At 73.5% G+C, this 109,935-nt stretch carries 88 protein-coding genes, 1 tRNA gene and 1 rRNA gene (1 of these 90 only partly in view); 36 read left to right on the forward strand and 54 right to left on the reverse strand.

What is annotated here, in order from left to right; translation table 11 throughout:
* Window positions 1-107: the 3' end of an ATP-binding protein gene (locus tag ABTY40_RS09665; protein ID WP_352059006.1), read on the forward strand. It extends 1,579 nt beyond the left edge of the window; only the last 107 of its 1,686 coding nucleotides appear in the window; its start codon lies beyond the left edge, outside the window; its stop codon occupies window positions 105-107.
* On the forward strand, window positions 104-796 hold the full coding sequence (locus tag ABTY40_RS09670) for a DUF7342 family protein (RefSeq protein WP_352059007.1): 693 nt from the start codon (window positions 104-106) through the stop codon (window positions 794-796). Before ABTY40_RS09665 ends, ABTY40_RS09670 begins: the two co-directional genes overlap by 4 nt.
* Window positions 797-840: 44 nt before the next feature.
* Here ABTY40_RS09670 and ABTY40_RS09675 read toward each other — a convergent pair whose 3' ends face one another.
* The 3 genes from ABTY40_RS09675 to ABTY40_RS09685 all read right to left on the reverse strand — a co-directional run bounded on the left by ABTY40_RS09675 (window position 841) and on the right by ABTY40_RS09685 (window position 5,241).
* Complete coding sequence (locus tag ABTY40_RS09675; RefSeq protein ID WP_352059008.1) at window positions 841-2,433, reverse strand: monocarboxylic acid transporter; 1,593 nt, start codon at window positions 2,431-2,433, stop codon at window positions 841-843.
* A complete protein-coding gene (locus tag ABTY40_RS09680) occupies window positions 2,430-2,906 on the reverse strand; it encodes a DUF485 domain-containing protein (RefSeq protein WP_502990538.1) in 477 nt (158 codons plus the stop codon). Before ABTY40_RS09680 ends, ABTY40_RS09675 begins: the two co-directional genes overlap by 4 nt.
* Before the next feature lie 217 nt (window positions 2,907-3,123).
* Window positions 3,124-5,241, reverse strand: a complete 2,118-nt coding sequence (locus ABTY40_RS09685) for a DNA gyrase/topoisomerase IV subunit B (protein WP_345284275.1) — start codon at window positions 5,239-5,241, stop codon at window positions 3,124-3,126.
* A 432-nt stretch (window positions 5,242-5,673) separates the two neighbouring features.
* Here ABTY40_RS09685 and ABTY40_RS09690 point away from each other — a divergent pair, with 432 nt between their 5' ends.
* On the forward strand, window positions 5,674-5,904 hold the full coding sequence (locus ABTY40_RS09690) for a DUF7455 domain-containing protein (protein WP_030211728.1): 231 nt from the start codon (window positions 5,674-5,676) through the stop codon (window positions 5,902-5,904).
* A 123-nt stretch (window positions 5,905-6,027) separates the two neighbouring features.
* Here the strand turns inward: ABTY40_RS09690 and ABTY40_RS09695 are convergent, their stop codons facing one another.
* The 7 genes from ABTY40_RS09695 to ABTY40_RS09725 all read right to left on the reverse strand — a co-directional run bounded on the left by ABTY40_RS09695 (window position 6,028) and on the right by ABTY40_RS09725 (window position 16,296).
* Entirely contained in the window at window positions 6,028-6,846 is an 819-nt protein-coding gene (locus tag ABTY40_RS09695; protein ID WP_352059010.1) for a S1 family peptidase, read from the reverse strand.
* A gap of 129 nt (window positions 6,847-6,975) precedes the next feature.
* A complete protein-coding gene (locus ABTY40_RS09700; protein ID WP_352059011.1) occupies window positions 6,976-8,526 on the reverse strand; it encodes an RNA polymerase sigma factor in 1,551 nt (516 codons plus the stop codon).
* A gap of 375 nt (window positions 8,527-8,901) precedes the next feature.
* A complete protein-coding gene (locus ABTY40_RS09705; RefSeq protein WP_352059012.1) occupies window positions 8,902-9,789 on the reverse strand; it encodes a FadR/GntR family transcriptional regulator in 888 nt (295 codons plus the stop codon).
* 160 nt (window positions 9,790-9,949) lie between these two features.
* A complete protein-coding gene (locus ABTY40_RS09710) occupies window positions 9,950-11,692 on the reverse strand; it encodes an ATP-binding cassette domain-containing protein (RefSeq protein WP_352059013.1) in 1,743 nt (580 codons plus the stop codon).
* Window positions 11,693-11,812: 120 nt separating this feature from the next.
* Window positions 11,813-12,583 carry an NUDIX hydrolase gene (locus ABTY40_RS09715; protein ID WP_352059014.1) on the reverse strand — a complete coding sequence of 257 codons (771 nt, stop codon included), beginning with the start codon at window positions 12,581-12,583 and terminating at the stop codon, window positions 11,813-11,815.
* 109 nt (window positions 12,584-12,692) lie between these two features.
* A complete protein-coding gene (locus ABTY40_RS09720) occupies window positions 12,693-14,759 on the reverse strand; it encodes a glycogen debranching N-terminal domain-containing protein (RefSeq protein ID WP_352059015.1) in 2,067 nt (688 codons plus the stop codon).
* A 115-nt stretch (window positions 14,760-14,874) separates the two neighbouring features.
* Window positions 14,875-16,296: a DUF4192 domain-containing protein gene (locus tag ABTY40_RS09725; RefSeq protein ID WP_352059016.1), complete on the reverse strand. Its 1,422-nt coding sequence runs from the start codon at window positions 16,294-16,296 to the stop codon at window positions 14,875-14,877.
* 142 nt (window positions 16,297-16,438) lie between these two features.
* Between ABTY40_RS09725 and ABTY40_RS09730 the strand changes: the two genes are divergently transcribed.
* Both ABTY40_RS09730 and ABTY40_RS09735 read left to right on the forward strand, forming a co-directional pair.
* A complete protein-coding gene (locus ABTY40_RS09730) occupies window positions 16,439-18,622 on the forward strand; it encodes a RecQ family ATP-dependent DNA helicase (protein ID WP_352059017.1) in 2,184 nt (727 codons plus the stop codon).
* Between the two features lie 229 nt (window positions 18,623-18,851).
* A complete protein-coding gene (locus ABTY40_RS09735; protein ID WP_352059018.1) occupies window positions 18,852-19,481 on the forward strand; it encodes a hypothetical protein in 630 nt (209 codons plus the stop codon).
* Between the two features lie 205 nt (window positions 19,482-19,686).
* Here the strand turns inward: ABTY40_RS09735 and ABTY40_RS09740 are convergent, their stop codons facing one another.
* The 5 genes from ABTY40_RS09740 to ABTY40_RS09760 form a co-directional block, all read right to left on the reverse strand.
* Entirely contained in the window at window positions 19,687-20,319 is a 633-nt protein-coding gene (locus tag ABTY40_RS09740; RefSeq protein WP_352059019.1) for a hypothetical protein, read from the reverse strand.
* A 103-nt stretch (window positions 20,320-20,422) separates the two neighbouring features.
* Window positions 20,423-21,133, reverse strand: coding sequence for a ribonuclease HII (rnhB, locus tag ABTY40_RS09745; protein ID WP_345284252.1), 711 nt, complete (start codon window positions 21,131-21,133; stop codon window positions 20,423-20,425).
* A gap of 436 nt (window positions 21,134-21,569) precedes the next feature.
* The gene (locus ABTY40_RS09750) at window positions 21,570-22,478 is read right to left on the reverse strand and encodes an ADP-ribosylglycohydrolase family protein (RefSeq protein WP_352059020.1); all 909 of its coding nucleotides are present in this window, start codon (window positions 22,476-22,478) and stop codon (window positions 21,570-21,572) included.
* A gap of 12 nt (window positions 22,479-22,490) precedes the next feature.
* Complete coding sequence (locus ABTY40_RS09755) at window positions 22,491-23,150, reverse strand: histidine phosphatase family protein (RefSeq protein ID WP_352059021.1); 660 nt, start codon at window positions 23,148-23,150, stop codon at window positions 22,491-22,493.
* Between the two features lie 40 nt (window positions 23,151-23,190).
* Window positions 23,191-23,796 carry a YdbC family protein gene (locus ABTY40_RS09760; RefSeq protein ID WP_352059022.1) on the reverse strand — a complete coding sequence of 202 codons (606 nt, stop codon included), beginning with the start codon at window positions 23,794-23,796 and terminating at the stop codon, window positions 23,191-23,193.
* A 202-nt stretch (window positions 23,797-23,998) separates the two neighbouring features.
* Here ABTY40_RS09760 and ABTY40_RS09765 point away from each other — a divergent pair, with 202 nt between their 5' ends.
* The gene (locus tag ABTY40_RS09765; RefSeq protein ID WP_352059023.1) at window positions 23,999-24,529 is read left to right on the forward strand and encodes a TerD family protein; all 531 of its coding nucleotides are present in this window, start codon (window positions 23,999-24,001) and stop codon (window positions 24,527-24,529) included.
* Window positions 24,530-24,627: 98 nt separating this feature from the next.
* Here the strand turns inward: ABTY40_RS09765 and ABTY40_RS09770 are convergent, their stop codons facing one another.
* Both ABTY40_RS09770 and nrdR read right to left on the reverse strand, forming a co-directional pair.
* Entirely contained in the window at window positions 24,628-27,531 is a 2,904-nt protein-coding gene (locus tag ABTY40_RS09770; RefSeq protein WP_352059024.1) for a vitamin B12-dependent ribonucleotide reductase, read from the reverse strand.
* Between the two features lie 175 nt (window positions 27,532-27,706).
* Entirely contained in the window at window positions 27,707-28,216 is a 510-nt protein-coding gene (gene nrdR, locus ABTY40_RS09775) for a transcriptional regulator NrdR (protein ID WP_309053608.1), read from the reverse strand.
* 434 nt (window positions 28,217-28,650) lie between these two features.
* On the opposite strand from nrdR, the gene lexA reads away from it, so the two are divergent.
* A complete protein-coding gene (gene lexA / locus ABTY40_RS09780; RefSeq protein ID WP_209497163.1) occupies window positions 28,651-29,439 on the forward strand; it encodes a transcriptional repressor LexA in 789 nt (262 codons plus the stop codon).
* A gap of 111 nt (window positions 29,440-29,550) precedes the next feature.
* Here the strand turns inward: lexA and ABTY40_RS09785 are convergent, their stop codons facing one another.
* The 5 genes from ABTY40_RS09785 to ABTY40_RS09805 form a co-directional block, all read right to left on the reverse strand.
* A complete protein-coding gene (locus ABTY40_RS09785; protein ID WP_352059025.1) occupies window positions 29,551-31,524 on the reverse strand; it encodes an ATP-dependent DNA helicase in 1,974 nt (657 codons plus the stop codon).
* A 37-nt stretch (window positions 31,525-31,561) separates the two neighbouring features.
* On the reverse strand, window positions 31,562-33,484 hold the full coding sequence (locus ABTY40_RS09790) for an IucA/IucC family protein (RefSeq protein WP_352059026.1): 1,923 nt from the start codon (window positions 33,482-33,484) through the stop codon (window positions 31,562-31,564).
* A gap of 117 nt (window positions 33,485-33,601) precedes the next feature.
* Window positions 33,602-34,354, reverse strand: coding sequence for a GNAT family N-acetyltransferase (locus ABTY40_RS09795; RefSeq protein WP_352059027.1), 753 nt, complete (start codon window positions 34,352-34,354; stop codon window positions 33,602-33,604).
* Window positions 34,355-34,428: 74 nt separating this feature from the next.
* Window positions 34,429-36,336 (reverse strand): IucA/IucC family protein, encoded by a 1,908-nt coding sequence (locus ABTY40_RS09800; protein WP_502990539.1) that lies wholly within the window; start codon window positions 36,334-36,336, stop codon window positions 34,429-34,431.
* Entirely contained in the window at window positions 36,333-37,832 is a 1,500-nt protein-coding gene (locus ABTY40_RS09805; RefSeq protein ID WP_502990529.1) for a diaminobutyrate--2-oxoglutarate transaminase, read from the reverse strand. The genes ABTY40_RS09800 and ABTY40_RS09805 overlap by 4 nt, the downstream gene beginning before the upstream one ends.
* Window positions 37,833-38,144: 312 nt before the next feature.
* Between ABTY40_RS09805 and ABTY40_RS09810 the strand changes: the two genes are divergently transcribed.
* Together ABTY40_RS09810 and ABTY40_RS09815 are read left to right on the forward strand one after the other, a co-directional pair.
* Window positions 38,145-39,320 carry a trypsin-like serine peptidase gene (locus tag ABTY40_RS09810; protein WP_352059029.1) on the forward strand — a complete coding sequence of 392 codons (1,176 nt, stop codon included), beginning with the start codon at window positions 38,145-38,147 and terminating at the stop codon, window positions 39,318-39,320.
* Window positions 39,321-39,539: 219 nt separating this feature from the next.
* Entirely contained in the window at window positions 39,540-40,706 is a 1,167-nt protein-coding gene (locus ABTY40_RS09815) for a trypsin-like serine peptidase (protein ID WP_352059030.1), read from the forward strand.
* A 136-nt stretch (window positions 40,707-40,842) separates the two neighbouring features.
* Here ABTY40_RS09815 and hflX read toward each other — a convergent pair whose 3' ends face one another.
* The 6 genes from hflX to miaA form a co-directional block, all read right to left on the reverse strand.
* The gene (hflX, locus tag ABTY40_RS09820; RefSeq protein WP_309055116.1) at window positions 40,843-42,336 is read right to left on the reverse strand and encodes a GTPase HflX; all 1,494 of its coding nucleotides are present in this window, start codon (window positions 42,334-42,336) and stop codon (window positions 40,843-40,845) included.
* Window positions 42,337-42,564: 228 nt separating this feature from the next.
* The gene (locus ABTY40_RS09825) at window positions 42,565-44,157 is read right to left on the reverse strand and encodes a M1 family metallopeptidase (protein WP_352059031.1); all 1,593 of its coding nucleotides are present in this window, start codon (window positions 44,155-44,157) and stop codon (window positions 42,565-42,567) included.
* A gap of 65 nt (window positions 44,158-44,222) precedes the next feature.
* The gene (locus ABTY40_RS09830; protein ID WP_352059032.1) at window positions 44,223-46,535 is read right to left on the reverse strand and encodes a RelA/SpoT family protein; all 2,313 of its coding nucleotides are present in this window, start codon (window positions 46,533-46,535) and stop codon (window positions 44,223-44,225) included.
* A gap of 139 nt (window positions 46,536-46,674) precedes the next feature.
* Window positions 46,675-47,574, reverse strand: a complete 900-nt coding sequence (dapF, locus tag ABTY40_RS09835) for a diaminopimelate epimerase (RefSeq protein WP_352059033.1) — start codon at window positions 47,572-47,574, stop codon at window positions 46,675-46,677.
* 133 nt (window positions 47,575-47,707) lie between these two features.
* Window positions 47,708-48,187, reverse strand: a complete 480-nt coding sequence (locus ABTY40_RS09840; protein WP_352059081.1) for a hypothetical protein — start codon at window positions 48,185-48,187, stop codon at window positions 47,708-47,710.
* A gap of 107 nt (window positions 48,188-48,294) precedes the next feature.
* Complete coding sequence (miaA, locus tag ABTY40_RS09845) at window positions 48,295-49,233, reverse strand: tRNA (adenosine(37)-N6)-dimethylallyltransferase MiaA (RefSeq protein WP_352059034.1); 939 nt, start codon at window positions 49,231-49,233, stop codon at window positions 48,295-48,297.
* 155 nt (window positions 49,234-49,388) lie between these two features.
* Here miaA and ABTY40_RS09850 point away from each other — a divergent pair, with 155 nt between their 5' ends.
* Together ABTY40_RS09850 and ABTY40_RS09855 are read left to right on the forward strand one after the other, a co-directional pair.
* Window positions 49,389-49,646, forward strand: coding sequence for a gliding motility protein (locus tag ABTY40_RS09850; protein ID WP_352059035.1), 258 nt, complete (start codon window positions 49,389-49,391; stop codon window positions 49,644-49,646).
* A 104-nt stretch (window positions 49,647-49,750) separates the two neighbouring features.
* Window positions 49,751-50,089, forward strand: a complete 339-nt coding sequence (locus tag ABTY40_RS09855; RefSeq protein ID WP_352059036.1) for an antitoxin — start codon at window positions 49,751-49,753, stop codon at window positions 50,087-50,089.
* Window positions 50,090-50,274: 185 nt separating this feature from the next.
* On the opposite strand, the gene ABTY40_RS09860 is transcribed toward ABTY40_RS09855, so the two are convergent.
* A complete protein-coding gene (locus tag ABTY40_RS09860) occupies window positions 50,275-50,982 on the reverse strand; it encodes a class III extradiol dioxygenase subunit B-like domain-containing protein (protein WP_352059037.1) in 708 nt (235 codons plus the stop codon).
* 129 nt (window positions 50,983-51,111) lie between these two features.
* On the reverse strand, window positions 51,112-52,641 hold the full coding sequence (miaB, locus tag ABTY40_RS09865; protein WP_352059038.1) for a tRNA (N6-isopentenyl adenosine(37)-C2)-methylthiotransferase MiaB: 1,530 nt from the start codon (window positions 52,639-52,641) through the stop codon (window positions 51,112-51,114).
* Between the two features lie 267 nt (window positions 52,642-52,908).
* Here miaB and ABTY40_RS09870 point away from each other — a divergent pair, with 267 nt between their 5' ends.
* From ABTY40_RS09870 to ABTY40_RS09880, 3 genes are all read left to right on the forward strand, one after another.
* Window positions 52,909-53,694 (forward strand): DedA family protein, encoded by a 786-nt coding sequence (locus ABTY40_RS09870; protein ID WP_352059039.1) that lies wholly within the window; start codon window positions 52,909-52,911, stop codon window positions 53,692-53,694.
* 164 nt (window positions 53,695-53,858) lie between these two features.
* Complete coding sequence (locus tag ABTY40_RS09875) at window positions 53,859-55,037, forward strand: sensor histidine kinase (RefSeq protein WP_502990530.1); 1,179 nt, start codon at window positions 53,859-53,861, stop codon at window positions 55,035-55,037.
* On the forward strand, window positions 55,028-55,672 hold the full coding sequence (locus ABTY40_RS09880; RefSeq protein ID WP_352059040.1) for a response regulator transcription factor: 645 nt from the start codon (window positions 55,028-55,030) through the stop codon (window positions 55,670-55,672). The genes ABTY40_RS09875 and ABTY40_RS09880 overlap by 10 nt, the downstream gene beginning before the upstream one ends.
* Here the strand turns inward: ABTY40_RS09880 and ABTY40_RS09885 are convergent.
* A complete protein-coding gene (locus tag ABTY40_RS09885) occupies window positions 55,657-57,117 on the reverse strand; it encodes a four-carbon acid sugar kinase family protein (RefSeq protein WP_352059041.1) in 1,461 nt (486 codons plus the stop codon). The genes ABTY40_RS09880 and ABTY40_RS09885 overlap by 16 nt on opposite strands.
* A 151-nt stretch (window positions 57,118-57,268) precedes the next feature.
* Window positions 57,269-57,886, reverse strand: a complete 618-nt coding sequence (locus tag ABTY40_RS09890; protein WP_352059042.1) for a maleylpyruvate isomerase family mycothiol-dependent enzyme — start codon at window positions 57,884-57,886, stop codon at window positions 57,269-57,271.
* A 70-nt stretch (window positions 57,887-57,956) separates the two neighbouring features.
* On the opposite strand from ABTY40_RS09890, the gene ABTY40_RS09895 reads away from it, so the two are divergent.
* The gene (locus ABTY40_RS09895) at window positions 57,957-59,012 is read left to right on the forward strand and encodes a LysR family transcriptional regulator (RefSeq protein WP_352059043.1); all 1,056 of its coding nucleotides are present in this window, start codon (window positions 57,957-57,959) and stop codon (window positions 59,010-59,012) included.
* A gap of 17 nt (window positions 59,013-59,029) precedes the next feature.
* A complete protein-coding gene (locus tag ABTY40_RS09900) occupies window positions 59,030-60,028 on the forward strand; it encodes a TAXI family TRAP transporter solute-binding subunit (RefSeq protein ID WP_352059083.1) in 999 nt (332 codons plus the stop codon).
* 127 nt (window positions 60,029-60,155) lie between these two features.
* Here the strand turns inward: ABTY40_RS09900 and ABTY40_RS09905 are convergent, their stop codons facing one another.
* Both ABTY40_RS09905 and ABTY40_RS09910 read right to left on the reverse strand, forming a co-directional pair.
* Window positions 60,156-61,577, reverse strand: a complete 1,422-nt coding sequence (locus tag ABTY40_RS09905; protein ID WP_352059044.1) for a HAMP domain-containing sensor histidine kinase — start codon at window positions 61,575-61,577, stop codon at window positions 60,156-60,158.
* 39 nt (window positions 61,578-61,616) lie between these two features.
* Window positions 61,617-62,330 carry a response regulator transcription factor gene (locus ABTY40_RS09910; protein WP_352059045.1) on the reverse strand — a complete coding sequence of 238 codons (714 nt, stop codon included), beginning with the start codon at window positions 62,328-62,330 and terminating at the stop codon, window positions 61,617-61,619.
* Window positions 62,331-62,732: 402 nt separating this feature from the next.
* Here ABTY40_RS09910 and ABTY40_RS09915 point away from each other — a divergent pair, with 402 nt between their 5' ends.
* The 8 genes from ABTY40_RS09915 to ABTY40_RS09950 all read left to right on the forward strand — a co-directional run bounded on the left by ABTY40_RS09915 (window position 62,733) and on the right by ABTY40_RS09950 (window position 69,256).
* Window positions 62,733-63,518 carry an amino acid ABC transporter ATP-binding protein gene (locus tag ABTY40_RS09915; RefSeq protein ID WP_345284196.1) on the forward strand — a complete coding sequence of 262 codons (786 nt, stop codon included), beginning with the start codon at window positions 62,733-62,735 and terminating at the stop codon, window positions 63,516-63,518.
* Between the two features lie 53 nt (window positions 63,519-63,571).
* On the forward strand, window positions 63,572-64,393 hold the full coding sequence (locus tag ABTY40_RS09920; protein ID WP_352059046.1) for a glutamate ABC transporter substrate-binding protein: 822 nt from the start codon (window positions 63,572-63,574) through the stop codon (window positions 64,391-64,393).
* Window positions 64,394-64,513: 120 nt separating this feature from the next.
* Window positions 64,514-65,188 (forward strand): amino acid ABC transporter permease, encoded by a 675-nt coding sequence (locus tag ABTY40_RS09925; RefSeq protein WP_352059047.1) that lies wholly within the window; start codon window positions 64,514-64,516, stop codon window positions 65,186-65,188.
* On the forward strand, window positions 65,185-66,075 hold the full coding sequence (locus ABTY40_RS09930) for an amino acid ABC transporter permease (RefSeq protein ID WP_345284190.1): 891 nt from the start codon (window positions 65,185-65,187) through the stop codon (window positions 66,073-66,075). The genes ABTY40_RS09925 and ABTY40_RS09930 overlap by 4 nt, the downstream gene beginning before the upstream one ends.
* Window positions 66,076-66,267: 192 nt before the next feature.
* Window positions 66,268-67,905: an FAD-dependent monooxygenase gene (locus ABTY40_RS09935; RefSeq protein ID WP_352059048.1), complete on the forward strand. Its 1,638-nt coding sequence runs from the start codon at window positions 66,268-66,270 to the stop codon at window positions 67,903-67,905.
* A gap of 47 nt (window positions 67,906-67,952) precedes the next feature.
* The gene (locus ABTY40_RS09940) at window positions 67,953-68,024 is read left to right on the forward strand and encodes a putative leader peptide (RefSeq protein WP_310851512.1); all 72 of its coding nucleotides are present in this window, start codon (window positions 67,953-67,955) and stop codon (window positions 68,022-68,024) included.
* 150 nt (window positions 68,025-68,174) lie between these two features.
* On the forward strand, window positions 68,175-68,789 hold the full coding sequence (locus ABTY40_RS09945; protein ID WP_502990531.1) for a cupin domain-containing protein: 615 nt from the start codon (window positions 68,175-68,177) through the stop codon (window positions 68,787-68,789).
* Window positions 68,790-68,815: 26 nt separating this feature from the next.
* Window positions 68,816-69,256, forward strand: coding sequence for a rhodanese-like domain-containing protein (locus tag ABTY40_RS09950; protein WP_352059049.1), 441 nt, complete (start codon window positions 68,816-68,818; stop codon window positions 69,254-69,256).
* Window positions 69,257-69,591: 335 nt separating this feature from the next.
* Here ABTY40_RS09950 and recX read toward each other — a convergent pair whose 3' ends face one another.
* Together recX and recA are read right to left on the reverse strand one after the other, a co-directional pair.
* Window positions 69,592-70,158: a recombination regulator RecX gene (gene recX / locus ABTY40_RS09955; RefSeq protein WP_352059050.1), complete on the reverse strand. Its 567-nt coding sequence runs from the start codon at window positions 70,156-70,158 to the stop codon at window positions 69,592-69,594.
* A gap of 4 nt (window positions 70,159-70,162) precedes the next feature.
* Window positions 70,163-71,299 carry a recombinase RecA gene (gene recA, locus ABTY40_RS09960; protein ID WP_352059051.1) on the reverse strand — a complete coding sequence of 379 codons (1,137 nt, stop codon included), beginning with the start codon at window positions 71,297-71,299 and terminating at the stop codon, window positions 70,163-70,165.
* 421 nt (window positions 71,300-71,720) lie between these two features.
* Here recA and ABTY40_RS09965 point away from each other — a divergent pair, with 421 nt between their 5' ends.
* The 4 genes from ABTY40_RS09965 to ABTY40_RS09980 all read left to right on the forward strand — a co-directional run bounded on the left by ABTY40_RS09965 (window position 71,721) and on the right by ABTY40_RS09980 (window position 75,520).
* Complete coding sequence (locus ABTY40_RS09965) at window positions 71,721-72,677, forward strand: ankyrin repeat domain-containing protein (RefSeq protein WP_352059052.1); 957 nt, start codon at window positions 71,721-71,723, stop codon at window positions 72,675-72,677.
* Between the two features lie 174 nt (window positions 72,678-72,851).
* A complete protein-coding gene (locus ABTY40_RS09970; RefSeq protein WP_352059053.1) occupies window positions 72,852-73,130 on the forward strand; it encodes a polyprenyl synthetase in 279 nt (92 codons plus the stop codon).
* The gene (locus ABTY40_RS09975; RefSeq protein WP_352059054.1) at window positions 73,120-74,196 is read left to right on the forward strand and encodes a polyprenyl synthetase family protein; all 1,077 of its coding nucleotides are present in this window, start codon (window positions 73,120-73,122) and stop codon (window positions 74,194-74,196) included. The genes ABTY40_RS09970 and ABTY40_RS09975 overlap by 11 nt, the downstream gene beginning before the upstream one ends.
* A gap of 163 nt (window positions 74,197-74,359) precedes the next feature.
* Window positions 74,360-75,520 carry an oxygenase MpaB family protein gene (locus ABTY40_RS09980; protein WP_352059055.1) on the forward strand — a complete coding sequence of 387 codons (1,161 nt, stop codon included), beginning with the start codon at window positions 74,360-74,362 and terminating at the stop codon, window positions 75,518-75,520.
* A 95-nt stretch (window positions 75,521-75,615) separates the two neighbouring features.
* Here the strand turns inward: ABTY40_RS09980 and ABTY40_RS09985 are convergent, their stop codons facing one another.
* On the reverse strand, window positions 75,616-76,368 hold the full coding sequence (locus tag ABTY40_RS09985; RefSeq protein WP_352059085.1) for an SGNH/GDSL hydrolase family protein: 753 nt from the start codon (window positions 76,366-76,368) through the stop codon (window positions 75,616-75,618).
* A 198-nt stretch (window positions 76,369-76,566) separates the two neighbouring features.
* Between ABTY40_RS09985 and ABTY40_RS09990 the strand changes: the two genes are divergently transcribed.
* From ABTY40_RS09990 to ABTY40_RS10005, 4 genes are all read left to right on the forward strand, one after another.
* Window positions 76,567-77,970, forward strand: coding sequence for a sensor histidine kinase (locus tag ABTY40_RS09990; RefSeq protein ID WP_352059056.1), 1,404 nt, complete (start codon window positions 76,567-76,569; stop codon window positions 77,968-77,970).
* Complete coding sequence (locus ABTY40_RS09995; protein ID WP_352059057.1) at window positions 77,967-78,635, forward strand: response regulator; 669 nt, start codon at window positions 77,967-77,969, stop codon at window positions 78,633-78,635. Before ABTY40_RS09990 ends, ABTY40_RS09995 begins: the two co-directional genes overlap by 4 nt.
* 146 nt (window positions 78,636-78,781) lie before the next feature.
* On the forward strand, window positions 78,782-80,074 hold the full coding sequence (locus ABTY40_RS10000; protein WP_352059058.1) for a cytochrome ubiquinol oxidase subunit I: 1,293 nt from the start codon (window positions 78,782-78,784) through the stop codon (window positions 80,072-80,074).
* A gap of 113 nt (window positions 80,075-80,187) precedes the next feature.
* Window positions 80,188-80,967 (forward strand): cytochrome d ubiquinol oxidase subunit II, encoded by a 780-nt coding sequence (locus ABTY40_RS10005; protein WP_352059059.1) that lies wholly within the window; start codon window positions 80,188-80,190, stop codon window positions 80,965-80,967.
* 27 nt (window positions 80,968-80,994) lie between these two features.
* On the opposite strand, the gene ABTY40_RS10010 is transcribed toward ABTY40_RS10005, so the two are convergent.
* On the reverse strand, window positions 80,995-82,110 hold the full coding sequence (locus ABTY40_RS10010) for an AI-2E family transporter (protein ID WP_352059086.1): 1,116 nt from the start codon (window positions 82,108-82,110) through the stop codon (window positions 80,995-80,997).
* Window positions 82,111-82,581: 471 nt separating this feature from the next.
* Window positions 82,582-82,776 (reverse strand): DUF3046 domain-containing protein, encoded by a 195-nt coding sequence (locus tag ABTY40_RS10015; protein ID WP_345289344.1) that lies wholly within the window; start codon window positions 82,774-82,776, stop codon window positions 82,582-82,584.
* A 79-nt stretch (window positions 82,777-82,855) separates the two neighbouring features.
* On the opposite strand from ABTY40_RS10015, the gene ABTY40_RS10020 reads away from it, so the two are divergent.
* Window positions 82,856-83,794, forward strand: a complete 939-nt coding sequence (locus tag ABTY40_RS10020) for a hypothetical protein (RefSeq protein WP_352059060.1) — start codon at window positions 82,856-82,858, stop codon at window positions 83,792-83,794.
* Window positions 83,795-83,902: 108 nt separating this feature from the next.
* Here the strand turns inward: ABTY40_RS10020 and ABTY40_RS10025 are convergent, their stop codons facing one another.
* The 3 genes from ABTY40_RS10025 to ABTY40_RS10035 all read right to left on the reverse strand — a co-directional run bounded on the left by ABTY40_RS10025 (window position 83,903) and on the right by ABTY40_RS10035 (window position 85,883).
* Window positions 83,903-84,211 (reverse strand): AzlD domain-containing protein, encoded by a 309-nt coding sequence (locus ABTY40_RS10025; RefSeq protein ID WP_352059061.1) that lies wholly within the window; start codon window positions 84,209-84,211, stop codon window positions 83,903-83,905.
* Window positions 84,208-84,948, reverse strand: coding sequence for an AzlC family ABC transporter permease (locus ABTY40_RS10030; protein WP_352059062.1), 741 nt, complete (start codon window positions 84,946-84,948; stop codon window positions 84,208-84,210). The genes ABTY40_RS10025 and ABTY40_RS10030 overlap by 4 nt, the downstream gene beginning before the upstream one ends.
* An 89-nt stretch (window positions 84,949-85,037) precedes the next feature.
* The gene (locus tag ABTY40_RS10035; protein ID WP_352059087.1) at window positions 85,038-85,883 is read right to left on the reverse strand and encodes an AraC family transcriptional regulator; all 846 of its coding nucleotides are present in this window, start codon (window positions 85,881-85,883) and stop codon (window positions 85,038-85,040) included.
* Between the two features lie 130 nt (window positions 85,884-86,013).
* Here ABTY40_RS10035 and ABTY40_RS10040 point away from each other — a divergent pair, with 130 nt between their 5' ends.
* Both ABTY40_RS10040 and ABTY40_RS10045 read left to right on the forward strand, forming a co-directional pair.
* Window positions 86,014-90,663 (forward strand): Lhr family ATP-dependent helicase, encoded by a 4,650-nt coding sequence (locus ABTY40_RS10040; RefSeq protein ID WP_352059063.1) that lies wholly within the window; start codon window positions 86,014-86,016, stop codon window positions 90,661-90,663.
* A 77-nt stretch (window positions 90,664-90,740) separates the two neighbouring features.
* The gene (locus ABTY40_RS10045; protein WP_352059064.1) at window positions 90,741-91,538 is read left to right on the forward strand and encodes a DNA-formamidopyrimidine glycosylase family protein; all 798 of its coding nucleotides are present in this window, start codon (window positions 90,741-90,743) and stop codon (window positions 91,536-91,538) included.
* Window positions 91,539-91,676: 138 nt separating this feature from the next.
* Here the strand turns inward: ABTY40_RS10045 and ABTY40_RS10050 are convergent, their stop codons facing one another.
* From ABTY40_RS10050 to ABTY40_RS10095, 10 genes are all read right to left on the reverse strand, one after another.
* Window positions 91,677-91,922 (reverse strand): hypothetical protein, encoded by a 246-nt coding sequence (locus ABTY40_RS10050; RefSeq protein ID WP_352059065.1) that lies wholly within the window; start codon window positions 91,920-91,922, stop codon window positions 91,677-91,679.
* A gap of 157 nt (window positions 91,923-92,079) precedes the next feature.
* Window positions 92,080-92,550, reverse strand: a complete 471-nt coding sequence (locus ABTY40_RS10055) for a Dps family protein (RefSeq protein ID WP_352059066.1) — start codon at window positions 92,548-92,550, stop codon at window positions 92,080-92,082.
* A gap of 164 nt (window positions 92,551-92,714) precedes the next feature.
* Entirely contained in the window at window positions 92,715-93,095 is a 381-nt protein-coding gene (locus ABTY40_RS10060; protein WP_309054756.1) for a helix-turn-helix domain-containing protein, read from the reverse strand.
* Between the two features lie 109 nt (window positions 93,096-93,204).
* Window positions 93,205-93,726, reverse strand: a complete 522-nt coding sequence (locus ABTY40_RS10065) for a CinA family protein (protein ID WP_352059067.1) — start codon at window positions 93,724-93,726, stop codon at window positions 93,205-93,207.
* On the reverse strand, window positions 93,723-94,397 hold the full coding sequence (pgsA, locus tag ABTY40_RS10070) for a CDP-diacylglycerol--glycerol-3-phosphate 3-phosphatidyltransferase (protein ID WP_352059068.1): 675 nt from the start codon (window positions 94,395-94,397) through the stop codon (window positions 93,723-93,725). The genes ABTY40_RS10065 and pgsA overlap by 4 nt, the downstream gene beginning before the upstream one ends.
* Window positions 94,394-95,884, reverse strand: coding sequence for a 30S ribosomal protein S12 methylthiotransferase RimO (gene rimO / locus ABTY40_RS10075; protein ID WP_352059069.1), 1,491 nt, complete (start codon window positions 95,882-95,884; stop codon window positions 94,394-94,396). Before rimO ends, pgsA begins: the two co-directional genes overlap by 4 nt.
* A 117-nt stretch (window positions 95,885-96,001) precedes the next feature.
* On the reverse strand, window positions 96,002-96,829 hold the full coding sequence (locus ABTY40_RS10080; RefSeq protein WP_352059070.1) for a helix-turn-helix domain-containing protein: 828 nt from the start codon (window positions 96,827-96,829) through the stop codon (window positions 96,002-96,004).
* A gap of 270 nt (window positions 96,830-97,099) precedes the next feature.
* Entirely contained in the window at window positions 97,100-99,970 is a 2,871-nt protein-coding gene (locus tag ABTY40_RS10085; RefSeq protein ID WP_352059071.1) for a DNA translocase FtsK, read from the reverse strand.
* 113 nt (window positions 99,971-100,083) lie between these two features.
* Complete coding sequence (locus tag ABTY40_RS10090) at window positions 100,084-100,755, reverse strand: response regulator (protein ID WP_309055917.1); 672 nt, start codon at window positions 100,753-100,755, stop codon at window positions 100,084-100,086.
* A gap of 309 nt (window positions 100,756-101,064) precedes the next feature.
* The gene (locus tag ABTY40_RS10095; RefSeq protein WP_502990534.1) at window positions 101,065-106,563 is read right to left on the reverse strand and encodes a HAMP domain-containing protein; all 5,499 of its coding nucleotides are present in this window, start codon (window positions 106,561-106,563) and stop codon (window positions 101,065-101,067) included.
* A gap of 269 nt (window positions 106,564-106,832) precedes the next feature.
* Here ABTY40_RS10095 and ABTY40_RS10100 point away from each other — a divergent pair, with 269 nt between their 5' ends.
* On the forward strand, window positions 106,833-109,481 hold the full coding sequence (locus ABTY40_RS10100; RefSeq protein WP_352059073.1) for a SpoIIE family protein phosphatase: 2,649 nt from the start codon (window positions 106,833-106,835) through the stop codon (window positions 109,479-109,481).
* A gap of 112 nt (window positions 109,482-109,593) precedes the next feature.
* Here ABTY40_RS10100 and ABTY40_RS10105 read toward each other — a convergent pair.
* Both ABTY40_RS10105 and rrf read right to left on the reverse strand, forming a co-directional pair.
* Window positions 109,594-109,666, reverse strand: a tRNA-Thr gene (locus ABTY40_RS10105).
* A gap of 5 nt (window positions 109,667-109,671) precedes the next feature.
* A 5S ribosomal RNA gene (rrf, locus tag ABTY40_RS10110) occupies window positions 109,672-109,788 on the reverse strand.
* Between the last annotated feature and the right edge of the window lie 147 nt (window positions 109,789-109,935).

A 109,935-nucleotide genomic window follows, 5' to 3' on the forward strand; every position in this document is an offset into this window, starting at 1 on the left:
GGGGCGCGGAGTTCACCGTGGTCCTGCCCGACGCGCTGAGCGATCCGGAGCCCTCCGCGGACCCCGCGCCGGCCGCCCCGGAGGTCCTGGGGGAGGCGGCACGGTGATCGACGTACTCGTGGTGGACGACGACGTGCACGTGGCCCGGATCAACGCGGCCTACGTCGCCAAGGTGCCCGGCTTCCGGGTCGTGGCCACCGCGCATTCGACTTCCGAGGCGTTGGCCGCCCTGGCCGAGCACCCTGTGGACCTGGTCCTGCTGGACCATTACCTGCCGGACGAGAACGGTCTGGCGGCCGTACGGGAGCTGCGGGCGCGGGGCCACCAGTGCGACGTGATCATGGTGACGGCGGCCCGGGACGTGGCGACCGTGCAGGCCGCGATGCGGCACGGCGCGCTCCAGTACGTGGTGAAGCCGTTCAACTTCGCCGGGCTGCGCGCCAAGCTGGAGGCGTACGCGTCCCTGCGCACCGCCCTGGAGGGCGGGGGCGAGGCGGAACAGGCCGAGGTGGACCGGATCTTCGGCACGCTGGCGGCCGGGACGGTCGCCCCCGACCTGCCCAAGGGCCACTCCCCCACGACCGCCGAGCTGGTCCGCCAGGTGCTGCTCGCCGCCGGTGGCCCGCTCTCCGCCCAGGAGATCGCGGACCGGGCCGGCGTCAGCCGCCAGACCGCGCAGCGCTACCTCAAGCTCCTGGAACGCACCGGCCGGGTGCGGCTCTCGCTCCGGTACGGGGAGACGGGCCGTCCCGAACACCGCTACACCTGGGCGCCCTCCCCGCCGCCGGGCCTCTGAACTCGCCCGCGCCCTGACGGCGGCGGGAGGACCGCCGGACCGTGTCACACGGCGCCGGCCCCCGTCAGCGCCCTGACCTCGCTCTCGGCGTGCCGTGCCGCGTCGGGCGGCTCGGGTGAGGTGACCGTGCCGATCCAGCCGGCGAGGAAGCCGAGCGGAATGGAGACCACTCCGGGGTTCTGCAGCGGGAAGACGTGGAAGTCGAGGCCGGGGAAGACCGCTTCCGGGCTGCCCGAGACGACCGGCGAGAAGAGGACGAGCAGCACCGCGGGGATCAGGCCGCCGTAGACGGACCAGACCGCTCCGCGGGTGGTGAACCGGCGCCAGAAGAGGGAGTAGAGCAGCACCGGGAGGTTGGCGGAGGCGGCGACCGCGAAGGCGAGGCCGACGAGGAAGGCCACGTTGAGGTCGCGGGCGAGGAGCCCGAGGCCGATGGCGGCCGCTCCGATCCCCGCGGCGGCGAACCGGGCCACGGCCACCTCGCTGTACGGCGTGGAGTGGCGGCGGCGCAGCGACCGGTACAGGTCGTGGGCGACCGAGGCCGAGGAGGCCAGGGTGATGCCGGCGACGACGGCGAGGATGGTGGCGAAGGCGACGGCGGCGACGACCGCGAACAGCACGGTGCCGCCGGTGGAGCCGGCGCCTCCGCCGAGGTCGAGGGCGAGCAGCGGTACGGCGGTGTTGCCGGAGGCATGCGAGGCGCGCACGGCGCCGGGGCCGATGAGGGCGGCCGCTCCGAAGCCGAGGACGATGGTCATCAGGTAGAAGCCGCCGATGAGCCCGATGGACCAGACGACGGACCGGCGGGCCGCCCGGGCGGTGGGCACGGTGTAGAAGCGCGACAGGATGTGCGGGAGGCCCGCGGTGCCCAGGACGAGGGCGAGGCCGAGGCTGATGAAGTCGAGGCGGGCGGTCCAGTCGCCGCCGTAGCGCAGGCCGGGGGCGAGGAAGTCCAGGCCGTGGCCACTGCGTTCGGCCGCGGTGGAGAGCAGGGCGTTCACGTCGCCGTGGAAGCGGAGCAGGACGAGCACGGTGAGGGTGATCGTGCCGGCCATGAGAAGGACGGCCTTGACGATCTGGATCCAGGTGGTGGCGCGCATGCCGCCGAGCGACACGTAGATCACCATCAGGGCGCCGACGCCGACGACGGTCCAGGAGCGGGCCGCCTCGCTGGTACCGCCGAGGAGCAGGGCGACCAGGCTGCCCGCGCCGACCATCTGGGCGACGAGGTAGAGCACCGAGACGACCACGGAGGAGCTGCCGGCGGCGATCCGTACGGGCCGCTCGGCCATGCGGGCGGCGATGACGTCGGCGAGCGTGAACCGGCCGCAGTTGCGGACCAGTTCGGCCACCAGCAGGAGGACGACCAGCCAGGCCACGAGGAAGCCGACGGAGTACAGCATGCCGTCGTAGCCGTAGAGCGCGATCAGTCCGGAGATGCCGAGGAAGGAGGCGGCGGACATGTAGTCGCCGGCGATGGCGAAGCCGTTCTCCAGGGGGGAGAAGAGCCTGCCGCCGGCGTAGAACTCCTCGGCGGAGCCCTGCCGGTGCCGGCTGACCCAGGTGGTGATGCCCAGGGTGACGGCGACGAAGACGCTGAACAGCACGAGTGCCAGGGTCTGGTGGCTTCCGGTCATCGCGGCGCCACCCCCCGGGTCATCTCCTGGGTGTCCCAGCGCAGTTCGAGGGCGGCGCGGTCTCGGCGCAGCCGTGCGTGGCGCGCGTACGCCCAGGTGAGGAGGAAGGTGGTGAGGAACTGGCCGAGTCCCGCGATCATGGCCACGTTGACCGCCCCCGCGACGGGGCGGGCCATGAGACCCGGGGCGGCCGTGGCGGCCACGACATAGGCGAGGTACCAGAGGAGGAAGGCGAGGGTCGCGGGGAACACGAACCGGCGGTAGCGGCGGCGCACCTCCTGGAACGCGGGGCTCCGCTGGACCTCCAGATAGATCTCGGCGGCGCTGTGGGCCCGCTGCCGGGGCACCCCGTCCGCCGGGCCGGCGCCGTGCGCCGTGGCCTCCTCGTACGTGACCCCGGCGGAAGGCACCGCCTCGTACCAGGGGTCGTCGGCCGGCGTCGTCGCGACGCCGGTCCCCTCCTGCTTGTCCACCTGCTCCACCGGCCAACTCTCCTTGTCAGCGAACCGTTTCGGCCGCTTGCCCAAGGATGGACAGAGCAGGAAGATCTTGGACTCTTCTCCCCCCTCACTTCACCCCATCAGGTGACCTGGCCCCCACGCGTCCTGACCGGGCCGGGCCGATATGCGTACCGCGTCCACCCGGCCCGCCCCGTTCGGGCCGGTCCCCCCGCGGGGAGGACCGGCCGGTTCAGGCGTCGATGCGCGAGCGGTCGAGGGTGGCGGCGGAGCTGGTGATGAACTCCTTGCGGGGCGCCACGTCGTTGCCCATGAGGAGGTCGAAGACCTGCTCCGCGGAGTCCAGGTCGCCGATGTTGATCCGCCGCAGAGTGCGGTGGCGCGGATCCATCGTGGTCTCCGCGAGCTGGTCGGCGTCCATCTCGCCCAGACCCTTGTAGCGCTGGATGGAGTCCTTGTAGCGGACGCCCTTGCGCTGGAACTCCAGCAGCGTCTGCCGCAGCTCGTTGTCCGAGTACGTGTAGACGTACTTGTCCTGGCCCTTCTTGGGCTGGACCAGCTCGATGCGGTGCAGCGGGGGTACGGCGGCGAAGACCCGGCCGGCCTCGACCATGGGGCGCATGTAGCGCTGGAAGAGGGTCAGCAGGAGCGTGCGGATGTGGGAACCGTCGACGTCGGCGTCGGTCATCATGATGACCTTGCCGTAGCGGGCGGCGTCGATGTCGAAGGTGCGGCCCGAGCCCGCTCCTATGACCTGGATGATCGCCCCGCACTCCGCGTTCTTCAGCATGTCGGCGACGGACGACTTCTGGACGTTGAGGATCTTGCCGCGGATGGGCAGCAGGGCCTGGAACTCGCTGTTGCGGGCGAGCTTGGCCGTGCCGAGCGCGGAGTCGCCCTCGACGATGAACAGCTCGCTGCGCTCCACGTCGTCGCTGCGGCAGTCGGCGAGCTTGGCCGGCAGGGAGGAGGACTCCAGCGCGGTCTTCCTGCGCTGTGCCTCCTTGTGCTGCCGGGCGGCGATACGGGTCCGGGCCGCGGCGACGGCCTTCTCCAGGACGGCCCGCGCCTGGGCCTTGGCGTCCCGCTTCGTGGAGGTCAGGAAGGCCTTGAGCTCCTTGGCGACGACGTTCGCCACGATCCGCCGGGCGGCCGACGTGCCGAGGACCTCCTTGGTCTGCCCCTCGAACTGCGGCTCGGCGAGGCGGACCGTCACGACGGCCGTGATGCCCTCCAGGGCGTCGTCCTTGACGATGTCGTCCTCGGCGACGCGGAGCATCTTGGCGGAGCGCAGCACCTCGTTGACCGTCTTGGTGACGGCCTGCTCGAAGCCGGAGACGTGGGTGCCGCCCTTGGGGGTGGCGATGATGTTGACGAAGGACTTGACCGTGGAGTCGTACCCGGTGCCCCAGCGCAGGGCGACGTCGACGCCGAGCTCGCGGGTGACCTCGGTGGGGGTCATGTGCCCGCGGTCGTCGAGGACGGGGACGGTCTCCTTGAAGGTGCCCTGCCCGGTGAGGCGCAGGACGTCGCAGACGGCCTTGTCCTGGGCGAGGTACTCGCAGAACTCGCTGATGCCCCCGTCGAAGCGGAAGGTCTCCTCGCTCTTGCCCACCCCGTCCAGGTCGCGCTCGTCGCGGACGACGATGGTGAGGCCGGGCACGAGGAAGGCGGTCTGCCGGGCGCGCTGGTGCAGCGTGTCCAGGGAGAGCTTGGCGTCCTTGAGGAAGATCTGGCGGTCGGCCCAGTAGCGGACCCGGGTGCCGGTGCGCGTCTTCGGCACCCGCTTGGTCTTGCGCAGGCCGTTGCCCGGGTCGAAGGGGCTGTCGGCGCCCTGCTCGGTGAAGATGCCGGGCACACCGCGGCGGAAGCTGATCGCGTGGGTCGCGCTGTTCCGGTCGACCTCGACGTCGAGACGGGCGGAGAGGGCGTTGACGACGGAGGCGCCGACGCCGTGCAGACCACCGGAGGCGGCGTAGGAGCCGCCACCGAACTTGCCGCCGGCGTGGAGCTTGGTCATGACGACCTCGACGCCGGACAGACCGGTCTTCGGCTCCACGTCGACGGGGATGCCGCGGCCGTTGTCCCGGACCTCGACCGACCCGTCGTCGTGGAGGATGACCTCGATGTGGTCGCAGTAGCCGCCGAGGGCCTCGTCGACCGAGTTGTCGATGATCTCCCAGAGGCAGTGCATCAGGCCGCGGCTGTCGGTGGACCCGATGTACATACCGGGACGCTTGCGAACCGCTTCGAGCCCTTCCAGTACGAGCAGGTGCCGCGCGGTGTAGTTGGAACCGTCACGGTCTGCGGTCAGCAGCGCACTGGACGGCACGGACGTTTCGGCGGTCACGCGGTTCGCTCCTCGCTGAATTTGAAATCCTGGCCCGGTGGGTAAGGCCCGGCGTCGTTCACCGGTCAGAGGGTACCGATGCCTGGTAGAGCCGTTGCCACGCCACCCTCCGGTTTCCTCATGCTAGTCCACGGTCGCATGCGTGTTCGATCCCTCGAAGGGGTGACGTGAACATCACGTTCCCTTCCAGGCATGAACCATTTAGGCTCCGGGCACGTCCTCATGAACAACCGGCGTCCGCGCCGGGAGGACGGACCGACACCAGCAATGCGAAATCCGTAGAGCGACGCAATACGGCTCATTCGCCGCCAACCGGCAGCAGACAGCCACCTCGGGAAAAAGTTTCGAGGAAAAGCCAGGAGCGGGAACGTTTTCGGCCTGGTTGGATGTTGACCCTGGTACGACAGCTCGTCGAGCTAGAGAAGAGGCGACGTGACTACTGTTCTGACCCCCGCGAGCCCCCTGACGGCCGCTGACCGCTGCGACCGCTGCGGCGCCCAGGCATACCTGCGTGTCGTCCTGACCAGCGGAGGTGACTTGCTCTTCTGCGCCCACCACGGTCGCAAGTTCGAGCCGGAACTCAAGAAGATCGCCGTTGAGATACAGGATGAGACGGACCGGCTCACCGACGTGCCGGCCCGCACGGTGGGCGACGAGCACTGACGCCTCCGCGCATCATCCACGACGAGCCAAGGGCCGGTCGCTGACCGGACGGCGGGCGGCCACCCCCGCGCACATGGGGGGTGGCCGCCCGTTCTCGTATCCTCCGCCCGTGCGGAGACGCTCTCAGAACCGCTCGGGCAGCATCGCCGAGACCCGCGTGTAGACCCCCGGGTTCTCCGGCTGCCCGCAGCCGCTCCCCCAGGACACGAGGCCGACGAGCCGCCCCCCGGCCACCAGCGGGCCACCGCTGTCACCCTGACAGGCGTCCTTGCCGCCGCGGGGATCACCCGCGCACAGCATCGTGTCGCCCCGGTACGCCACTCCGCCGCCCTCCGGATACGCCCGCTCACACGCCGCGTCCGGCAGCACCTCCACGCGCGCGGTGCGCAGGGTGGAGGCGTAACTCCCGTTGCCGCTCGTGTCACCCCAGCCGTAGACGTCCGCCGGCGTGCCGGGCGCCTGGGCGGCGTCCCCCGGCCGGGCGACGCCGATCACGTACGACCCCGGCAGCGCGTTCGCCAGGGTGAGCACGGCGAGGTCGCCGGAGTTGGTCGTCGGATCGTAGTCCGGGTTGACCCAGGTGTCGGAGATCCGCACCTCCTGGCCGCCCTCCCCGCGCAGTTCCGCACGCCCCGCGATGACCGCCAGGTCCCGCACCTGCCACGGCTCGCCGCCGAGCACCTCGCGCCCCAGGCAGTGCGCCGCCGTGAGCACCTTGGTGGGCGCCACGACGACGCCTCCGCAGAACTGTCCGGCACGGGTACCCCCGAACCGGTCACGGCTGGACAGCGCCACGACCCACGGGGCGTCCGTGATGCGGGCGGGCCCGCCGCCCACCACGACACTGTCGGCGGCGACGGGGGAGGCGCCCACCACCTGCCCCGCCGCCGCCACGATCACGCCCAGGGCACCTGCCACTGCTCGTGCGAAGGGACCACGCATGGAGCCTCCTGACTCTCCGCTGATGTCGGTTCACCCAGCGTCCAGCACACACGGAAAGCCCGCACCCGCGCACGCCGAAGGGCCCGGTTCCCCCTTTCGGGGGGCCGGGCCCTTCGGTCGCGCTTTCGATCAGTCGAGGTAGTCGCGCAGAACCTGCGAACGCGACGGGTGACGCAGCTTCGACATCGTCTTCGACTCGATCTGGCGGATCCGCTCGCGGGTCACGCCGTAGACCTTGCCGATCTCGTCCAGCGTCTTCGGCTGGCCGTCGGTGAGACCGAAGCGCATCGAGACGACGCCCGCCTCACGCTCGGAGAGGGTGTCCAGGACGGAGTGCAGCTGCTCCTGGAGGAGCGTGAAGCTGACCGCGTCGGCCGGAACGACCGCCTCGGAGTCCTCGATGAGGTCACCGAACTCGCTGTCGCCGTCCTCACCCAGGGGGGTGTGCAGCGAGATCGGCTCACGCCCGTACTTCTGGACCTCGATGACCTTCTCCGGGGTCATGTCGAGCTCCTTGGCCAGCTCCTCCGGGGTGGGCTCACGGCCCAGGTCCTGGAGCATCTGGCGCTGCACGCGCGCGAGCTTGTTGATGACCTCGACCATGTGCACCGGGATACGGATGGTGCGGGCCTGGTCGGCCATGGCGCGCGTGATCGCCTGACGGATCCACCAGGTGGCGTACGTGGAGAACTTGTAGCCCTTGGTGTAGTCGAACTTCTCGACGGCGCGGATCAGACCCAGGTTGCCCTCCTGGATCAGGTCCAGGAACAGCATGCCGCGGCCCGTGTAGCGCTTGGCCAGCGAGACCACCAGTCGGAGGTTGGCCTCCAGGAGGTGGTTCTTGGCCCGGCGGCCGTCCTCCGCGATGATCTCCAGCTCGCGCTTGAGCTTCGGGGCGAGCTTGTCGGAGTTGGCCAGCTTGTCCTCGGCGAACAGACCGGCCTCGATGCGCTTGGCGAGCTCGACCTCCTGCTCGGCGTTGAGCAGCGGGACCTTGCCGATCTGCTTCAGGTAGTCCTTGACCGGGTCGGCGGTGGCACCGGCCACGGCGACCTGCTGGGCGGGAGCGTCGTCCTCGTCCTCGTCGGACAGGACGAAGCCCTTGTTCTCGCCCTCGGCCTCCTCGTCCTCGCCCTTGCCGGGCGCGACGTCCTCGAGCAGCTCCTCACCCTCGAGCAGCTCGTCGGAGTCCTTCTTCGACGCGGTCTTCTTGGCGGCCGTCTTCTTCGCGACGGTCTTCTTGGCCGTGGCCTTCTTGGCGACGGTCTTCTTCGCGGCCGCCTTCTTGGCGGGCACCCCGACCTCGTCGGACGGGTCGGTGCTCTCGGCCGCCGGGGCCGCCGCGCCGGACGCGACGGTCGTCTTCGTCACGGTCGACCTGGCGGTGACGGTCTTGGTGGCGGTGCGCTTGGCAGGACTCTTCGCTGCGACGCTCTTGCGGGCGCGCTTCGGCGACTCCGCTGCACTGACCATCAGCGTCACACCCTCTTCCTCGAGGATCTGATTGAGGCTGCGCAGAACATTCTTCCACTGGGTTGGCGGAATCTGGTCAGCCTCGAAGGCCCGACGCACGTCATCGCCGGCGATCTGCCCATCAGCCTTTCCCCGCTCGATGAGCGCCATCACAGACTCGGACTCGGCGATCTCCGGCGGGAGCGTACGGGATGTGCTGGCCGACACGAACAACCTCTCGGAACGATGGAAACGGCTTCCGGCCCCGCCCTGATCGGGCCGGAGCCGACGACGTCGGCGGGGAATGTGCCGACGGCGCGGGCTGGACCGGGGAACTGCACAGCGCCTCCGTCGGCTGCTGTATTCCTTCCTCGGCCGTCACCTCTTAGGTCATCGCACGGCTCGGAGGAGTGTTACGCCCAATCTTCGTGGCCCGAGTCACACCCCGCCCAGGACAGAACCTGTCCAAGAGGTGCATACGTACACATTCCATGCCGCCGGCGCCTGGCGCTCCCCGGGGAACCCCGCCGGGCTCCCCGGACCGCGCTCGGGCCGGCGGCACGCGACGCGCGGGTTTCCGCACTCCCGGCCATGGCCCGCCGGTCAGTGTTCGCGGGGGGCGGGAACGACGCGCTCCACCTCGGGGTGGACCGTCAGCAGCTGCCGCATGGCCGTCTCGGCGCCGTGGGCGTCACCCGCGGCGAGCGCGTCGGCGATCCGGGCGTGGTGCGCGAGACAGGCCTCGCCGGGGCGGTCGCAGGCGGTGACCGGGCCCCCGGAGACCTGGAGCGCCGCGGCCACGATGCCGGAGAGGTGCTCCAGCATCCGATTTCCGGCGAGCTGGATGAGGAGCGAGTGGAACTCGGTGTCGGCCCGGGAGAAGGTGAGGGCGTCGCCCTGCGCGTACGCGTGGCCCATGATCTCGACCATGTCGGCGAGACGCTGCTGGACGTCCTCCCGGCCGTGGCCGGCGGCGAGGCGTGCCGCCAGCGGCTCGATCGTCCAGCGCAGCTCGTTCAGCTCGCGGCGCTGGTCGTCACGCTGGGGGCCGTAGGCGCGCCACTCGATGATGTCGGGGTCGAGGAGGTTCCAGTCGCTGACGGGCCTGACCCGGGTGCCGACGTTGGGGCGGGCGCTGACGAGCCCCTTGGCCTCCAGGACGCGCAGCGACTCGCGCACGACCGTGCGGGAGACCTCGAAGCGCTGGCCGATCTCCTCGGGGACGAGGGGGCGGTCCGCGCCGAGGTCCCCCGAGACGATCATCTGGCCGAGCTGCTGGACGAGCTGGCCGTGCAGGCCCCGCCCCCGGCTGCCGGTGGCGCGGCGGCCGACCCGGCCCAGGTCGGTTTCCACCCCTTCCCAGGCGGGCGGAGCCACGCGGTCGGCCCCGGGCGCCTCCGTGTAGCTGTAGCGGTCGAGATCGCCCGGGGCCCCGAGGCCGGACTCGACGGAGCGGGCGGCGGTCATCATGGTGTGCGCAAGGGTACTCACGCATCCTTTGTCGGCGTGCCCTCCATCTCCCTTGAGGTCTTTGGTGAAAAGCACACGAAAGGGTGATCAGCACCTGCTACACAATTGACGATTACCCGGACATAAACGGCGCCCTTCATGGGAGTTGTCGAAGATTCGGCCGATTTCGGCTCCGGAGTGATCACCAACGGGCGTTCCGGCGAAGCCCGGTGAGCACATACGCGCAGAGCAGACCGGTCAAGGTGAGCGAGAGGGCCACCCCGGAGGGCTGTCCGAGCACGCCCAGCACCCCCTTCAGCCAGCGGTCCGCGTCCGGGGACCACAGCGGGCCCGCGAACTCGCGGAGGCGCGCGGGGAGTCCGGCGACCGAGCGGACCGAGGGCCCCGTGAGCACCTTCTGCAGCAGCGGGACGAAGGCGACGGGGACGGCGAGGACGGCGGCCACCCCGGCGGCGGCCGCCCGGAACACCCCCGCCCCGAGCACTCCCGCCCAGGCGCACCCGACGAGCAGGCCGAGCCAACGGGCGCTCATGGAGGGCCAGTTCGGCGGTACGGGATTCAACTCCCCGCCGAAGAACAGCCTCAGCACCCCGAGGTCGGCCGCCGCGGCCACCGTCCCGAGAAGGACCGCCACCGCCGCCGCCACCGCCAGTTTGGCCAGCAGCAGTCCGAGCCTGCGGGGTACGGCCCCGAGGGCGGAGGTGAGCGCGGGGTAGCGGTACTCCTCCCCGAAGGAGAAGGCGCCGAGGAGCCCCGCCCCGAGGGCGGCCGGCGGCAGCGGAAAGAGCGCCGGCCAGCCGGCCAGCACCGCCGGGAGATCGGCCCGGCCGCCGCGCCCGAGGAGCAGGGCGCAGACGACGGAGGCGGCGAGGGTTCCGGCCAGGACGAGGGGGGTGGCGGGCACACCCGCGAGCCGGCGGAGCTCGTACCGGAGCGGACGCAGCGGCGACCGGGCGGGCCTGCGGGCGGCGTCCTCGGGTGCCGGGGCGTCGCGCCTGAAGGACACGGGCGCGGGCCCCGGGCCGGCCTCGGCTCCCGGGAGCTCGGCCGCCGGGGCGGGGCCGGTCTCGTCGGTGAGCCGGTGGACGAGCACGCCGTGCCGGAAGGCCGTCTCCCCGATCGCCGCGCAGTCGCTGCCGTAGACGGACAGGCGGTTGCCGGACTCCGCGACCACCTCGACCGGGCGGCGGGCGGCCCTCGCTTCCTGGGTCACGGCCGCGGCGAGGCGGGCCGCGTGCGGGGTGCGGACGGCGACCCGGGGGCGCAGCCTGGTGCGGGTGAACTCGGTGACGTCCTGGTCGGCGGCCAGCCGGCCGCCGGTGAGGGTCACCACGCGGTCCGCGTGCCTGGCGGCGTCCCTGCGGTCGCCGGTGGTGTAGAGCACCGTCCCGCCGCCGTCCGCGTGCGCTCGCAGGAGGCGGTGGATCCAGGCGCCCTCCGCCGGGGAGAGGCCGGCCGTCGGCTCGTCGAGCAGCAGGGTGTGGGGATCGCCCAACAGGGCGCATGCCAGGCCGAGTCGGCGTTCCGCACCGCGCGGGAGGCCGCCGAGGCGGCTTCCTTCGAACTCGGCGAGTCCGAGGGCGTGGACCAGCTCCTGCACTCGCGCCGCCGGGGCGCCGGCCGCCGCGCCCAGCATGCGCAGCTGGCTCCTCAGCGTCCGGTGGGGGTGCCCGGGGACGTCACCGAGGAGGACGCCGACCTCGCGCGCCGGGTGGGCGATCCGGTGCAGCGGCCGGCCTCTGAAGTACGTGACCCCCCGGCCCGGTTCGAGTTCGAGCATGAGCCGGAGGGCCGTGGTCCTGCCGGACCCCGGCGGGCCGAGGAGGGCGGTCACGCGGCCCGGCCGGGCCTCGAAGGTGAGGTCGTCCACAGCCGGAGGGAGGTCACGGCGGGGCGTGCTGGTGAGTCCGATGGCCTGGAGCATCGCTTCTCTCGCGGTTGAGGTCACCGCTCCGCGGCAGGGCGGCGCTACCGCAGCAAGATAACGCTACATTTCGGACTTTCGGTGCAGGGTGGGGTCGTGGGGCGGCGGCCCCGGCTCCGGTCAGACCTCGGGGCGCAGCATGGGCGGGTTGAGCAGGGTCGCACCGCCCGCCCTGAACAGCTGGGCGGGCCGCCCTCCCTGACGGGTGGTGGTGCCGCCGGCCGGGACCAGGAAGCCGGGTGTACCCGTCACCTTCCGGTGGAAGTTGCGCGGGTCGAGGGAGACGCCCCAGACCGCCTCGTACACCCGGCGCAGCTCACCGACCGTGAACTCCGGCGGGCAGAAGGCGGTGGCGAGCGAGGAGTACTCGATCTTGGAACGGGCGCGTTCCACTCCGTCCGCGAGGATCTTGGCGTGGTCGAAGGCGAGTTCTCCGGACGGGCCGTCATCGTCGTCCTCGGCCTTCCGCTGCCCGAGCACCTCCTCGACCGGGGCCCAGCGGGCGCTGTTGGCGTCGCCGCCCGCCCGCGGGGCGGGGAGGTCGGGCGCGAGCGCCAGGTGCGCGACGCTGACGACCCGCATACGCGGATCCCGGTCGGGCGCCCCGTACGTCGCCAGCTGCTCCAGGTGCGCTCCGTTGCCCGGTACGGGTTCGGCGGCGGCCGGGTCGTAGGCGGTCAGGCCGGTCTCCTCGAGCAGCTCGCGCGCGGCGGCGGCGCCGAGGTCCTCGTCGGCGCGGACGAATCCGCCGGGCAGCGCCCAGCTGCCCTGGAACGGCGGCTCTCCGCGGCGGACCACCAGGGTGCAGAGCGCGTGACGGCGCACGGTGAGCACGACCAGGTCGACGGTGACGGCGAAAGGCGGAAAGGCCGACGGGTCGTAGGGAGGCATGCGGCGATCATAGTCGTCTTCCTGACGATAAACACGCCCCGTGTCGGCCACGGCGTCGAGGTTCCCGCCGCGTCACGGGCTTCCGTGGTCCCCGTCCCCGGGCGTTCCGTCACACCCCCAGCTGCAGGCCTTCCGCGGCTTCCTCGACCATCCCGAGACCGCGGCGCCCGACCCGTACGGCGAAGGGCCGGCCGGCGACCACGAGCCCCGACAGCCGGATGGCGCCGAGCGGCACGGAGGCCGGCGGGTGGACCGACACGGATCCGCCGGGCACGTCGGGACGGATACCGGCGAGGGCGGTGAGCGCGTGCACCGCCCCGGCCGCGGCGACGGCGGCCGGCCGGCAGGCGGCGGGGTGGGGCACCGGCCGGGCTCCGGCCGTCCGCCGGTGCCCGCCGTACATCTCGGGCAGCCGGTGTCCGAAGGAGTCGGCGGCGTCGAGGAGGCCGCGCAGCAGGGAGGCGGCCTCCTTCTCGTGTCCGGCGGCGGCGAGCCCGGCCACGGCGACGGCGGTGTCGTGCACCCGGACTGCGCCCGCCCGGTGGCCGAGGGGGTTGTGTCCGGGTTCCTTGTCGCCGAGGCTGCGCAGTCCCCATCCGGAGTCGAGCGCGGGGCCGCCGAGGAGCCGCGCCACCTGTTCCACGGCGGCCTTGTCCAGCAGGCCGGGGGCGTACCGCCCGCCGCCGAGGAGTCCGGTGTCGAGGAGGTGGGCCGCCCAGCCGCCGGTGTGGGGCCAGACGCGGCCGTCCGGTGTGCGGGCGGCGGCCGGCCGGCCGGCCGCCGGGTCGTCGATCCAGAACTCCCGGCGGAACCGCGCCCGCAGCACCTGCGCGGTGTCCCGCAGGTCGTCCCCGCCGGACAGACCGCAGGCGTCGAGCAGATCGGCGCCGAGCAGCGCGGCGCGATGGGCGTGCGCCTGGGTCTCCGCCCGCCAGGGCCCGGCGGGGTCGGGGTCCGGGACGAGGCCGCTCGCGGCGGCGGTGCGGCGGAGCCAGCGGAGACACCGTTCGGCCGCCGGCAGCAGCTCCTCGAGGTCCGCCGCGGCGAGCCCCCAGCGGCGGGCCTCGGCGAGGACGGCGGGGAAGGCGAGGGTGGCCTCGATGCCGGTGCAGCGGGGTGGGAGGTGCGGCCCCGCGTCCCGGAGGGGGCCCGGGATCCGGCCGGACTCGGGCCCGCCTCCGGCCAGCTGCCCTCGGGCCAGAGCCCTGAGGGTGCCCGCGACGAGTCGGGTGCCGAGCGGCAGCGCCATGCGGGCGGCCCACAGCGCTTCGGCGGTGACCGGTCCGCACCGCCACGGGGCACCTGCCGCGAGGTGGACGTCGGCGGGGTGGGCCGGGTCGCGCTGGAGCAGGGCGCGCAGATCCCCGACGGAGGTCCGCAGGAGCTCGCCGGCGCGGGGTTCGTCCCCCTCGGCCACGGCCTCGGCCAGGACGTGACCGCCGGGCCTTCCGGTGCCGACGCGAGGGGTGGCCCCTGCACCGCTCCCCCGGTCGGGGCGCACCCGCAGGACGATCGTGAAGGTGCTGCCGGGAGCCAGCTCGCACTCCCAGCGGAGGACGCCCGTGACCGCCAGCGCGTCCATGGGCGGGGGGTCCGCGGCGACGGCGACGGAGCGTCCGCCGTCGCCCGTCCAGCGCAGCCCCGTGCCGTGGACACTGGCGCCAAGTTCGCGGCCCGGCCGACCGGACGCCACCGCTCCCAGGTCCGCGAGATCCGTCCCCAGAGTGAGGTCCACCGGGAGCCGGCAGGTACGGGGGGCGGTGCCGCGCAGGACGATCCGCTCGGTGCCGTCGGCGTCACGGGTGCGCTCGACGAGGAGACCGGGGTCCGGGCCAAGGTCACCGGGAAGGCGCAGGGCCCCGAGGAAGACGGCACGGTCGGCGCCGGTGAGACGGCCCTGGAGGGCGAGGGGTTCGCGTCCGGCGACCCGCAGAACGCTGCGGGAGAGGAGTCGCCGGCCCTCCCGGTACACGCCCTCCGCGCCCTGTCCGGTGAGCTGGCCGTGCGGGGCGCTGACGGTGAAGGCGGGCAGGGCGACGCAGAGGAGCGTGTCGTGGACCGGCGGCAGCTCCCCCGCCCTTCCCCCGCGCGGGAGCGTGAGGCCCGCGAGGGTGGGGCTGGAGCCGGCCGGAGGGCCCGCGGGGTGTCCGGGAGGCGGGTCTTGGTGGAGGGCCATGACGGATGGGGGGTGCTCTCTGTGCGAACCGGACGGCCGGCGGGGCGTCGGCGGCACGGCTGGGACGGCTCCGCCGCAGTCTTGAACGCGTGCGCGGGCGCCCGGGTCACGGTTGTCATCCTCCGCTCCTGCTGCCGCGTCGGCCGTCGGTACGCGGGGCTCGGCTCGCCGGTCCGGTCCTGGCCTTCCCGCGCGGGCGGACGCCGGCCGGCGGCGCCGCCGTGGCCGGTGCGGTGGTCCGCCGTCCCGGCCTTCCCGTACTCCGCCGGGTGGTGGCGCGTCCCGTTCCCGGGGCTTCCGGCGCGCTCGCGGCCTCCGTCCGCGGGCCGTGCTCCGCCGCCCGCTCGGGAACGGCGGCGGGCCGGTCCGCCGCGAGGCGCGCGTCCCGTTCGCTCCTCAGGCAGGCGCGGAGGGACTCGGGATCCAGCCCCTCGTTGCAGGCCTGGTGCAGCAGCCGGGCGAAGACGTACTCGGGGTCGGCCTCCAGGGCCAGGCCGAGGGCGACCCGCGCGGCGGGTTCGTCCCCGGTGGACCAGGCCGTCCATCCCGCGAGGGTCAGCGGCGCCGCGGCGTGCTCCTGGTAGGGGGCGACACAGCGCCGGGCGAGCACCCGCCAGAGCCGCAGTGCCGCCCGGCCCTCCGCGCCCTCCATCCACTCGGCGACCTGGTCCCGCGTGGTCCGGTCCTGGAGGCCGATGATGAGGGCGGCGGCCTCGTCGGCGCCGACCAGGGCGTCATCGGCGGCGTCCGCCTGGGCGGTGCCCACGGCGCCGCCCTGCTTCTCGGTCCCCCCGGCGGGCGGGGTGAATTTCGCGAGCAGGTCCCGGGCCAGCCGCAGGGTCGTCTCGCGCACCTCCTTGCGGCCCTCCTCCTCCGCCCCGTCGAGGATCCGCGGGACGATCGAGGCGGCCGCGGCGTCGAGAGCGGCCCTCTGGCGCCCCTCCCCCGGGGAGCCCGCGGGCCGGAGCCGGGCCTGCATGTCCCGCAGCGAGCCGCGCACCTGGATGCCGGCGTACGTGGCGGCGGCGGCCATGACCGAGGTGCCGCTGAGCGCGAGGGGCGTCCCGTCGGGCGGGCAGCAGCGGGCGTCCGGACAGCAGTAGGAGAAGTAGAGGCCGTCGGAGATGCAGAGGGCTTCGTAGACGGGGATGTCGAGGGCTCCGCAAGCGGTCCGCAGGCGCTGCGCGAAGGGGCGCAGCCGCTCCATGACGCGCCGGGCCGTCTCGCCGGGGGCGGGGTCCTGGCACAGGAAGACGACGATGCCGTCGGGGCGCTCGCCGCGCCTGCCGCTCCCTTCGACCAGACATTCGGCCAGGTGGTCGGCGGTTGCCTCCCACTCGTGCGGCGAGCGGGGGATGCCGAGCCGGACGCGTCCGCCGAAGCGTCCGTGCTCGCCGTGGAGTGCGGCCAGGACGACCGAGTCGGTCGGGTGGAAGCCCAGCATGAACGGGAGCGCGTCGGCGAGCTCGGCCGGGCCGCGCAGGGTGATCTGCTGGGTACGGGTGGGTCCGCTGGTTTCGTGGTGGTTCGCGTTCATGGTCACGACGGTCTCGTGATCTTCCGAAATCGGAAACCCCTGTGGATAACTCCCGGTCCGGGTGGTCCGTCCGGCCCTGGAGTTGTCCACAGGCGGGGCCGCTCGTTCGCGAGATGTCCGAGCCATCGGGTTGCATGGGGGCATGACCCACGCAGATCCCCTGGAAGACCGTGCCGCGCTCCGCGCCGCCGCCGACACCGTGCTCGCCCGTCTCGTCTCCGACCCGACCGGCAGGGCGAGACTGCGCGAGGACCAGTGGCGGGCGATCGAGGCGCTGGTCGCCGACCGGCGCCGGGCGCTGGTGGTGCAGCGGACGGGGTGGGGCAAGTCGGCGGTGTACTTCGTCGCGACCTCGCTGCTCCGTGAGCGCGGGAGCGGCCCCACCGTCATCGTCTCCCCGCTGCTCGCGCTCATGCGCAACCAGGTGGAGGCGGCGGCGAGGGCGGGCATCCGTGCCCGGACGATCAACTCGTCGAACACCGAGGAGTGGGAGACGGTTCAGGAGGAGGTGGCGGCCGGGGAGGTGGACGTCCTCCTGGTGAGCCCCGAGCGGCTCAACAACCCGGACTTCCGCGACCAGGTGCTGCCCCGGCTCGCCGCCGCCACGGGTCTGCTGGTGGTGGACGAGGCGCACTGCATCTCGGACTGGGGGCACGACTTCCGGCCGGACTACCGCCGCCTGCGGACGATGCTGGCGGATCTGCCTGCGGGGGTTCCGGTGCTCGCCACGACGGCGACGGCGAACGCCCGGGTGACGGCGGACGTGGCGGAGCAGCTCGGCACCGGCGCGGGCACGGACGCCCTGGTCCTGCGGGGGCCGCTGGACCGCGAGAGCCTGAGCCTCGGGGTGATCGGGCTGCCGGACGCGGCCCACCGGCTCGCCTGGCTCGCGGACCACCTGGGCGAGCTTCCGGGGTCCGGGATCATCTACACGCTGACGGTCGCGGCGGCCGAGGAGGTCACGGCGTATCTGCGTCAGTGCGGTCATACCGTCGCCTCCTACACGGGCCGCACGGAGAACGCGGACCGGCAGCAGGCGGAGGACGACCTGCTGGCCAACCGGGTCAAGGCGCTGGTGGCGACCTCGGCCCTCGGCATGGGCTTCGACAAGCCGGATCTGGGCTTCGTCGTGCATCTCGGTTCGCCGTCGTCCCCGATCGCCTACTACCAGCAGGTGGGCCGTGCGGGCCGAGGGGTGGAGCACGCGGAGGTGCTGCTGCTGCCGGGCCAGGAGGACGAGGCGATCTGGCGCTACTTCGCGTCGGTCGCGTTCCCGCCCGAGGAGCAGGTGCGCCGGACGCTCGACGTGCTGGCGCAGGCCGGCCGCCCGCTCTCCCTGCCGGCCCTGGAGCCGCTGGTCGAGCTGCGCAGAACCCGGCTGGAGACGATGCTCAAGGTCCTCGACGTGGACGGGGCGGTGCGGCGGGTGAAGGGCGGCTGGGAGAGCACCGGCCGGCCGTGGGTGTACGACACGGAGCGGTACGCGTGGGTGGCCCGGCAGCGGGCGGCCGAGCAGCAGGCGATGCGGGACTACGCGGCGACGACGGGCTGCCGCATGGAGTTCCTGCGGCGCCAGCTGGACGACGAGGAGGCCGCCCCGTGCGGTCGCTGTGACAACTGCGCGGGGGCGCGCTTCGATCCCAAGGTGTCCGGGGCGGCGCTGGACGCGGCCAAGGGCGAGTTGGGCCGTCCGGGAGTGGAGGTGGAGCCGCGCAAGATGTGGCCGACGGGTCTGGCGGCGGTCGGTGTCGACCTGAAGGGCCGGATCCCGGCGGACGAGCAGGCTTTTTCGGGGCGGGCGCTGGGGCGGCTCTCGGACATCGGCTGGGGCAACCGGCTGCGTCCGCTGCTCGCCGACGGCACCCCGGACGGTCCGGTGCCGGACGACGTGGTGCAGGCCGTGGTGCGTGTCCTGGCCGACTGGGCCAAGGGGCCGGGTGGTTGGGCGTCCGGGGCGCCGGACGCCCCGGCGCGGCCGGCCGGCGTGGTGACGGTGGCCTCGCACCGCAAGCCGGAGCTGGTCGGCTCGCTCGGTCGCCGGATCGCCGAGATCGGCCGGATGCCCCTGCTCGGCGCGGTGGAGTACGTGCCGGAGGCGGAGGATCTGCGGATCTCGCGGACCAACAGCGCCCAGCGGGTGGTGGGGCTGCACCGGGCCCTCACGGTGCCGCCCGAGGTGGCCGGACGGGTGTCCGCCGCCGGGGGTCCTGTCCTGCTGGTCGACGATCTCTCCGACAGCGGCTGGACGTTGGCGGTGGCGGCCCGCCTGCTGCGGCGGGCCGGAGCGGAAGGGGTGTTTCCGCTGGTGCTCGCCGTCCAGGGGTGAAACGGGTGGAAGAACGGGGAGTGAACACTGGGCAACTGGGCAGGGATATGAGTGTCATACCGCCGCATTCCCGTCAGCGGACTCAATTGCTCGTTGCCGCCCCCGCTCGGGCCGGGCAAGAATTGGGACACCGCCCCGCACGGCCCGTCAGCGGCCCGGAAGGACTGTGCCGTGGTGCGCCCTCACCCGACCTTGCCCGCCTGACGGGCGCGTATCCGAAGGGAGGACCGTGACCCTCGGATTCGCTCCGCCCTCAGCCACTTCGATCAGATCGTCGTCCGGGTCCGCCAGCCGCCTCGCTCGGATGCTCGAACCGGCCGAGTGGGCCGCGGCGGGGATTCCCTTGCTGCGCAACCCCCGTGAGGTCGTCAGCGGACTGCACTCGCGGCACCGGCCCACGCCCTCGACCGCGGTGGTCGCGGTCCTGGACCACGAGGAACGGCTCGCCGCCAGCGCCTCGTTCGTCCACCGTCCCGCGCCGGCGGACGGCTGGGAGTTCAGGAACGCGCTCCTGGCGCACCTGAGACGGGTCATTCCCCACGACCTGCGGCGCCGCTCGCCCGTGCGGACGGCGGTGCTGCTGTACTGCCGCGACGGGGACGAGCGTTGGACCGAGGAGGACGGGGCCTGGATGTGGGGCCTGCGGGACGCCTGCACGCTCCACGGGCTGCGCTGCGGCGCCTACATCACCATGACCACGAGCGGGTGGCAGGTGCTCGGCGAGGGCCGCGGCGGCCGACGGCCGAGCTCCGATTCGGAGCCGCTCCCCCTCGGCGACGAGCCGGCCGAGCACGGCCGCCTCACCCCGCGCAGCGCCGGCGGCGCGGCCGAGCCCCTGAGGTGGGCCGCGGCGCGCTGACGCCCGTACCGTACCGGCGGATTCAGGCCGCAGGCTCACCGCGCGCGGGACGGTGGCAGAGGGACGCCACCGCCCCGCCGGGGCGCACACGGTTCGACCGGGTCCGGCCCGGACACGGTCCGGCGGGCCGGACGCGACGCTGTCCGGCTGCCGGCCCTTCGGATCTCAGGACCGTGCTCGTACCCGGACAGACGGGTGGTCGCGGTCAGACGCCGGCGCCGAGGAGCGCGGTGATCCGCTGCGGGTCACCGCAGACGACCAGCAGCGCACCGGCACGGGCCAGGGCCGCCGGCAGCACCCGGGCGATCAGGTCGTCGTCCCCGCCGTTGACGGCGACGACGACCACGGGCCGGGTGGCCGCGCGCTCGACGGCCGCGCCCTGAGCGAAGAAGACGTCCTCGCGGGCGTCCTGCTGGGCCCAGTAGACGTCCTCGCCGAAGGACAGCTCGTGCGCCGTCCACGGGTGCGGGTCGCCGGTGGTGAGCACCAGGACGTCGCCGGGGGTGCGGCCGCTCTCCAGGAGCAGGTCCACGGCCTCCTCGGCGGCGTCGAGGGCGCCGTCGGCCGGGGCCGGGATCACCTGGAGCTGCGGAGTCGTCCGGCCGTCGGAACGATTCTCCCCGGGCTTCACCGGGGACTGGCCGGCGCCGGGGCGCGGGCGGGGCGCCGGCGGCGCGGGCCTGGCGGGGCCGGGAACCGGGCTGCCGGGACGGGGAGAGGCCGCGGAACGCGGGCCGGGTACGGGACGGGGGGTCGGCGCGGGGCGGCCGGGGGCCGTGGTGGCGCGGGGACCCTGGGCACTCTCGTGAATCTGAGGCTCCTCGGGGATGAGAGGCATGGGTGGATGTCTATCAAATGCCGCCGCACGGGGCGGCGGCGGGTGGGCACACGGGGCCCACCGGCTGCGTGACCGCCCCACCGGGGGACGGGCAGCCGGAAGTTCAGAAGTCGAAGCCGAGTTGGCCCCCGCTCTCCAGCGCGGCCGCCTCGGCGGAGAGGCGGACCTTCTTCAGGTGGCGCCATCGCGGGAGGGCGTCCAGGTACGACCAGGAGAGCCGGTGGTACGGGGTGGGCCCCAGCTCCGCGAGCGCGGCCTTGTGGACCGGCGACGGGTAACCCGCGTTGGCGGCGAAGCCATAGCCCGCGCACACCGCGGACTCGGCCTCCAGCTCGGCCATCAGGGCGTCCCGCCGGACCTTCGCGATGACGGAGGCGGCGGCGACGGCGACGCAGGACTGATCGCCCTTGATCACCGTACGGACCTGCCACGGCGCTCCGAGGTAGTCGTGCTTGCCGTCGAGGATCACCGCGTCCGGCCGCACGGGCAGGCCTTCGAGGGCCCGGACGGCGGCGAGCCGCAGGGCGGCGGTCATGCCGAGTTCGTCGATCTCTGCCGGGGAGGCGTCACCGAGCGCGTACGCCGTGACCCAGGTCTCCAGCTCCGCCGCCAGCGCCGTACGGCGTTTCGGGGTGAGCAGCTTGGAGTCGGTCAGTCCGGTGGGGGCCCGGCGCAGACCGGTGACGGCCGCGCAGACGGTGACGGGGCCGGCCCATGCTCCGCGCCCGACCTCGTCGACGCCGGCGACGATCTTGGCGCCGGTGGTGGCTCGGAGCGATCGCTCGACGGTGTGGGTGGGGGCTTCGTACGGCATGGCGCCACACAGGTTACGCCGCCCGGGGCCGACCGCGACACCCGGATTCCCTCCGGGCGTCCGCACACGCCGCCGCGGGCGCGCGCCGAGGCCCCGGGGAGCCGCCCCCGGGGAGGTCGCCGCGCGGCGGCGGCGCCGCGGTCCGGCCCGTCATGACGGCGATCGGACCGTCCGTCCCTTCGCTCCCGTACACCTCCGCCGGGTGCGCCGTCGGGCCGCGACGACACCGGGAGCCCGCTGGTCGCCCCGCCGTCGGAGCCCGTGGCCGCGCAGTCCCGGAGGGGCGCTTCGATCGCAGGCGCGAACGCCCCCCGCCCGGCGCGGCCGGGCGGGGGGGAAGGGCAGGCCCCGGTTTGTCGGTACGGCGCACAGGACCGCCGCGGATGTTTGCCAGGTCGGTTCCGCCCGCGGGAATCCCGCCGGCAGGCGGGCCGCGTCAGGCGACGGCGAGCGGCAGCCACTCCGGGAGCGCTTCGGTCCGCTCCACCCAGGCCGCCGGAGGAGTGCCCGCCGCCGTGGACGCGACGACCCCGCCGGCGATCGCACAGGTGGTGTCGACATCACCGCCGACCTGCGCCGTCGTCCAGAAGGCCTCCTCGAAGTCGCCGAGCGACCGCGCCGCGGACCAGAGGGCGAAGGGCACCGTGTCGTGGGCGCTCGTCCGCCGCCCGCTCCCCAGGACCGCCGCGACGGTGGTGGCGTCGCCGTAGTCGAGCATGTCGCGGGCGCGCCGCAGCCCGGCTCCCACGGCGCTGCGCGGCACGAGCGCGACGACCCCGTCGAGGAGCGCCTCGGGCGTGGGGGGACCGTCGGGGGCGGCGGCCAGCGCGGCGGCGGCGGCGACCGCCATGGCGCCCACCACGGCCTCCCGGTGCTGGTGGGTGGTGTAGGCGGAGATCTCGGCCTGGTGCGTCGCCTGCTCGGGGTCGTCCGCGTACCACGCGCCCAGGGGGGCGATGCGCATGGCGGCGCCGTTGCCCCAGGAGCCCTGCCCCTTGAAGAGGGCGGCGGCGAGTTCGCGCCAGTCACCGCCCTCCCGGATCAGCCGGAGCATCCGGTTGACCGCGGGCCCGTAGCCGCGGTCGAAGTCGTGGTGTTCCGCGAAGGAGGCGGCCAGGGCGTCCTGGTCGATCCGGCCGTGGCGGGCGAGCAGGGCCAGGACGGAGCAGGCCATCTCGGTGTCGTCGGTCCACTGCCAGGGCGCGGAGGGCAGCTCGCGCCGCTTCAGCAGGGGGTAGTGGGCGGGGACGAAGAACTGGGAGCCCAGGGCGTCCCCCACGGACAGCCCGCGCAGGCTGGCCAGGGCGCGGTCGAAGCGCCGGTCGAGTGAGGAGTCAGCGGTCATCGCGCAGCCACTCTATCCGGTGGGCCCGTACGGTTCCGGGGTACGCCAGCGGTCGAACGGCCTGTCCAGGCGGTACCTCCCGTCCTCGCCCAGCAGGAGCACCCGGGTCTCGCCGTTCCCCGGGTTGGACAGGGACTCGAATTCGGCCACGGTCCAGTGGAACCAGCGCATGCAGAAGAGGCGCATGGTCAGGCCGTGGGTGACCAGCAGGACGTTGGGCGGGTGGTCGGGCGCCTCGAAGCTGCGGTGGAGGCTCTCCAGGAACGATCCCACCCGGTCGTAGACGTCGGCGCCGGACTCGCCTTGGGCGAAGCGGTAGAAGAAGTGCCCGTACGCGTCCCGGTAGGCCTTCTGCAGGCGTACGTCCTCGCGGTCCTGCCAGTTCCCCCAGTCCTGCTCCCGCAGGCGCGGCTCCTCGCGCACCCGCACCCGGTCGGCGGGCAGGCGGAAGGCCTGGAGGGTCTCGTGGGTGCGGCGGTACGGCGAGACGTAGACGCTCACCCGCTCCTCGCCGAAGAGGTCCCTGAGCCACTCCCCCGTCTCCTCGGCCTGCCGCAGCCCGGCCGGGGTCAGCCGCAGGGCGTGGTCCGGCTCCCTTTCGTACACCGTGTCATCGGCATTGCCCTCCGATTCTCCGTGCCGTACGAGAACGATGCGCCGCGGTCGTGCCATACCCCCGACCTTAGGGGGTGTCGCTGTTCGGCCGGCTCGGTCAGACCGTCCACGACGGTTCCAGCCGCACCACGTCGCCGGTGAGGGCGGCCACGTCGGCCTCCGTCCGGGCCCGCAGGCCGAGCCGCTCCACGCGCTCCGCCCGGTACTTGCCGTGCTCGGCGGCGGACTCCCACAGCGACAGCACGAGGAACTCGTTGCCCGGCCCCTCGCCGAAGAGTCCCCTCAGCATGCCGGGTGAGCCGGCCATGGCCGGATTCCACACCTTCTCCTGCATGAGGGCGAAGTGCTCCACCCGTTCCGGGTGGATCCGGCAGTGGGCCACGCGTGCGACGTCCGCGTCGGAGAAGCGGGGCTCGAAGCCCGTCTTCACGTCGAAACGGTGGTCGAACAGCTTGACCTGCCCGTCCTTGAAGGTGCCGGCCTGCGCCGTCGCGAGGCGGTCGTGGGAGCGCGCCATGAAGGAGTCGTAGAAGGCGCGGCTCTCCCAGAAGGCGAAGACATGGGCGACATCCGGCCGCGACCGGCTCCAGCCGCCGCCCTGCCCCCGGAACCCCGGTTCGCCGAGCAGCCCCGCCCATTTCCGCTGCCCCCGCTCGAAACCGCGACGGTCCACCACGGTGCAGCGAATCCACTTGACCAGCACCGCGCCATCGTACGGCTCCGGGACGCACCCCGGCAGACCCTGTGGGTTCACGCCATTCGAACGTCGAGATCCGGCTGCTCGGCCCTTCGGGAGGTCAATCTCCGCCATTGACCCCGGTGTTCTGTCGGACCCCCGTGACACCATGATGGGCGAGGGTTCGTGCAGAGCCACCCGCGGCGGCGCGGGTGGGAGGGGAGGCATCGTGAGCGGGCTCAACAAGGGGGTCGGCAAGATCGAGGTGACGCTCCGGTGGGACCCGGCGCGGGCCGGTGCGCCGGCGCACGACCTGGATCTGGTCGCCGGGGTCTTCACGGCGGACGATCCGTACGGGACGCCGGACTACCTGGTGCACTTCGGCAGCCGGTCGCCGGACGGCACGATCACCCTCCACCGCGACAGCCGTACGGGGCAGGGCTTCGGCTACGACGAGGCGATGACGCTGGAGCTGGAGCGGCTGGCGCCGCGGTACACGCGCGTGGTGGTCGGGGTGGCGATACAGCAGGGTGGCGGGCGGCTCACGTTCGCCGACATCACCAACGCGGCCGTGCGGGTACGCGAGGGGTACACGGACCTTCTGGCGCACGACTTCACCGAGTTCGCCGAGGCCCGGTCGGCGACGGTCGTGGAGTTCACGCGGGAGGGTACGGACGGCTGGTCGTACCGGTCGCTGCGCCGGGGCTTCGACGCGGACCCGCGTGAGTTCGCCGCCCTCCTCGGAGCGGCCCGCGCCTGACCCGATCCTGCCGCCGTGTCGCCGTCCGGAGGGGGGCGGTGACAGGCGGAAGGGGCGCCGGCCGAGGGCCGGCGCCCCTTCACTCACCTACGGGCGGATCAGCTGCAGCCGCTGGTGGAGCCGCAGCCCTCGCAGATGTAGCAGGAGCCGGCCCGCTGCATCTTCGTACCGCAGGAGAAGCAGAGCGGAGCGTCGGCGCTGATGCCGAGCTGCATCTCCACGAGCTCCGCGGAGGTGTGGGCCTGCTTCGGGGCGGGCACCTCGGCCTTGGGGGCGGCCGGGGCGGCGACGGCCTTCAGCTCCTGGGCGCGGGGCGCGGACTGGGCCAGGCCCTCGACGTCGACGTCCTCCTCGGCCGGCTCGTACGAACCGGTCTCCAGGTGGCGCTGGCGCTCCTCGGCCGAGTGGATGCCGAGGGCGGAGCGGGTCTCGAAGGGGAGGAAGTCGAGCGCCAGGCGGCGGAAGATGTAGTCGACGATCGACTGCGCCATCCGCACGTCCGGGTCGTCCGTCATGCCGGCCGGCTCGAAGCGCATGTTGGTGAACTTCGAGACGTAGGTCTCCAGCGGGACGCCGTACTGGAGGCCGACGGAGACGGCGATGGAGAAGGCGTCCATCATGCCCGCGAGCGTCGAACCCTGCTTGGACATCTTCAGGAAGACCTCGCCGAGACCGTCGTCCGGGTAGGAGTTGGCGGTCATGTAGCCCTCGGCGCCACCGACGGTGAAGGAGGTGGTGATCCCCGGGCGGCCCTTGGGGAGGCGCTTGCGGACGGGACGGTACTCGACGACCTTCTCGACGGCCTCGCGGATCGTCGCCTCGGACTTCGCGGTGACCTCGGCCTTCGCAGCCTCGTCGGTGTCCTTCTTCTTGGCGGAGAGCGGCTGGCCGACCTTGCAGTTGTCGCGGTAGATCGCGAGCGCCTTGACGCCCATCTTCCAGGCCTCGAAGTAGATCTCCTCGACCTCCTCGACGGTCGCCGTCTCCGGCATGTTGACCGTCTTGGACAGGGCGCCCGAGATCCAGGGCTGGATGGCGGCCATCATGCGGACGTGGCCCATCGCGGAGATGGAGCGCTCGCCCATGGCGCAGTCGAAGACCTCGTAGTGCTCGGTCTTCAGGCCGGGGGCGTCGATCACGTTGCCGTGCTCGGCGATGTGGGCGACGATCGCCTCGATCTGCTCCTCCTGGTAGCCCAGGCGGCGCAGGGCCTGCGGGACGGTGCCGTTGACGATCTGCATCGAGCCGCCGCCGACGAGCTTCTTGAACTTGACCAGGGCGAGGTCGGGCTCCAGGCCGGTCGTGTCGCAGGACATCGCGAGACCGATGGTGCCGGTGGGGGCGATGACCGAGGCCTGGGAGTTGCGGAAGCCGTTCTTGGCGCCGAGGCGGATCACGTCCTGCCAGGCCTCCGTGGCGGCGGCCCAGATCGGGGTGTCCAGGTCGTCCATGCGGACGGCCTTGTCGTTGGCGTCGGCGTGCTGCTTCATGACGCGCTGGTGCGGCTCGGCGTTGCGGGCGTAGCCGTCGTACGGGCCGACCACGGCGGCGAGCTCGGCGGAGCGCCGGTAGGAGGTACCGGTCATCAGGGAGGTGATGGAGCCGGCGAGGGCGCGGCCGCCGTCGGAGTCGTACGCGTGGCCGGTGGCCATCAGCAGGGCGCCGAGGTTGGCGTAGCCGATGCCGAGCTGGCGGAAGGCCCGGGTGTTCTCGCCGATCTTCTCGGTGGGGAAGTCGGCGAAGCAGATGGAGATGTCCATCGCGGTGATGACGAGCTCGACGACCTTGGCGAAGCGCTCGACGTCGAAGGACTGGTTGCCCTTGCCGTCGTCCTTGAGGAACTTCATCAGGTTCAGCGAGGCGAGGTTGCAGGACGTGTTGTCCAGGTGCATGTACTCGCTGCACGGGTTCGAGCCGTTGATGCGGCCGGACTCGGGGCAGGTGTGCCAGTGGTTGATCGTGTCGTCGTACTGGATGCCCGGGTCGGCACAGGCCCAGGCGGCCTCGGCCATCTTGCGGAAGAGGGTCTTGGCGTCGACCTCCTCGATGACCTCACCGGTCATGCGGGCGCGCAGGCCGAACTTTCCACCGGACTCGACGGCCTTCATGAACTCGTCGTTCACGCGGACGGAGTTGTTGGCGTTCTGGTACTGGACGGACGTGATGTCGTCGCCGCCCAGGTCCATGTCGAAGCCCGCGTCGCGCAGCGCGCGGATCTTCTCCTCCTCCTTGACCTTCGTCTCGATGAAGTCCTCGATGTCGGGGTGGTCGACGTCGAGGATGACCATCTTGGCGGCCCGGCGGGTGGCGCCGCCCGACTTGATCGTTCCGGCGGAGGCGTCGGCGCCGCGCATGAAGGAGACGGGGCCCGAGGCGTTGCCGCCGGAGGAGAGGAGCTCCTTGGAGGAGCGGATGCGGGAGAGGTTCAGGCCGGCGCCGGAGCCGCCCTTGAAGATCATGCCCTCTTCCTTGTACCAGTCGAGGATCGACTCCATGGAGTCGTCGACGGACAGGATGAAGCAGGCGGAGACCTGCTGCGGCTGCGGCGTGCCGACGTTGAACCAGACCGGCGAGTTGAAGCTGAAGATCTGGTGCAGGAGGGCGTAGGCCAGCTCGTGCTCGAAGATCTCGGCGTCGGCGGGCGAGGCGAAGTAACCGTAGTCCTCGCCGGCCTTGGTGTAGGTCTTCACGATGCGGTCGATGAGCTGCTTCAGACCGGTCTCGCGCTGCGGGGTGCCGACGGCCCCGCGGAAGTACTTGCTGGTGACGATGTTGACCGCGTTCACCGACCAGAAGTCGGGGAACTCGACGCCACGCTGCTCGAAGTTGATCGAGCCGTCGCGCCAGTTGGTCATGACGACGTCACGGCGCTCCCAGTTCACCTCGTCGTACGGATGCACGCCGGGGGTGGTGTGGATGCGCTCGATCCGCAGGCCCTTGCTCGCCGCCTTGGCTCCCTTGGTGCGGGAACCACGTGCCGGGCCGCTCGCCGTCTCTGTCATGCCGCCTCCCATATACGGGCAAAACACCCTTTGGCGCCCAGATAGTCCCAGGGCACCGTCTTCTGTACTGCCATCTGTACTGCTGGAACCACGAGCGCCGGTCGGGGCGCTCGGGGCACGTCTGTCACGGCCGCGCGGCGGCCGGTGGGCGGACCCTCGTCGGCCCGGCCCGCCGTCAGTCGGCGGGGGTGGCGGGAACGGGGACCTCGGGGGTCGCGCCGGTCCCACGGTTTTCAGCGGGAGGCCGCTCGCGGAGTTCCGCGATGGCGGCCTCGAAGTCTTCGAGGCTGTCGAAAGCCTTGTACACGGACGCGAAGCGCAGGTACGCGACGAGGTCGAGCTCCTGCAGCGGGCCGAGAATGGCCAGCCCCACGTCGTGGGTGGTCAGCTCCGCGCTCCCGGTGGCGCGCACCGCCTCCTCGACCCGCTGGCCGAGCTTGGCGAGGGCGTCCTCGGTGACCGGTCGCCCCTGGCAGGCCTTGCGGACGCCGGAGATGACCTTGGTGCGGCTGAAGGGCTCGGTGACACCGGACCGCTTCACCACCATGAGCGAGCACGTCTCCACCGTCGTGAAACGGCGGGAGCAGTCGGGGCACTGGCGGCGGCGTCGGATCGACGTGCCGTCGTCGGTGGTGCGACTGTCGACGACCCGGCTGTCGGGGTGCCTGCAGAAGGGGCAGTGCATTGGTTCCGACCCTCCTTCTTGGCACGACTGACATGCCTCGCGCCACCCGTCAAGGGCCCCGCGAAGCGACCACCAGCATAGGCGATGCGAAGAGCCCCGGAAGACCGAGACCACTATCCCTGGGCGGCCGGTGCCATCCAACCACTAGATCTTGGGTTGGGGGCGCTTCGACACCCCGAGCGTGTCGCGGCGCCGACAGGCGCGCGGAGGGGCTTACCGACGCGGGAGAGGGCCGGCGCCGAGGGGGCGCGGACCCAGCCGGGAAGGCTACCGTAGGGGCCGGATCGGACCGTCGGCGCGGGGGCACATACACCTCCACACGGGCAGGCGTAAGGCAATCTGCGGATTTTCACTCGAACGTGTGTTTGGCGCAACCTTTCGAAAGCTACTACCGTTGTGCCAGCCAGGGAGACCATTCGAGAGGGGCCGACGACGTGACCACCACCGCAGACAGTGCCACCATCACCGCCCAGGACCGCTCCCAGGGCCGACTCGAGCCGGTGCACGCGATGAACGACACATCCATGAACGGTGAGGAGCCCGGGCGACCCGCCCGCGCCCTCCCCGGACGACCCCCAGGCATCAGGGCCGACAGCTCCGGCCTCACCGACCGGCAGCGCCGGGTCATCGAGGTCATCCGCGACTCGGTCCAGCGGCGGGGCTACCCGCCCTCCATGCGCGAGATCGGCCAGGCGGTGGGCCTCTCCAGCACCTCGTCGGTGGCCCACCAGCTGATGGCCCTGGAGCGCAAGGGCTTCCTCCGCCGCGACCCGCACCGGCCGCGGGCGTACGAGGTCCGCGGCTCCGACCAGCCCAGCACCCAGCCGACGGACACCACCGGCAAGCCCGCCGCCTCCTACGTCCCCCTGGTGGGCCGGATCGCCGCCGGTGGCCCCATCCTGGCCGAGGAGTCCGTCGAGGACGTCTTCCCCCTCCCCCGGCAGCTCGTGGGCGACGGCGAACTCTTCGTGCTCAAGGTCGTCGGCGACTCGATGATCGAGGCGGCCATCTGTGACGGCGACTGGGTCACGGTCCGCCGCCAGCCCGTCGCCGAGAACGGCGACATCGTCGCCGCCATGCTCGACGGCGAGGCCACGGTCAAGCGCTTCAAGCGCGAGGACGGCCATGTGTGGCTGCTGCCGCACAACGCCGCGTACCAGCCCATCCCCGGTGACGAGGCGACCATCCTTGGCAAGGTCGTGGCGGTGCTCCGGCGGGTGTGACCCCTCTCGCCGGCTCTGGCCGGGCCCCGGGACCCACTGCGCCGGTCCCGGGGCCCGCTGTCTTTCCGGCACCGGGCCCTTCCGCCGCCGAGGGGGCAGGGCCCGGGCCCGTCAGACGCCGGCAGCCGTCGAGGCGGCATCGATCGCCGCCAGCGACTTCCGCACCTGATTGCGGTCCGTCGTGTACCAGAAGTCGGGCATCGAGGCCTTGAGGTAGCTGCCGTAGCGGGCGGTGGCCAGCCGGGGGTCGAGGACCGCCACCACGCCGCGGTCGCCCGTGGCCCGGACGAGCCGCCCCGCGCCCTGGGCCATCAGCAGGGCCGCGTGCGTGGCCGCCACCGCCATGAAGCCGTTGCCGCCGGCCTCCTCGACCGCCTTCTGCCGCGCGCTCATCAGCGGGTCGTCCGGCCGCGGGAACGGGATCTTGTCCATGACGACCAGCTGACAGCTCGGGCCCGGCACGTCCACGCCCTGCCAGAGGGAGAGCGTGCCGAAGAGACAGGTCCGCGGGTCGGCCGCGAAGTTCTTGATCAACTCGCCCAGGGTGTCCTCGCCCTGGAGCAGGATCGGCAGCTCGGGAATCCGCCCCCGCAGCTCCTCGGCCGCCAGCTGGGCCGCCCGCATCGAGGAGAACAGGCCGAGCGTACGGCCGCCGGCCGCCTGCATCAGCTCGCACAGCTCGTCGATCATGTCGCCCCGGTCCCCGTCCCGCGCCGGGCGGGCCAGGTGCTTGGCGACGTACAGGATGCCCTGCTTCGGGTAGTCGAACGGCGAACCGACGTCGAGCCCCTTCCACACCGGCAGGTCGTCCCCCGTGGTGCCCTCGGGGGCGAGGCCGAGCGAGGCCCCCACGCCGTTGAAGTCGCCTCCCAGCTTCAGGGTGGCCGAGGCCAGCACCACCGAGCGCTCCGAGAACAGCTTCTCGCGCAGGAGGCCGGAGACGGTGAGCGGCGCCACCCGGAGCGAGGCACCGAAGCGGTCGTGGCGCTCGTACCAGACGACGTCGTACTCCGAGCCCTCGGTGATCCGCTCCGCCACGCCGTGGACGGTCTCGACGGAGGCCATGGCCTGCTTGCGGACCGCGTCCTCGTCCTGCACCGACCGGTCCCGGGTGCTGCCCAGCGCGGTGATCACGGCGCGGGCCGCGTCGCGCAGCGCCATCAGCGCGTACGCCAGGTCCTCGGGGATCGTCTCCAGGCGGCCCGGCAGCGCCAGCTCCATGACCCGCTCGAAGCCCTCCGCGGCGGTCTGGAGCTGGTCGGCCGTCTTCTCGTCCACGAGCTTGGCGGCCCGGCGCACGGCGCGGTTGACCTGGCCGGGGGTGAGCTCGCCGGTGGCGACCCCGGTCACGCGGGAGACCAGCTCGTGGGCCTCGTCGACGATCAGCACCTCGTGCTGCGGCAGCACGGGCGCGCCCTCGATGGCGTCGATGGCGAGGAGGGCGTGGTTGGTCACGACGACGTCCGCGAGCTTGGCCCGCTCACGGGCCGACTCGGCGAAGCACTCCGCCCCGTACGCGCACTTGCTCGCGCCCAGGCACTCGCGCGAGGAGACGGAGACCTGGGCCCAGGCGCGGTCGGAGACGCCGGGCGTCAGGTCGTCCCGGTCGCCGGTCTCCGTCTCGTCCGACCAGTCCCGCAGCCGCAGCAGATCCTGCCCCAGCTTGCTGCTGGGCGCCGCCGCCTCGAAGGGGTCGAAGAGGCCGTCCTCCTCGTCCTGCGGGACGCCTTCGTGGAGGCGGTGCAGGCAGAGGTAGTTCGACCGCCCCTTGAGCATGGCGAACTGCGGCCGGCGGCGCAGCTGCGGGTGCAGCGCCTCGACCGTCCGCGGCAGGTCGCGCTCCACGAGCTGGCGCTGGAGCGCCAGGGTGGCCGTGGCCACCACGACGCGCTCCCCGTGGGCCAGGGCCGGAACGAGATAGCCGAGCGACTTTCCCGTACCGGTCCCGGCCTGGACGAGGAGGTGGGAGTTGTCGTCGATGGCCTCGGCCACGGCCTCGGCCATGGCGACCTGGCCGGGCCGCTCCGTGCCGCCGACGGCGGAGACGGCGGCGTGGAGGAGGTCGGGGAGGGATGGCTTCGTCATAGCGCTTCCAGCCTACGGGGCCGCACTGACAGCCCGGTCACGCGCGCTCTCGGGCGAGCGGATTCGGCACCGTCCCGTGGACGGCCGCGTGAGGGCGGTCGGGGCGGTCGCGGTAGCCGTCGAGGTGGAGCCGGTTGCGGTTGAGGCAGAGCCGCTCGATCCGCGGGGTGAGGAGATCGAACAGCTCGAACCGTTCCTTCAGCTCCGGGAAGCGCCCCTGGTAGCGGAGGATCTCGGCACGGACGAGGTCCCAGAAGTGCGTTTCGGGCACGTCGAGTTGCTCCTCGCAGAGCGGTGCGAGGTAGCGGAAGACTCCGACGAAGAGCCCCGAATGGATGAACTGGGTGAGGAAGGCGGGCTCCTCGGTGAGCAGGACGGCCCGGACGTCCTCGGGCATCGTGGCGTGTTCCGGCAGCGGTCGGGCGCTGATGTTGACGTCGTCGACGAAGTCCTTGATCGCGAGGCGGACCGGGACGTCGTGCTCGTCGTGGACGACGATGGCGTTCTCCCCGTGGGGGGAGAAGACCGTGCCGTACCGGTGGAGGAAGTGCAGCAGGGGCGGCAGCAGCGCGGCGAAGAGGTGCTGGAGCCAGTCCTCGGCGGCGAGGCCGGACCGGTGGACGAGCTCGGCGACGAAGGCCCGGCCGTCGGGGTCGGTGTGGAGGAGCGAGGCGAGGGTGCGGGCCCGCCGGCCCGGGGGCAGCCGCAGCGGTTCGCGCCAGATCGCGCCCAGCAGTTCCTTGTACTGGTACGGGACTTCGGGCAGCCGGTCGTAGAGGGGGTGCTCGACGGTGACGGAGGCGACTTCGCCGAGCAGGATCACTCCGCACTCGTCCCGGAGGAAGGGGTCGGCGTCGCGCAGGCCCTGCACCCAGGCGGTGACGGCGGGGGCGGCGAGGGTCCGTTCCGTGGGGAGGCCGCGCCAGACGAGGGTGTTGAGCACCGAGAGCGGGAGCTTGACGGTGTGCCGGTCGGGGCGGCTGATGTTGAGGAAGGTGCGGACGGACTGCTGCGGCAGCCGGAGGTCGGGGTCGGCGGTGAGGGGCACGACGGTTCCGGCGGCGACGGCGGGGGCGTAGAGCGGGAGGAGGATCTCGTCCCACTGCCAGGGGTGGACCGGCAGGAGCAGGTAGCCGTCGGGCTGGTGGCCGCGCGCCGCCAGCGCCCCGCGGAAGGCCGCGTGGACCTCGGGGTCGAGCTCCTGGGCGTAGAGGCGGTCGGGGGTGTCGAGGCCGGGGACACCGCGGTAGGCGGCGATCCGGTTGCTGACGGCGATCCAGGGCAGCGGGGTGGCGCGGCGGGCCTCGGGGGCCCAGCGGGCGGTGTCACCGGCGGAGAACCCGATGCGGCCCTTGTTGAGGACGAGCCAGGGGTGGCCGGTCTGGTGGCCTTCGAGTTCGGCGTACGGCAGGTCGGCGAGGCGCGCGGCGGGGAGCGCGGTGCTGTCGAGACGGGCGTCGGCGGCGAGGGTGGCGGAGAGTTCGTGGATGAGGTGGCCGAGGGTGGGGCCGTCGAGACCGAGGAGGGCGCGGGCGCGGACCAGGAAGTCGAAGGGATCGGTGAGGGGCCGGCCCTCGTGCGTGATCGAGCCGGGATCGACGCGCCAGCCGCCGTAGGCGCCGCGGCGGCCGGTGAAGGTGAGGGTGGTGCCGTCGTCGAGGGTGAGGGCGTGGCGGCCGGGGTTCCCGTCGTCCAGGGGGGTGGGGCGGAGGATCTCCTCGTAGGAGAACTCGGCGAGTGCCTTGGCGAGGAGCCGGGAGCAGACGCGGGTCCAGGTGGCGGGGTTCAGCTCGGCGGGGGCGAGCAGGGCCGGCGCGGGGGCGGACGGGGTCCGCGGGCGACGCGCGGCGGCGGAGGTGTCCTCGGGGCCGGTGGGCCGGGCGGGGACGGTCGCCTCGCCGGGCGGGGACGGCTGGACGGGGATGGTGGGTCGTGCGGAGTCGTGGGGTGCAGGGGACATCGACACGAGGACTCCTCGGAGTGGGAACCACCGCGGGACGAGCGGTGGAGGGGACGGAGGTGGTGGGTCCGAAGGCGGGGTCAGGGGACGGCGGGCGGGTCAGGGGACACGGGCGGGTCACAGGACGTGGCGGAGCGCGCGGTCGCGGATCATGAGCGCCGCGCACTTGCCGGGAAGGACGGCTTCCGCCGCGTGGCGGAAGCCGGCGTTGCGGAAGGCCGAGACGGACCGCGTGTTGCGGATGTCGGGTTCGGCCACGACACGCGTGCACGTGGGGCGGTGGTCGAGGATGAGATCGGCGACGGCGCGCAGGAGGGCGCTGCCGAGGCCGCGGCCCCGGTCGGCGGCGTCTCCGAGGAGGAGGTGGACGCCGGTGTCGTGGGGCCGGGCCGGGTAGGCGCGGGCCAGCGGGTCGAGGTCGGCGCGGTAGATCTCGAAGTAGCTCATGGGGCCGGCGTCGAGCAGGCCGAGGCAGGGGACGCTGCGGCCGTCTCCCTCCAGCTGGGCGCGGAGGTGGCCGGCGGTCACGCTCTCGGGTCCCGCGAGTTCCCAGAAGGCGGCGACGGCGGGGTCGTTCATCCAGCGGGTGAGGAGCGGCAGGTCCCGTTCGAGGCGTACGGGCAGGAGCCGGAAGGGACCCACGGGGGTGGCCGCCGGGCCCCAGGTGGCGACGGAGTCCAGGAGGTCGCCGTCGAAGGGGTCGCGGTGGAGGGGGTCGCCGGGCGGGGGTTCGTCGCCGGGGCGGTGGTCGCCGGGGAGGAAGGCCGGCGGCCAGGGCTCCTCGGCGGTGAGGAGAGCGACGAGGTCGTCGGCCTCCACGGGGAGGGTGCGGGGGCCGGGCTGCTCCACCGTGGGGCGGGCGGGGTGCACGGGGCGCTCTCCTTTCGTCGGTACGGGCGCCGGGTGGGGGGCCCGGCGCCGGGTGCGGGCGCCGGGGCGGTGGGTCAGGCGCGGAGGGGGTTGGTGAGGGTGACGTAGACGGACTGGGTGTCGACCGGGCCGACGAGTTCGTCCAGGCCGTCGAGCCGGGTGAGGAGGTTGGCCTTGCTGCGGAGGGTGGCGGCTTCCAGGAGCCGGTGCGGGAGTGGGGAGCCGACGCCGGTGGCGGAGGTGAGGAAGCTGCGGAAGGCGGCGAGCAGGACGCGCTCGTCGGTGAGGTGCTGGGCGCCGAAGGCGCCGATCAGGCCGAGGACGTTGTTGACGCCGAGGTAGTAGGCGAAGCGTTCGTCGGTGACCTGGTCGGAGACGAAGGTGTCGCTGTGGGCGCCGATGCCGGGGAGGCGGCTCTCCAGTTCGCTCCGGTGCGAGGCGCGGAAGTAGTAGCCCTGGTTGTCGCGGTAGCGCCCGCCGGCGGGCCAGCCGTCGGGGTCCAGGAGGACCAGGGTGTTCTGCTGGTGGGCCTCCAGGGCGATGCCGGCGTGGCCGTCGAGCCAGAGGACGGGGCGGACGACCTGGTCGAGGTAGCGGAGGAACCACTCGGCGGCCACGGCGGTGGTGGGCCGGCCGGTACGGGTGGCGAGGCGGCCGATGATCTCGGCGAGGCGGGAGCGCATGCCGGGGGCGCCGGGGCGCGGGTGGAGGCCGGTGAGGGAGGCGACGCAGACGGCGTCGTCGCCGGGTCCGAAGGGGTTGTGGCGGATCATGACGTCGAGCCCGGGGACGGGGGTGCCGTCGGGCAGGTCGACGCCGAGCCAGGCGGGGTCGCGGACGATGTCGAAGCCGGGGTGGGCGGCCTGCCACTCGTCGACGAGGCCGGTGCGCAGGAGGCGGTGGACCTCGACGCCGCGGTGGAGTTCCTTGCGCAGGTTCTCGCGCCGGGAGTTGGTGATGCGCAGGCCGAGGGAGAGCTTGAGCATGGCCCGGGCGCCGGGGCGGTGCACGGTGCGGACGGAGGAGGTGGGGTGCCAGTGGCTCCCGTGGGGGCCGAGGTCGTGGAGGAGGCCTTCGGCCAGGAGGGCGCGGATGTCGGGGCGGTGGCGGAGCTCGCGGGCCTGCCAGGGGTGGACCGGCAGGGGCGCGGTGCCGGCGGGGAGGGCGAGGCCGTCGGCGAGACCGAGGGCGAGCTGCTCGGCGGTGACGGGGCGGCCCTGCTCGGTCCAGGCGGAGTCGGAGGCGAGGAGGGAGCGGTCGACGGCGAACCAGTGGAGGGGGAACGAGCCGTGCAGTTCGGGTGAGTAGAGCCGGGCCTCGGCGTCGGAGAGTCCTTCGCGGCTCTTGGGGGTGGGGTGGAGCGGGTGCCCCAGGAGGAGGCTCTGTTCGGCGGCGAGGAACAGGTCGGCGTCGGGGTGGTGCCCGGGGCTGCGGCGGCGCTCGGCCAGGAACTCGGCGGTACGGCGGGTGGAGTCGGCGACCCGGCCGACGAGGTCGGTGCCCTCGGGCCGGCCGGTCTCCCGGCCGAGCAGGGCGGCGAGGGTGACGGCGTCGACGGTGGGGGCGGAGGAGGGGAGGCCTTCCAGGGCGGGGGCGCCGAAGCGGTGCCAGCCGGTGGGTGACCAGTAGGAGACGGGGACGAGGAGGGCGGTGCCACTGGCGTCGAGGGGGATGCGCAGGGTGCCGGAACCGGGGGCGGGGAGGTTCTTCTCGCGGACCCAGCAGCGGAGGAGGTTCTCGCGCGTTGCGGCGTCGGCGGCGCGCCGGGGGTCCGGGTCGTCCAGCGGGTCCTGGGCGGCGGCGCGCGCGGCGCCGGTGGCGGCGCCCGCCGTGCGGGGGCGCTGGGACGCGGACGGGCCGGGGTGCTGGCGCGGGACGAGGTGCTCCTCGTCGGCGAGGGGGGATCCGGTCTCGGGCGCCTGGGAGGTGGGGGTGGCGTTCACGGGGTTCCTTGGGGGGTGGGGCCGGGGCGGTCCGTTCAGAGGGACGGCCCGGCGGCGTTCCGGTGGGCCGTGGCCCGGGAGGAGACGGACGGCCCGGCGGCCCGCTCGGCGGCCGCCAGGGCGTCGGCGAAGCGGTCCAGGACCGCGCCGGCCTGCTCGTCGGTGAGGGTGAGCGGCGGCAGGAGCCGGACCACCGCGGAGTGGCGGCCGCCGAGTTCGACGATGAGTCCGCGGGCGAGGCACTCCTGCTGGACGGCGAGGGCCAGGGCGGGAGCGGCGGGCGGGGCGGGGTCGCCCGGGGCGGCGGCCTCGGGGTCGACGAGTTCGACGCCGATCATCAGGCCCCTGCCGCGGACGTCGCCGACGCAGGGGTGGGCGGAGGCGAGGCCCTGGAGCTGGGACAGCATGCGGGCGCCGAGGGTGCCGGCCCGTTCGGCGAGCTTGTTCTCGCGGACGTACGCGAGGGTGGCGGTGCCGGCGGCCATCGCGAGCTGGTTGCCTCGGAAGGTGCCGGCGTGGGCGCCGGGCTCCCAGGCGTCGAGTTCGGCCCGGTAGACGACGACGGCGAGGGGGAGGGAACCGCCGATGGCCTTGGAGAGGACCATCACGTCGGGGACGATCCCGCTGTGCTCGACCGCCCAGAACGCTCCGGTGCGGCCGACGCCGGTCTGGACCTCGTCCACGACGAGGGGGACGGAGCGGTCGGCGGTGATGCGGCGCATGCGGCGCATCCAGTCGTCGGGGGCGGGGATGACACCGCCTTCGCCCTGGACCGCCTCGACGATCATTCCGGCGGGGAGGGCGACGCCGCTCTTGGGGTCGTCGAGGAGGCTCTCGGTCCAGCGGGCTCCGAGCTCGGCGCCCCGGTCGCCGCCGACGCCGAAGGGGCAGCGGTACGCGTAGGGGTACGGGAGCCGGGTCACCCGGACGTCGCCGGCGCCGCCGGAGGCGTCGAGGGCTCCGGCGGTCATGCCGTGGTAGGCGCCGGTGAAGGCGAGGAGCCCGCGCCGGCCGGTGGCGGTACGGACCAGCTTCAGGGCGGCCTCGACGGCGTCGGTGCCGGCCGGTCCGCAGAACTGGATGCGGGCGTTGTCGGCGAGTTCACCGGGGAGCGTCGCGAAGAGTTCGGAGGTGAAGGCGTCCTTGAGCGGGGTCGCGAGGTCCAGGACGTGGAGGGGGGCGCCCGAGTCGAGGACCTTCTTGACCGCTTCGAGGACGACGGGGTGGTTGTGGCCCAGGGCGAGGGTTCCGGCGCCGGAGAGGCAGTCCAGGTAACGGCGGCCGTCGGCGCCCTCGATGGTCAGTCCCCGGGCCCGTACCGGGACGATCGGGAGGGAGCGGGCGTACGTGCGGGCCGCCGACTCCCGCTGGGACTGGCGGCGCAGAATGCCCTCGTACCCCGGGTCCTCCCGCTCGGCGCGGCCCTGCCCCGTGCGCCCGGCACCGGTGGGTGCCGGGGCTCCGGGGCCGCCGTCCGGGCGGCTGGGCGTCCGCGCGTCCGGTGTGACGGCCGGAGCTGGTTCGGTGACGGCCACGGCTCGCTGTCCTCCCGCTGTAACGGTTCCGTTGCACATACGGGGGCTGCGCCGAGGCACCGCACAGCGCCTCCGCACGCCACCGTCGTGTCCCCCGCCCGTACCAACGACGGGACCTGCCGGGGATCACGGGCCGGGCGCAAGAACCTTGGAGTGTCCGGGATCACGGCCCGGCAACGGCTGTCGGGGTCCGGAACCGGCGGCCGGGCGCGTACCGTCCCCTCCGGCACCGGCATAGTGGGGGCCGGCCGTCCGCGCGATCACGGCCGCCGCACTCATGCACACACCGAGAAGTCCCAGGGGGATCACGAGATGCGATCGATCCGTCCGCTGCTGGCGGCGGTCTCCGCCGTCGCGGCGCTGACGCTCACCGCCACGGCCTGCGGGCCGAGCGAGGAGAACGCGGGTGACAAGCCCGTGGCGCCGACCACCCAGAGCCCGGCCGACAAGATCAGGATTCCGGAGGACCTGAAGGACCGTCTGAAGGAACACGGGATCGACGTGGACAGGTGGCGCGACGGCGAGTGGCGGAACTGGGATCGCGACAAGTGGCTGCGTGAGGCCAAGGACTTCGTCAACCCGATCATCGAGGACCTGTGGAACCCGGACCGGATGCGGGAGGCCGAGCGGCCCGACAAGCCGGTCGAGGAGGAGGACATCTCGGGTGACGAGGGCGTCACCGACCCGACGCCCGACCCGGTACGGGCGAAGGCGGTCGCGCCGAAGTACCACGCCAACGTGCCCGAGGCGGGGAAGGTCTTCTTCGACGGCCCGCAGGGTTCGATGGTCTGCTCCGCCACGGTCGTGAAGGACCCGGCGCACCCCGGCAAGTCCAACCTGGTGTGGACGGCCGGCCACTGCGTCCACAAGGGCAAGGAGGGCGGCTGGTACCGCAACATCGCCTTCGTGCCCTCGTACAACGACTCGGCGCTGCCGACCCCGGCCCTGGAGAAGGCCCCCCGTGAGCAGATCGCCCCGTACGGCGTCTGGTGGGCGGAGTGGGTCAAGACCTCCGACCAGTGGATCGCCCAGGGCGCGTCGACAGGCGGCGCGGGCGCTCCCTACGACTACGCCGTCATCCGGGTGACCCCGGAGAAGGGGAGCTCGGGCAAGTCGCTGGAGGAGACGGTCGGTTCGGCGCTCCCGGTGGACTTCAACGCCCCGGCCGCGCCGAAGATCGCGGCCATGACGGCGACGGGTTACCCGGCGGCGCCGCCGTTCGACGGCCAGAAGATGTACCAGTGCCAGGACAAGCCGGGCCGTCTGTCGCTGAAGGCGCAGCAGCCGACGATGTACCGGATCGGCTGCACGATGACCGGCGGCTCGTCCGGTGGCGGCTGGGTCGCCCAGGGCCGTGACGGCAAGCCGGCGCTGGTATCGAACACCTCGGTCGGCCCGGTCTCGGCGGGCTGGCTCGCGGGTCCGCGCCTCGGCGCGGAGGCGAAGGCCGTCTTCGACGAGGTCAGCGAGAAGTACGCCGGCCGGTAGTCCGGCTGCCGTCCGCCGGGCGGTACGGGCGCGCGGGCCGGGCTCGTGTTCCCGGCGGGGAGTGGAAGCGGAGGCGGGGCCTCGGGGTCCCGCCTCCGCCGCGTCCGTACCGCCCGGCATACTGTGCACCGCAAGTGACGCGTCCATGGCAATGGTGGGGCTTCGCTCCCCCGGTCCGCCCGTTCGGACGCGGAACACACCTCAGGGGGAACTCACCACATGCGTTCTGTACGACTTCTGCCCGCCGCCCTCGGCCTGGCCACGGCGCTCGCGCTGACCGCCACGGCCTGCGGCCCCACCGAGACGCCGGCGGCCGACAAGCCCGCCGGCGGAGCGAGCAGCTCCGCGCCCGCCACCGGCGACGACGGCGCCGCCCTCGCCCAGGACCTGGCCGACAAGCTGCAGAAGCACGGCGTCGACCTGGAGAAGTGGAAGGACGGCGAATGGAAGAACTGGGACCGGGAGACCTGGCTCCGTGAGGCCGAGGACTTCGTCAACCCGGTGATCGAGGGGCTCTGGGACCCGGAGCGCATGAAGACCGCGCAGAGCCCGGACCAGACGATCGCCCCGCAGGCCGGCGCGGGGGCCACCGACCCGACGCCCCGCCCCGTCCGGGCGCAGCGCGAGAAGACCCCGTACCACCGCAACGCGGCCCCGGTCGGCAAGATCTTCTTCGACTCGCCGCAGGGCCACATGGTCTGCTCCGGCACCGTCGTGAAGGACCCGCGCCGCCCCGGGAAGTCCAACCTGGTCTGGACGGCCGGCCACTGCGTCCACGCGGGCCGCAAGGGCGGCTGGTTCCGCAACATCACCTTCGTCCCGGCCTACAACGACCTGGGCAAGTCGGCATCGGCCCTGCGCGACGCCCGGCCGCAGGAGATCGCCCCGTACGGCCAGTACTGGGCCGACTGGGCCGTCACCTCGAACGACTGGATCCAGCGCGGCGGCACCCAGCAGGCCTGGCCGTACGACTACGCCGTGCTGCACGTGAAGCCGGAGCGCGGCCGCAAGTCCCTGGAGGAGACCGTCGGGGTCGCGCTGCCGGTCGACTTCTCGGCTCCGGCACCCGCGCGGGCCGGAACGGTCGGCGCCTGGGGCTACCCGCAGGCCGCCCCGTACAACGGGCTGATCATGCACAAGTGCCTGGACCGGGCGACACGGATGACGACGGCCCCGGCCACGCCCACGATGTACCGGATCGGCTGCACGATGACCGCCGGGTCGTCCGGCGGCGGCTGGTTCCGGGTCATGGCGAACGGTACGACGGCCCTGGTGTCGAACACCTCCATCGGCCCGTCCGGCGGCAACGGCTGGCTCGCCGGACCGCAGCTGGGACGCGGTGCGAAGGACGCCCACGACATGGTCAGCAAGAAGTTCGCCCGCTGACCCGTCCCGGCACACACGAAGGCGCCGGTCACCCCCGCGGGGGTGACCGGCGCCTTCACGTCGGCCCGGCCGGCACACCACCGGCCGTCGTCCGTCGATCCCGGCCCGGAAGGCCGGGATCAGGGGGCGGCGGGGATCAATGCGCGGCGGGAACGAACGGCGCGAGCAGCGCCGCCAGTTCGCCGTGGACCCGCGCCTTGAGCAGGGTGCCCTCCGGGGTGTGCTCCTCGAGGTCCACCTCGCCCTCTGCGTGCACCCGCGAGACGAGACCGCCCTGCGTGTACGGCACGAGGGCCTCGATCTCGACCTCCGGGCGCGGCAGCTCGGTGTCGATGAGCGCGAGCAGCTCCTCGATGCCCTGGCCCGAACGGGCCGAGACGGCGATGGAGTGCTTCTCGACCCGCAGCAGGCGCTGGAGCACCAGCGGATCGGCCGCGTCCGCCTTGTTGACGACCACGATCTCCGGCACGTTCACCGCGCCGACCTCGCGGAAGACCTCGCGCACGGCGGCCAGCTGCTCCTCCGGGGCCGGGTGCGAGCCGTCCACCACGTGCAGGATGAGGTCGGCGTCGGCGACCTCCTCCATGGTGGAGCGGAAGGCCTCGACCAGGTGGTGCGGCAGGTGCCGGACGAATCCGACGGTGTCGGCGAGGGTGTAGACGCGACCGGTGGGCGTCTCCGCCCGGCGGACGGTCGGGTCGAGGGTGGCGAACAGCGCGTTCTCCACCAGCACGCCCGCACCGGTCAGCCGGTTGAGCAGGGACGACTTGCCGGCGTTGGTGTAGCCGGCGATGGCGACCGAGGGCACCTTGTTGCGCCGGCGCTCCTGCCGCTTGATGTCACGGCCGGTCTTCATCTCCGCGATCTCCCGGCGCATCTTCGCCATCTTCTCGCGGATCCGGCGCCGGTCCGTCTCGATCTTGGTCTCACCGGGACCACGGGTGGCCATGCCGCCACCGCCGCCGCCACCCATCTGCCGGGAGAGCGACTGACCCCAGCCGCGCAGCCGCGGCAGCATGTACTGCATCTGCGCGAGGGCGACCTGTGCCTTGCCCTCTCGGGACTTGGCGTGCTGGGCGAAGATGTCGAGGATGAGGGCGGTCCGGTCGACCACCTTCACCTTGACGACGTCTTCGAGGGCGATGAGCTGGCCGGGGCTGAGCTCACCGTCGCAGACGACGGTGTCGGCTCCGGTCTCGACCACGATGTCCCGCAGTTCGCGGGCCTTGCCGGAGCCGATGAAGGTGGCCGGGTCCGGCTTGTCGCGGCGCTGGATGACGCCGTCGAGCACGAGGGCGCCCGCCGTCTCGGCGAGGGCCGCGAGCTCCGCCAGGGAGTTCTCCGCGTCCTGAACCGTCCCCGTGGTCCAGACACCGACCAGCACGACGCGCTCCAGGCGCAGCTGGCGGTACTCGACCTCGGTGACGTCCTCGAGCTCGGTGGAGAGGCCGGCGACACGGCGCAGGGCCGCGCGCTCGGAGCGGTCGAACTGGTCGCCGTCCCGCTCTCCGTCGATCTCGTGGCTCCAGGCGACGTCCTCTTCCATCAGGGCATCGGCCCGAAGGCTCTCGGTGCGGCTCGTCTCCGCGAAGCTCTGCGCGTCCTGGGAAGGGGAAGAAGAGGAGGTCATTTGATCCTTACGTCGATGAAGCGATGAGTCGCCCGGACGGTCCCGGGACGATTCCGTATCCGTGGCAACGCGTCACGGCCCCGGAAGATTCCCGGGCCCGCCGGCGGCGTCACCGACCCGTTGATGGTGACACGGCCCCGTGCGGGCCGTCATCCGGGTTTCCCCTGGTTTCCCCGAGGCCCGCGCGGACCGGTCCGCCGCGCGCCGGCCGATCGGCCGTCCCAGGGGTCAGGCCGCCGGCTCCTCGGCGGGGAGGCTGCGCCAGTCGGGGTGCCCGGGCATGGGCGGCGTCCGGTCCCCGTAAAGCCAGCCCCGGAAGAAGGCCGTGAGGTCACGGCCGGCGATCCGCTCCGCGAGGGCGGTGAAGTCGGCGGTGGTGGCCGTCCCGTCCCGGTGCTCGGCGACCCAGCGGCGCTCCAGCCGGTCGAAGGCGTCGGTGCCGATCTCCTGACGGAGCGCGTAGAGGATCAGGGCGCCGCCGTCGTACACGACGGGCCGGAACAGGCTGATCTTCTTGCCGGGCGCGGGCGGCTCGGGGGCGGCGGGCGGGCCGCCGTCCGCCCGCCACTGGTCGGAGGCCGCGTAGGCGGCTCGCATACGCCGCTCCAGGGACTCCCCGCCGTGCTCCTGCGCGTACAGGGCCTCGTACCAGGTCGCGTGGCCCTCGTTGAGCCACAGGTCGGACCAGGTGCGGGGCGAGACGCTGTTGCCGAACCACTGGTGCGCCAGCTCGTGGACCATGATCGAGTCCACATACCACTCGGGCAGCCGGGAGGTGGTGAACAGGCTCCGCTCGAAGAGGGAGAGCGTCTGGGTCTCCAGCTCGAAGCCGGTCCGGGCGTCCGCGACGAGGAGGCCGTACGTCTCCAGGGGGTAGGGGCCGACCCGGTCCTCCATCCACGCGATCTGGCCGGGTGTCTTGCGCAGCCAGGGCTCCATCAGCTCCTGGTCGGCGGTGCGGACCACGTCCCGCAGGGGCAGTCCGTGCGGTCCGGTGCGGTGCAGGACGGTGGAGCGGCCGATGGAGACCTGGGCGAGTTCGGTGGCCATGGGATGGCGGGTGCGGTACGTCCACGTGGTGGTGGCGCCGTGGTCGGTCCGGCCGGCGGGGAGGCCGTTCGCGACGGCGGTCAGGTCGCGCGGGGCGGTGATCCGGAAGGTGAAGTGCGCCTTGTCGGAGGGGTGGTCGTTGGAGGGGAAGACACGGTGGGCCGCGTCGGCCTGGTTGGCCATGGCGAGGCCGTCGGTGGTGCGGACCCAGCCGCCGGTGTCGGCGGGCCCGCGCGGGTCGCTGGTGTGGGTGACGGTGATCTCGACGGTCTCCCCCGCGTCGATCGGCTCGGCCGGGGTGACGACCAGGTCCTCGCCGCTGGTGGTGTGCGCGGCCGGCACCTGGTCGACGGCGACGGCCGAGACCGTGCCGTGGGAGAAGTCGAGGTGCAGCCGGGCCAGGTCGGCGGTGGCGAGCGCGTGGACGCGGGTGACGGCGGCGAGCGGCTCGCTGTTGGTGCCGGGGTAGGTGAGGGCGATGTCGTACGCGAGGACGTCGTAGCCGGGATTGCCCAGGAAGGGGAACAGCCGGTCCCCGATGCCCAGCGGCGCGGGGGCGGTGCCGGGTCCCGGAGCGGTGCTGCCCGGCGGCGCGAACGGGGTGCCGGGCCCCCGAGCGGTGGCGGTGTCCGCCGGAGGCGCCGCGGGCGGACCGGCGACGGCTCGGGAGGCGGGCAGCGCCGCGGCGACCAGCCCGGCCGAGGAGGCGACGAGGACGGCGGCGCGGAGCCACCGCGCGCGGGAAGCGGTGTGGCGGGGTGTGAGCGGCATGCGCTACCGCTACCAGGGCCTTCGCCGCCGCCCGGGACGGCGCGCTCGCCCGCCACCCGAAGGGGTCACGCCCGGCGGCGGCCCTCCGGTGCCCCGCCCCCGTCGCGCGGGGCGCGGTCCCGCTCGCCTGGGGCGCGGTGCCGGGCGCGGGACACGTCGTACACCCCGGGGACGTCCCGCATGGCGCGCATGAGGCCGGGCAGTCCGGCGGCGTCGGGCAGCTGGAGCGTGTACGTGTGGCGGACCCGCTGCTCGCTGGGCGGCTCGACGGTCGCGGCGACGACCTCGGCGCCGGCGGTGGCGATGGCCTCGGTGAGGTCGGCGAGGAGACCGGGGCGGCCGAAGGACTCGGCGACGAGCGTCACCCGGCACCGGGCGGTGGCGCCCCAGCGCACGCTGACGGGCGCCCGTCCCAGCCGGCGCATGGCGTCGGCGGCGGCGCAGCCGGTCCGGTGGACGGTGACGGAGCCGCCGCGCACCTGGAAACCGGTGATCTCGTCGGGCGGTACGGGGGTGCAGCAGCCGGCCGGGCGGACGGCGGCGGGCGGTTCGCCGTCGAGTTCGGCGTGGAGCTCGGCGCCGGAGCGCCGGTCGGCGGTGAGGCTGAGGGGCGGGCGCGGGTCGCCGGCGGTGGGGGTCTCGGCGGCCTCCGGGTGGGCCTGGAGCCAGCCGGTGATGGCGATCCGGGCGGCGGGGGTACGGGCGTGCTCCAGCCACTCGGGGGAGGGCCCCGAGGCGGTGTCCGGGCGGGCTCCGGCGGTGGCGCCGGGGAGCAGGAGCTGGACCGTGTCGCCGTCGGAGAGGACGGTGCCGAGAGGGGCGAGCCGGCCGTTGACGCGGGCGCCGAGACAGGCGTGGGCGGCTTCGCCGTGCTGCGCGTAGGCGGCGTCGACGCAGGTGGCTCCGGCGGGGAGGCCGAGGGTGCCGCCGTCGGCGCGGAACACGGTGATCTCGCGGTCCTCGGCCAGGTCGGCGCGGAGCGAGCTCCAGAAGGTGTCGGGGTCGGGGGCCGCCTGCTGCCAGTCGAGGAGGCGGGCGAGCCAGCCGGGGCGGGTGGGGTCGGCGCGTTCGCCGTCGAGCGGCTCGGGGGCGGCGGAGGGCTCCCGGGCGGCCGACGGCTCCCCGGCGGCGGAGGGCTGCGGGCCCGGGGAGGGCGAAGGTCCCGCAGCCGGGCCCGGCCCGGGGGCGGCGGGGGCCGGTTCGTGGCCCACGGAGGGATTGCCGAGGGCGACGACCCCCGCCTCGGCCACCTTGTGCATCCGGTGGGTCCGGATGAGGACCTCGGCGACGGAGCCGTCGGGGGCGGCGACGGCGGTGTGGAGGGACTGGTACAGGTTGAACTTCGGCGCCGCGATGAAGTCCTTGAACTCGGAGATCACCGGGGTGAAACAGGTGTGCAGCTCGCCGAGGACGGCGTAACAGTCGGCGTCCTCGGCGACGAGGACGAGGAGCCGCCCGAAGTCGCAGCCGCGCAGCTCGCCGCGCTTGAGCCGGACGCGGTGGACGGAGACGAAGTGGCGCGGCCGGACGAGCACCTCGGCGTCGATGCCGGCCTCGCGGAGCACGGTGGAGACCTGGTCGGCGACGGCGCCGAGGGTGTCCCCGGACCGGGCGTCCTCGGCGACGAGCGCCCGGGTGTTCTCGTACTCCTCGGGATGGAGGATGGCGAACACGAGGTCTTCGAGCTCCGTCTTGAGGGCCTGGACGCCGAGCCGTTCGGCGAGGGGGATGAGGACGTCCCGGGTGACCCGGGCGATCCTCGCCTGTTTCTCCGGCCGCATGACCCCGAGGGTGCGCATGTTGTGGAGGCGGTCGGCGAGCTTGATGGACATGACCCGGACGTCGTTGCCGGTGGCGACGAGCATCTTGCGGAAGGTCTCGGGTTCGGCGGCGGCGCCGTAGTCGATCTTCTCGACCTTGGTCACGCCGTCGACGAGGTACGCGACCTCGTCCCCGAACTCCCGCCGCACCTGATCGAGCGTCACCTCCGTGTCCTCGACGGTGTCGTGGAGGAGGGAGGCGGTCAGGGTGGTGGTCTCCGCGCCGAGTTCGGCGAGGATGAGGGTGACGGCCAGCGGGTGCGTGATGTACGGCTCGCCGCTCTTGCGGAACTGGCCGCGGTGGGAGGACTCGGCGAGGACGTACGCCCTGCGCAGCACGCTCAGGTCGGCGTCGGGGTGGTGGGCGCGGTGCGCCTCGGCCACATGGCTGATGGCGTCGGGGAGCCGGTCGCGGGGGGCGGGTCCCGCCGTGGCACCGAGGAGGGCGGCCCGGCCGAGCCGGCGCAGATCGAGCCGGGCGCGTGCGCGTCTGCGGACGGTCGTGTCGGTGGCGGCGGTCTCCGCCGCGCTCACGGGATGGGTGGCCTCTGCGCTCATGGGGCACCTCCGGCAACGTCGACCGGCGGTGGGCGGGCCAGGCGTGCCCGGGGGCCGGTGCTTGATGCTACCGACCCCACCACGCGGCGCGGTCACGCTCTCGCCGAGCGTGAATCGGATCACCCGATCGAGGGACGGGTCAGTCGTTGACCGGAGCGTCTCCGGGGCCCGCGAGCCAGGCCGGGTCGAGGGTGCCCTCGGCGACGATCACGGCCGGCCCGGTCATCTCGATCGCGCCGTCGGGGTGCTCGGTGATGACGAGGGTCCCGCCGAGGACGTCGACGGTGTACGTGACGGGGGCGCCGGTCTCGGCGGGGTCGGCGCCGTCCCGGCGGGCGGTGGCGACGGCCACGGCGCACGCGCCCGTGCCGCAGGAACGGGTCTCGGCGGCTCCGCGCTCGTGGACGCGCATGGCGACGTGCCGGGGGCCCCGGTCGACCACGAACTCGATGTTGACGCCGTCCGGGTAGACGGAGGCGGGCTCGTACGGCGGCTCGTCGTACAGGTTGCCCGCGTGGCTCAGGTCCTCGACGAAGGCGACGGCGTGCGGGTTGCCCATGTTCACGTTGCGCGCGGGCCAGCTGCGGCCGCCGACGGTGACGGTGACCCCGGCGTCGGGGAGGGCGGCCCTGCCCATGGAGACGGTGACGGAGCCGTCCTTGTCGAGGTGGACGCGCTTGATCCCGCCGCGGGTGGCGACGGCGACCTCGCCGGCGGTGACGTGTCCGGCGTGCTCCAGGTAGCGGGCGAAGACCCGGACCCCGTTGCCGCACATCTCGGCGACGGAGCCGTCGGCGTTCCGGTAGTCCATGAACCACTCGGCCTCGCCGGCCATGTGCCGGGCCTCGGGGTGGGCGGCGCTGCGCACGACGTGCAGCAGCCCGTCGCCGCCGATGCCGGCCCGCCGGTCGCAGAGGCGGGCGACGACCGCGGGGGCCAGGTCGACGGCGTTCTCCGCGTCGGGGACGATCACGAAGTCGTTCTCGGTGCCGTGTCCCTTGAGGAACCGGAGGGCGGGTGAGGTCTGCGCGCTGGTCACACGATCAACTGTACGGGGTCGGGCCCGGGGGGGGCCGCCGGTCGTCCCCAGGGCGCGGGGCCGCGGCCGGGGCAGTCGGCGGAGGCGGGTGAGCCGGGGCCGAGGGGAGTCGGGCGCAGGGGGCCGGGGCGGGTCAGCGGAGGCGGGCGACACGCCAGACGGCCAGGGCGACCAGCGCCGCGATCGTCACCGTGTAGAGGGCGAGCACGCGCCAGTTCGGGCGTTCCCCCGAGCCGCGCTGCGGGAGTCCCGGCCAGGTGTGGCCGACCTTGCGGGCGGCCATCATGCCCCAGCCGGCCGCGCAGGAGCTGATCAGCAGCCCCAGCATGGCGACCACGGCCCCGCCGTCGCCGGAACCGAAGGCGAGCGGGAAGGCGAACATCAGGGAGCCGACGGCCGCGAGGCCCACGATCGGCGCGAGCTGCCAGATCCGCAGCCGGCGCTGGGGCCGCAGCTCGACCTCGACCTCGGCGGCGTCCACCTCGACGGCGGTGCCCTCGGCCTCGTCGGGACCGTCCGGGGTCAGCCCCGGCGCGGGGGCGGCGGCGTCACCGTCCGCCGGGTCGCGCAGGACCGCGTCGTGCTGCTCTCTGTCGCGAGGGCCGGCCTCCATCGCCACGCGCCCTCCCACTCGGACTCCACTTGGTCGATCGATGCTCGATGATGGCACGCTCCCGACCGCCGGAATGACGACCGGGGCGTCCCGATGCCATCACGTGATCAGGCTGTAACCGCTCGTTCGACCAACGACAGGGCCTCCCGCGGGAGTTCCCCGCGGTGGTCCGCGGCTCCGCTGAGCCAGTGGACGCGCGGGTCACGGCGGAACCACGAGTCCTGACGGCGCGCGAACCGCTTGGTGGCGCGTACGGTCTCGGCGCGCGCCTCGTCCTCGGTGCACTCACCCGCGAGCGCGGCGAGCACCTGCTGGTAGCCGAGGGCCCGGGAGGCCGTACGCCCCTCGCGCAGGCCCAGGGCCTCCAGGGCGCGCACCTCGTCGACGAGCCCGGCCTCCCACATGCGGTCCACGCGCGCGCTGATGCGGGCGTCGAGTTCGGGGCGGCCGACGTCGACGCCGATCTGCACGGTGTCGTAGACGGACTCGTGGCCCGGGAGGTTGGCGGTGAAGGGCTTGCCGGTGATCTCGATGACCTCCAGGGCCCGGACGATGCGCCGCCCGTTGCTGGGCAGGATGGCGCGGGCCGCCTCGGGGTCGGCGACGGCGAGGCGGGCGTGCAGGACGCCGGAGCCGCGCTCGTCGAGTTCGGCCTCCAGGCGGGCCCGGACCCCGGGGTCGGTGCCGGGGAACTCCAGGGCGTCGACGGCCCCGCGGACGTACAGGCCGGAACCGCCGACCAGGATCGGGGTGCGGCCCTCGGCGAGCAGCCGGTCGATCTCGGCACGGGCGAGGCGCTGGTACTCGGCGACGCTGGCGGCCTCGGTGACGTCCCAGATGTCGAGGAGGTGGTGCGGGACGCCGCCGCGCTCCTCCGGCGTCAGTTTGGCGGTCCCGATGTCCATCCCCCGGTAGAGCTGCATGGAGTCGGCGTTGACGACCTCGCCGCCGAGTTGCCGGGCCAGAAAGACACCCAGATCGGACTTTCCGGCCGCGGTGGGACCGACGACGGCGATGACCCGCGGGGCGGGAGCTGCACTTCTCACCGCCCCAGTCTCGCAAACCTCCCGGCCCGTCCCCGAACGAGCGACGTGACGGGCCCCTCTCCGCCTTCGTTGCCCTGTCGGGGTTTCGGCCCGGCGTTTCGCCGCGAAGCCCTTCCCGCCGAGTACGCTATGGAGTGAATATGGGCGTTTTTGCAATGTTTCGCCGTAAGAAGAAGGACCTGACGGAGGGTTCCGCCGAGGAGGCCGCGGCCGCCGGAGCCGCCGCGGAGGAGACCCCGGAGGACGCCCCGGAGCCCACGGTTTCCGGCGGCGGGACGGCGGACGACGCGGCACCGGAGGCGCCGGAGGCCGCGGAGACCGCCGGGCAGCCGGCCGAGGCGGTGGACATCCCCCGGCAGCAGTCCACCGGCGCCGCCGCCGACAGCGGGACCGGCGAAGGCGCCCGCAGGTAGAAGGCCGTCGGCCGCGAGGAGTGGAAAGCGGTCCACGGGCAAGAGAGCAGTAGGCAGGAAACGGACGAGGATCCCCGACGGGGTCCGCGGAGGGAAGGTGCCCCATGGGTCTCCTGGATTCGCTGAAGGCCAAGCTCGCCCCGGCCAAGGACAAGGTGGCCGACCTCGCGCACCAGCACGGGGACAAGATCGACCACGGCATCGACAAGGCCGCCCGAATGGTCGACGAGAGGACCAAGGGCAAGTACAGCGACAAGATCCAGTCGGGTACGGGCAAGGCCAAGGACGCGCTGGACCGGATCGGTCACAAGGACGACGGCACGGACGGCACGCCGGGCCCGGGCGGCACGCCCGGGACCGGTGGCACGCCCGGGACCGGTGGCACGCCCGGGACCGGTGGCACCCCGGGCGCCGGCGGCCCCACCACCCCGCCCGCCGCCTGAGCGGCGCCGTCAGGACCGGTCCCCGCACGGCGGACGGCCGCGAAGCGATGCCGCTTCGCGGCCGTCCGCCGTTCGTCGTGCCTCGTACGCGGATCGTCGTGCGCCCCGGCCCCGTGCGTCGCCGTCGTCCGTGACGGGGAGGACGCCGGTCGCGGGGAAGGCGTGTGTCCCGGGGAGGACGTGCGTCAGGACCAGGCAGCGACCATGTAGCCGACGCCGTACGGCGCGTCGTCGTGGAGCAGACGGCCGTCGAGGCCCGCGCCTTCGGCGGCGCCGGCGAGGACCTGCCAGGGGGCACGGCCGGCCACCTGGAGCGCGAAGGCGAGTTCCGCGTCGAGCGCGAGGAGCGCGGGCACGTCGGCGGCGCCCAGGGCGCGCGCCGCCTCCGCGTCGAAACCGGCGGCCCGTTCGTCGAAGTAGCCCGGCGCCTTCACGCTGCGGCAGGCGCTGCCGTCCCCGAGCACGAGGAGGGCGACCCGGCCCGCTGCGGCGGCGAGCTCGCGCCCGGCCGCGGCGCAGTCCTCCGGGGCGGCCGTCGCGGCGACGCCCCGGCCCTCGACGGGCGCGGCGGCCCATCGGGCCCGGTCGAGCAGCCAGGCGCCGACGGCGAGCGGCGCGGGCAGCGGGCGGTCCCCGCCCGGCCCGGTCCCGAGCCGTACGGAGAGGTCGACCCCGAACCCGGCGAAGGAACCCTCCGAGCCCGCCGGATAGGCGCCCCCGGCGCCCTCCTCCGCGGGCCCGACCACGTACAGCCGGTCGGGGCGGGAGGCCGCGAGCAGTCCCACGGCGTCGACGCAGGCCGCCCGCGCGGCCTCCAGCTCCGACGCGGCGCCGGTGGCGACCTCGGGCACGAGAAGCGGCGGACAGGGGCAGACGGCTGCGGCGACAAGCATGATCCGCAGCCTACTGGCCCGACCGGCCGCCGGGGGCGGACGCGCAGGACGGCGCGGGACGGGGTCCCGTACCCCCGGGGGCCGCCGCCCTCCGGGGTCGGCGGGCCCGGGGCGGTCCCCCGTCTCCGTTCAGTGGGTTCCGCAGGCCGGGACGTCGGCCGCCGGGAGCGGCTCCGGGACGCCGATCTTCGGAAGGCCGAGCAGGACCCCGGCCGGCTTGGCGGCCGCCGCCGTGGTGCGGCGCTCCCAGGCGTCGCCCGCGCGTGTGCGGCGTACCGCGTGCGTCGGGCCCTCGGCCAGGAGGTGGTGCGGGGCCGCGTAGGTGATCTCGACGGTGACCACGTCGCCGGGGCGGACCTCCTCCGCCGGCTTGGTGAAGTGGACGAGCCGGTTGTCGGGGGCCCGGCCGGAGAGGCGGTGGGTCGCGCCGTCCTTGCGGCCCTCCCCCTCGGCCACCATGACCTCCAGGGTGCGGCCGACCTGCTTCTTGTTCTCCTCCCAGGAGATCTCCTCCTGGAGGGCGACGAGGCGCTCGTAGCGCGCCTGCACGACCTCCTTGGGGATCTGGTTCTCCATCTCGGCGGCCGGGGTGCCGGGCCGCTTCGAGTACTGGAAGGTGAACGCGTTCGCGAAGCGGGCCTCGCGGACGGTGTGCATGGTCTGCTCGAAGTCCTCCTCGGTCTCGCCGGGGAAGCCCACGATGATGTCGGTGGAGATGGCGGCGTGCGGGATGGCCGCGCGCACCTTCTCGATGATCCCGAGGAAACGCTCCTGCCGGTACGAGCGGCGCATCGCCTTCAGGATGGTGTCCGAGCCGGACTGGAGCGGCATGTGCAGCTGCGGCATGACGTTGGGGGTCTCGGCCATCGCCGCGATCACGTCGTCGGTGAAGTCGCGCGGGTGCGGGGAGGTGAACCGGACCCGCTCCAGGCCCTCGATCTTCCCGCAGGCGCGCAGCAGCTTGGAGAAGGCCTCGCGGTCACCGATGTCGGATCCGTACGCGTTGACGTTCTGGCCGAGGAGGGTGACCTCGGAGACGCCCTCGCCGACCAGGGCCTCGATCTCGGCGAGGATGTCGCCGGGGCGGCGGTCCTTCTCCTTGCCGCGCAGGGCCGGGACGATGCAGAACGTACAGGTGTTGTTGCAGCCGACGGAGATGGAGACCCAGGCCGCGTACGCGGACTCGCGGCGGGTCGGCAGCGTGGAGGGGAACGCCTCCAGGGACTCGGCGATCTCGATCTGCGCCTCTTCCTGGACGCGGGCGCGCTCCAGGAGGACCGGCAGCTTGCCGATGTTGTGCGTGCCGAAGACCACGTCGACCCAGGGGGCCTTCTTGACGATGGTGTCGCGGTCCTTCTGCGCCAGGCAGCCGCCGACGGCGATCTGCATGCCGGGGCGCGCGGTCTTCATGGGGGCGAGCCGGCCGAGGTTGCCGTAGAGCTTGTTGTCGGCGTTCTCGCGGACCGCGCAGGTGTTGAAGACGACGACGTCGGCGTCGCCGTCCGAGCCGCCGGGGGCGCGGACGTAGCCGGCGTCCTCCAGCAGACCGGAGAGCCGCTCGGAGTCGTGGACGTTCATCTGGCACCCGTAGGTGCGGATCTCGTAGGTCTTGGGTACCTCAACGCTCACTGCGGGGCTCCGGTCGCTGCTGCTCGTCATGCGTCCAAGGGTAGGCGGTCCGGGGGAGGCCTCCGTCCGGCGGAGCGGGGCGGGCACCCGCCCCCGCAGGGTCGGGGACCCGGGGGCGGTTTCGCGACGAGGTCCCCCGGGTGCGGTTTTCCGCAGGGTCGGGGGTACGGGGAACGGCACGGGACCGGGCGGGAAGACGCATACCGGCGCCGGGCCGGCGTTCCTAGCGTGGAGGGCACCGGCGCGGACACCGCTCCGGTTCCTCGTCCTCGTCCCCTGCCGACTCGGAGTCCCACGATGCGTCTCTCGTCCACGGCCGTCACCGCCCCGGAGCCCCTGTCCCGTCCGCCGGGAGAGATCCTCGCCCAGGCCGCCGAACCCGCCGGCGGGGTGGCCGGCTGGGCGACCGACCTGGTCGAGACCATGGGCGGGCCGGGGGCCGGGCTCGCCATCGCCCTGGAGAACCTCTTCCCGCCGCTGCCGAGCGAGGTGATCCTCCCGCTGACCGGCTTCGCCGCCGGGCAGGGTTCGATCACCCTCGTCTCCGCCCTGTTCTGGACGACGCTCGGCTCGGTGGTCGGCGCGGTGGCGCTCTACTGGATCGGCGCGCTGTTCGGCCGCGAGCGCATGTACGCCCTCTGGGAGCGGCTGCCGCTGGTGAAGGTGTCGGACCTGGAGCGCACCGAGGAGTGGTTCTCCCGGCACGGCACCAAGGCGGTGTTCCTGGGGCGGATGGTGCCGATCTTCCGCAGCCTCATCTCGGTGCCGGCCGGCCTCGAACGCATGCCGACGCACGTCTTCCTCCTCCTCACCGCCCTCGGCAGCCTCATCTGGAACAGCGTCCTGATCACGGCCGGTTATCTGCTCGGCGACCAGTGGGACCTCGTGGAGCGGTACGTGGGGATCCTGTCGAAGGTGGTGCTCGTCCTCGCGGTGGTGGCGGTGGGCGCCTGGATCGCGGTACGGGTCCGGGGGCGCCGGTCGGGTGGGGACACGGGCTCGGACCCGGACTCCGGGTCCGGTCGGAGCGGGCGGCGCGACCGGGCGCGCGGGCGGCAGGCGCAGCACCGCCGGACGCAGTGAGCGCGAGGGCGCGCCAGGAGGACCGGCGGAAGATCCGGCGGACGCCGGTTCCTGAGAGCGGGCCGGGCACGGACCCGGGGCCCGGCGGTCCCAGTGGCTCCGGACTTCCTGGTGCACCGGGACGATCTTGTCCGGCCCCGGCGCCCGCACTAGGGTCGGGTGCCGTGCGGCAGGACGGAGAAGGCGGGCCGACGGCGCCGGCCGTCCGTCCGGGCGCCGCGCTGCGGGCCCTCGGCGTCCTCGCGGGCGTCCCGACCGCCCTTCTCGCCGTCCTCCACCTGCTGCTCGTGGGCGGCGGGCTCGGGCCCTTCCTGCTGTGGCCCCGCACGCGGGCGCGTGCCCTGGCGGTCCTGGTGGCCGGGGCGCGGCGGCTCGCGGACCTGGAACGCGCCCGGCGCGCCTTCTTCTTCGGCGACCGCTTCCCCACCGCGTACGAGACCTCCGAGCGGCGGCTGCTGCGGTACGTGGCGGTGCGCGGCTGGACCGGGCTCGTCTGCGGGGTGGTGCTCGGGCTGCTCGGTTTCGGCGCCGCCCTGGCCGCCCTGCTGACGGCGGCGGTGGTCCGGGGCTCGGTCGGCTGGGCGGAGCTGCTCGGCCAGCTGCTCCTCGGCGGCGTGCTGCTGTTTCTCGACGTCCAGGGCCTGTACGCGCTGACCGCCCTGGACGCCCGTCTCGCCCGCGAGTGCTTCGGCCCGTCCGAGGGCGAGCTGCTGCGCCGGCGGATCGACGAACTCGCGGGCAGCCGGGCCGCCGTGGTGCAGGCCGTGGACGCCGAGCGCCGGCGCATCGAGCGCGACCTGCACGACGGGGTCCAGCAGCGGCTGGTGGCCCTGGCCATGCTGATCGGACGGGCACGCAGGGGCCGGGAGCGGGACCCCGGGCGGGCGGACGCGCTGCTGCGCCAGGCGCACGAGGAGGCGCGCGGGGTCCTGGCCGAACTGCGCGACGTGGCCTGGCGCGTGTACCCCTCGGCCCTCGACAGCCTCGGTCTCGAAGAGGCACTGGGCGGGGTGGCACAGCGGTGCGCGCTGCCGTTGCTGATCCGGTTCGAGGTGGACACCCCGCTCCCCCGGCCGGTGGAGACGGCCGCCTACTTCGTGGTCTCGGAGGCCGTGACGAACGCGGCCAAGCACGCGGCGGCGACCGCCGTCTCCGTCCGCGTCACGCTCGCCGGGGGTGTCCTGACGGTACGGATCGAGGACGACGGACGGGGCGGCGCGGACCCGGCCGGCACCGGACTGACCGGACTGCGCAGCCGCGTCGCCGCCCTGGACGGCGTGCTGCGGATCGACAGCCCCCTCGGGGGACCCACCACTCTCACCGCGGAGTTGCCGTGCGCGTGATCCTGGCCGAGGACTCGACCCTGCTGCGGGAGGGGCTGGTACGGCTGCTCGTCGAGGAGGGCCACGAGGTGCTGGCCGCCCTCGGGGACGCGCAGACGCTGGTCGCGGAGGTGGAGGCCCGGCGTCCGGACGTCGTCGTCGCCGACATCCGCATGCCGCCCACCCACACGGACGAAGGGCTCCGGGCGGCCGTGGCCATCCGCGAGCGGTGCCCGGAGGTGGGCGTCCTGGTGCTCTCGCAGCACGTGGAGCGGAGCTACGCGGCGCGGCTGCTCTCGGCGGGCGCCGAGCGGGTCGGGTACCTGCTGAAGGACCGGGTGGCCGAGGTGGACGAGTTCCTGGGGGCGCTGGAGCGGATCGAGGCGGGTGGCGCGGCGATCGACCCGGAGGTCGTACGGCAACTGGTCGTCCGCAGCGGGCACGCCGATCCCCTGGCCCGGCTGACCCCGCGCGAGCGCGAGGTCCTGGAGGTGCTGGCGCAGGGGTACACGAACACGGCCATCGCCGGACAGCTGCACATCTCGCTGAGCGCGGTGGAGAAGCACCTCAACTCGGTCTTCGACAAGCTGGAGCTGCGCGGGACGGAGGGGTACAGCCCCCGGATCCTGGCCGTGCTCCGCTACCTGGAGTCGTGACCCCCGCCGGCACGGAGGAGGGCGCACAGGCGCAGCAAGGTGTCCTCGTCCCCGAAGCCTCCCGCCTTGATCAGGACGGGGACGGGGGTGCGCGCCGGGGCGGGGGCGAGCAGGACGCCGCGGGCGACGCCGGGTTCGGGCTCGTCGTGGAGGCGGATGCCCTGGGCGCCGAGGGCGCGCAGGACGGCCTCGGCGGTGGCGCCGCCGGTGAGGACGAGCCCGTCGACGGAACCGTCTGCGGCGAGCCGGGCGGCGGCCGACGCCAGCCGCGCGGTCAACTCGTCCGGGTCCGCGAGCCGTTCCTCCGGCGTGTGCAGGATCCGTACGGGCGCCTCCGCCGCCCGCAGCTTGCCGGCGGCGGCCTCGGGGTCGTCCGCCACGGCCGCGGCGGTCCCGGGCTCCGCCGTGAGCCGGGCGAGCTGGCGGCGGGTCGCCGGGTTCGCGCTGCCGACGGCGATCAGGGGGCGCGCGGCGGCCGGGAGACGGCCCGGCGGAACGGCCGGGGTACGGGGGTGGCGGCGGGCCAGGGCGGCGGCGAGGCCCGGCGAGCCCACCCACAGCACCTCACGCGGATCGGGCACGGCGGCCACGATCCGGTCGAGCTCGGCGTCCGTGGCGGCCGAACAGACCACCAGCCCGCCGGCGGCGAGGAGCCCGGGCAGCGCGTCGAGCCCGGCGGTCCCGTCGGACCGGAGGACCCGGCCCGGCCGGGCCGATCCGGCGTGGCCGTCCCGGTCCGCGCGCGACTCGGTCCGCCGGCCGGCCTGGCCGTACGGGTCGGGAAGACCGTCCCCGACCGCGCGCCCCTGCCGTTCGGCGTGACCGGCCCTGGCAGAGAGTCCGGCACCGCCCGCGCGCGACTCGGCCCGCCGGCCGGCGGGGTCGTCACCGGGCCGGCGGCCCTCCCGTTCGGCGGGCTCCGCCCCGGCCGGGCCGTGCGGTTCGACGAGGATCGCTTCGGGCAGCAGCCGGGTCAGGTCGGCCGTGCGGACGGGGTGGACCGGGTCGCGGGCGAAGTCGCTCGCGTCGACGCGTACGCCGTGGACGTACTGGACCCCCGCGACGGTGGTCCGGCCCTCCGCGGGGAACGCGGGGGCGACCAGAACCGCGCGCCGGCCGGAGGCCTCGCGTGCCGCGCGGAGTTCCGCCGCCACATGGCCGCGGAGGGTGGAGTCGACCGTCTTGAGGACCAGGTCGGCCCCGGCGAGGACGCGGGCCGCGCCCCGGGTGCGGGCGACGGCGGCGGCCTCGCCGAGCAGCCGGCTGCCGAGGTCGACGGCGAGGACCCCGCTCTCCTCCGCGACGCCTTCGAGGTCCGTGCCCGCCGGCAGGACGCGGGCCGCGTGCCCGGCCCGGCGGAACGGAGCGGCTCCGTCACCCGCGCTCGTCAGGTCGTCGGCGAGGACGGCGACACGCGACAGGGAGGCGGGGGCGGGGAGTTGCATCGTCGGCGTTCCTCGGCTCGTGGGTGGTCCACGGCCGCCACCCTGACGCCCCCACCCTGGCGGCCACCGGGGGTGGAGGGCAACCACCTCTCAGGGACCGGATGGCGAGACGTGCGGGATCACCGAGCGTTCCCCGGCCCGGCCGCCGCCGTCAGGCGCGTACGAACCGCCCGGCCGGCCCGCCCCGGAGCCGGCCCGGCGGCACCGTCCGCCCGAAGGCGAGGAGCAGCAGCTCCTGGGCGGGCCCGGTGACGGGTTCCCCGGAGCCGAAGGACCAGTCGAGGTCGTCCGCGCGCAGGGAGACGCCGGAGAGGTCGGCGCCGAAGAAGCGGGCGCCGCGCGGGCGGACACGGGCGAGGGCCGTCCGGAGCCGGTCCTCCGGGACCCGCCGGTCGAGGCCGAGGGCCACCGTGATGTCCAGGCCGTGCACGACGTCGTGCGCGAGGACCATGTCGTACCCGCCGATCGGCATCTTCCACGGGTGCTCGGCTTGTGCGCGCAGGGACTCGGCGAGTTCCCGGGCGCCGAGGCAGGCGGTGTCGGCCCGCGCCAGGCGGTCGGTCATCCGGTCCAGGCTGCCGCGCGCCCGGAGGAGTTCCCGGGCGAGCCGCCGGGCGGGGTGGCGCATGGCCATGGTGAGGTGGGCGGCCACCTCCCGTACCCGCCAGCCCTCGCAGAGGCTGGGCGCGTCCCACTGCGCTTCGGTGAGCGTGTCGAGGAGGTCCGCGAGGTCCCTCCGCTCGGCCGTGATCTCGTCCCTGATACCCATGCGACCAGCCTCCGCGCGGCCGGCCCATACGTCCAAGACCGGTTGGTGCTCGTTCCTAGAATCAGCGCTTATGGAACTCCACCGGCTGCGCTACTTCGTCACGGTGGTCGAGGAGGGCAGCTTCACCCGGGCCGCCGCCCGGCTGCGGCTCGCACAACCCGGCCTCAGTGCCCAGATCGCCCGCCTCGAACGGGAACTGGGGCAGCGGCTCCTCGACCGGACCGGCCGCGCGGTGACCCCGACCGAGGTCGGTACGGCGGTCCTGCCGTACGCGCGTGCGGCGCTGGCGGCGGCCGAGGCGGTGCGGGACACGGCGGCCGAGTTCGCCGGGCTGCTGCGGGGCCGGGTCTCCCTCGGTCTGGTTCCCGGCGCCGCCCCCCTCTTCGACCTCGCGGGGCTCCTCGCCGACTTCCACGCGGACCATCCGGGGGTGGAGGTGGCCCTCTCGGAGGGCGGCTCCGAGGAGATGCTGACCGCGGTGCGGGAGGGACGGCTGGACCTCGCCCTGGCCGGGCTCCCCGGTCCCGGCCCGCTGCCCGGCCTCCGGCTGCGGCCCGTGGTCGACTGCCCGCTGGTCGCGGCCGTGGCCCCAGGCGATCCCCTGGCCGTGGCGACCGGGGCGCCCGGTGCCGCCACCGGCGGTCTGCCCCTCACGGCACTGCGCGGGCGGCGCCTGATCTCGCTGCCGCGCGGGACGGGGGTGCGCGGAGTGCTCGACGGGCTGTGCGCGGAGGCCGGCTTCACCCCTGAGGTCGGTTTCGAGGCGGCCGCCCCCCTGATGCTGGCCCGGCTCGCCGCCCGCGGCATGGGCGTGGCGGTGCTCCCCGCCCTGACCCCGGAGGCGGCCCGGGAGCTGGGGGTCGTCACCCTGCGGCTCGCCGCTCCGGCGGCCCGCGGCCGGGTGGCCCTCGCCTGGCGGGCCGGCACCCCTCCCGCCCCGGCCGCGCGGGAGCTCCTCGGACGCCTGCGGGAGGCGCTTCCGACCCCGCACGAAACGACGATTCCGGCCCCGGGCTCCGGCCCCCCGGAGCGCATGTCCGAACCGGTCGCGGTGCCGGCGCAGGCGCCCCGGGCGGGGGCCGATGGCGGGCCCCGACCGGAAGAATCTGGCCAGGAGCGGCGGTGAGCTGGCAGGATCGCGGCATGCTCGCCTCCCTCTCCCGTGCCGCCCGCCGCCGCCTCCTCGCGGGCGCGGCGGCGCTGCTCGTGGTGTGCGGGCTCCTGGCGTGGTGGCTGGTGCCGTTCGGCGGCTCGGCCCCCCACGGTTCCGTCACCTTCAGCACCGGCGTGCCCACCGGCGTCTACCAGCGGTACGGGGAGCTGCTCCGCCAGGCCCTGGCCCGGGACCTGCCGGAGGTGTCCGTCACGCTGAAGGACAGCGAGGGCTCCCAGCAGAACCTGGCCCGGGTCGCCTCCGGGGAGGCCGACTTCACCGTGGCGACGGCCGACGCGGTCGCCGAGTACGAGCGGGAGCGCCGGCCCGGTCACGAGCGGCTGCGCGGCTGTGCGCGGCTGTACGACGACTATGTGCAGCTGGTGGTCCGCGAGGGCTCCCCGCTGTGGAAGGTGTCGGACCTGCGCGGGCTGCGGGTCGGGGTCGGCCAGGACGGTTCGGGCGTCCGGCTGATCGCCGACCGGGTCCTGGCGGCGGCCGGTCTCGCGCCCGACCGGGACGTGCGGGCCGTCTCGGCGGGCATCGACACGATGCCCGGGCTGCTGGAGCGGGGCGAGCTCGACGCCTTCTTCTGGTCGGGAGGTCTGCCCACCCACGCCGTGCAGGAGCTGTCGCAGCGGTTCCCGATCCGGCTGATCACGCTGGAGGCGGAGCTGGTCGAGAAGCTGCACGAGGCGGGTGACGCGACCCGCCACTACCGCTCGGCGGTGATCCCCGCCGACGCGTACGCGGACGCGCAGGACGGCCGGCCGGTGGAGACGCTGGCCGTCGCCAACCTCCTCGTCACCACGGACGAGGCCGACCCGGACCTGGTGGAGGGCCTCACCCGTACGGTGATCGGCAGCCGGGACCGGATCGGCGGCCAGGTCCACCCGGCCCAGCTGGTGGACCTGCGCACCGCGATCTACACGGAGCCGCTGACGCTCCACGAGGGCGCACGACGGTACTACCGGTCGGTCAAGCCCTGACGGTACGGGCGGCGCGCGGCCGCCGGTCGGTCAACCCCCTGCCGGCACGAGCCGCCGGAGGCCACGGCCCGCGACCGGTGCCCGGCGCGTGACGGACCACGGCGGCGGCCCCGGCCCCGTACCCGCGTCAGTCCGTCCGGCTCTCGGTGCCCGGGCCGTCCGTGGGGGCGTACCGGGGGACCGTGACGGTGACGCGCAGGCCGTGCGGGTCGTTCGGGGCGAAGGCCACGCCGCCGCCGCCCGCGGCGAGCAGGACGCGGGCGATGGAGAGGCCGAGGCCGGAGCCCTTGACGTTCTGGTGACGGCCGGAACGCCAGAAGCGGTCGCCGACGCGGCCGAGCTCCTCCTCGGTGAGGCCGGGGCCCCGGTCCGAGACGACGACGGCGATGTTCTCCCCCGCCGGGACCACCGAGACGGTGACCTCCTCGCCCGCCGGGGTGAACTTCAGCGCGTTGTCGATCACCGCGTCGAGCGCGCTGGAGAGGGCCACCGGGTCCGCCCAGGCCGTCGCGGCGCCGCAGGATCCGGTGAGGCGGACGCCCTTGTCCTCGGCGACCGGCCGCCAGGAGGCGACCCGCTCGGCGGTGAGCGCGCCCACGTCGGTGAAGCGCAGCTCCGGCTTGGTGTGTTCGGCGAGCGCCAGGTCGAGGAGGTCGTCGAGGACCTGGGCCAGCCGCTTGCCCTCGGTGCGGACGGAGGCGATCTCCTCGTTGCCCTCGGGCAGTTCCAGGGCCAGCAGCTCGATCCGCAGGAGCAGCGCGGCCAGCGGGTTGCGCAGCTGGTGCGAGGCGTCGGCGACGAACGCCCGCTGCTGTTCGAGCGACTCCTCCACGTTGTCGGCCATCTCGTTGAACGACCGGGCGAGGCGGCGGAGTTCCGGCGGGCCCCCGGCCGCGGCGACGCGGGAGTTCATGCGGCCGGTGGCGATGTCATGGGTGACGGCGTCCAGGACGCGGACCGGTCGCAGGACCCAGCCGGTGAGCCGGAAGGCGGCGCCGACGGCGAGCAGCATGGCCGCCGCCTCCCCGGCGAAGATCAGCAGCCAGCCGCGCAGGATTCGCGAGCGGAGGTGCCCGGTGGGCGAGTCGGTCACGACGACGGCGACGACGTCGCCGTCCCGGACGACCGGCGAGGCGACGAACAGCCGGGCGTCGCTCTGCCACGGCCAGACCTGCGGGGGGTCGTGGCTGCGGCGGCCGAGCAGGGACTCGTGGTAGGCGCGGCGGCCCTCGCCCTCGGCGGGTACGGCCCAGTCGGTGGGGGCGGTGGCCATGGGACGGTCGTCGCGGTAGAAGACGCCGGCCCGGATGTCGTACACGCCGTGGTAGCTGTCGAGTTCGCCCCTGAGGGTGGTACGGCGTTCGTCGATGCCGGGGCCGTTCTCGCTGACGAACTGGGCGAGGGCGGCGAAGCGGGCGGTGTCGTCGAGCCGGTCGACGACGACCCGCTGCTGCTCGGAGGCGGCGAGGCTGGCGGCGAGCGGGAAGCCGAGGGCGAGCAGCACGCCCGCCATCAGGACGATGAGGAGCGGGAGGAGTCGGGTGCGCACGGGTCGGCCGGCCAGTCGTCGGGGGTCGGTGGTCGTCGGTCAGGACGCCGGGGCGACCAGGCGGTAGCCGACGCCCCGCACGGTCTCGATGAGGGCCGGCATCCGCAGTTTGGAGCGGAGGGAGGCGACGTGCACCTCCAGGGTGCGGCCGGTGCCCTCCCAACTGGTGTGCCAGACCTCGCTGATGATCTGTTCGCGCCGGAAGACGACGCCCGGGCGCTGGGCGAGCAGGGCGAGCAGGTCGAACTCCTTGCGGGTGAGGGCGACACTCTCACCGTCGACGCTGACCCGCCGGGTGGGCAGCTCGATGGTGACGGATCCGAGGCGCAGGAGGCTGCCGGAGCCGGCGGAGCCGCCGGGGGCGGTCTCCTCGGGGCCGGTGCTGCGCCGGCTGACGGCGTGGATGCGGGCGAGGAGTTCGCCCGTGTCGTACGGCTTGACGACGTAGTCGTCGGCACCGAGGTTGAGACCGTGGATCCGGGAGCGTACGTCGGCGCGGGCGGTCACCATGATCACGGGAGTGATGGTGAGCTTCCGGATGCGGCCGCAGACCTGGTAGCCGTCCTGGTCGGGCAGGCCGAGGTCGAGCAGGATCACGCCGAAGGAGGGCCGTTCGCCCTGGGCGGTGGGCAGGACGGCCTGGAGGGCCTCCTCCCCGTTGCGGGCGTGGGTGACGGCGAAGCCGTGCCGGGCGAGCACCGCGGAGAGGGCGGCGGCGACGTGGTCGTCGTCCTCGACGAGCAGCAGTCGCATGCGTTCCTCCTCCGTGGATGGTGGGCGGCCGGGGGACGGCCCGCCGGCCGGCCGGGGCCGGGTGCCGCTTGGCACCGTGGTCGGCAGCACCGTGGCGCCCTTCTGTGTACCAGGTGGTACCAGGGCATGAACGCCGATGGTCGGCGTCACAGTCAAGTGTCCCCCGGTGGCGGGAGTGCTTCCGTTACGCAGCCGGTATGGACGGACGCGTGGAGTGGCGGTGCGCCCGCGCACGGCGTACGGACGTACGGCCGCGCCCGCGTACGGCACCGGAGTCGCGTTCACGCACTGTGTCCGTTTGCGGCCGGATCGTTATCCTCAATTTCCGCTCAGATGTGATGACGGTCGTCACACCGGGTCTCTAGTGTCCTCCCCAACCGAGGAGGACGGAGCAAGAGGCCGATGAGCGGAGTGTCAGTGTCCAAGGGTCCGGGGGACGCACCGCGGGCCGCGGACGATCTGGTCGTACTGTCCGGTGTCAACAAGCACTTCGGCGCGCTGCATGTCCTCCAGGACATCGATCTCACGATCGCCCGCGGTGAAGTCGTCGTCGTCATCGGCCCCTCCGGGTCCGGCAAGTCGACGCTGTGCCGGACGATCAACCGGCTGGAGAGCATCGACTCCGGGACGATCACCATCGACGGCAAGCCGCTGCCGGCCGAGGGCAAGGAGCTGGCCCGGCTCCGTTCCGACGTGGGCATGGTCTTCCAGTCGTTCAACCTCTTCGCGCACAAGACGGTGCTCGAGAACGTGATGCTGGGGCAGATCAAGGTCCGCAGGACGGAGAAGAAGGCGGCGGAGGAGAAGGCCCGTTCGCTGCTCGACCGGGTGGGCGTGGCCACGCAGGCGGACAAGTACCCGGCGCAGCTGTCCGGCGGCCAGCAGCAGCGTGTGGCGATCGCCCGCGCGCTGGCCATGGACCCGAAGGTCATGCTGTTCGACGAGCCGACCTCCGCGCTCGACCCGGAGATGATCAACGAGGTCCTGGAGGTCATGCAGCAGCTGGCCAGGGAGGGCATGACGATGGTGGTGGTCACGCACGAGATGGGCTTCGCCCGCTCCGCGGCCAACCGGGTCGTGTTCATGGCCGACGGCCGGATCGTCGAGCAGGCGACGCCCGACGAGTTCTTCAGCAATCCGCGCAGCGATCGCGCCAAGGACTTCCTGTCCAAGATCCTTCACCACTGAGCGAGTTCGGACCTATCCTTCCCAACTCAACGCTAGTCAAGGGACGTTCCTCCATGAAGCTCCGCAAGATCTCCGCCGCCGCCTCGGCCGCCGTCGTCCTCGCGCTCACCGCCACCGCCTGCGGCTCCGGTTCCGACTCGGGCAGCAACGGCGACAAGATCAACATCGGCATCAAGTTCGACCAGCCCGGCCTGGGCCTGAAGACTCCGGACGGCACGTACGCCGGCTTCGACGTGGACGTGGCCCGTTACGTCGCCAAGGAGCTCGGCTTCGCCGAGGAGAAGATCAACTGGAAGCAGGCGCCCTCCGCCGAGCGCGAGAACATGATCAAGAACGGCGACGTGAAGTTCATCGTCGGCACGTACTCGATCACCGAGAAGCGCCTCAAGGAGGTCGACTTCGCCGGCCCGTACTTCGTGACCCACCAGGACCTGCTGGTGCGCGCCGACGACAACTCGATCACCAAGGTCGAGGACCTCAACTCCAAGAAGCTCTGCTCGGTCACCGGCTCCACCTCCGCGCAGAACGTCAAGGACAAGCTGGCCCCGAAGGCCGACCTCCAGCAGCTCGGCGGCTACTCCGAGTGCCTGACCGGCCTGGAGAACAAGGCCGTCGACGCCCTGACCACGGACGCCTCCATCCTCGCGGGCTACGCCGCGCAGAAGGAGCACCAGGGCAAGTTCAAGCTCGCCGGCCTCTCCCTGAGCGACGAGAACTACGGCATCGGCCTGAAGAAGGGCGACGCCGACCTCAAGGGCAAGATCAACAAGGCGCTGGAGAAGATGGTCTCCGACGGCACCTGGGACAAGCTCGTCAAGCAGCACTTCGGCCCCTCGGGTTACAAGAACGACCCGGCGCCGAAGATCACCGGCTGAGCCACCCCGCCCGGTCCGTGACGGCCGCCCCGTTCGCGGGCGGCCGTCACACCGGCACCGGCCGCTGCCCACGCACCGGCCTCCACACCGACCGACCACCAGGGGAGAGCGCGGGGCATCGTGTTCGACTTTCTTGATTCCGGGCAGTACGACCTGCTCGGCGCCTTCTGGGTGACGGCGAAACTCGCCCTCTACTCGGCGATCGGCTCGCTGATCTGGGGCACGGCCCTGGTCGCCATGCGGGTCAGCCCGGTCCCGCTGATGCGCGGTTTCGCCACCGCGTACGTGAACATCGTCCGCAACACCCCGCTGACGGTGGTCATCGTCGGCTGCCTGCTGGGCCTCAACCAGACCCTGCTCATCACGCTCGGCGGGGAGCGCTCCGAGGACATCGGCTTCCGGCTCGCCGTCCTCGGCCTCATCGCGTACACCGGCACCTTCGTCTGCGAGGCGCTGCGCTCGGGCATCAACACCGTGCCGCCGGGGCAGGCCGAGGCCGCCCGCGCGCTGGGCCTGACCTTCACCCAGGTCCTCGCCCTGGTCGTCCTCCCGCAGGCCTTCCGCGCCGCGGTGGCCCCGCTCGCCAACGTCCTGATCGCCCTCACCAAGAACACCACCGTGGCAGCCGCGATCGGCGCCGCCGAGGCGGCGTTCCTGATGAAGGAGATGATCGAGAACGAGGCCGACGCGCTCTTCGCCGTCTTCGCCCTCTTCGCCTTCGGCTTCATCGTTCTCACCCTCCCCACCGGCCTGATCCTCGGCTGGGCGGCCAAGCGACTGGCGGTGAAGCGATGAGTTCCGTCCTGTTCGACACTCCCGGCCCGCGCGCCAAGCGGCGCAACGTCCTCTACACGATCGCCTTCGTGGCGGTCCTCGGTCTGGTGGCCTACTGGGTGCTCTCCGCCCTGGCCGCCAAGAACCAGTTGGACGCGGACAAGTGGAGCCCCTTCGTCACCGATGCCGAGGTATGGACGACGTACCTCCTGCCCGGCCTCACCGAGACCCTCAAGGCCGCCGCGCTATCCATCCTGATCGCGCTGCCCCTCGGCGCGGCCCTCGGCATCGGCCGGCTCTCCGACCACCGCTGGGTGCGCGTGCCCGTCGGCGCGATCGTCGAGTTCTTCCGCGCCATCCCGGTGCTGCTCCTGATGATCTTCGCGAGCCAGCTCTACGCGAAGTTCACCACCGTCAGCTCGGACTTCCGCCCGCTGTACGCGGTCGTCACCGGCCTGGTGCTCTACAACGCCTCGGTGATCGCCGAGGTCGTCCGGGCCGGCGTGCTCTCGCTGCCCCGGGGTCAGAGCGACGCGGCCGTGGCGCTCGGCATGCGCAAGGGCCAGAGCATGCTGTACGTCCTGCTGCCGCAGGCGGTGACCGTCATGCTGCCGGCCCTCGTCAGCCAGCTCGTGGTCATCGTCAAGGACACGGCGCTCGGCGGCGCGGTGCTCGGCTTCGGCGAGCTGCTCAGCCAGAACCGGCAGATCACGGCCAACTACGGCGCCAACACGATCGCCACCCTCACGGTGATCGCGCTGATCTACATCGTCCTCAACGCCCTCCTGACCAGCTTCGCCGGATGGCTGGAGAAGCGGCTCCGGCAGGGCCGGAAGACCCCGGTCGCGCAGGTCCCCGCCCAGGGCGGCGCGCCCGAGCTGTCGTCGCAGGCCGTCAGCGAGGTCTGACCCGGACGGGGTCCGCGACAGGACCGAAGCGGGCGGGTGCGGCACTGACCTCACGTCAGCCGCACCACGCCCACCCCGTCACTTGACGCGAAACCCTCCGGTGGGTTGCATACGGTCTGTGATCAAGCACCGGGCCCGTGCCACACTGAGCTGTGCTGTCCCCATGACCGTCCGGCCTTCAGGAGCCGTGCCGTGGACCCGGTGATCGTCGTGGGCGCGGGGCCGGTCGGTCTCGCGCTCTCCCTCGCCCTCGCGGCGCAGGGCGTGCCCAGCGTCGTGCTCGACGAGGGTCCTGGCACGGAGGAACCCCGCCCCGCGCGCACGGTCGTGCTCCGCGCCGACATGGCCGCGACGGTCGAACGGCTCGGCTGCACCACCCTGCGTGACGAGGGCCTCCGCTGGGTCGCCTGGCGCGGCGTGCGCCGCCGTCAGGTGGTCCGCCGGCTCACCCTCGACCTGGGGCTTTCCGGTACGGGCGAGGAGGGGGCGGACGGCCCGGCGGCCCCCCTGCACATCCCGCAGCACGCGCTCGCCCGGGGCCTGCGGGACGCCGTCTCCCGGGAGAGGCTGATCCAGCTGGTGACCGAGGCCCGGCTCGACACGATCGAGCAGGACCGTGACGGGGTCACCGCCCGCACCCGGGGCCCGGCCGGCACCTGGTGGCGCGGCAGCCATCTCGTGGGCTGCGACGGCGCCCGCTCCACCGTGCGCAAGCTGCTCGGCGTCCGTTTCCCCGGCCGTACGGCGGTGGAACGGCACGCCGTCGCCGCGCTCCGCACCGAACTCCCCTGGCCCGGCGAGGCCCTGCTGCACCGTCAGCCGCCGTGGCGCGCCGGCGGCGAGGAGATCTCGGCCCGGCCGCTGCCCGACGGGGTGTGGCGGATCGACTGGCTGCTGCCGCCCCGGGGCGAGCTGGTCACCCCGGACGTGCTGGTGACCCGGATCCGCGAGACCCTGGCCGGCTGGTGCGACGGCACCACTCCCCCGTACGAGCTCCTCGACACCGGCGTGTACACGCTGCACCACCGGCTGGCCCGGCGCTGGCGCGTGGACCGGGTGCTGCTCGCCGGGGAGGCGGCGCACCTGCTGGGCGCGGTCGGCACCCAGGGCCTCGACGAGGGACTGCGGGACGTGGACAACCTCGCCTGGAAACTCGCCCTGACCTGGCATCAGGGGGCCTCGGACGCCCTGCTCGACAGTTACCAGAGCGAGCGCCGCCCGGCCGTCGCGGCCCGGCTGCGCGCGGCGGACCACTCGCTACCGGTGCTGCGCGGCGGCGGGGGGCTACGGAGCTACCTGCCGGGGGCCGCGCGCGGCCACGACGCCCTCCTCTCCGACGCGCAGGTGGGGCGCGGCCCGCTGGGCGCGCCTCCGTCGTATCCGCACTCCCCGCTCGCGCCGCTGCCCGCCGAGGGGAACGCCCCGGTGGGCACGCCGGCCGGCTCGCCGGTCGAGGACGTCCGCGTGACGGCGCCGGACGGGACGACCGTACGGCTCCGGGACCGGCTGGGCCAGGGCCGCCTGCTGGTCCTCCTGGTCGCCCCGGGCACGGGGGTGTGGGACCGGCGGCACTGGCGCGGCGCCGGGGTGATGCCGCGTCTGGAGGAGGCGGTACGCGCCCTGCCGGTGAAGGCCGAGGTCCTGGTGACGGAGGCGTACCCGGGCGCCGCCGCCCACGCCGTCCTGCTCATCCGGCCCGACGGGCACCTCGCCGCCTCCTTCGCGGGGGTCCGCCCCGAGGAGCTGTACGCGGCCGCGGACGCGGTCCGCGGCGGCGCCCCGGACGCCCCGGTGGCCGTGGGCAGCGACCGTACGGTGGACGTGCGTTGATTCCGGCGGGCGCGCGTGGTGTACTCCGGAGCGTGACCGACACCGATGTGCGCCTGTGGCGGAGGGTTCATATGGACCTTCTGCGGTACGCGGGCTGCGTGTGTCGTCCGTCCTGCTGATCCCGCCGTTTTCCCGCGCGCGCCCTGCCGCCTTTCCGTCCTGACGCCTGCCCGGCCGTCCTCCGGCTTCCGCCCTGCCGACGCCCGGGTCCCGCGGACGCTGCCGGGCCGGCGCGCGCGTCCACTCGCGCTCCCCAGGACGGTCCTTTCGTGTCTCAGTCTTCTCCCCTGCCCCCGCACGTCCCGGTGCCCTCGTCCGGTGCCGCTCCCGAACTCCCCGCCTCCCGGGGCTGGTCCGCCGAGGGCGGTGCTTCCCGCGGCGCCGCGTCCGGTGCCCCCACCGCGGCCGATCTCCTCGACTTCGTGCGCCGCACCGCCGCCGACCGCGCGCTCGTCGCCTCCCTGCCGCTCGATCCGGAGGGCCGTACCTGGGTGCGGCTCGACGGCCCCGGTGGCAGTGAGGCCTGGCTCATCGGCTGGCCGCCCGGCACGGGCACGGGCTGGCACGACCACGCCGAGTCGGTCGGTGCCTTCGCCACGGCGGCCGGTTCCCTGACCGAGCACGCGCTGGCGGTGCGGCTCCCGGCACGCGGCTGGAAGACGCTGGAACTGGCCGAGGGGGTCGACCGCCCGCGGCGGCTCCCGGCGGGCGAGGGCCGCGCCTTCGGCCGTCACCATGTGCACGAGGTGCTCAACGAGTCTCCCGACACCCACGCGGTGTCGGTGCACGCCTACTACCCGCCGCTGCCGCTGATCCGGCGCTTCAGCCGGACCGGCGCGGTGCTCCGCCTGGAGCAGGTCGAGCGCCCGGAGGACTGGCAGTGAGCGCGACGACGAGGAGGGACGGGTCGGTGACCGGGGAACGGACGGACGGCGGTCGGGTGACCGCGGGCGCACGGGTGGGGATCGACGAGCTGCTGGAGCGGGTCCGGTCGGGCCTCGACCGGATCGAGCCGCGCGCCGCCTACGAGGCGTACCGCGCGGGTGACGCGCTCCTGGTGGACACGCGCTACGCCGCCCTGCGCGAGCGGGACGGACTGATCCCGGGCGCGCTGGTCGTGGAGCGCAACGAGCTGGAGTGGCGGCTTGACCCCCTGGGCAGCCACCGCGCGGCCGAGGCGGTCGGCCATGACCTGCGGGTGGTGGTCCTGTGCAACGAGGGCTACGCCTCCTCCCTGGCGGCCGAGTCCCTCCGCCGCCTGGGTCTCCACCGGGCCACCGACCTCATCGGCGGCTTCCAGGCCTGGAAGGCGGCGGGCCTCCCGGTCCTCCGGCCGGCCAGGGAACGCTGAGGGGGCCGGGAGACCGCGAGGTCCGGCCGGCCGGCTGCGAGGAGGTGGCCGGCCGGGCCGGCGGTCCGGGACTGGACGGGTCCAGGGGCGGTATGGGGCGCTGAGGCGGTCCGGGGACGCCACGCTGAGGCGACCCAGGGGCCGGCGGTCCGGGGAGGCCACGCTGAGGCGACCCGGGGGCCGGCGATCCGGGGACGGGCCGGGCCGGGGCGCTGAAGGACTGGGCGGCCCGGGGCTCTGAGAGGCCGGGCCGAGGCTGGGTGTCCCGGGCGGCGGCGGGCGCGCGGAACGGGGGCCGGGGCGGGACCGGGCGAGCCGTGTCGGCGCGCGGCGGGTCAGAAGGGCTCGTCGAGGCCCTCCGTGTCCTCGCCCTCGGCCTCCAGGGCCTGGCGGACGACGCGGAGCGCCATGCCCTCGGGGTAGCCCTTGCGGGCGAGCATCCCGGCGAGCCGGCGCAGGCGCCGGTCGCGGTCGAGGCCCCGGGTGGCACGGAGCTTGCGCTCGACCAGGTCGCGGGCGGTGGCCTCCTCCCGCTCGGAGTCGAGCCGCTCCACCGCCTCCTGGATCAGGGCGGGCTCGACCCCCTTGGTCCGCAGCTCCCGGGCGAGGGCGCGGCGGGCCAGGCCGCGGCCGTGGTGGCGGGACTCGACCCAGGCGCCGGCGAAGGCGGCGTCGTCGATGAGCCCCACGTCCTCGAAGCGGGAGAGCACCTCTTCCGCCACCTCGTCGGGGATCTCCCGCTTGCGCAGGGCGTCGGCGAGCTGCTTCCGGGTGCGTGGGGTCCCGGTGAGCAGGCGCAGGCAGATCGCCCGCGCCCGCTCGGCCGGATCCTGGGGTGACAGCTCCTTCTCGGCCCTCGACGAGTCGGGGCTGTCACCCGGCCGTTCGGTGCGACCGGTCACCGGTTCAGCTCTTGGCCGCGGTGGCCTTGGTCGCCTTCACGGCCTTGGCCGCGGGGGCCGGGACGCCCTTGGCGGCGTCGTCCGCGCCCGCCGCCTCCGCACCGGCGGCCGCGTCCGCGGCGGGTTCGGCCGACGGGGCCTCCGGCCGGACACCGACGCCGAGCTTCTCCTTGATCTTCCTCTCGATCTCGTTGGCGAGGTCGGGGTTGTCCTTCAGGAAGTTGCGGGCGTTCTCCTTGCCCTGGCCCAGCTGGTCGCCCTCGTACGTGTACCAGGCGCCGGCCTTGCGGACGAAGCCGTGGTCGACGCCCATGTCGATCAGACCGCCCTCACGGCTGATGCCCTGGCCGTAGAGGATGTCGAACTCGGCCTGCTTGAAGGGGGGCGCGACCTTGTTCTTCACGACCTTGCAGCGGGTGCGGTTGCCGACCGCCTCGGTGCCGTCCTTGAGGGTCTCGATGCGCCGGATGTCGATGCGCACGGAGGCGTAGAACTTCAGGGCGCGGCCACCGGTCGTGGTCTCCGGCGAGCCGAACATCACGCCGATCTTCTCGCGGAGCTGGTTGATGAAGATCGCGGTGGTCTTGGACTGGTTGAGCGCGCTGGTGATCTTCCGGAGCGCCTGGCTCATCAGGCGGGCCTGGAGACCGACGTGCGAGTCGCCCATCTCGCCCTCGATCTCCGCGCGCGGGACGAGCGCGGCGACGGAGTCGATGACGATCAGGTCGAGCGCGCCGGAGCGCACCAGCATGTCGACGATCTCGAGCGCCTGCTCACCGTTGTCCGGCTGGGACAGGATGAGGTTGTCGATGTCGACGCCCAGCTTGCGGGCGTACTCGGGGTCGAGCGCGTGCTCGGCGTCCACGAAGGCGACCTGGCCGCCGGCCTTCTGCGCGTTGGCCACGGCGTGCAGGGTCAGGGTCGTCTTGCCGGAGGACTCGGGGCCGTAGATCTCCACGACACGGCCGCGCGGGAGGCCGCCGACGCCGAGGGCGACGTCGAGGGCGGTCGATCCGGTGGGGATCACCTCGATCGGCTCCTGGATCCGGTCACCCATGCGCATCACGGCGCCCTTGCCGAATTGGCGTTCAATCTGTGCGAGCGCGGCGTCGAGCGCCTTCTCGCGGTCGGTTCCTGCCATGGGTTCCACCCGGTTTGCTTGAGTCGATCGCTTCATGTGAAAGACGCTAACCCCTGCCACTGACAATGGGCCCCGGCGTCCCCTCCGGCCTGTGGACAACTCGGCGGTGAGCCCGTGATTCCAGGGGCCGGACCCTCATGAGAAAGCATGTTCGATTTTAGTGTCAAGCACGCCACGCAGGGGCCCGCGGGGAGCGTCCGGCGCCGCCCGCCCACGTGGCCGGCTCGGGGCCGATCTTCTCCACCCGTGTCTGTCCGTCGAGTCCGATCGGCACGCGCTCAGGGTTCGTCGGCGCGGGCCGGGGAGGGGCGGCGCCGCCCCTCCCCACACCCGCCACCCCGCCGGAAACCGCACCACGGGGGCGTTGTCGGACCCGTGTGCGAGCGTGGGGTGCGGATCGGACGACAGCACAGGGGGAGCGGTGACCGGAGAGAGCGACGGCTGGGCCGGGATGGGGTGGGACTGGACGGATGCCGACGGCATCCGCCGGCGCCTCGACGCGGGCGCGGACCCGGAGCGCGGGCCGGGGGGCCGGCCGCTGCACCGGGCGGCGGTGTTCGGTTCCCCGGAGGTCGTGGCGGAGCTGGCCGCCCGCGTGACGGACGTCGACGCCCTGGAGAACGGCGTGACGGCCCTGTGGGACGCCGTCCTGGCCAGGAGACCGGAGAACGCGCGTGCTCTCGCCGCCGCCGGCGCGGACCCCTGGCGCGTGTCGCTCGGCGGCTGGTCACCGGGCCGGCTGAGCCTGGCCGGGCCGACCCCGGATCTGTTCCCGGTGCCGGAGGGCATCCGTCTGACCGACGCCGAGCGGGCGGCGGTGGAGGAGGCCCGGCGGCTCACCGCGGCCCTGGGCACCTTCCACCACGAGGGGACGGGCCTCGCCTGCGTGGCCGGGATCGACGCGGAGGAGGCCGTCCGCCGTCTCGACGGGCTGCCCGTGGACGACGACTTCATCGACGAGCTGAGGGAGGACCCGTACGCGTACGACCTGGACGAGACCCTGTGGATCGTCGGCGTGACGTCCGTGCCGGGCGGCTGCGTCGTCACCCAGCCCTGGGGATACGCGCCGCAGATGCCGGGCGTGCTGACCCGGCTGTCCGCCGGGACGGTCTGCTACGGCCTCTACGCCAACCCCAAGAGCGGCAACCAGGGCATGATCGCCCGCGACGGCAGGATCGAGGGTGCGGAGCTGCACCCCGGCGGAGGACCGGACGTGAACGACGGCCCCGCGGACGTGCTGGCTGCGTACCTCTACCAGAACGATCCCATCGGCTACTCCTGCGCCTTCACGGGGCTGCGTCCGACCGGCCGGCGAGCCGTGGTCGGCCCCGCCGACCTCTGGATCGAGCTCCCGCGCGCCGACTACTGGAGCCCCTGACACGGAGCGCGGCGGGGCTCGGCGGCGCCGTGAACACCCGCGCACGCCCACCCGTACGGCCGAGCGACAAGATCACCCGATCGTGAGTTTCGCCGTGCTCTGCCCCGGCCCCGCGCCATGCTCGGTGGCGGCGGCGCGTCCGGTGCCGCCCGGACGTGCGGGGTGGAAGGCGACATGCGAGAAGCGGGACGGCGCGGTCTGGACGAGCAGGCCCTGCTGGTGGCGGCCGGGCTGGCCGATCTGGCGGTGAGCGCCCTGGGCACGGCCCTGGGGACCGTACGGGGGCTGCTGCGCCGCTCGGACGCCACGGAGCTGGCGGCGCAGGCCGAGCAGGACCTCGCCGCGCGCGGACGCCTGGTGCTCGACCGGTACGCCGCGGCGCCGCCGGCGCACCTGGAGGTGCTCGCCCGGCACGCCCTGGCCGCCCGGGAGCGGACCTCCGATGACGTCTGACGGGTGGGAGCCGGCCGCGTTCAAGGCCCGCGTGGACGAGGTCCTGCGCCGGTTCGTCGCCGAGGAGGCCGACCGGTTCGCCGAGATCGACCCGGCCCTCGCGCCGGTGGCCGCCCAGCTGGAGGCCGCCGTCGCGGACGGCAAGCGGCTGCGGGCGGCGTTCTGCTACTGGGGCTGGCGCGCGGCCGGCCAGCCGGACAGCGACGCGCTGGTACGGGCGGCGGCGTCCATGGAGCTGGTGCACGCCGCCGCCGTCGTGCACGACGACCTGATCGACGACAGCGCCCTGCGGCACGGACGACCCACCGTCCACGTCGCCCTGCGCGGAGCCGTACGGAACCGTCCCCCGGACGACCTGCGCGGCGGCGCCGGCACGGACACCGCCGCGCGGTCGCTCGCGATGCTCGTGGGCGACCTGCTCATGGCGCTGGCCGGGCAGCTGTTCGCCATCTGCGGCCTGCCCGCCGCCTACCTGGGCCGGGCCCGGCCGCTGTGGACCGTGATGGCCCGGGAGCTCATCGCGGGCGAGTGCCTGGAGATCCTCCGTACCGGAGCCGTGCACGACACGGAGATTTCGCTGAAGGTGATCCGCTACAAGACCGCCAAGTACACCGTGGAGCAGCCCCTGCTGATCGGTGGCGCCCTCGCCGGAGCCGGCGCGCGGCTCCGTGAGGGCTACTCGGCGTACGGGCTGCCGCTCGGTGAGGCCTTCCAGTTGCGCGACGACCTGCTCGGCCTGTTCGGCGACCCGGCCGTGACCGGGAAGGCCGGCACCGACGACGTCCGGGGCCACCGGCCCACCGCCCTCCTGGCGGAGACCTGGCGCCTCGCCGGCGACGAGGACCGTGAGCGGCTGCGCGCGCTCCTCGGCCGGCAACCGGACGCGGAGGCGCTGGAGACCGTCCGCGGGGTGATGCGGCGGCTGAAGTCCCCCGACCGCGTGGAGGACATGATCGGCGCCCGGGTCGAGGAGGCGCTGGCCGCCCTCCACGACCTGGTGCTGCCGGCGCGTGCCGCCGCCGCCCTGACCGCCCTGGCCCGCTCGGTGGCGGTCCGCCTGGCGTGACCCCGCACCGGCCCCTCGCCGGACCGCCGCGCCGGACCCGCACCGTTCCCGGCCCCCGCGCCGCCCTCCCCGTACCCCCGCGCCCGCCGCGTACGTCCGCACCGCCGGCCCCACGGCCCCGCCCTCCGTGGCCGATCCCGTCCCAGACAAGGAGTCCCCTCCCGTGACCTACACCGAGGCGTCGATGGCCGCCCTGCGCCAGGCCGGTGACGAACTCGCCGACGCGACCGTGGCCGCACTCTTCGAGAGCGGCCAGGTGGGCACGTTCAACACGCTCATGCGGTACGTCTCCACCGCGGGAGCGCCCCTCCCCGAGGGGCTGCCGGACGTCGCGCGGGAGTACCTGGAAGCCACCCGCACCCCGCCGAGCTGGGTCGACTGGGCGGAGATGGAGAAGGCACGGCTGTTCTTCATCGACAACAACGTGCACATCTCCACGGCCCTCTCCTTCGCGGCGATGCCCGCCTGTTACGTCGTCCCGCACGTGGCCAAGCTGCTGTCGGCGACGCACGGCCTGAACTACCCCTCCAAGCGCATGGCGGAGACGGGCCAGTTCACCGTCTACCTGATGCAGCCGGACGCCTTCGAGGCCGGCAGCCGTTTCATCCCGGCCGCCCAGAAGGTCCGTCTCCTGCACGCCTCCATCCGCCACCACCTCCTGCGCGAGAACCGGTGGGACACCGCCGCGCTCGGCACGCCGATCTGTCAGGAGGACATGCTCGGCGGGCAGATGTTCTTCTCGATGCTCGTCCTGGACAGCCTCCACCGCCTCGGCATCCACATGTCGACGGAGGGGGCGCGGGCCTACTACTACGCGTGGCGGGTGGTGGGCGCGATGCTCGGCGTCGACCAGGACGCCGTCCCCAAGACCCTCGAGGAGGCCCGGCAGTTCCTCGACCTGTACATGATCCGGCACATGGGCCCTTCCGAGGAGGGCGTCCGGCTGACCCGTCAGCTGATCGACCTGTACGAGGAGGTCGTGCCCGGCACCCTCTTCGACCCCATCGTCTCGGCCCTGATCCGCCACCTCGTCGGCGACACCTGCGCGGACTGGCTCGGTGTGCCGCGCACCCGCTGGGACACCCTCGTCAAGGCGGTGCCCCACCTCCTCGGCGTCCTGGAGACCGTCGAGGACCGCTTCCCGCTCGGCGCCTGGGCCCTGGACCGTCTCGGCCACCTCACCACGATCTTCGAGCTGTCCTCCCTGACCCGCGGCCGCGTCATGCACTACGCCATCCCCGAGGACCTCCGCAAGGAGTACGGCGTCCCGGGCACGGTGCCCCCCACCCACCGGTGGACCCCGCCGCCGGCCACCGTCTCCTGACCGGCGGCTCCACCGGGCCCGCGGCACACCGGGCACGCCGTCGGCGGCTCGAGGGTGGAGGACCCCTCCGCAACGCCCGTACCTCGCCTTTCGGTTCAGGCCCCCGTCACCGCGCGGAGTTCCGGCCGCTTGGCGTGGCGGTCGTCGCCCGAGGAACGGCCGCGCAGGCGGCGGCCGAGCCAGGGGCCCAGGAAGGTGCCCGCCCACCGCAATTCGGCGCCGAGGGTGGCGAGCGGGGAGGGGAGCGGGGTCTGCGGCGGCGGCAGCGGCTGCGTCCACGAGTCGTCGCTGCCGGGGAGGCCGAGGGCGTGGGCGACGGCCGCCGCGATGCGGGTGTGGCCGAGCGGGGACGCGTGCAGCCGGTCGGGGCTCCACAGGCGCGGGTCGGTGACGACAGGTGGGCCGGCCGTCTCGGCGACGACGACGCCGTGCCGGTCGGCGGCCTGCCGGATGCGCGTGTTGAGGGCCCGGACGCGGGAGCCGAGGGGGCGGGCGAGCGGGACCAGCCTGCCGACGTCGGGGAAGGTGAGCGTCGCGACGCGGGCGCCGTGCGCGGTCAGTTCGGCGAACATCGCCTCCAGGTGGCCGGCCACCTCGTCCGCGTCGAACCGGGGCCGCATCAGGTCGTTGACGCCGGCGACGACGGTCGCGAGGTCCGGGCGCAGGGCGAGGGCGGGGCCGAGCTGGCCGGCGCGCACCTGGCCGGCGAGCCGGCCCCGTACGGCCAGGTTGGCGTACCGCAGGTCCGGGTGGTGCCGGGCGAGCAGTTCGGCGAGCCGGTCCGCCCAGCCGCGCAGGCCGTGGATGTCGTCGCCGTCGCCCACGCCTTCCGTCTGGCTGTCGCCCAGCGCGACGTAGCGCCAAGAGGCTCCGGGCCCCCGGCCGAAGCCCGGTGACCCGTGGAGCCGGCGCGTCCGCGTGTCCTGCGGTATGCCGGCCCCGCCGTCTCCCGGCCTGCCTTCGTCCCCCACCCCACACCTATTCACTTTTTTGACTATACCGGTGGCGGCGGGCCCCGTCTCCCCCCGCCGCCTATCCTTCGACCCATGCCCCTCCCCCTGCGCGCCGCCGGCGGCCACCGCCTCCCGCCGCGGGCCGCCGACGCCCTCGTGGCGGGCCTCGTCCTCCTGGTCGTGGCGGTCTGGACGCTGGCCGGCGCGCGGAGCGCGGGCGAGCCGCCGCTGCGTACGGCCCTCGGCTGGGCACTGCTCGTGGCGGCCTGCGGGGTGCTGTACCTCCGGCGCAGGCGGCCCGTCGCCGTGGCCGCCGCGACGCTCCTCGCCTGCGTGGTCTATTACCCGCTGACGGCGCAGGACGGACCGCTCATGATCAGTTTCGCGGTCGCGCTCTACACGACGGCCGCCGAGGGCCGGTTCGCCGCCGCCGTCGCGCTCGCCGCCGTCACCCTCCTCGCGGTCGGGGTCGGCGAGATCCGGCAGCAGCCCGGCCACCGGCAGATCGACGACACCTCCCTCGCCATGCTGGCCGGCTGGCTGATCAGCCTGGTCGCGGTGGGCCGCGCCCAGCGCACCCGGCTCGCCTATCTGCACGAGGTGGAGCAGCGGGCCCTCGCGGCCGAGCGGGAGCAGGAGGCGCGTGCCCGGCAGAGCGCCACCGAGGAGCGGCTGCGGATCGCACGCGAACTGCACGACGTCCTCGGACACACCGTCTCCCTCATCAACGTGCAGTCGGGCGCGGCGCTGCACCGGCTCGCCAAGGGCCCCGAACCCGAGGCCGCCCTCGCCACCGCCACGGAGGCCCTGGAGGCGGTGAAGGCGACCAGCAAGGACGCGATGCGCGAGCTCCGGGCCACCCTCGGGGTGCTGCGCCGGGCCGACGAGTCCACCCCGACCGCCCCGGCCTCCGGCCTCGCCCTCCTGGGCGACCTGGCCGAGCGGGCCCGCGCCACGGGCCTCGACGTCCGTACGGAGGCCGTCGGCAGGCCCGTACCGCTGCCGCCGCCCGTCGACCTGGCCGCGTACCGGATCGTGCAGGAGTCTCTGACGAACGTCACCCGCCACGCGGGTGCCCGTACGGTGACGGTCACCGTGGAGTGGGGCGCCGAGGCGGTACGGCTCCGGGTCCGGGACGACGGGGACGGCGCCCCCGAGGGCCGGCCGCCGGGCAGCGGCATCCGGGGCATGACGGAGCGGGCGAGGGCGTTCGGGGGCGAGCTGACCGCCCGTGGCGTGCCCGGCGGCGGCTTCCTCGTGGACGCCCGGCTGCCGTTCCGCCCACCCGGACCGCCCGGACCGCCCGGCGCCGAGGCCGCCGGGGCCGCACACGGGCCGGCATCCGGTCCCGGGACCAGCCCCACGACCGGCTCCCCGGCCGCCCCGCCCGTGGCTCGTGGCCCGCAGGGACCCGCGGGAGGCGCCCGTACCGGGGAACGCGCCGGGCCCCCCGTCGCACCACCGCCCACCCCCGCCTCCGAGGAGGACCCCCGATGATCCGTGTCGTGCTCGCCGACGACCAGAACCTGGTCCGGGCCGGATTCCGGTCGATCCTCTCCGGCGAGGAGGACATCGAGGTGGTCGGCGAGGCGGGGGACGGCGAGCAGGCCGTCGCACTCGCCCGGGAGCTCCGGCCCGACGTCGTCCTCATGGACATCCGGATGCCGGTGCTCGACGGCCTGGCGGCGACCGGCCGCATCACCTCGGACGGCGACCTCGCGGAGGTCCGGGTGGTCGTCCTGACGACCTTCGACGCGGACGACCACGTGTACGGGGCGCTGCGCGCCGGCGCCTCCGGTTTCCTCGTCAAGGACACCGAGCCGATGGAACTGCTGCACGCGGTACGGGTGGTCGCGCGCGGCGACGCGCTGATCGCCCCGGCCGTGACCCGCCGGCTGATCGCCGAGTTCGCCGGGCGGATCGGCCGGCAGCCCGATCCTGCGCCCCGTCTGAACGCCCTCACCGAGCGCGAACGCGAGGTGCTCGGCCTGGTGGGCGCGGGGCTGTCCAACGACGAGATCGCGGGCCGGCTGGTGCTGTCGCCCGCGACCGCGAAGACCCATGTGAGCCGCATCATGACGAAGCTGGGCGTGCGCGACCGAGCCCAGCTGGTCATCCCCGCGTACGAGTCGGGGATGATCACACCGGGCTGGCTGGCCTGACCGCCGGGTCCGCCCCGCCCCCCTCCTGAGCCTCCGGCCCACAACTGAGGGAGTACGCCGGCGCGGCCGGACACCACTCCCGGCGTACGCCGGGTGTCCACCCCGGGCCGACGCGCCGGCCCGGCCCGTACGCCGACGCTGGCGGTGTGCATCAGGACGTACTCGATCTCGCGCGGCTGCAGTTCGCCCTCACCGCCGGCGGACACTTCCTCTTCGTCGCCCTCACCCTGGGGCTCGCGACCGTCGTCGCCGTGCTCCAGACGAAGGCGACGTTCGGCGGCACGCCGCTGGACGCCCGGATGGTGCGCTTCTGGGGTCAGCTGTACGTGATCAACTACGCGGTCGGGATCGTCACCGGGCTGGTGATGGAGTTCCAGTTCGGCATGGCGTGGAGCGGTCTCACCCATGAGGCGGGCAACATCCTCGGCGCCTCGCTCGCCGTCGAGACCATCGTGGCCTTCTTCGTGGAGTCGACCTTCTTCGGCCTGTGGATCTTCGGCTGGCACCGGCTCGACCGCTGGGCCCATCTGGCCGCGATCTGGGTCGTCGTCCTCACCGCGTACCTGTCCGCGTACTGGATCCTCGTCTCCAACGGCTTCCTCAACCATCCGGTGGGGTACGCCTCCGAGGGCGGCGAACTCGTCCTCGACGACCCGGTCGCCGTCCTGACGAACCCCTCCGCGCTCCTCGCCTTCGGCCACGTCCTCGCCGGCTCCCTGCTCACGGCCGGGTTCTTCATGGCCGGGGTGAGCGCGTACCACCTCTTCCGGCGCAGCCCGGAGTGGGAGTTCTTCGGCCGCAGCCTGCGGATCGGGGTGTTCCTGTCTGCGCCGGCGCTGATGGTGACCGCCGTCTTCGGAGGGCTGCAGTTCGCGAGCCTCGCCACCTTCCAGCCGATGAAGTCGGCGGTGTTCGGCGCGCGGACCGCCGATGTCGCCCGGCTTCAGGCGGAGCTGTCGGCGCGCTTCGGGCCGGGCGACTACGTGCCCTCGGAGGCGTGGACCCGAGGCGGCGGTCTGCTCATGCTGATCAGCTTCGCCCTGATGATGTACCTGTGCTTCGCCGGGGTCGTCCTGGCCTGCTTCCGGAAGACCGTTTTCCGGTTCCGGCTCTGGCACGTCGTCCTGATGGCGGCCGTCCCGCTGCCCGGACTCGCGATGATCGGCGGGTGGGTCTTCCGGGAGTCGGGCCGGCAGCCCTGGGTCGTGTACGGCCTCCTGAGGACGAAGGACGCGGTCTCCGACCTCTCCCCCGGGACCATGCGCCTCTCGCTCACCGTCTTCACCACCCTGTTCGTCCTGCTCGCCGTGCTCAACGCCTGGCTGCTCACCCGGCACGCCCGGCGCGGCCCCGTGGAGGGGATCGGCCTCGGGCAGAAGGAGGGACCGGCCTCCGGGGCTCCCGATCCCGCCGACGCGCTGCCCGCGCCGCGCTACTGACCCGGAAGGACGGCCGCCCCCGGCCCCCGTCTCTCCCGTGCCCCCTGTCACCCTGCCCCGCTCCGGCTTCGGCCCCCACCCCGGCCACCGGCCCCTCGAGGAGACCCACCCCCGTGGACATTCCGGCCATCGCCATGCTCGGCTTCTTCTCCGCCGGCTGGTTCGTGCTCGCGGGCGCGGACCTCGGCACCGGCATGCTCGTCCCCTGGCTCGGCCGGGACGACGGCGAACGGCGCCTCGTCCTCGCCTCCTTCGCCCCCTTCTTCCTCGGCAACGAGGTCTGGCTGGTCGCCACCGCCGGGGTCCTCGTGGGCTGTTTCCCCGCGCTCGAAGGGGAACTGATGAGCGCTCAGTACCCGGTCCTCGTCGCGCTCCTCACCGGCTGGATCGTCCGGGACGCAGGGCTCTGGTCGCGCGGCCGGGGCCCGGGGCCGCGCTGGCGCGCCGGCTGCGACGCCGCCGTGACCTGCGGCAGCTGGACCGTCGCCCTGGCCTGGGGCTGGCTGCTCGCGGCCCTGCTGACCGGCAGGCCGTACGCCCCCGCGACGGGCCCCACGGCCGTCCTGACGGCTCTCGCCGTCGCCGCCCTGTTCGCCGCGCACGGGCTGGGGTTCGCCGCGCTCCGGCTGACCGGGCCGCCGTACGAGAGGGCCCGCGGGCTCGTCGGACGGGCGGGGCGCCCGTGGCAGTCCTTCGCCCTGACCGCCGTCCTGATGGCCGGGCTGCCGCTCGTGGCGGGGACCGCCCTGCCGCTGGCCGAGCGGGCCGCCTCCCCCGCGACGCTCGCCCTGCTCGTCCCCGCCCTGCTGGTCGTGACCCCGCTCCTCGTGACCGTCCAGGCGTGGATCTGGCACACCTTCCGGCACCGGGTCACCGGCCCCTCGTACCTGTGAAGCCGCGCACCGCTGCCGACTCCGCCCCTACAGCTCCTTCTTGTGGTGCAGGGCCTTCTGCAGCCGGGCCACCACGGCCTCGCCGTACCGCCGGTGGCCGTGCACGCGCGGGTCGTCCGTCACGTCGTACCGCTTCACATAGGCGCCCAGGAACGCCTGGAGGGTGGCGACGGCCGGGATGGCGATCAGCGCCCCGACCGCGCCGAGCAGGGCCGTCCCCGCGATGACGGAGCCGAAGGCCACCGCCGGGTGGATGTCCACCGTCTTGGAGGTGAGCTTCGGCTGCAGCACGTAGTTCTCGAACTGCTGGTAGACCACGACGAAGCCGAGCACCCACACGGCGTACCAGGGGTTGACGGTGAAGGCGATCAGCATCGGCAGGGCACCGGCGAGGTACGTGCCGATGGTCGGGATGAACTGCGAGACCAGCCCGACCCACACGGCGAGCGCGGGCGCGTACGGCACCTCGAGGATCTCGAAGAGGACGAAGTGCGCGGCACCGGAGATGAGGGCCATGAGGCCGCGCGAGTAGAGGTACCCGCCGGTCTTGTCGACGGCGATCTCCCAGGCGCGCAGCACCTCGGCCTGGCGGGCGGGCGGCAGGACGGAGCAGAGCGCCCTGCGCAGCCGGGGACCGTCCGCCGCGAAGTAGAACGCGAAGAGGAAGATCGTCAGGAGCCGGAACAGCCCGCCGAGGACGGTGGCGGAGACGTCGAGCACGCCGCTCGCGCTGTTCTGCACGTACTTCTGCAGCCATTCGGAGCTGAGCACGCTGTCCTGGACCTCGACCCGGGACAGGTCGGTGTGGAAGGTGACGTTGGTCCACTTGATCAGCGCGTCGAGGTACTTCGGGAAGTCCTCGACCATGGCGACGATCTGCCCGGCGAGCATCGAGCCGAGCAGGACGACGAATCCGACGCCGACGACGAGGACGCCGAAGAAGACCAGGAAGGTCGCGAGGCCGCGGCGCATCCCGCGCGCCGCCATGCGGCCGACCGCCGGTTCGATGGCGAGGGCGAGGAAGAAGGCGAGCAGGACGTTGACGAGCAGGCCGATGAGCTGGTGGAAGGCCCAGCTCCCGAGCTGGAAGCAGGCGTAGAGGGCGAGGGCCAGGACCAGCGCGCGCGGCAGCCAGCGCGGCATGCGCGCGGGCCCGGGAACGGACTCGGCCGGACTCCCGGCCAGGGGCGCGGACCCGGACGTGGAGCCGGCGGCGGTGGCAGGCCCGGGGGCCGGGCCGGAGGCGGGGGCGGAACCGGACCCTGCCGCCGGACCGGACCCTGCCGCCTGACCGGAGTCCGGGTGGTCGCCCGGGGTGTCGGCCGCGGCCGGGCCTGGGCCGCCGCGCGCCGCCCGCGCGTCGGCCGCGGCCCGTCCCGCCGGCGCATCGTCCGGCGCCGCCGGGCCGTTCGGGCGGCTCACGCCGCGCGGTGCCGTGCCGTCGCGGTTCTCGGTCGTGTCGTGGTGGTCGGGCGTCTCGGGCTTCTCGTTGTCGTCAGTCGGGGCCACCCCGCCAGTCTCGCGCACCGCGCGGACATTCCCTCCCGGACCCCTCACATCCCCGCGTCGCTCCCCGGGCGGCCACCGGCCGCCACCGCCTCCCCGGCGCGCGGGTCAGCGCTTGTCGGCGGGTACGTCCACGGCGGCGCAGACGGCCCGCCACACGTCCTTCGCCTCCCAGCCCGCCTCCAGTGCCTGCCGTACCGTCCGGCCCCCCAGCTCGGACATCACGTGGTCACGCGCGAAGGACTCCGCGTAGGCCTCACCGAAGTGATCGGCCATGCGTTCCCAGAAAATCGTCAACCGCATGACTCCAGTATCCCGCTCCGAAGAGTGCAGCCCGGCCCATGGGCCTTGTCTCGGGGCCCGCGCCCCCTAACGTCGGAACATGGCCGAAAAACCCCACTCCTCCCCTCCCGTTCCGTCGTCGACGCCGGTGGCTCGCGCCGAGCGCTTCGTCTGGCTGACGGCCCGCGTCCTCGAACAGCGCCGGTTCGCCTACCACTTCCTGCGCGGTGGCGCGGACCAGGTCGAGGCCGCCCTGGCCGCGTACCTCAACGAGGACGGCGGCTACGGCCACGCACTCGAACCCGATCTGCGCGGGCCGGTCAGCCAGCCGCTGCACACCGCGCACGCGCTCCGGGTCCTGGACACCATCGGCCGCTGCGGCGGGCTGCGCGTGGAGCGGATCTGCCGCCACCTCACGGAGATGTCCACGCACGAGGGCGCGCTGCCCGCGGTCCATCCCTCCCAGCGCGGCTACCCGGTGGCGCCCTTCGTCCCGGTCGAGGACGCGCCGCCGGCCTCGCTGCTCACGACCGGCCCGGTGGTCGGGCTGCTGCACCGCAACCAGGTCTGGAACGCCTGGCTGTTCCGGGCGACCGAGTTCTGCTGGGCGGCCGTGGAGTCGCTGGAGGAGTCGCATCCGTACGAGATCGAGGCCGCCGTCGCCTTCCTCGACGGGGCGCCGGACCGGCCGCGGGCCGAGAAGGCGGCGGACCGGCTCGGGCGGCTGGTGCGGGAGCGGCGGCTCGCCGTCCTGGACCCGGACCGGCAGGACGAGTACCCGGTCGCGGACGGGTACGCGCCCGGCGAGCACCACTTCCCGCACGACTACGCGCGCGTGCCGGACTCGCTGGCGCGCCGCTGGTTCACGGACGAGGAGATGGCCCGGTCGCTCGACCGTCTCGCGGCGGACCAGCAGGAGGACGGGGGCTGGCCGGTCAATTGGCGGGTCTGGGCGCCCGGCACCGCCCTGGAGTGGCGGCCGATCGTCACGATCGAGGCCCTGCGCACGCTCCGCGCGCACGGCCGACCCATCGGCTGACCCGCCTCCCGCCGTCCTGAGGCCACGGCCGCGTGGCGTCTCCGTGGCCCCGTGGCGTCCCGTGGCGTCCCGTGCCGTCCCGGTGCGGGCGCCACGGGGCGTGGAAGGTCAGCCGGCCAGGGCGCGGACCCCGGCCGTGACGAGGACGGCGGCGCCCACGACGACCAGGAAGGGGGCCCGCAGGACGAGCGCGAGGGCCGCCGCGCCGAGCCCGGCGGCGCGGGCGTCCAGGACGAGACCGGTGCCCTGGCCGAACGTCTGCTGCGCGGTGAGCGCCGCGAGCAGGGCGACGGGCAGCAGGGCCGCGAGCCGCTGGACGAGCGGGAGTTCGAGGGCGCCGGCGGGGACGAGGAGGCCAAGGAGCTTGACCACGTAGCAGGCGGCGGCGGTCAGGCCGATCGCGATCCAGACGTTCACCGGCCCTCTCCCTTCGCGTCGTCGTGCCGGGCGCGGCGGCCCTGGAGCCAGAGCACGGTGGGGGCGGCCAGGGCGGCCGCGAGGACGGGGACGCCGGCGGGCAGCACGGGGAGCAGTCCGAGCCCGAGGAGGACGGCGAGACCCGCGGTGGCCCGTTCGGTCGCCGTCCGCAGCATGGGGGCGAGCAGGGCGAGGAAGACGGCCGGTCCGGCCGCGTCGAGGCCCCAGGCGGCCGTGTCGCCGAGCGCCTCCGCGCCCAGGGCGCCGAGCAGGGTGGTCAGGTTCCACAGGACGTACAGCGTGAGGCCGGTGACGGTGAACCCGAGGCGCGCGGCCCGCCGGTTCGGCTGGGCGAGCGCGACGGCAGTCGTCTCGTCGATCACCCACTGCGCGGCGAAGGGCCGCACGGGCCGCGGCAGGGCGAGCAGCTGGGAGAGGCGCAGCCCGTAGAAGGCGTTGCGGGTGCCCAGGAAGAAGGCTCCGGCGGCCGCGGTGAAGGGATTCCCGCCGGCGGCGAGCGCGCCGACGAGGGCGAACTGCGAGGCGCCGGTGAACACCAGAAGGCTCAGCGCGCAGGTCTGGAGCAGGGTGAGCCCGGAGCCCGCGGAGGTCACGCCGAAGGCGAACCCGGAGAGCCCGACGGCGATGCCGACGCCGAGCGCGTCGCGGACGACGGCGGCGTCGGTCTTGGCGGGGCCGTCGTCCCGTATGACTGGAGGTGCTGTCTGTTCTGCCACGTCAGGGACGGTACGAGACCGCCGGTCGTCCGGTCTTGTACGTTCTTGCGCGCCCCCGCCGGGCCGGGTGGCCGCGCCCCGGCCCTCCCTCAGCCCCCGTTCCCGTACGTCCCCACGCCCCGCGCGCGCTGGTACGCCCCCGGTGGCACGCCGACGCTGCGCGCGAAGTGGCGGGTGAGGTGCGGCTGGTCGGTGAAACCGACCGCGACGGCCGCCTCCGCCGGAGAGGTCCCGGCGTCAAGCAGCCGTCTGGCGCGCCGCACGCGCGCGTCCGTGAGCCAGGTGTGCGGGGGCATCCCGTACACCTGGCGGAAGGCCCTGAGCAGCGCGAAGGGGCTGGTGCCGAGGTCGGCGGCGAGCCGCTCCAGGGTCGGCGGGTCGGCCATCCGCTCCTCCAGGACGGCACGCGCGCGTGCCGCGTTCCGCGCGCCCGCCGAGCGCGGCGGCAGCGGGGCGACCAGGCCGCCGTGGCTGCGCAGCATCCGGGCCGTGACCAGGCGCAGCAGACTGTCGGCGGCGAGCGCGTTGCCCTCCTCGGCGGCGCGGTGGACGCCGACCACGAGCCGGGCCGCGTGCGGGTCGTCGACCACGGGTGAGGTGAAGCCGACGGAACCGCGCAGGGCGAGGGTGTCGGCGGCGATGGACCGGATCAGCTCCGCGTCCGGGTAGATCGTGCGGTACGTCCAGCCCTCGGGCACGCCCGCGTGGCCGGTGTGCGGGGTGTCCGGGTTCACCAGGGCGATCTGGCCGGGGCCGGCACGCACCAGTTCGTCGCGGTAGTGGAAGGCCTCGACGCCCTCGGTGATCGCGGCGAAGACGAAGGTCTCGTGGGTGTGCCGGGCGAAGGCCTTGCGGATGTAGTGGGCGTGCAGCAGGTCGACGCCGGGCAGCTCGGGATACCGCCAGTACCGTGCCCGTTCACCGCCGCCCGCCATGCTGCCATTCTCCCCCGCGCTCCCCTTCGGCGGCAGGCCGCCCCGGCGGTCCTCCGGCCGGCGCACGCCACCGGCGGCGGATTCCCGCAGGTCCGGGCGGTTGTCAGTGGGCGGGTGCACGATGGGGGGCATGGTCAGGTCCGCGCTCGACTCGTTCTCCCCCGCGACCCGTGGTTGGTTCACCGGGGCCTTCACCGCGCCCACGGCCGCCCAGGAGGGCGCCTGGCGGGCCATCGGCGCCGGTTCGGACGTGCTCGTGGTCGCGCCCACCGGCTCGGGCAAGACGCTGGCCGCGTTCCTCGCCTCCCTCGACCGGCTGGCGTCGTCCCCGCCGCCCGCCGAGCCGCGCAAGCGCTGCCGCGTGCTGTACGTGTCGCCGCTGAAGGCGCTGGCCGTGGACGTCGAGCGCAATCTGCGCTCCCCGCTGACCGGCATCCGCCAGGAGTCGGTCCGGCTCGGCCTGCCCGAACCGGACATCCGGGTCGGCATCCGTTCCGGTGACACTCCGGCCGCCGAGCGCCGCGCGCTCGCGACCCGGCCGCCGGACATCCTCATCACCACGCCCGAGTCGCTGTTCCTGATGCTCACCTCGGCCACGCGCGAAGCCCTCGCCGGCGTGGAGACGGTCATCCTCGACGAGGTCCACGCGGTCGCGGGGACCAAGCGCGGCGCGCACCTGGCCCTCTCCCTGGAGCGGCTCGACGAGCTGCTGCCCCGGCCCGCGCGCCGGATCGGCCTGTCGGCGACGGTCCGGCCGGTGGACGAGGTGGCCCGCTACCTCTCCCCCGGCCGCGCCGTGGAGATCGTCCAGCCGCCGTCCGGGAAGGAGTTCGACCTGTCGGTCGTCGTCCCGGTCGAGGACATGGGCGAGCTGGGCGGCTCGCCCGCCTCCGAGGGAAAGGAGGGCGGCGACAAGCCGTCCATCTGGCCGCACGTCGAGGAGCGGATCGCCGACCTCGTCCAGGCCCACCGTTCCACGATCGTCTTCGCCAACTCGCGGCGCCTGGCCGAGCGCCTGTGCAACCGGCTCAACGAGATCGCGTACGAGCGGGCGACCGGCGAGGCCCCGCCCGAGGGCCCCCCGCCCGCGGAGATCATGGCCCAGTCGGGTGCGGCGCAGGGTGCTCCGCCGCTGCTGGCGAGGGCGCACCACGGCTCGGTGTCCAAGGAGCAGCGCGCCCAGGTCGAGGAGGACCTGAAGGCGGGCCGGCTGCCCGCCGTGGTGGCGACCTCCAGCCTGGAGCTGGGCATCGACATGGGCGCGGTCGACCTGGTCGTCCAGGTCGAGTCGCCGCCGTCCGTGGCCTCCGGGCTCCAGCGCGTGGGCCGCGCGGGGCACCAGGTGGGGGCGGTCTCCACGGGCGTGGTCTTCCCCAAGTACCGGGGGGACCTGGTGCAGGCGGCGGTGGTGACCGAGCGGATGCGCAGCGGTTCCATCGAGTCGCTGCGGATCCCGGCCAACCCGCTGGACGTGCTGGCGCAGCAGCTGGTCGCCATGGTGGCGCTCGACACCTGGCAGGTGGACGACCTGCTCACGGTGGTGCGCCGGGCGGCGCCGTTCGCCTCGCTGCCCGAGTCCGCGTTCACCGCCGTCCTGGACATGCTGGCGGGCCGCTACCCGTCGGACGCCTTCGCCGAGCTGCGGCCGCGCGTGGTCTGGGACCGGGTCGCCGGGACGGTCACGGGCCGGCCGGGGGCCCAGCGGCTCGCGGTGACCTCCGGCGGCACCATCCCCGACCGGGGCCTGTTCGGTGTGTTCCTGGCGGGCGCGGACCCCAAGAAGGGCGGCGGCCGGGTCGGCGAGCTGGACGAGGAGATGGTGTACGAGTCGCGGGTCGGCGACGTGTTCACCCTGGGCACCACCTCGTGGCGGATCGAGGACATCACGCGCGACCGGGTCCTGGTGTCACCGGCGCCCGGCGTGCCGGGGCGGCTGCCGTTCTGGAAGGGTGACCAGCTGGGGCGGCCGCTGGAGCTGGGCCGCGCGGTCGGCGCCTTCCTGCGCGAGGTGAGCGCCCTGGGGCCGGAGGATGCCCGGCTGCGGCTGCTCGCCGCGGGGCTCGACGCCTGGGCCGCGGAGAACGTCCTCGCGTACCTCACCGAGCAGCGGGAGGCCTGCGGCCACGTGCCGGACGACCGGACGATCCTGGTCGAGCGTTTCCGGGACGAGCTCGGGGACTGGCGGGTCGTGATCCACTCGCCGTTCGGCGCCCAGGTGCACGCGCCGTGGGCGCTGGCGCTCGGCGCGCGGCTCGCCGAGCGGTACGGCATGGACGCCCAGGTGATGCACGCCGACGACGGCATCGTGCTCAGGCTGCCGGACGCCGACCTGATGAGCCTGGAGATGGGCCTGGACCTGCTGGACCACGAGCCGGTCGACCCGGGGCGCCACCAGGACACGGCGTACGACGCCGACCGGGCCCCCGTCGGCGCGGCGGACGCCCTCTTCGACAAGGGCGAGATCGCGCAGATCGTCACGGACCAGGTGGGCGGCTCGGCGCTGTTCGCGTCCCGCTTCCGGGAGTGCGCGGCCCGCGCGCTGCTGCTGCCCAAGCGGAACCCGGGCAAGCGCACCCCGCTCTGGCAGCAGCGGCAGCGCGCGGCGCAGCTGCTCCAGGTGGCGAGCGAGTTCGGTTCCTTCCCGATCGTCCTGGAGGCCGTCCGCGAATGCCTCCAGGACGTCTTCGACGTGCCCGGCCTGACCGAGCTCATGGGGGACATCGAGGCCCGGCGGGTGCGCCTGGTCGAGGTGACGACCCCGGAGCCGTCGCCCTTCGCCCGTTCGCTCCTCTTCGGGTACGTGGCGCAGTTCCTGTACGAGGGCGACTCACCGCTCGCGGAGCGGCGGGCGGCGGCCCTCTCGCTCGACTCGCGTCTCCTGGCCGAGCTGCTCGGGCAGGCGGAGCTGCGGGAGCTGCTGGACGCGGACGTCCTCACCGAGCTGGAGCGGGAGCTCCAGTGGCTGACGGACGACCGCCGGATCAAGGACGTGGAGGGCGTCGCCGACCTGCTGCGGGTGCTGGGGCCGCTGACCGACGCGGAGCTGGCCGAGCGGGGCGCCGACGCCGCCTGGGCGCCCGAGCTGGGCCGGGCCCGGCGGGCCATCCGGGTCCGGATCGGCGGTGCGGAGCACTGGGCGGCGGTGGAGGACGCGGGCCGGCTGCGGGACGCGCTGGGCACGGCCCTGCCGGTCGGTGTGCCGGAGGCCTTCACCGAGCCGGTGAAGGACCCGCTGGGCGATCTCCTCGCCCGGTACGCGCGGACGCACGGTCCGTTCACCTCCGCCCAGGCCGCCGCGCGCTTCGGCCTGGGGGCGGCGGTCACGGACGGGGCGCTCCAGCGGCTCGCCGCCGCGGGCCGGGTCGTGCAGGGTGAGTTCCACCCGTCCGGGATCGGCCAGGAGTGGTGCGACGCCGCCGTGCTGCGGCGGCTGCGCCGCCGTTCCCTCGCTGCCCTGCGCCACGAGCTGGAGCCGGTGCCGCCCGCCGCGCTCGCGACGTTCCTGCCGCAGTGGCAGCACGTCGGCGGCGGCGCGCTGCGCGGGATCGACGGCCTGGCCCGGGCGGTCGAGCAGCTCCAGGGGGCGCCCGTCCCGGCCTCCGCGCTGGAGAAGCTGATCCTCCCGTCCCGGGTCCGGGACTACGCGCCGGGGCTGCTCGACGAGCTCACCACCACCGGCGAGGTGGTGTGGGCGGGTGCGGGCGCGCTGCCCGGCAAGGACGGCTGGGTCTCGCTGTACCTGGCGGACGCGGCGCCGCTGCTCCTGCCGCCGCCGCACCCGCTGGAGCTCACCGCCCTGCACGAGTCGGTGCTGACCGCGCTGTCCGGCGGGTACGGCCTGTTCTTCCGGCAGATCGCGGACCAGATCCGGGCCACCACCCACCCGGAGGCCACCGATCCGCAGCTCGCCGACGCCCTGTGGGAGCTGGCCTGGTCGGGCCGGCTCACCAATGACACCCTGGCCCCGCTGCGCGCCCTGCTCGGCTCGGGACGCACGGCCGGCTCGACGGCGCACCGTGCGCGGCGCACGGTGCCCCGGGGCCGGTTCGGCGCCCTCGGCACGACCGCCCGCACGGCGTCCCGTACGGGGCCGCCGACCGTCTCCGGCCGGTGGTCGCTGCTGCCGGGGGCCGCCCCCGAGCCCACCCACCGGGCCCACGCCCTGGCCCGTACCCTCCTGGACCGGCACGGTGTCGTCACCCGGGGCGCGGTGGCCGCCGAGGGGGTGGAGGGCGGTTTCTCGGCCGTCTACCGGGTGCTGTCCGCGTTCGAGGACAGCGGCCAGGCCCGCCGCGGCTATGTGGTGGAGGGGCTGGGGGCGGCCCAGTTCGCCATGGACGGGGCGGTGGACCGGCTCCGTGCGGCGGCGACCGCCCGCGACCGGGGTGCCGAGGCCGCGGCGGGCCCGCGTGCGGTGGTACTGGCCGCCGCCGATCCGGCCAACGCGTACGGGGCGGCGCTCTCCTGGCCCGAGCCGCCGACGGGCGCGGGCCACAAGCCGGGCCGCAAGGCGGGCGCGATGGTGGTCCTGGTGGACGGCGAACTGACGCTGTACATGGAGCGCGGCGGCAAGACCCTGCTGTCGTGGCCCGCCGAACCGGACGATCCCGCCCTGACGGCGGCGGCCGAGGCCCTGGCGGCGTCGGCGCGGCAGGGCGTGCTCGGCACGGTCACGGTGGAGCGGATCAACGGCGCCACGGCCCTGACCTCGCCGCTGGCCCGCCCGCTGGAGGCCGCCGGTTTCCTCGCCACCCCCCGGGGCCTGCGTCTGCGCGCCTGACCCGAGCCGAGCCGGGCCCGCGCACCCGCACCCGCACCCGCACCCGCACCCGCACCCGCACCCGGCATCATGGTCGTATGCCCGAAGGAGACACCATCTGGCTGGCGGCCCACCGCCTGCACGACGCGCTGGCCGGACGGGTGCTCACCCGTACGGACCTCCGGGTGCCGCGCTTCGCCACGGCCGACCTCACCGGCCGCACCGTCCTGGACGTCACTCCGCGCGGCAAGCACCTCCTCACGCGCGTCGAGGGCGGGTTCACCGTCCACTCCCATCTGCGGATGGACGGCGCCTGGCGGGTGTACGCCACGGGCGAGCGCCCGCGCGGCGGCCCCGACCACCAGATCCGGGCGATCCTCGGGAACGCCGAGAACACCGCGTACGGCTACCGGCTGCCCGTCCTGGAGCTGCTGCGCACCGCCGAGGAGTCCCGGGTGGTGGGCCATCTGGGCCCGGACCTCCTGGGCCCCGACTGGGACCCGGAGGAGGCGGTGCGCCGTCTCTCCGCGGATCCGGCCCGCACGCTGGGCGAGGCCCTGCTGGACCAGCGGAACCTCGCCGGCATCGGCAATGTCTTCAAGTGCGAGCTGGCGTTCCTCGCCGGCCTCACCCCCTGGCTGCCGGTCGGTGAACTGCCGCCGGACGTGCCCGCGCGCCTGGTCGCGACGGCCCACCGCCTCCTGGAGGCGAACAAGGACCGTCCGGAGCGCCGCACCACCACGGCCCGTCACCCCGGCGTCCCGCTCTACGTCTACGGCCGCGAGGGCCGTCCCTGCCTGCGCTGCGGGGCGCCGGTACGTAAGGCCGAACTCGGCGAGCGGGTCACCTACTGGTGCCCCGGCTGTCAGCGGGGACCGCAGGGAGACACCCCGTGAGAAACCGCGGAGAGACACCCCGTAGGCAGCGAAGAGGCCCCGCACAGAGCGACGAGCCCGCGGGTCACCGACCCACAGGCTCCACCTACTTCTCCGGTCCGCGCTCCCGGCCCGCGTCCCCCACCAGGTGACGCACCGTCATCCGCGCAGGACCCGCCACGCTCCCCGGCGACGTCGGCGGCCGCCGGCGCGTTCGGCCGAGGCGGCCACGTGCACCGGCAGCAGACTCAGTCCCCAGCCGCTCGCGGCCAGCGCCGCTTCGACCGCCCCGGCCTCGGCCGGGGCCAGGACCAGGCGCAGGACCGCCCACCACCAGAATCCCCCGGCCACCAGCCCGGCCACGACCAGCGTGAGCGTCACCAGCGGGAACCGTCGCCGTACCATGGCCGCCTCCTGCGATCGACGCTAGACCGGCAGGATCACTCGGCGGGAGGGCGCACCGTAGCCAGACCGGGCGCGCGCCGAGCGCGCGGCCCCGGGTATGGACCTCAGCGGCACGCCCCCCACCGGGCGACGACTCCGCGGCACGTCCAGCACCGCTCTAGACGCTCTCCGCCTGGAACATCCAGGCGTGCTTCTCGAGGTCGGCCGTCAGGCCGATGAGGATGTCCTGGGTGACCGGGTCGGGCTGCTCGGTCGCCTCGATGCGCTCGCGCATCCGGGTGATGACGGCCCCGAGCGCGTTGACCAGGATCTGGACGGCGTCCCCGTCCTTGATCCAGCCCTCCGGAGTCTTTCCGATGGCGCTGGAGGACGCGACGGTCGCCGCCCGCCCGTCCGGGTTGACGCCGAGGGCGGAGGCGCGCTCGGCCACCGTGTCGGAGTGTGTCCGGGCCGTGTCGACGACCTCGTCGAGCTGCAGGTGGACGGACCTGAAGCGCGGCCCGACGACGTTCCAGTGCACCTGCTTGGCGACCAGAGCGAGGTCGACCAGGTCGACCAGGGCCCCCTGGAGCGCGTTGCCGACCGTCTTGAGGTCGGCGTCGGAAAGCGGACTCTTCACGACAGACATGCGGAATCTCCAACCAGTCGTACGTTTCCCCCACCATGGCACGCATGACCGGGATCCGGCATCTCAAACAATTCCCGGGAAGCTTCCGACCTGCGCCGGAACGGCGAAAAGCCCCGGCCGACACCCCCGCAGGGGTGACGACCGGGGCTTGGCCCCGATGCGGTTCAGGCGGCGACGACGTCGACCGCTTCCGCGGGCGCCTTGATGGTCACCCGCTCGGTGGGCACACCGCCCACCGACGTCACCGACACCGAGTTGAGCATCGGACGGACCGGTGGCACCGGTTCGTTCGCCGCTGCCGACGCGGCCAGTTCGGCCAGTGACAGCTCGTCGCTCACTTCACGCATGAGCTCGGACATCCGTACGTCCAGCGCGTCGCAGATAGCGGAGAGCAGTTCGGAGGAAGCCTCCTTCTGCCCCCGCTCCACCTCGGAGAGATAGCCGAGCGAGACTCGGGCGGACGAGGAGACTTCGCGCAGAGTACGGCCCTGGCGCTGGCGCTGCCGACGCAGCACGTCACCCAGCAGGCGACGGAGCAGGATCATCGGTGGCTCCCTCCTCGGACCGCGTAGCCGCATCCTTCTCGCCCCACCGTACCGCCTCGCGCCGCGGCCGTGCGGGGAGCGATGTCGTGTTCACTCAGGGCTGCAAACATCAATTCCCCCCGTTCTGTTCCGTATCCTGTGCCCGCGCATTTCCCGAGAGTTCCTCACGGAGCAGCCCCAGCACGCTCCGTACGCTCTCTCTACGGATTTCCTCGCGGTCGCCGTTCAATCGCAGCGACGCCACTTTCCCGGCCCGGGCTTCCGTCCCGGCCGGCCCGGACACCGCCACGTACACCGTGCCGACGGGCTGCCCGTCCTGCCGCCCGGGCCCGGCCACGCCGGTCGTCGAGATGCCCCGGTCGGCGCCGAGCAGGTCCCGTACACCCGCCGCCATCTGCAGGGCGACCTCGGGATCCACGGCGCCGCGCTCGTCGAGAAGGGCGCCGTCCACCCGCAGCAGGTCCCGCTTCACGTCGGTCGCGTAGGCCGTGACGGAGCCCCGGAAGGCAGCGGAGGAACCGGGGACCGCGGTGAGCGCGGCCGCCACGAGACCGCCGGTCAGCGACTCGGCGGCGGCCACCGTGTGACCACGCTCCGCGAGCAGCGCCAGGACCTGGGCGGCCTCGCTCATCGCGTCGCCGCCTCCGCGCGAGCCGCGGCCCGCTCGGCCGCGAGGCCCCGGCGCCTGAGGACGACCGCCTGGCGCACGTAGTCCAGGCCGGTGACGACGGTCAGCACGACCGCCACCGCCATCACCCAGAAGCGCAGGGTGGCGAGCGGACCGGTGAGCATCAGCACGTACATGCCCACCGCCGTGCCCTGGGCCAGCGTTTTCATCTTTCCGCCGCGGCTCGCGGGGATGACTCCGTGCCGGATCACCCAGAAGCGCATCAGGGTGATGCCGAGTTCCCTGGCGAGGACGACCGCCGTCACCCACCAGGGGAGATCCCCGAGCCACGAGAGGCAGATCAGCCCGGCTGCCATGATCGCTTTGTCGGCGATCGGGTCGGCGATCTTCCCGAAGTCGGTGACCAGGTTGTACGCGCGGGCGAGGTGCCCGTCGAAGACGTCCGTGATCATGGCGACCGCGAACGCCGCCCACGCCCAGGCGCGCCAGGCGGGGTCGTGCCCGCCGTCCTGGAGCAGCAGGACCACGAATCCGGGCACGAGGACGAGCCGGATCATGGTGAGGATGTTCGCGATGTTCCAGAGGCTGGCCTGATTGACCGCAGCCGCGCCCAGCTTGCCGCGCGGCGCCGGCCTACCGGTCCCGCCCGTCGCGGATGCCGGGACTCCGGTCATCTGCCCGCCTCCTCGGAGAGACACTCGGCGACCAGGTCGACGCCCTCCGTGCCGACGACCCTGGCCCTGACCATACGGCCCGGGGCCAGGTCGGGCTCCGTCCCGCCGTCCGTGGTGAGGAGCACCTGGCCGTCCGTCTCGGGGGCCTGGTGGGCGGCGCGGCCGATCCAGCCGTCCTCCTCGTCGAGCGTCTCGACCAGTACCTCCAGGGTCTCGCCGATCCGCTCCTCCGCACGCTGGGCGGTGAGCTCCTCGGCGAGCCGGGAGAGGTGGGCGAGCCGTGCGTCGACCACCTCCTGGTCGAGCTTGTTCTCGTACGTGGCGGCCTCGGTGCCGTCCTCGTCCGAGTAGCCGAAGACGCCGATGGCGTCGAGCCGGGCGTGGGTGATGAAGCGTTCCAGCTCGGCGAAGTCGGCCTCCGTCTCGCCGGGGAAGCCGACGATGAAGTTGGAGCGGGCGCCGGCCGTGGGCGCCTTGGACCGGATGGTCTCCAGCAGCTCCAGGAAGCGGTCGGTGTCACCGAAGCGGCGCATGGCCCGCAGCACGTCCGGGGCGCTGTGCTGGAAGGAGAGGTCGAAGTAGGGCGCGACCTTCTCGGTGGAGGTGAGGACGTCGATGAGGCCGGGCCGCATCTCGGCGGGCTGGAGGTAGCTGACCCGCACGCGCTCGATGCCGTCGACCCCGGCCAGCTCGGGCAGCAGGCTCTCCAGGAGCCGGATGTCGCCGAGGTCCTTGCCGTAGGAGGTGTTGTTCTCGGAGACCAGCATGATCTCCTTCACGCCCTGCTCGGCGAGCCACCGCGTCTCGTTGAGCACGTCGGAGGGACGGCGGGAGACGAAGGAGCCGCGGAAGGACGGGATGGCGCAGAAGGAGCAGCGGCGGTCGCAGCCGGAGGCCAGCTTGACGGAGGCGACGGGGCTGGTGTCCAGGCGGCGGCGGAGCGGGGCGCGCGGTCCGGAGGCGGGCGCGAGGCCCTCGGGGAGGTCCTCCGGCACGGCCGCGGGGGCCTCCACGGCCCCGTGTCCCGGCAGGGCCACGTCGGCGGCGGCCTGCTGGCGCTCCACGGGCGAGAGCGGCAGGAGCCGGCGCCGGTCACGGGGGGTGTGGGCCTCGACGCTGCCGCCGCTGAGGATGGTCTGGAGGCGGTTGGAGATGTCGGCGTAGTCGTCGAAGCCCAGGACGCCGTCGGCCTCCGGGAGAGCCTCGGCGAGTTCCTTGCCGTACCGCTCGGCCATGCAGCCGACGGCGACGACCGCCTGGGTCCGGCCGTGGTCCTTCAGATCGTTGGCTTCGAGGAGGGCGTCGACGGAGTCCTTCTTGGCGGCCTCGACGAATCCGCAGGTGTTGACGACGGCGACGTCCGCTTCCTCGGCGTTCTCGACGAGCTCCCAGCCGTCCGCTGCCAAGCGGCCTGCGAGCTCCTCCGAGTCCACCTCGTTACGGGCGCAGCCAAGAGTGACAAGGGCGACGGTACGGCGTTCGGGCATGGACTCAAGACTACTTCGTCCCGGCCGTGCGTCCGTCGCGCAGGGTTCACCTGCGCGACGGACGTCACACACCGGGACGGAGGGGTGGACGGGGCGGGAGGGCGGAGGGCGGTCCGGTCAGCCGGCCTCGGGGTCGCCCTTGGCGTAGGAGAGCCGCTCGACCTGGCCGTCCTCGAACTCCTCGGCGATCTTCTTGCCGTTCACGTACAGCTCGATCGCGCCGGCGTTGCCGAGGACCAGGTCGACGCGCTCGCCGTCCTGGAAGGTCTTGGACTCGCCGTCCAGGAGGAGCCCGTCGAAGAGGAGCTTGCCGTCGGCGGCCTTGGCCGAGATCCAGCTCTTGCCCTGCTTGGCGGTGAGCTTGACCGTGACCTTGTCCTTCGGGACCGCGGCGATCGCGCTCTCGGCGGGCTTGGGCGCGACGGGCTTGACCGGCTTCGGCTTGCCTGTCGCGGTCGCCTTCTCGGGAGCGGGGGCGGGACCGCCCTCGGCCGTGACGGTGCCCTTGGGGGCGTCGCTGCCGTTGAACATCGTGAAGCCGACGAAACCGACGACGGCGACGATGGCCGCCACCATGGCGGCGGTCCAGTTGGGCCGGCGCGGTTCGGGCCGGATGCGTTCGGCCTCGAACAGCGGAGCGGCGGGGGTGGGCGCGGGACGGCCTCCGTGGTCGGCGTCGTACCGTTCGACGAGCGGGGCCGGATCGAGCCCGACGGCGCGCGCGAGGGTACGGATGTGACCGCGCGCGTAGACGGCGCCGCCGCAGCGCGAGAAGTCGTCCGCCTCGATCGCGTGCACGATCGGGATCCGTACACGCGTGGAGGCACTGACCTCTTCGACGGTGAGACCGGCGGCGATGCGGGCGTGCTGGAGAGCGCGACCGATCGATTCCTGGTCGTCTGCCGGGAACGTCCGGTCGTCTTCGGGGGAGTTGCCGATGGACACGAGAGCGCCTTTCGAGCGTGTAGCCACCTGCTGGACGTTCAGTCTATGGGTGGTACGAAAGGGTGGGGCAACCGGGCGGGTGCTGTTTGTACGCCATGAGGCTGGGACATCCTTCTGTCCCTCCGTCCAACTTGACGTACGGCCAGGGGAAACGGTTGCCCACCCTTTTCTTACGAGTGAGTCTCGGACGGATCTGAACGGGTACCCCCGCTCCCGCCGCGTTACTCCGTCCGGTGCACCGGGCCCCCCGGCTCCCCCGGCCGCCGCCCGTCACTCCGCCGACTCGCCGCGGATGACGGCCAGCACACCGTCCAGCTCGTCGGGTTTGACGAGTACGTCCCGCGCCTTCGAGCCCTCGCTCGGGCCCACGATGTTCCGGGACTCCATCAGGTCCATCAGCCGCCCGGCCTTGGCGAAGCCGACGCGCAGCTTGCGCTGGAGCATCGACGTGGAGCCGAACTGGGTCGACACGACCAGCTCGGCCGCCTGGCACAGCAGGTCGAGGTCGTCGCCGATGTCCTCGTCGATCTCCTTCTTCTGCTTGGTGCCGACGGTGACGTCGTCCCGGAAGACCGGGGTCATCTGGTCCTTGCAGTGCCGTACGACCGCGGCGACCTCGTCCTCGGTGACGAACGCGCCCTGCATGCGGACGGGCTTGTTGGCGCCCATCGGCAGGAAGAGGCCGTCGCCCTTGCCGATGAGCTTCTCGGCGCCGGGCTGGTCGAGGATGACGCGGCTGTCGGCGAGCGAGGAGGTGGCGAAGGCGAGCCGGGAGGGCACGTTGGCCTTGATGAGACCGGTGACGACGTCCACGGACGGCCGCTGCGTGGCCAGCACCAGATGGATGCCGGCGGCGCGGGCCAACTGGGTGATGCGGACGATGGCGTCCTCGACGTCGCGCGGCGCGACCATCATCAGGTCGGCGAGCTCGTCGACGATGACCAGGAGGTACGGGTAGGGCTGCAGCTCCCGCTCGCTGCCGGGCGGCGGCTTCACCTTGCCGTCGCGGACCGCCTGGTTGAAGTCGTCGATGTGCCGGAAGCCGAAGGCGGCCAGGTCGTCGTAGCGCAGGTCCATCTCGCGCACGACCCACTGGAGGGCCTCGGCGGCCCGCTTGGGGTTGGTGATGATCGGGGTGATCAGGTGCGGGATGCCCTCGTAGGCGGTGAGCTCGACCCGCTTGGGGTCGACCAGCACCATCCGGACGTCCTCGGGGGTCGCTCTTATCATCACCGAGGTGATGAGGCAGTTGATGCACGAGGACTTGCCGGAGCCGGTGGCGCCGGCGACCAGCACGTGCGGCATCTTCGCCAGGTTGGCCATCACGTAGCCGCCCTCGACGTCCTTGCCGAGCGCCACGAGCATCGGGTGGTCGTCGCCCGCCGCGTCGGCGAGGCGCAGCACGTCCCCGAGGTTCACCATCTCGCGGTCGCTGTTCGGGATCTCGATGCCGACCGCGGACTTGCCGGGGATCGGGGAGATGATCCGCACGTCGGGCGAGGCCACCGCGTAGGCGATGTTCTTCGTCAGGGCGGTGATCTTCTCGACCTTCACGGCGGGCCCGAGCTCGACCTCGTACCGGGTGACCGTCGGGCCCCGGGTGAAACCGGTGACGGCCGCGTCCACCTTGAACTCGGCGAAGACGGTGGTGAGCGAGTCGACGACGGCGTCGTTGGCGGCGCTGCGGGTCTTGCCCGGCCCGCCGCGTTCGAGCAGGTCGAGCGGCGGCAGGGCGTAGGTGATGTCGCCGGACAGCTGGAGCTGCTCGGCACGGGCGGGCAGCTCGGTCGGTTCGGGCGCGGGCTTGGTCAGGTCGGGTACGGCTCCGCCCGGCCGCTTCTCTCCGCCCCGGGCCGTGGGCACGTTCGGGGACGCGGCCGGGCCGGCCGGGGCGGCCGGTGCGGCCGGTACGGCCGGTGCGGCCGGTGCGGCCGGTGCGGGCGCCCCGGTGTCCGGGCCGGCGGCCCGCTCGGTGGTGACGTCCCGGGTGAGGTCGGCGACGAGCGGGGACGGCGGCATGCCGTTGAGGACGGCACCGTCGAGCGCCGCGGCCGCGGCGGCGGCCACGTCGACCGGGTCCATGCCGTGGCCGGAGGCGGACCGCTCGGCGGGGCGGCGGGGCGCCCGGGGGCGACGGCCGAGCGCCTCCTCCTCGGCCCGGTCCACGTCGTACGGCTCGGCCGGACCGGCCGCCCTGCGCCGCGCGGGGCGCGGGCCGCGGGGTGCGGCCTCCCGCCAGTCCTCGTCGTACTCCTCGTATCCGCGGTACTCGGCGGCGGCCGGGTCGCCGGCGGCCTCGACGATGCCGAGCCGGGCGCCGAGCGCGCGCAGCCGCTGCGGAATGGCGGCGACCGGCGTGGCGGTGACCACCAGCAGGCCGAAGACCGTGAGCAGGACGAGCAGCGGGACCGCGAGGACCTCGCCCATCATGAAGACGAGCGGCTTGGAGGCCGCCCAGCCGATGAGACCGCCCGCGTCCTGCATGGCCTCGGTGCCGTCGCCGCGTCCCGGGGACTCGCAGGCGATGTGGACCTGGCCGAGGACGCCGACGACCAGCGCGGTGAGTCCGATGACGATGCGGCCGTTGGCCTCGGGCTTCTCGGGGTGGAGGATCAGCCGCACCCCGATCGCGCCGAGGAGCAGCGGCACCAGCAGGTCCAGCCGGCCGAAGGCGCCGGTCACCAGCATCTCGACCAGGTCGCCGACCGGGCCGCGGAGGTTGGACCAGGTGCCGGCGGCGACGATCAGCGCCAGGCCGAGGAGGAGCAGCGCGAGACCGTCCTTGCGGTGGGCCGGGTCGAGCCCCTTGGCGCCGCGCCCTATCCCCCGCAGCATCGCCCCGACGGCGTGGGCGAGACCGAGCCAGATGCCCCGGACGAGCCGGTAGAGCCCTCCGGTCGGGGAGGGCGCGGGACGGGGCGGGGCCTTCTTCGCCGCGCTCTTCCGGGCGGGCGGGCGCTTGGCGGGTGCCGCCTTCTTCGCCGCCGTCTTCTTGGCGGGGGTCTTCGCCGCGGCCTTCCCGGCCCTGGCCGGGGACTTCGCGGGTGCCGCCTTCCTGGCGGCACCCGTCGTCCGGCCGGCGCGCGGTTGTGCGGTGCCCGCCGTGCCCTGGGAACCCTTGCCGGACGTACGTGAAGCCATGGTGCTGAGGTTACCGGTGGAGCGTCGGGCTGTCCGCCTCACCCGAACGTGTCGTCCTTGCCGTATCGGGAAGCTGACGCCGGATCAACGGGCCGACCGGTTCTGGCGGTACGTCAGTTCTGGGCGGGCATCGAGGGCGCGCCGCCCGTGCCCGGCTCCAGCGCGTCCAGCGCCCGGCGCAGCCCGGTGAGCTTGCGCTCCAGGTGGGCGGCGGTGGCGACGGCCGCGGCGTCGGCGGAGTCGTCGTCCAGCTGCTTCGACAGCGCCTCGGCCTGCTCCTCGACGGCGGCGAGCCGGGCCGACAGCTCGGCCAGCAGGCCCGCGGACTCCTTGCCGTGGCCGCCCTCGCCGCCCTCCAGCTGGAGCCGCAGCAGGGCCGCCTGCTCACGCAGCTTGCAGTTCTTCATGTAGAGCTCGACGAAGACCGAGACCTTGGCGCGCAGCACCCACGGGTCGAACGGCTTCGAGATGTAGTCGACCGCCCCTGCCGCGTATCCCCGGAAGGTGTGGTGGGGGCCGTGGTTGATCGCGGTCAGGAAGATGATCGGGATGTCCCGCGTCCGCTCGCGGCGCTTGATGTGCGCGGCGGTCTCGAATCCGTCCATCCCCGGCATCTGGACGTCGAGGAGAATCACCGCGAAGTCGTCCGTCAGCAGCGCCTTGAGCGCTTCCTCCCCGGACGATGCCCGCACCAGGGTCTGATCGAGCGCGGAGAGAATGGCCTCCAGCGCCAGCAGATTCTCCGGCCGGTCATCGACCAGGAGGATCTTGGCCTTCTGCACCATGCCCCGTCCTCCTCGCCCCGGCAACGGCTCGCCCCGGCTCCCGGAACCGGGGGAAGCACCGGGCGCCGCCCCAGGGGACGACTTCCTCGCGCCGTCCGTCCTTGTGCCGGTCATCGTAGCCGCACCCCGCCCGTCGCCACACCCTGTCACCGCGATGTCACTGTGCACGGTCGTCGCGCACGTACGGGAAACGCGGTGGGAGACCAGAAGGTTCCCCGCTTCCGGGCCTCTCACACCCGGATGGCGACAGTCCGTCCCCAGCGGGCCGGGGCGGGCGCGGACCGGCCGCGCGGACCCCGGCCCCCCGCGTCACTCGCCCCGCATCCACTGCTCCATGACCGACAGCAGATGGTCGGGGTCGACCGGCTTCGTCACGTAGTCGGAGGCCCCCGACTCGATCGCCTTCTCCCGGTCGCCCTTCATCGCCTTCGCGGTGAGCGCGATGATCGGCAGGCCGGCGAACTGCGGCATGCGCCGGATCGCGGTCGTCGTCGCGTAGCCGTCCATCTCCGGCATCATGATGTCCATCAGGACGACCGCCACGTCGTCGTGCTGCTCCAGCACCTCGATGCCCTCGCGCCCGTTCTCCGCGTAGAGCACCGACAGCCCGTGCTGCTCCAGGACGCTGGTGAGCGCGAACACGTTGCGGATGTCGTCGTCCACGATGAGCACCCGCTCGCCGGAGAAGGAGAACGTACGGCGCGGTTCGGGCGCCGTCTCCTCCTCCGCCCGCTCCGCCGCGCCGTTCAGCGCGGCACGGTCGGCGCCGCCGGCCGCCGAGGACCGCGCCTCCGCCGCCTCCGCGGCCGCCTTCCGCCGGTGCCGGAACAGCGCCCCGGCCCCGGACCGCGCCTCGCCGCGTACGGGAGCGGGCGAGAAGTGCGGGAAGGAGTGGTCGGTCCCCTCCGCGTCCTCCCCCGCCTGCGCCTGGCCCTCGTCGGAGTCGGCCGCGCCCTGCCCGGACGGGCCGGCGGCCTGCTCGACCGGCTCCAGCGGCAGGTACAGCGTGAAGGTCGAGCCGCGGCCCGGCTCGCTCGCCGCGAAGATCTCGCCGCCGAGCAGGCGGGCGATCTCCCGGCTGATCGACAGGCCCAGGCCCGTACCGCCGTACTTCCGGCTGGTCGTCCCGTCGGCCTGCTTGAAGGCCTCGAAGATGACCCGCATCTTGCTCGCCGCGATGCCGATCCCGGTGTCGGTGACCGAGAAGGCGATCAGCTCCGCCTCCGGGTCGCGCAGGGAGCCGGCCTCCAGGAGCTGTTCCCGGATCGACTGCGGCACGTCCCCGCCCGCGGGCCGGATCACCAGCTCGACGGCTCCCGTGTCGGTGAACTTCACCGCGTTCGACAGCAGGTTCCGCAGCACCTGGAGCAGCCGCTGCTCGTCGGTGTGGAGCGTGGCCGGCAGTTCGGGCGAGACCCGTACCGAGAAGTCGAGGCCCTTCTCCGCGGTGAGCGGCCGGAAGGTCGCCTCCACGTAGTCCACGAGCTGGACGAGGGCGATCCGGGTCGGCGAGACGTCCATCTTGCCCGCCTCGACCTTGGACAGGTCGAGGATGTCGTTGATCAGCTGGAGCAGGTCCGAGCCGGCGCCGTGGATGGTCTCGGCGAACTCGACCTGCTTCGGCGTCAGATTGCTCTCGGCGTTGTCCGCGAGCAGCTTGGCAAGGATCAGCAGCGAGTTGAGCGGGGTGCGCAGCTCGTGCGACATGTTCGCCAGGAACTCGGACTTGTAGCGCATGGAGACCGCGAGCTGCTCGGCGCGCTCCTCCAGGACCTGCCGGGCCTCCTCGATCTCGGTGTTCTTGACCTCGATGTCCCGGTTCTGCCGGGCCAGCAGCTCGGCCTTCTCCTCCAGTTCGGCGTTGGAGCCCTGGAGCTCCTTCTGCCGGTGCTCCAACTCCGCCGACCGCTCCTTGAGTTGCTCGGTCAGCTCCTGCGACTGCTTGAGCAGCACCTCGGTCTTGGTGTTGACGCTGATGGTGTTGACGGTGGTCGCGATCAGCTCGGCGAGCTGGTTGAGGAAGTCCCGCTGGATCTGGGTGAAGGGCTGGAACGACGCCAGCTCGATGACCCCGAGGACCTTCCCCTCGAAGAGGACCGGCAGCACGATGACATGGGCGGGCGCCGCCTCCCCGAGCCCGGAGGAGATCTTCAGATAGCCCGGCGGCACGTTGACCTGGATGGTCCGCTTCTCCTCGGCCGCCGTCCCGATGAGGGTCTCCCCGGGACGGAACGAGGTCGGCATGGACCCGGCCGAGTAGCCGTAACTCCCGCGCATGCGCAGCTCGTACGAGCCGTCGCCCTCCCCCACGAGTTCGGCGTCGCCGTGGGCGGAGCCGGTCGGCATGGCGACGAAGAAGGCGCCGTGCTGGGCGGAGACCACCGGCGTCAGCTCGCTCATGATGAGGGAGGCGACGTCGTCGAGGTCCCGGCGGCCCTGCATGAGACCGGAGATGCGGGCCAGGTTGCCCTTGAGCCAGTCCTGCTCCTCGTTGGCGAGGGTGGTGTCGCGCAGGTTGGCGATCATCGTGTTGATGTTGTCCTGGAGGGCCTGGATCTCGCCCGCCGCGTCCACCCCGTCGATCTTGAGGTTGAGGTCGCCGCGGGTGACCGCCGTGGCGACGGCCGCGATGGCCCGCACCTGGCGGGTCAGGTTCCCGGCCATCTCGTTCACCGACTCGGTGAGGTCGCGCCAGGTGCCGTCGACGTCCCGGACGCGGGCCTGGCCGCCGAGGATGCCCTCCGTACCCACCTCGCGGGCCACGCGCGTGACCTCCTCGGCGAAGTTGGAGAGCTGGTCGACCATCGTGTTGATGGTGTTCTTCAGCTCCTGGATCTCACCGCGCGCGTCGATGTCGATCTTCTTCGTGAGGTCGCCCTTGGCGATGGCGGTGGTGACCGCGGCGATCTGCCGCACCTGGCCGGTGAGGTTGGAGGCCATCGAGTTCACCGACTCGGTCAGGTCCTTCCACGTGCCGGAGACGCCCGGCACCCGGGCCTGGCCGCCCAGCTCGCCCTCGGTACCCACCTCGCGGGCCACGCGCGTGACCTCGTCCGCGAAGTTCGACAGGGTCGCCACCATCGTGTTGACCGTCTCCGCGAGCTCGGCGACCTCGCCGCGCGCCTCGACGGTGACCTTCTTGGTCAGGTCACCGTTGGCCACGGCCGCGGAGACCCGCGAGATGTTCCGCACCTGACTGGTCAGGTTGTTGGCCATCAGGTTGACGTTGTCGCTGAGGTCCTTCCACGTACCGGTGACACCGCGCACGCGGGCCTGGCCACCGAGGATGCCCTCCGTACCCACCTCGCGGGCCACGCGCGTGACCTCGTCCGCGAAGTTCGACAGCTGGTCGACCATCGTGTTGACGGTCGTGACCAGCTCCAGGATCTCGCCCCGGGCGTCGACCGTGATCTTCTTCGACAGGTCACCGCGGGCGACGGCCGTGGTGACCTCGGCGATGTTCCGCACCTGGCTGGTGAGGTTGTTCGCCATGAAGTTCACCGACTGGGTGAGGTCCTTCCAGGTGCCGGAGACGCCCTGCACCTCCGCCTGGCCGCCGAGGATGCCCTCGGTGCCGACCTCGCGGGCCACCCGCGTCACCTGCTCGGCGAAGTTGGACAGCTGGTCGACCATCGTGTTGATGGTGTTCTTCAGCTCCAGGATCTCGCCGCGCGCGTCCACGTCGATCTTCTGCGACAGGTCGCCCCGCGCCACCGCCGTGGCGACCTGCGCGATGTTGCGCACCTGGGCGGTGAGGTTGCCGGCCATGAAGTTCACCGAGTCGGTGAGGTCGCGCCACACACCGGCCACGCCCGGCACCTGCGCCTGACCGCCGAGCCGCCCGTCCGTGCCCACCTCGCGGGCCACCCGCGTCACCTGGTCCGCGAAGGCCGACAGCTGGTCGACCATCGTGTTGATGGTGTTCTTCAGCTCCAGGATCTCGCCGCGCGCGTCCACGTCGATCTTCTGCGACAGGTCGCCCCGCGCCACCGCCGTGGTCACCTGCGCGATCTGCCGCACCTGCGAGGTCAGGTTGCCGGCCATGAAGTTCACCGAGTCGGTCAGCTCGCGCCAGCGGCCGGAGACGCCGTCCACACGCGCCTGCCCGCCGAGCCGGCCCTCGGTGCCCACGTCCCTGGCCATCCGGGTCACCTGGTCGGCGAAGGCCGACAGCTGCGACACCATGGTGTTGACGGTGTTCTTCAGCTCCAGCATCTCGCCGGCCACGTCCACCGTGACCTTCTGCGACAGGTCACCGTTGGCCACCGCCGTCGTCACCTGCGCGATGTCCCGCACCTGACCGGTGAGGTTGCGGAAGGCCGTGTTCACCGAGTCGGTGAGGTCCTTCCAGGTGCCCGCGGCGCCCGGAACCTCGGCCTGGCCGCCGAGCAGACCCTCGACGCCGACCTCCCGGGCCACCCGCGTGACCTCCGAACCGAAGGCGGAGAGCTGGTCCACCATCGTGTTGACGGTGTTCTTCAGCTCCAGCATCTCGCCGGCCACGTCCACCGTGACCTTCTGCGACAGGTCACCGTTGGCCACCGCCGTCGTCACCTGCGCGATGTCCCGCACCTGCGTGGTGATGTTCCGGAAGACGGTGTTGACCGAGTCCGTGAGGTCCTTCCACGTGCCCGCGGCCCCCGGCACCTGCGCCTGACCGCCCAGCAGACCCTGCGCGCCGACCTCGCCCGACACCCGGGTCACCTCGTCGGCGAAGATCCGCAGCGTGTCGGTCATCTGGTTGATCGTGTCGGCGAGCTGCGCGATCTCACCGCGCGCGCTCACGGTCACCTTCTGCGACAGGTCACCGTTGGCGACCGCCGTCGTCACCTCGGCGATGCCCCTCACCTGATTGGTGAGATTCCCCGCCATCGTGTTGACGGAATCGGTGAGGTCCTTCCACACGCCGGCGACCCCGGCCACCTCGGCCTGTCCGCCGAGCTCGCCCTCCGTACCGACCTCACGCGCGACCCGGGTCACCTCGGAGGAGAACGACGACAGCTGGTCCACCATCGTGTTGACGGTGTTCTTCAGCTCCAGCATCTCGCCGGCCACGTTCGCCGTGACCTTCTGCGAGAGGTCGCCGTTGGCCACCGCCGTCGTGACCAGCGCGATGTCGCGCACCTGGGCCGTCAGCCGGTACGCCATGGTGTTGACCGAGTCCGTGAGGTCCTTCCACGACCCGGAGACCCCGCGCACCTGCGCCTGACCGCCGAGGATGCCCTCGGTGCCGACCTCCACGGCGACGCGGGTCACCTCGGAGGCGAACAGCGACAGCTGGTCCACGAGGTTGTTCACGGTCCGTGCGACCTTGAGGAACTCCCCGCGCAGCGGCCTCGCCGCCCCGTCGGAGCCCTCCCAGCGCAGGTCCATGCGCTGTTCCAGATCACCCTCGGCCACCGCCGACAGGACCCGGCCGACCTCGGACACCGGCCGCGCCAGATCGTCCACGAGCGCGTTCGCGGCCTCGATCGCCGCCGCCCACGCGCCCTCGGTGGCCCCGGCCTCCAGCCGCTCCGACAGCTTGCCCTCGCGGCCCACCACCCGGCGGACCCGCGACAGCTCGCCCGTCACGTGCATCTGCCGGTCGGCGACCTCGTTGAACACGGCGGAGATCTCCGCCATGATCCCGTCGCCGGAGACCGTGAGGCGCCTGCGCAGGTTCCCGTCGCGCATGGACACCAGGGCGCCGAGCAACCGCTCCAGCGCCGCCTCGTCCACCTGCACCGTCCCCCCGCGGGAACGTGCGCCTCTCGCGCGCGTGCCGCCGCTGCCGCCGCCTCGACGCGCCGCCGTGCCAGAGTCCACCGTGTCCCTCCCGAAAGGGGTCGCCCGTACCGTTCCGCCTCGCAGCGGTAACCTGCCCAGTGTTTCACCGCGACCGAACCAGGCGATAACAGTTCGGCAGCTTCGCACAGCGTCCCCGCCCCCAGGGGACGGAAACTGCCATGACCGGCATCCGCCCGGACAGCGAAGGTAAGTAACCTGGCTTCCGGCTGTCCAACCGCCCCGGTCCGCCCGGCGGGGGCGGTGTGGTGCGCGTACGACCACCGGGCAGCGGGAGGGGCAGACCGAGCATGGCAGAGCCGGGCGTCGAGACGCGTACGAGGAGTGCTGTGATCACCGCGCGGGCGACTGCCACATTCGAGCCCGTGGGGCGGTCCGTGGCGGCCGCCCGGGCCTTCGTCCGGGACACCCTCCAGGGCTGGGGCCACCCCGAACTCGTCGACGACGCCGTCGTCCTCACCAGCGAACTCGTGACGAACGCGGTGGTCCACGCCGGCACCGCCGCCGAGGTCCTCTGCCTGCGGTCCGAGGACAGCATCCGCGTCGAGGTCGCCGACCGCTACCCCGAGCGCGAGGTTCCCGTCCAGGGCGGGCGCTCGCCGGGCAGCCCGGACCGCGAGAACGGCCGCGGCCTCCTCCTGTGCGCCGCGATCGCCGCCCGCTGGGGTGTCGACTACTCCCCCACCCGCAAACACGTCTGGTTCCACCTGGACCTGCCGCAGCGCCCGGTGGGCACCCGCTCCGCCGGCCCCGTGCTGCCGGACACCGTCCTGCCCGTCACCGACAGCCGCGTCCGCGTCGCCGTCGTCCAGATCGACCGCGCCGGCGCGATCACGGGCTGGAACGAGGACGCCGAGGACCTCTTCGGCTACGCGGCGGACCAGGTCAGCGGCAAACCGCTCGGCGACCTCGCCGCCTGGCCCCACACCCCCGGCATCGGCACGGGCCTCGCGGAGGCGCTGCGCTTCTCCCGCTGGGAGGGCAGCTACGGCATCCGCTGCTCCGACGGCCGTGTGGTGCCCGTGTACGCGGCCCACCTGCGCGTCCGCGACGCGGAGGGCGAGCCGTCCACGGTCTGTCTGCTGGTACGGGAGCACGAGCGGGCCGTCCTGCAGACCCCGCAGCGCCCGGCGGGCGCCGACGCGGGCCCGGACAACCGCTCCTCGGACCCCTTCGAACTGTTCATCGGCTCCCCGGCCCCCGACGACCTCGACGGTCTCCTCCAGCGCACGGTCGAGCGTGCCCGGGACATGCTCGACGGCGACGCGGCCTTCCTGCTGCTCGCCACCGACGACGAGACGGAGCTGGAGGTACGGGCGACCACCGGTCTGCCCGCCGCCCGCCAGCGCTTCGCCCGCGTCCCGGTGGAGACCGGCGCGAGCCGGTACGGCTCCGCCCGCATGCCCGCGGTCCACGAGGACCTGGCGGCGGTGCCCGGCGCCGTACCGCTCCTGGAGGGCACCGGCATGCGGTCGGTCGTCACGGTCCCGCTGAAGGTCGAGGGCCGGCTCACCGGCTCCCTGGGCGTGGCCGCGGAGACCGCGAACCGCTACTCGAACGAGGAGGCCCTGCGCCTGCAGTTCGCGGCGGACCGGATCGCGCTGGCCGTGGAGTCCGCCCGCCTGGGCGAGCTGGAGCGCCTGCGCCGTGGTTCCCTCAGCTTCCTGGTGGAGGCCTCCGACCTGCTGGCGGGCACCCTGGACCGGGACCAGACCCTGGCGCTGATGGCCCAGATGACGGTCCCGACGCTGGCCACCTGGTGCGCGGTCTACACGATCGCCGACCAGTCCTCGGAACCGTATCTGTCGTACGTGCTCCATGAGGACGAGGACCGCATCGACGGTCTGAAGGCCCTGCTGTCCTCGATCGCCCCGCCGGATCCGGTGCCGGCCCCGGGCGCCCGCGTCTGGTCGGCTCCGGGGGAGGCGGCGCAGCGCGCGGCGGTCCGGGCCTCGGTCCGTGAGCTGGAGCAGCTGGGCAGCCCGCTCTCCTCCGGCATCGACACGACCCTGGCCACGGCGGGCGCCGTGGCCGGGGAGACGGTCGTGCTGCCGCTGGTGGCCCGCAACCGCGTCATCGGCCAGCTGATCCTGGGCCGCCCGGCGGAGGACCACTTCCGCCAGGAGATCCTGGAGCTGGCCGAGGACCTGTCCCGCCGGGCCGCCCTGGCCCTGGACAACGCCCGTCTCTATTCGGAGCGCGTGGCGATCAGCCAGTCCCTCCAGCGCAGCCTCCTGCCGCCGGATCTGCCGCAGATCCCGGGCGTCGAGGTCGACGTCATCTACCGGGCGGCCGGCGAGGGCAACGAGGTCGGCGGCGATTTCTACGACGTCTTCCCGATCAGCGACGACGCCTACGGCTTCGCCATCGGTGACGTGTGCGGTACGGGCCCGGAGGCGGCTGCGGTGACGGGACTGGCCCGCCACGCGCTGCGGCTCCTGGCCCGTGAGGGCTTCGGCGGACCGGCCGTCCTGGAGCGCCTGAACGCCGCGATCCTCGACGAGGGGGCCCGCAGCCGCTTCCTGACGCTGCTGTACGGCGAGATGCACCCGCAGGAGGACGGCTCCGCGGTCCTGAAGGTCGTCTGCGCCGGCCACCCCCTGCCGCTGCGCCTCCGCCCCGACGGCACGGTCTCCCCCGCGGCGGAGCCGCAACCGCTGCTGGGCGTCATGGACGACCTGGAGCTGTACGAGGAGACGGTGACGCTCGAGCCGGGTGACGTCCTGCTGTGCGTGACGGACGGTGTGACGGAACGCCGTGAGGGCACCCGCATGCTGGGCGACGACGGCCTGGCCGAGGTCCTGAAGACGTGCACGGGCCTCACGGCCGGCGCGGTCTCGGCCCGCATCCTGCGCGCGGTGGAGCGCTTCGCCCAGGCCCCCGCCTCCGACGACATGGCGATCCTGGCGATGCGCCTGCGCGAGCCGGACGACCGCTGACGGACACCACCGGCCGGCCGCCCCGCCCGTGCGGGGACGGTCGGCCTTGGTCTCCCGTGGCCGCCCGGGAACGCAAAAAAGCCCCCGCCGAATGGCGGGGGCCTTTTCTCTGAGCCCTTTAACGGAATCGAACCGTTGACCTTCTCCTTACCATGGAGACGCTCTACCGACTGAGCTAAAAGGGCGGGTTGTTCGGCGGCGTCCTACTCTCCCACAGGGTCCCCCCTGCAGTACCATCGGCGCTGAAAGGCTTAGCTTCCGGGTTCGGAATGTAACCGGGCGTTTCCCTAACGCTATGACCACCGAAACACTATGAAGTTGAACCGCCGCGCCCCGACCAAGAGGGGGCGTGTTCGTTACTTCAGAACTAACACAGTGGACGCGAGCAACTGAGGACAAGCCCTCGGCCTATTAGTACCGGTCAGCTCCACCCATTACTGGGCTTCCACATCCG

The organism is Streptomyces sp. NPDC126503 (assembly GCF_040302405.1).
Classification (GTDB): Bacteria; Actinomycetota; Actinomycetes; order Streptomycetales; family Streptomycetaceae; genus Streptomyces; species Streptomyces gulbargensis.

What these genes read in the sequence shown, in the direction of transcription:
- ABTY40_RS09695 (WP_352059010.1), bottom strand. Translation starts at nt 6,846, where the DNA reads ATGCGTGGTCCCTTCGCACGAGCAGTGGCAGGTGCCCTGGGCGTGATC.
- ABTY40_RS09770 (WP_352059024.1), bottom strand. Translation starts at nt 27,531, where the DNA reads ATGACAGAGACGGCGAGCGGCCCGGCACGTGGTTCCCGCACCAAGGGA.
- ABTY40_RS09915 (WP_345284196.1), top strand. Translation starts at nt 62,733, where the DNA reads ATGAGCGGAGTGTCAGTGTCCAAGGGTCCGGGGGACGCACCGCGGGCC.
- ABTY40_RS09710 (WP_352059013.1), bottom strand. Translation starts at nt 11,692, where the DNA reads ATGCTCCAGGCCATCGGACTCACCAGCACGCCCCGCCGTGACCTCCCT.
- ABTY40_RS09975 (WP_352059054.1), top strand. Translation starts at nt 73,120, where the DNA reads ATGACGTCTGACGGGTGGGAGCCGGCCGCGTTCAAGGCCCGCGTGGAC.
- ABTY40_RS10010 (WP_352059086.1), bottom strand. Translation starts at nt 82,110, where the DNA reads ATGCCGCGCTGGCTGCCGCGCGCGCTGGTCCTGGCCCTCGCCCTCTAC.
- ABTY40_RS09815 (WP_352059030.1), top strand. Translation starts at nt 39,540, where the DNA reads ATGCGTTCTGTACGACTTCTGCCCGCCGCCCTCGGCCTGGCCACGGCG.
- ABTY40_RS09825 (WP_352059031.1), bottom strand. Translation starts at nt 44,157, where the DNA reads ATGCCGCTCACACCCCGCCACACCGCTTCCCGCGCGCGGTGGCTCCGC.
- ABTY40_RS10085 (WP_352059071.1), bottom strand. Translation starts at nt 99,970, where the DNA reads ATGGCTTCACGTACGTCCGGCAAGGGTTCCCAGGGCACGGCGGGCACC.
- ABTY40_RS09725 (WP_352059016.1), bottom strand. Translation starts at nt 16,296, where the DNA reads ATGAACGCGAACCACCACGAAACCAGCGGACCCACCCGTACCCAGCAG.
- ABTY40_RS09870 (WP_352059039.1), top strand. Translation starts at nt 52,909, where the DNA reads ATGCGTCTCTCGTCCACGGCCGTCACCGCCCCGGAGCCCCTGTCCCGT.
- ABTY40_RS10035 (WP_352059087.1), bottom strand. Translation starts at nt 85,883, where the DNA reads ATGGCGGGCGGCGGTGAACGGGCACGGTACTGGCGGTATCCCGAGCTG.
- ABTY40_RS09740 (WP_352059019.1), bottom strand. Translation starts at nt 20,319, where the DNA reads ATGCCTCTCATCCCCGAGGAGCCTCAGATTCACGAGAGTGCCCAGGGT.
- ABTY40_RS10040 (WP_352059063.1), top strand. Translation starts at nt 86,014, where the DNA reads ATGGTCAGGTCCGCGCTCGACTCGTTCTCCCCCGCGACCCGTGGTTGG.
- ABTY40_RS09750 (WP_352059020.1), bottom strand. Translation starts at nt 22,478, where the DNA reads ATGACCGCTGACTCCTCACTCGACCGGCGCTTCGACCGCGCCCTGGCC.
- ABTY40_RS10100 (WP_352059073.1), top strand. Translation starts at nt 106,833, where the DNA reads ATGGCAGAGCCGGGCGTCGAGACGCGTACGAGGAGTGCTGTGATCACC.
- ABTY40_RS09755 (WP_352059021.1), bottom strand. Translation starts at nt 23,150, where the DNA reads ATGGCACGACCGCGGCGCATCGTTCTCGTACGGCACGGAGAATCGGAG.
- recA (WP_352059051.1), bottom strand. Translation starts at nt 71,299, where the DNA reads ATGGCAGGAACCGACCGCGAGAAGGCGCTCGACGCCGCGCTCGCACAG.
- rimO (WP_352059069.1), bottom strand. Translation starts at nt 95,884, where the DNA reads ATGCCCGAACGCCGTACCGTCGCCCTTGTCACTCTTGGCTGCGCCCGT.
- ABTY40_RS10045 (WP_352059064.1), top strand. Translation starts at nt 90,741, where the DNA reads ATGCCCGAAGGAGACACCATCTGGCTGGCGGCCCACCGCCTGCACGAC.
- ABTY40_RS09855 (WP_352059036.1), top strand. Translation starts at nt 49,751, where the DNA reads ATGGGTCTCCTGGATTCGCTGAAGGCCAAGCTCGCCCCGGCCAAGGAC.
- ABTY40_RS09840 (WP_352059081.1), bottom strand. Translation starts at nt 48,187, where the DNA reads ATGGAGGCCGGCCCTCGCGACAGAGAGCAGCACGACGCGGTCCTGCGC.
- miaB (WP_352059038.1), bottom strand. Translation starts at nt 52,641, where the DNA reads ATGACGAGCAGCAGCGACCGGAGCCCCGCAGTGAGCGTTGAGGTACCC.
- ABTY40_RS09720 (WP_352059015.1), bottom strand. Translation starts at nt 14,759, where the DNA reads ATGGCCCTCCACCAAGACCCGCCTCCCGGACACCCCGCGGGCCCTCCG.
- ABTY40_RS09730 (WP_352059017.1), top strand. Translation starts at nt 16,439, where the DNA reads ATGACCCACGCAGATCCCCTGGAAGACCGTGCCGCGCTCCGCGCCGCC.
- ABTY40_RS09970 (WP_352059053.1), top strand. Translation starts at nt 72,852, where the DNA reads ATGCGAGAAGCGGGACGGCGCGGTCTGGACGAGCAGGCCCTGCTGGTG.
- ABTY40_RS09995 (WP_352059057.1), top strand. Translation starts at nt 77,967, where the DNA reads ATGATCCGTGTCGTGCTCGCCGACGACCAGAACCTGGTCCGGGCCGGA.
- ABTY40_RS09885 (WP_352059041.1), bottom strand. Translation starts at nt 57,117, where the DNA reads ATGCAACTCCCCGCCCCCGCCTCCCTGTCGCGTGTCGCCGTCCTCGCC.
- ABTY40_RS10090 (WP_309055917.1), bottom strand. Translation starts at nt 100,755, where the DNA reads ATGGTGCAGAAGGCCAAGATCCTCCTGGTCGATGACCGGCCGGAGAAT.
- ABTY40_RS10020 (WP_352059060.1), top strand. Translation starts at nt 82,856, where the DNA reads ATGGCCGAAAAACCCCACTCCTCCCCTCCCGTTCCGTCGTCGACGCCG.
- ABTY40_RS09930 (WP_345284190.1), top strand. Translation starts at nt 65,185, where the DNA reads ATGAGTTCCGTCCTGTTCGACACTCCCGGCCCGCGCGCCAAGCGGCGC.
- ABTY40_RS10055 (WP_352059066.1), bottom strand. Translation starts at nt 92,550, where the DNA reads ATGTCTGTCGTGAAGAGTCCGCTTTCCGACGCCGACCTCAAGACGGTC.
- pgsA (WP_352059068.1), bottom strand. Translation starts at nt 94,397, where the DNA reads ATGACCGGAGTCCCGGCATCCGCGACGGGCGGGACCGGTAGGCCGGCG.
- ABTY40_RS09860 (WP_352059037.1), bottom strand. Translation starts at nt 50,982, where the DNA reads ATGCTTGTCGCCGCAGCCGTCTGCCCCTGTCCGCCGCTTCTCGTGCCC.
- hflX (WP_309055116.1), bottom strand. Translation starts at nt 42,336, where the DNA reads ATGACCTCCTCTTCTTCCCCTTCCCAGGACGCGCAGAGCTTCGCGGAG.
- ABTY40_RS09900 (WP_352059083.1), top strand. Translation starts at nt 59,030, where the DNA reads ATGCTCGCCTCCCTCTCCCGTGCCGCCCGCCGCCGCCTCCTCGCGGGC.
- ABTY40_RS10060 (WP_309054756.1), bottom strand. Translation starts at nt 93,095, where the DNA reads ATGATCCTGCTCCGTCGCCTGCTGGGTGACGTGCTGCGTCGGCAGCGC.
- ABTY40_RS10065 (WP_352059067.1), bottom strand. Translation starts at nt 93,726, where the DNA reads ATGAGCGAGGCCGCCCAGGTCCTGGCGCTGCTCGCGGAGCGTGGTCAC.
- ABTY40_RS09715 (WP_352059014.1), bottom strand. Translation starts at nt 12,583, where the DNA reads ATGCCTCCCTACGACCCGTCGGCCTTTCCGCCTTTCGCCGTCACCGTC.
- rnhB (WP_345284252.1), bottom strand. Translation starts at nt 21,133, where the DNA reads ATGCCGTACGAAGCCCCCACCCACACCGTCGAGCGATCGCTCCGAGCC.
- ABTY40_RS09785 (WP_352059025.1), bottom strand. Translation starts at nt 31,524, where the DNA reads ATGACGAAGCCATCCCTCCCCGACCTCCTCCACGCCGCCGTCTCCGCC.
- ABTY40_RS09990 (WP_352059056.1), top strand. Translation starts at nt 76,567, where the DNA reads ATGCCCCTCCCCCTGCGCGCCGCCGGCGGCCACCGCCTCCCGCCGCGG.
- ABTY40_RS10015 (WP_345289344.1), bottom strand. Translation starts at nt 82,776, where the DNA reads ATGCGGTTGACGATTTTCTGGGAACGCATGGCCGATCACTTCGGTGAG.
- ABTY40_RS09810 (WP_352059029.1), top strand. Translation starts at nt 38,145, where the DNA reads ATGCGATCGATCCGTCCGCTGCTGGCGGCGGTCTCCGCCGTCGCGGCG.
- ABTY40_RS09920 (WP_352059046.1), top strand. Translation starts at nt 63,572, where the DNA reads ATGAAGCTCCGCAAGATCTCCGCCGCCGCCTCGGCCGCCGTCGTCCTC.
- ABTY40_RS09850 (WP_352059035.1), top strand. Translation starts at nt 49,389, where the DNA reads ATGTTTCGCCGTAAGAAGAAGGACCTGACGGAGGGTTCCGCCGAGGAG.
- nrdR (WP_309053608.1), bottom strand. Translation starts at nt 28,216, where the DNA reads ATGCACTGCCCCTTCTGCAGGCACCCCGACAGCCGGGTCGTCGACAGT.
- ABTY40_RS09675 (WP_352059008.1), bottom strand. Translation starts at nt 2,433, where the DNA reads ATGACCGGAAGCCACCAGACCCTGGCACTCGTGCTGTTCAGCGTCTTC.
- ABTY40_RS09830 (WP_352059032.1), bottom strand. Translation starts at nt 46,535, where the DNA reads ATGAGCGCAGAGGCCACCCATCCCGTGAGCGCGGCGGAGACCGCCGCC.
- ABTY40_RS09890 (WP_352059042.1), bottom strand. Translation starts at nt 57,886, where the DNA reads ATGGGTATCAGGGACGAGATCACGGCCGAGCGGAGGGACCTCGCGGAC.
- ABTY40_RS10050 (WP_352059065.1), bottom strand. Translation starts at nt 91,922, where the DNA reads ATGGTACGGCGACGGTTCCCGCTGGTGACGCTCACGCTGGTCGTGGCC.
- ABTY40_RS09895 (WP_352059043.1), top strand. Translation starts at nt 57,957, where the DNA reads ATGGAACTCCACCGGCTGCGCTACTTCGTCACGGTGGTCGAGGAGGGC.
- ABTY40_RS09790 (WP_352059026.1), bottom strand. Translation starts at nt 33,484, where the DNA reads ATGTCCCCTGCACCCCACGACTCCGCACGACCCACCATCCCCGTCCAG.
- ABTY40_RS09910 (WP_352059045.1), bottom strand. Translation starts at nt 62,330, where the DNA reads ATGCGACTGCTGCTCGTCGAGGACGACGACCACGTCGCCGCCGCCCTC.